General features: G+C 58.4%; 93 protein-coding genes, 3 tRNA genes, 2 other RNA genes and 1 pseudogene. 57 read left to right on the plus strand and 42 right to left on the minus strand.

Features of this window, described 5'->3' with window-relative positions:
• Nucleotides 1–274: 274 nt before the first annotated feature.
• From tnpC to GTU67_RS10545, 5 genes and pseudogenes are all read right to left on the minus strand, one after another.
• A complete protein-coding gene (gene tnpC / locus GTU67_RS10525) occupies nucleotides 275–1846 on the minus strand; it encodes an IS66 family transposase (RefSeq protein ID WP_185780153.1) in 1572 nt (523 codons plus the stop codon).
• Nucleotides 1847–1925: 79 nt separating this feature from the next.
• On the minus strand, nucleotides 1926–2258 hold the full coding sequence (gene tnpB / locus GTU67_RS10530) for an IS66 family insertion sequence element accessory protein TnpB (protein WP_185780031.1): 333 nt from the start codon (nucleotides 2256–2258) through the stop codon (nucleotides 1926–1928).
• Nucleotides 2255–2689 carry a transposase gene (locus GTU67_RS10535; protein ID WP_185780032.1) on the minus strand — a complete coding sequence of 145 codons (435 nt, stop codon included), beginning with the start codon at nucleotides 2687–2689 and terminating at the stop codon, nucleotides 2255–2257. The genes tnpB and GTU67_RS10535 overlap by 4 nt, the downstream gene beginning before the upstream one ends.
• A 35-nt stretch (nucleotides 2690–2724) precedes the next feature.
• Nucleotides 2725–2859: pseudogene (locus tag GTU67_RS10540) on the minus strand (septum formation inhibitor Maf); the annotation flags it as partial.
• 125 nt (nucleotides 2860–2984) lie between these two features.
• Nucleotides 2985–3650 (minus strand): trimeric intracellular cation channel family protein, encoded by a 666-nt coding sequence (locus GTU67_RS10545; RefSeq protein WP_249417684.1) that lies wholly within the window; start codon nucleotides 3648–3650, stop codon nucleotides 2985–2987.
• A gap of 95 nt (nucleotides 3651–3745) precedes the next feature.
• On the opposite strand from GTU67_RS10545, the gene GTU67_RS10550 reads away from it, so the two are divergent.
• The gene (locus tag GTU67_RS10550; RefSeq protein WP_185780034.1) at nucleotides 3746–4111 is read left to right on the plus strand and encodes a DUF4870 family protein; all 366 of its coding nucleotides are present in this window, start codon (nucleotides 3746–3748) and stop codon (nucleotides 4109–4111) included.
• A 105-nt stretch (nucleotides 4112–4216) separates the two neighbouring features.
• Here GTU67_RS10550 and GTU67_RS10555 read toward each other — a convergent pair whose 3' ends face one another.
• Nucleotides 4217–4489, minus strand: coding sequence for an SWIB/MDM2 domain-containing protein (locus GTU67_RS10555; protein WP_185780035.1), 273 nt, complete (start codon nucleotides 4487–4489; stop codon nucleotides 4217–4219).
• 172 nt (nucleotides 4490–4661) lie between these two features.
• Here GTU67_RS10555 and pyrC point away from each other — a divergent pair, with 172 nt between their 5' ends.
• Nucleotides 4662–5726: a dihydroorotase gene (gene pyrC, locus GTU67_RS10560; RefSeq protein WP_185780036.1), complete on the plus strand. Its 1065-nt coding sequence runs from the start codon at nucleotides 4662–4664 to the stop codon at nucleotides 5724–5726.
• Between the two features lie 36 nt (nucleotides 5727–5762).
• Here pyrC and GTU67_RS10565 read toward each other — a convergent pair whose 3' ends face one another.
• Complete coding sequence (locus GTU67_RS10565; protein ID WP_185780037.1) at nucleotides 5763–7598, minus strand: ATP-binding cassette domain-containing protein; 1836 nt, start codon at nucleotides 7596–7598, stop codon at nucleotides 5763–5765.
• A 103-nt stretch (nucleotides 7599–7701) separates the two neighbouring features.
• Here GTU67_RS10565 and rnpB point away from each other — a divergent pair.
• From rnpB to lpxC, 16 genes are all read left to right on the plus strand, one after another.
• Nucleotides 7702–8109: RNase P RNA component class A (rnpB, locus tag GTU67_RS10570), an RNA gene on the plus strand.
• Nucleotides 8110–8482: 373 nt separating this feature from the next.
• The gene (gene mraZ, locus GTU67_RS10575; protein ID WP_185780038.1) at nucleotides 8483–8911 is read left to right on the plus strand and encodes a division/cell wall cluster transcriptional repressor MraZ; all 429 of its coding nucleotides are present in this window, start codon (nucleotides 8483–8485) and stop codon (nucleotides 8909–8911) included.
• Nucleotides 8912–8919: 8 nt separating this feature from the next.
• Nucleotides 8920–9993 (plus strand): 16S rRNA (cytosine(1402)-N(4))-methyltransferase RsmH, encoded by a 1074-nt coding sequence (gene rsmH / locus GTU67_RS10580; protein WP_185780039.1) that lies wholly within the window; start codon nucleotides 8920–8922, stop codon nucleotides 9991–9993.
• Nucleotides 9990–10295: a cell division protein FtsL gene (gene ftsL, locus GTU67_RS10585; RefSeq protein ID WP_185780040.1), complete on the plus strand. Its 306-nt coding sequence runs from the start codon at nucleotides 9990–9992 to the stop codon at nucleotides 10293–10295. The genes rsmH and ftsL overlap by 4 nt, the downstream gene beginning before the upstream one ends.
• The gene (locus GTU67_RS10590) at nucleotides 10292–12031 is read left to right on the plus strand and encodes a peptidoglycan D,D-transpeptidase FtsI family protein (RefSeq protein WP_185780041.1); all 1740 of its coding nucleotides are present in this window, start codon (nucleotides 10292–10294) and stop codon (nucleotides 12029–12031) included. Before ftsL ends, GTU67_RS10590 begins: the two co-directional genes overlap by 4 nt.
• On the plus strand, nucleotides 12028–14820 hold the full coding sequence (gene murF / locus GTU67_RS10595; RefSeq protein ID WP_185780042.1) for a bifunctional UDP-N-acetylmuramoyl-L-alanyl-D-glutamate--2,6-diaminopimelate ligase MurE/UDP-N-acetylmuramoyl-tripeptide--D-alanyl-D-alanine ligase MurF: 2793 nt from the start codon (nucleotides 12028–12030) through the stop codon (nucleotides 14818–14820). Before GTU67_RS10590 ends, murF begins: the two co-directional genes overlap by 4 nt.
• On the plus strand, nucleotides 14810–15985 hold the full coding sequence (mraY, locus tag GTU67_RS10600; RefSeq protein WP_185780043.1) for a phospho-N-acetylmuramoyl-pentapeptide-transferase: 1176 nt from the start codon (nucleotides 14810–14812) through the stop codon (nucleotides 15983–15985). Before murF ends, mraY begins: the two co-directional genes overlap by 11 nt.
• Before the next feature lie 4 nt (nucleotides 15986–15989).
• Nucleotides 15990–17516 carry a UDP-N-acetylmuramoyl-L-alanine--D-glutamate ligase gene (murD, locus tag GTU67_RS10605; RefSeq protein WP_185780044.1) on the plus strand — a complete coding sequence of 509 codons (1527 nt, stop codon included), beginning with the start codon at nucleotides 15990–15992 and terminating at the stop codon, nucleotides 17514–17516.
• Nucleotides 17513–18706 (plus strand): putative lipid II flippase FtsW, encoded by a 1194-nt coding sequence (ftsW, locus tag GTU67_RS10610; RefSeq protein ID WP_185780045.1) that lies wholly within the window; start codon nucleotides 17513–17515, stop codon nucleotides 18704–18706. The genes murD and ftsW overlap by 4 nt, the downstream gene beginning before the upstream one ends.
• Complete coding sequence (gene murG / locus GTU67_RS10615; RefSeq protein WP_185780046.1) at nucleotides 18703–19776, plus strand: undecaprenyldiphospho-muramoylpentapeptide beta-N-acetylglucosaminyltransferase; 1074 nt, start codon at nucleotides 18703–18705, stop codon at nucleotides 19774–19776. Before ftsW ends, murG begins: the two co-directional genes overlap by 4 nt.
• Entirely contained in the window at nucleotides 19773–21179 is a 1407-nt protein-coding gene (gene murC / locus GTU67_RS10620; RefSeq protein WP_185780047.1) for a UDP-N-acetylmuramate--L-alanine ligase, read from the plus strand. Before murG ends, murC begins: the two co-directional genes overlap by 4 nt.
• Entirely contained in the window at nucleotides 21176–22123 is a 948-nt protein-coding gene (locus GTU67_RS10625) for a D-alanine--D-alanine ligase (RefSeq protein ID WP_185780048.1), read from the plus strand. Before murC ends, GTU67_RS10625 begins: the two co-directional genes overlap by 4 nt.
• Nucleotides 22124–22133: 10 nt before the next feature.
• On the plus strand, nucleotides 22134–22922 hold the full coding sequence (locus GTU67_RS10630; protein ID WP_185780049.1) for a cell division protein FtsQ/DivIB: 789 nt from the start codon (nucleotides 22134–22136) through the stop codon (nucleotides 22920–22922).
• A 6-nt stretch (nucleotides 22923–22928) separates the two neighbouring features.
• Entirely contained in the window at nucleotides 22929–24155 is a 1227-nt protein-coding gene (gene ftsA / locus GTU67_RS10635) for a cell division protein FtsA (protein ID WP_093970585.1), read from the plus strand.
• Between the two features lie 161 nt (nucleotides 24156–24316).
• Complete coding sequence (ftsZ, locus tag GTU67_RS10640) at nucleotides 24317–25489, plus strand: cell division protein FtsZ (protein WP_185780050.1); 1173 nt, start codon at nucleotides 24317–24319, stop codon at nucleotides 25487–25489.
• 241 nt (nucleotides 25490–25730) lie between these two features.
• A complete protein-coding gene (gene lpxC, locus GTU67_RS10645; RefSeq protein WP_185780051.1) occupies nucleotides 25731–26654 on the plus strand; it encodes a UDP-3-O-acyl-N-acetylglucosamine deacetylase in 924 nt (307 codons plus the stop codon).
• A gap of 81 nt (nucleotides 26655–26735) precedes the next feature.
• Here lpxC and GTU67_RS10650 read toward each other — a convergent pair whose 3' ends face one another.
• On the minus strand, nucleotides 26736–27218 hold the full coding sequence (locus GTU67_RS10650; RefSeq protein ID WP_185780052.1) for a DciA family protein: 483 nt from the start codon (nucleotides 27216–27218) through the stop codon (nucleotides 26736–26738).
• Nucleotides 27219–27236: 18 nt separating this feature from the next.
• Here GTU67_RS10650 and GTU67_RS10655 point away from each other — a divergent pair, with 18 nt between their 5' ends.
• Both GTU67_RS10655 and secA read left to right on the plus strand, forming a co-directional pair.
• Nucleotides 27237–28232 (plus strand): M23 family metallopeptidase, encoded by a 996-nt coding sequence (locus GTU67_RS10655; protein ID WP_249417685.1) that lies wholly within the window; start codon nucleotides 27237–27239, stop codon nucleotides 28230–28232.
• Between the two features lie 47 nt (nucleotides 28233–28279).
• Nucleotides 28280–31021, plus strand: a complete 2742-nt coding sequence (gene secA, locus GTU67_RS10660; RefSeq protein ID WP_185780053.1) for a preprotein translocase subunit SecA — start codon at nucleotides 28280–28282, stop codon at nucleotides 31019–31021.
• A 203-nt stretch (nucleotides 31022–31224) separates the two neighbouring features.
• Here the strand turns inward: secA and mgtE are convergent, their stop codons facing one another.
• From mgtE to GTU67_RS10675, 3 genes are read right to left on the minus strand one after another with little or no spacing between them, the layout of a single operon-like run.
• Nucleotides 31225–32712: a magnesium transporter gene (mgtE, locus tag GTU67_RS10665; RefSeq protein WP_185780054.1), complete on the minus strand. Its 1488-nt coding sequence runs from the start codon at nucleotides 32710–32712 to the stop codon at nucleotides 31225–31227.
• Between the two features lie 15 nt (nucleotides 32713–32727).
• A complete protein-coding gene (locus tag GTU67_RS10670; RefSeq protein WP_185780055.1) occupies nucleotides 32728–33924 on the minus strand; it encodes a M20 aminoacylase family protein in 1197 nt (398 codons plus the stop codon).
• Nucleotides 33921–34799 carry an inositol monophosphatase family protein gene (locus GTU67_RS10675; protein WP_185780056.1) on the minus strand — a complete coding sequence of 293 codons (879 nt, stop codon included), beginning with the start codon at nucleotides 34797–34799 and terminating at the stop codon, nucleotides 33921–33923. The genes GTU67_RS10670 and GTU67_RS10675 overlap by 4 nt, the downstream gene beginning before the upstream one ends.
• 80 nt (nucleotides 34800–34879) lie before the next feature.
• Between GTU67_RS10675 and GTU67_RS10680 the strand changes: the two genes are divergently transcribed.
• The 3 genes from GTU67_RS10680 to GTU67_RS10690 all read left to right on the plus strand — a co-directional run bounded on the left by GTU67_RS10680 (nucleotide 34880) and on the right by GTU67_RS10690 (nucleotide 39356).
• A complete protein-coding gene (locus GTU67_RS10680; protein WP_185780057.1) occupies nucleotides 34880–36754 on the plus strand; it encodes an FAD-dependent oxidoreductase in 1875 nt (624 codons plus the stop codon).
• A gap of 173 nt (nucleotides 36755–36927) precedes the next feature.
• Nucleotides 36928–39141 carry a TIM-barrel domain-containing protein gene (locus tag GTU67_RS10685; protein WP_185780058.1) on the plus strand — a complete coding sequence of 738 codons (2214 nt, stop codon included), beginning with the start codon at nucleotides 36928–36930 and terminating at the stop codon, nucleotides 39139–39141.
• A gap of 139 nt (nucleotides 39142–39280) precedes the next feature.
• Nucleotides 39281–39356, plus strand: a tRNA-Lys gene (locus GTU67_RS10690).
• Between the two features lie 470 nt (nucleotides 39357–39826).
• Here GTU67_RS10690 and GTU67_RS10695 read toward each other — a convergent pair.
• The 3 genes from GTU67_RS10695 to GTU67_RS10705 all read right to left on the minus strand — a co-directional run bounded on the left by GTU67_RS10695 (nucleotide 39827) and on the right by GTU67_RS10705 (nucleotide 42380).
• Complete coding sequence (locus GTU67_RS10695; RefSeq protein ID WP_185780059.1) at nucleotides 39827–40531, minus strand: hypothetical protein; 705 nt, start codon at nucleotides 40529–40531, stop codon at nucleotides 39827–39829.
• An 89-nt stretch (nucleotides 40532–40620) separates the two neighbouring features.
• Complete coding sequence (murU, locus tag GTU67_RS10700; RefSeq protein WP_185780060.1) at nucleotides 40621–41328, minus strand: N-acetylmuramate alpha-1-phosphate uridylyltransferase MurU; 708 nt, start codon at nucleotides 41326–41328, stop codon at nucleotides 40621–40623.
• On the minus strand, nucleotides 41328–42380 hold the full coding sequence (locus GTU67_RS10705; RefSeq protein WP_185780061.1) for an aminoglycoside phosphotransferase family protein: 1053 nt from the start codon (nucleotides 42378–42380) through the stop codon (nucleotides 41328–41330). The genes murU and GTU67_RS10705 overlap by 1 nt, the downstream gene beginning before the upstream one ends.
• 139 nt (nucleotides 42381–42519) lie before the next feature.
• Between GTU67_RS10705 and GTU67_RS10710 the strand changes: the two genes are divergently transcribed.
• From GTU67_RS10710 to rsmA, 3 genes are read left to right on the plus strand one after another with little or no spacing between them, the layout of a single operon-like run.
• On the plus strand, nucleotides 42520–44940 hold the full coding sequence (locus tag GTU67_RS10710) for an LPS-assembly protein LptD (protein ID WP_430459010.1): 2421 nt from the start codon (nucleotides 42520–42522) through the stop codon (nucleotides 44938–44940).
• The gene (locus tag GTU67_RS10715; protein WP_430459012.1) at nucleotides 44937–46424 is read left to right on the plus strand and encodes a peptidylprolyl isomerase; all 1488 of its coding nucleotides are present in this window, start codon (nucleotides 44937–44939) and stop codon (nucleotides 46422–46424) included. Before GTU67_RS10710 ends, GTU67_RS10715 begins: the two co-directional genes overlap by 4 nt.
• A gap of 17 nt (nucleotides 46425–46441) precedes the next feature.
• On the plus strand, nucleotides 46442–47212 hold the full coding sequence (gene rsmA / locus GTU67_RS10720; RefSeq protein ID WP_185780063.1) for a 16S rRNA (adenine(1518)-N(6)/adenine(1519)-N(6))-dimethyltransferase RsmA: 771 nt from the start codon (nucleotides 46442–46444) through the stop codon (nucleotides 47210–47212).
• A 98-nt stretch (nucleotides 47213–47310) separates the two neighbouring features.
• On the opposite strand, the gene GTU67_RS10725 is transcribed toward rsmA, so the two are convergent.
• The 7 genes from GTU67_RS10725 to glyQ are packed head-to-tail and all read right to left on the minus strand — an operon-like array spanning nucleotide 47311 to nucleotide 54195.
• Nucleotides 47311–48540, minus strand: a complete 1230-nt coding sequence (locus GTU67_RS10725; protein WP_185780064.1) for a nucleoside recognition domain-containing protein — start codon at nucleotides 48538–48540, stop codon at nucleotides 47311–47313.
• 36 nt (nucleotides 48541–48576) lie between these two features.
• Nucleotides 48577–48972: a lactoylglutathione lyase gene (gloA, locus tag GTU67_RS10730; RefSeq protein ID WP_185780065.1), complete on the minus strand. Its 396-nt coding sequence runs from the start codon at nucleotides 48970–48972 to the stop codon at nucleotides 48577–48579.
• A gap of 11 nt (nucleotides 48973–48983) precedes the next feature.
• Complete coding sequence (locus GTU67_RS10735) at nucleotides 48984–49901, minus strand: M48 family metallopeptidase (RefSeq protein ID WP_185780066.1); 918 nt, start codon at nucleotides 49899–49901, stop codon at nucleotides 48984–48986.
• Complete coding sequence (locus tag GTU67_RS10740; RefSeq protein ID WP_185780067.1) at nucleotides 49888–50616, minus strand: lysophospholipid acyltransferase family protein; 729 nt, start codon at nucleotides 50614–50616, stop codon at nucleotides 49888–49890. Before GTU67_RS10740 ends, GTU67_RS10735 begins: the two co-directional genes overlap by 14 nt.
• Before the next feature lie 2 nt (nucleotides 50617–50618).
• Nucleotides 50619–51155 carry a D-glycero-beta-D-manno-heptose 1,7-bisphosphate 7-phosphatase gene (gene gmhB / locus GTU67_RS10745; protein ID WP_185780068.1) on the minus strand — a complete coding sequence of 179 codons (537 nt, stop codon included), beginning with the start codon at nucleotides 51153–51155 and terminating at the stop codon, nucleotides 50619–50621.
• Nucleotides 51152–53293, minus strand: a complete 2142-nt coding sequence (gene glyS, locus GTU67_RS10750; RefSeq protein WP_185780069.1) for a glycine--tRNA ligase subunit beta — start codon at nucleotides 53291–53293, stop codon at nucleotides 51152–51154. Before glyS ends, gmhB begins: the two co-directional genes overlap by 4 nt.
• On the minus strand, nucleotides 53290–54195 hold the full coding sequence (glyQ, locus tag GTU67_RS10755; protein WP_185780070.1) for a glycine--tRNA ligase subunit alpha: 906 nt from the start codon (nucleotides 54193–54195) through the stop codon (nucleotides 53290–53292). The genes glyS and glyQ overlap by 4 nt, the downstream gene beginning before the upstream one ends.
• A 236-nt stretch (nucleotides 54196–54431) precedes the next feature.
• On the opposite strand from glyQ, the gene GTU67_RS10760 reads away from it, so the two are divergent.
• Nucleotides 54432–55199 (plus strand): crotonase/enoyl-CoA hydratase family protein, encoded by a 768-nt coding sequence (locus tag GTU67_RS10760; protein ID WP_093970608.1) that lies wholly within the window; start codon nucleotides 54432–54434, stop codon nucleotides 55197–55199.
• A gap of 75 nt (nucleotides 55200–55274) precedes the next feature.
• Nucleotides 55275–56798 (plus strand): fumarate hydratase, encoded by a 1524-nt coding sequence (locus tag GTU67_RS10765; protein WP_185780071.1) that lies wholly within the window; start codon nucleotides 55275–55277, stop codon nucleotides 56796–56798.
• A 21-nt stretch (nucleotides 56799–56819) separates the two neighbouring features.
• Here GTU67_RS10765 and folK read toward each other — a convergent pair whose 3' ends face one another.
• From folK to hda, 3 genes are all read right to left on the minus strand, one after another.
• Nucleotides 56820–57311, minus strand: a complete 492-nt coding sequence (gene folK, locus GTU67_RS10770) for a 2-amino-4-hydroxy-6-hydroxymethyldihydropteridine diphosphokinase (protein ID WP_185780072.1) — start codon at nucleotides 57309–57311, stop codon at nucleotides 56820–56822.
• Between the two features lie 61 nt (nucleotides 57312–57372).
• Nucleotides 57373–58734: a polynucleotide adenylyltransferase PcnB gene (gene pcnB / locus GTU67_RS10775; protein WP_185780073.1), complete on the minus strand. Its 1362-nt coding sequence runs from the start codon at nucleotides 58732–58734 to the stop codon at nucleotides 57373–57375.
• Nucleotides 58735–58816: 82 nt separating this feature from the next.
• The gene (gene hda / locus GTU67_RS10780; RefSeq protein ID WP_185780074.1) at nucleotides 58817–59521 is read right to left on the minus strand and encodes a DnaA regulatory inactivator Hda; all 705 of its coding nucleotides are present in this window, start codon (nucleotides 59519–59521) and stop codon (nucleotides 58817–58819) included.
• A 78-nt stretch (nucleotides 59522–59599) separates the two neighbouring features.
• Between hda and purM the strand changes: the two genes are divergently transcribed.
• Nucleotides 59600–60649, plus strand: coding sequence for a phosphoribosylformylglycinamidine cyclo-ligase (gene purM / locus GTU67_RS10785; RefSeq protein WP_185780075.1), 1050 nt, complete (start codon nucleotides 59600–59602; stop codon nucleotides 60647–60649).
• Between the two features lie 114 nt (nucleotides 60650–60763).
• Here the strand turns inward: purM and miaA are convergent, their stop codons facing one another.
• The 4 genes from miaA to tsaE are packed head-to-tail and all read right to left on the minus strand — an operon-like array spanning nucleotide 60764 to nucleotide 65503.
• A complete protein-coding gene (gene miaA, locus GTU67_RS10790; protein ID WP_185780076.1) occupies nucleotides 60764–61720 on the minus strand; it encodes a tRNA (adenosine(37)-N6)-dimethylallyltransferase MiaA in 957 nt (318 codons plus the stop codon).
• Nucleotides 61717–63636, minus strand: coding sequence for a DNA mismatch repair endonuclease MutL (mutL, locus tag GTU67_RS10795; protein ID WP_185780077.1), 1920 nt, complete (start codon nucleotides 63634–63636; stop codon nucleotides 61717–61719). The genes miaA and mutL overlap by 4 nt, the downstream gene beginning before the upstream one ends.
• A gap of 11 nt (nucleotides 63637–63647) precedes the next feature.
• Nucleotides 63648–65015 carry an N-acetylmuramoyl-L-alanine amidase gene (locus GTU67_RS10800; RefSeq protein WP_185780078.1) on the minus strand — a complete coding sequence of 456 codons (1368 nt, stop codon included), beginning with the start codon at nucleotides 65013–65015 and terminating at the stop codon, nucleotides 63648–63650.
• Nucleotides 64949–65503, minus strand: a complete 555-nt coding sequence (tsaE, locus tag GTU67_RS10805) for a tRNA (adenosine(37)-N6)-threonylcarbamoyltransferase complex ATPase subunit type 1 TsaE (RefSeq protein ID WP_185780079.1) — start codon at nucleotides 65501–65503, stop codon at nucleotides 64949–64951. The genes GTU67_RS10800 and tsaE overlap by 67 nt, the downstream gene beginning before the upstream one ends.
• 201 nt (nucleotides 65504–65704) lie before the next feature.
• Between tsaE and GTU67_RS10810 the strand changes: the two genes are divergently transcribed.
• Nucleotides 65705–65779 (plus strand) — tRNA-Arg (locus tag GTU67_RS10810).
• Nucleotides 65780–65846: 67 nt separating this feature from the next.
• Here the strand turns inward: GTU67_RS10810 and GTU67_RS10815 are convergent.
• Nucleotides 65847–67406, minus strand: a complete 1560-nt coding sequence (locus GTU67_RS10815) for a sensor domain-containing diguanylate cyclase (protein WP_185780080.1) — start codon at nucleotides 67404–67406, stop codon at nucleotides 65847–65849.
• Between the two features lie 34 nt (nucleotides 67407–67440).
• Nucleotides 67441–68355 (minus strand): site-specific tyrosine recombinase XerD, encoded by a 915-nt coding sequence (gene xerD / locus GTU67_RS10820; protein WP_185780081.1) that lies wholly within the window; start codon nucleotides 68353–68355, stop codon nucleotides 67441–67443.
• Nucleotides 68356–68402: 47 nt separating this feature from the next.
• Here xerD and GTU67_RS10825 point away from each other — a divergent pair, with 47 nt between their 5' ends.
• The 6 genes from GTU67_RS10825 to recR all read left to right on the plus strand — a co-directional run bounded on the left by GTU67_RS10825 (nucleotide 68403) and on the right by recR (nucleotide 77900).
• On the plus strand, nucleotides 68403–71120 hold the full coding sequence (locus tag GTU67_RS10825; RefSeq protein WP_249417686.1) for a PD-(D/E)XK nuclease family protein: 2718 nt from the start codon (nucleotides 68403–68405) through the stop codon (nucleotides 71118–71120).
• Nucleotides 71113–74442 (plus strand): UvrD-helicase domain-containing protein, encoded by a 3330-nt coding sequence (locus GTU67_RS10830; RefSeq protein WP_185780082.1) that lies wholly within the window; start codon nucleotides 71113–71115, stop codon nucleotides 74440–74442. Before GTU67_RS10825 ends, GTU67_RS10830 begins: the two co-directional genes overlap by 8 nt.
• Before the next feature lie 22 nt (nucleotides 74443–74464).
• Nucleotides 74465–74562: signal recognition particle sRNA small type (ffs, locus tag GTU67_RS10835), an RNA gene on the plus strand.
• Between the two features lie 19 nt (nucleotides 74563–74581).
• Nucleotides 74582–76879 (plus strand): DNA polymerase III subunit gamma/tau, encoded by a 2298-nt coding sequence (locus GTU67_RS10840; protein ID WP_185780083.1) that lies wholly within the window; start codon nucleotides 74582–74584, stop codon nucleotides 76877–76879.
• A 63-nt stretch (nucleotides 76880–76942) separates the two neighbouring features.
• Nucleotides 76943–77269, plus strand: coding sequence for a YbaB/EbfC family nucleoid-associated protein (locus GTU67_RS10845; protein ID WP_185780084.1), 327 nt, complete (start codon nucleotides 76943–76945; stop codon nucleotides 77267–77269).
• 22 nt (nucleotides 77270–77291) lie between these two features.
• Nucleotides 77292–77900: a recombination mediator RecR gene (gene recR, locus GTU67_RS10850; RefSeq protein WP_185780085.1), complete on the plus strand. Its 609-nt coding sequence runs from the start codon at nucleotides 77292–77294 to the stop codon at nucleotides 77898–77900.
• An 88-nt stretch (nucleotides 77901–77988) separates the two neighbouring features.
• Here the strand turns inward: recR and tal are convergent, their stop codons facing one another.
• Nucleotides 77989–78948, minus strand: a complete 960-nt coding sequence (tal, locus tag GTU67_RS10855) for a transaldolase (RefSeq protein ID WP_185780086.1) — start codon at nucleotides 78946–78948, stop codon at nucleotides 77989–77991.
• 166 nt (nucleotides 78949–79114) lie between these two features.
• Here tal and carA point away from each other — a divergent pair, with 166 nt between their 5' ends.
• From carA to GTU67_RS10870, 3 genes are read left to right on the plus strand one after another with little or no spacing between them, the layout of a single operon-like run.
• Nucleotides 79115–80269 (plus strand): glutamine-hydrolyzing carbamoyl-phosphate synthase small subunit, encoded by a 1155-nt coding sequence (carA, locus tag GTU67_RS10860; RefSeq protein WP_430459011.1) that lies wholly within the window; start codon nucleotides 79115–79117, stop codon nucleotides 80267–80269.
• Between the two features lie 9 nt (nucleotides 80270–80278).
• Entirely contained in the window at nucleotides 80279–83506 is a 3228-nt protein-coding gene (gene carB / locus GTU67_RS10865) for a carbamoyl-phosphate synthase large subunit (protein WP_185780087.1), read from the plus strand.
• Nucleotides 83507–83524: 18 nt separating this feature from the next.
• Complete coding sequence (locus tag GTU67_RS10870; protein WP_185780088.1) at nucleotides 83525–84289, plus strand: SDR family oxidoreductase; 765 nt, start codon at nucleotides 83525–83527, stop codon at nucleotides 84287–84289.
• Nucleotides 84290–84292: 3 nt separating this feature from the next.
• Here the strand turns inward: GTU67_RS10870 and GTU67_RS10875 are convergent, their stop codons facing one another.
• Entirely contained in the window at nucleotides 84293–84715 is a 423-nt protein-coding gene (locus tag GTU67_RS10875) for a YchJ family protein (protein WP_185780089.1), read from the minus strand.
• A 103-nt stretch (nucleotides 84716–84818) separates the two neighbouring features.
• Here GTU67_RS10875 and GTU67_RS10880 point away from each other — a divergent pair, with 103 nt between their 5' ends.
• On the plus strand, nucleotides 84819–86135 hold the full coding sequence (locus tag GTU67_RS10880) for a solute carrier family 23 protein (protein WP_185780090.1): 1317 nt from the start codon (nucleotides 84819–84821) through the stop codon (nucleotides 86133–86135).
• Nucleotides 86136–86325: 190 nt separating this feature from the next.
• Complete coding sequence (greA, locus tag GTU67_RS10885) at nucleotides 86326–86802, plus strand: transcription elongation factor GreA (RefSeq protein ID WP_185780091.1); 477 nt, start codon at nucleotides 86326–86328, stop codon at nucleotides 86800–86802.
• Between the two features lie 129 nt (nucleotides 86803–86931).
• Here greA and GTU67_RS10890 read toward each other — a convergent pair whose 3' ends face one another.
• Nucleotides 86932–87546, minus strand: coding sequence for a YhbY family RNA-binding protein (locus GTU67_RS10890; protein WP_185780092.1), 615 nt, complete (start codon nucleotides 87544–87546; stop codon nucleotides 86932–86934).
• Nucleotides 87547–87563: 17 nt separating this feature from the next.
• Between GTU67_RS10890 and GTU67_RS10895 the strand changes: the two genes are divergently transcribed.
• From GTU67_RS10895 to GTU67_RS10915, 5 genes are all read left to right on the plus strand, one after another.
• On the plus strand, nucleotides 87564–88199 hold the full coding sequence (locus tag GTU67_RS10895) for an RlmE family RNA methyltransferase (protein WP_185780093.1): 636 nt from the start codon (nucleotides 87564–87566) through the stop codon (nucleotides 88197–88199).
• A gap of 100 nt (nucleotides 88200–88299) precedes the next feature.
• Nucleotides 88300–90225, plus strand: coding sequence for an ATP-dependent zinc metalloprotease FtsH (gene ftsH / locus GTU67_RS10900; protein WP_185780094.1), 1926 nt, complete (start codon nucleotides 88300–88302; stop codon nucleotides 90223–90225).
• Nucleotides 90226–90252: 27 nt separating this feature from the next.
• Nucleotides 90253–91092, plus strand: coding sequence for a dihydropteroate synthase (folP, locus tag GTU67_RS10905; protein ID WP_185780095.1), 840 nt, complete (start codon nucleotides 90253–90255; stop codon nucleotides 91090–91092).
• Nucleotides 91089–92438 (plus strand): phosphoglucosamine mutase, encoded by a 1350-nt coding sequence (glmM, locus tag GTU67_RS10910; protein WP_185780096.1) that lies wholly within the window; start codon nucleotides 91089–91091, stop codon nucleotides 92436–92438. Before folP ends, glmM begins: the two co-directional genes overlap by 4 nt.
• A gap of 65 nt (nucleotides 92439–92503) precedes the next feature.
• Entirely contained in the window at nucleotides 92504–93286 is a 783-nt protein-coding gene (locus GTU67_RS10915; RefSeq protein ID WP_185780097.1) for a GNAT family N-acetyltransferase, read from the plus strand.
• Nucleotides 93287–93402: 116 nt separating this feature from the next.
• On the opposite strand, the gene GTU67_RS10920 is transcribed toward GTU67_RS10915, so the two are convergent.
• The gene (locus GTU67_RS10920) at nucleotides 93403–94884 is read right to left on the minus strand and encodes a Ppx/GppA phosphatase family protein (RefSeq protein WP_185780098.1); all 1482 of its coding nucleotides are present in this window, start codon (nucleotides 94882–94884) and stop codon (nucleotides 93403–93405) included.
• A gap of 205 nt (nucleotides 94885–95089) precedes the next feature.
• On the opposite strand from GTU67_RS10920, the gene ppk1 reads away from it, so the two are divergent.
• The 5 genes from ppk1 (at nucleotide 95090) to pstB (ending at nucleotide 101066) form a co-directional block, all read left to right on the plus strand.
• Complete coding sequence (ppk1, locus tag GTU67_RS10925; RefSeq protein WP_185780099.1) at nucleotides 95090–97174, plus strand: polyphosphate kinase 1; 2085 nt, start codon at nucleotides 95090–95092, stop codon at nucleotides 97172–97174.
• Between the two features lie 103 nt (nucleotides 97175–97277).
• Nucleotides 97278–98321 (plus strand): phosphate ABC transporter substrate-binding protein PstS, encoded by a 1044-nt coding sequence (gene pstS, locus GTU67_RS10930; protein ID WP_185780100.1) that lies wholly within the window; start codon nucleotides 97278–97280, stop codon nucleotides 98319–98321.
• 138 nt (nucleotides 98322–98459) lie between these two features.
• A complete protein-coding gene (gene pstC, locus GTU67_RS10935) occupies nucleotides 98460–99398 on the plus strand; it encodes a phosphate ABC transporter permease subunit PstC (RefSeq protein WP_185780101.1) in 939 nt (312 codons plus the stop codon).
• Between the two features lie 27 nt (nucleotides 99399–99425).
• Nucleotides 99426–100286 (plus strand): phosphate ABC transporter permease PstA, encoded by an 861-nt coding sequence (gene pstA, locus GTU67_RS10940; protein ID WP_185780102.1) that lies wholly within the window; start codon nucleotides 99426–99428, stop codon nucleotides 100284–100286.
• A gap of 3 nt (nucleotides 100287–100289) precedes the next feature.
• The gene (gene pstB, locus GTU67_RS10945) at nucleotides 100290–101066 is read left to right on the plus strand and encodes a phosphate ABC transporter ATP-binding protein PstB (protein WP_093970640.1); all 777 of its coding nucleotides are present in this window, start codon (nucleotides 100290–100292) and stop codon (nucleotides 101064–101066) included.
• 76 nt (nucleotides 101067–101142) lie between these two features.
• Here pstB and GTU67_RS10950 read toward each other — a convergent pair whose 3' ends face one another.
• The 5 genes from GTU67_RS10950 to GTU67_RS10970 all read right to left on the minus strand — a co-directional run bounded on the left by GTU67_RS10950 (nucleotide 101143) and on the right by GTU67_RS10970 (nucleotide 105864).
• Complete coding sequence (locus GTU67_RS10950; protein WP_185780103.1) at nucleotides 101143–102009, minus strand: alpha/beta hydrolase; 867 nt, start codon at nucleotides 102007–102009, stop codon at nucleotides 101143–101145.
• A 264-nt stretch (nucleotides 102010–102273) separates the two neighbouring features.
• The gene (locus GTU67_RS10955; protein ID WP_185780104.1) at nucleotides 102274–103044 is read right to left on the minus strand and encodes an ABC transporter permease; all 771 of its coding nucleotides are present in this window, start codon (nucleotides 103042–103044) and stop codon (nucleotides 102274–102276) included.
• On the minus strand, nucleotides 103045–103821 hold the full coding sequence (locus GTU67_RS10960) for an ABC transporter ATP-binding protein (protein WP_249417688.1): 777 nt from the start codon (nucleotides 103819–103821) through the stop codon (nucleotides 103045–103047).
• Nucleotides 103822–103863: 42 nt separating this feature from the next.
• Nucleotides 103864–104871 (minus strand): ABC transporter substrate-binding protein, encoded by a 1008-nt coding sequence (locus tag GTU67_RS10965; RefSeq protein ID WP_185780106.1) that lies wholly within the window; start codon nucleotides 104869–104871, stop codon nucleotides 103864–103866.
• A gap of 192 nt (nucleotides 104872–105063) precedes the next feature.
• The gene (locus GTU67_RS10970) at nucleotides 105064–105864 is read right to left on the minus strand and encodes a metallophosphoesterase (protein ID WP_185780107.1); all 801 of its coding nucleotides are present in this window, start codon (nucleotides 105862–105864) and stop codon (nucleotides 105064–105066) included.
• Between the two features lie 119 nt (nucleotides 105865–105983).
• Here GTU67_RS10970 and GTU67_RS10975 point away from each other — a divergent pair, with 119 nt between their 5' ends.
• Nucleotides 105984–106316, plus strand: a complete 333-nt coding sequence (locus tag GTU67_RS10975; protein WP_185780108.1) for a DMT family transporter — start codon at nucleotides 105984–105986, stop codon at nucleotides 106314–106316.
• 29 nt (nucleotides 106317–106345) lie between these two features.
• On the opposite strand, the gene GTU67_RS10980 is transcribed toward GTU67_RS10975, so the two are convergent.
• The 3 genes from GTU67_RS10980 to GTU67_RS10990 all read right to left on the minus strand — a co-directional run bounded on the left by GTU67_RS10980 (nucleotide 106346) and on the right by GTU67_RS10990 (nucleotide 109371).
• On the minus strand, nucleotides 106346–107134 hold the full coding sequence (locus GTU67_RS10980) for an HpcH/HpaI aldolase family protein (protein ID WP_185780109.1): 789 nt from the start codon (nucleotides 107132–107134) through the stop codon (nucleotides 106346–106348).
• A 214-nt stretch (nucleotides 107135–107348) separates the two neighbouring features.
• Nucleotides 107349–107425 (minus strand) — tRNA-Pro (locus GTU67_RS10985).
• 53 nt (nucleotides 107426–107478) lie between these two features.
• On the minus strand, nucleotides 107479–109371 hold the full coding sequence (locus GTU67_RS10990; RefSeq protein WP_185780110.1) for an LTA synthase family protein: 1893 nt from the start codon (nucleotides 109369–109371) through the stop codon (nucleotides 107479–107481).
• A gap of 101 nt (nucleotides 109372–109472) precedes the next feature.
• Here GTU67_RS10990 and GTU67_RS10995 point away from each other — a divergent pair, with 101 nt between their 5' ends.
• From GTU67_RS10995 to GTU67_RS11015, 5 genes are all read left to right on the plus strand, one after another.
• Complete coding sequence (locus tag GTU67_RS10995; protein WP_185780111.1) at nucleotides 109473–109961, plus strand: MarR family winged helix-turn-helix transcriptional regulator; 489 nt, start codon at nucleotides 109473–109475, stop codon at nucleotides 109959–109961.
• A 256-nt stretch (nucleotides 109962–110217) separates the two neighbouring features.
• On the plus strand, nucleotides 110218–111426 hold the full coding sequence (locus GTU67_RS11000; protein ID WP_185780112.1) for an ABC transporter substrate-binding protein: 1209 nt from the start codon (nucleotides 110218–110220) through the stop codon (nucleotides 111424–111426).
• 67 nt (nucleotides 111427–111493) lie between these two features.
• Entirely contained in the window at nucleotides 111494–113404 is a 1911-nt protein-coding gene (locus tag GTU67_RS11005) for an ABC transporter permease (RefSeq protein WP_185780113.1), read from the plus strand.
• Nucleotides 113401–114177, plus strand: a complete 777-nt coding sequence (locus GTU67_RS11010; RefSeq protein WP_185780114.1) for an ABC transporter ATP-binding protein — start codon at nucleotides 113401–113403, stop codon at nucleotides 114175–114177. Before GTU67_RS11005 ends, GTU67_RS11010 begins: the two co-directional genes overlap by 4 nt.
• Nucleotides 114174–114923: an ABC transporter ATP-binding protein gene (locus tag GTU67_RS11015; protein ID WP_185780115.1), complete on the plus strand. Its 750-nt coding sequence runs from the start codon at nucleotides 114174–114176 to the stop codon at nucleotides 114921–114923. Before GTU67_RS11010 ends, GTU67_RS11015 begins: the two co-directional genes overlap by 4 nt.
• Nucleotides 114924–115009: the final 86 nt, after the last annotated feature.

The following is a 115009-nucleotide window of genomic DNA, read 5'->3' on the forward strand; positions in this document are numbered from 1 at the left end:
CTCACGCCGGGCATAGGCCTTGACCGCAATGCCCTCACGGGCAATGGCATTCAAATGAAATTCCCACCAGGCCTGACCCGGCCCTCTGGTTGTTGACATCGGTGACTCCACGAAAAACAAGCGAAGCCGATACGATGCCCCAGGCCAGCAATGTCAACAAGGATGGGGGAAATGGAGCGCGTACTCTTTGCAGTGCAGGCTACCGGCGTATACTTTAAAGTAGGCCGTGCGCCTTAAGCGTAAGCGGCCGGGGAACTACATTCCCCTCCCTACCTCAAGCACAAATTTTTTCAGAAACGGTGTCGACGTCGTCAGTCTGAGGTGCCACCCAGTTGTGCGGCAATAGCTCGTCGATCCGGCTGTTCGGGTGTGTCGGCAGACGCGTGAGCACATCCTTCAGATAGGCGTGCGGATTCACGCCGTTGAGCTTGGCCGATTGAATCAGACTCATGATGGCGGCCGCGCGTTTGCCCGCACGCAATGAACCGGCAAATAGCCAATTGTTGCGACCGATGGCCACGGGTCTGATCTGCTGCTCGATGTGGTTGTTATCGATTGGGATGAATGGATCGTCCAGATAGCGGGTCAGTGCCGCCCAGCGTTTCAGGCTGTAATCCAGTGCCTTGGCCGTGCCGGTGCCATTCAATACCCGCTGGCGTTGGGCCAGCATCCACGTGTGCAGGGCATCGGCCAGGGGCTTGGCTTTTTCTTGTCGTAGCGCCAGGCGTCGGGCGGGAGACAGGGTCGCTACCTCGCGCTCGATCGCGTAAAGTTCGCCAATCAATTCCAGAGCCCGTTGACCCACAGGGCTCTGGTTGTTCTTGTGCAGGTCGAAGTATTTACGGCGCGCGTGGGCCATACAACCAAGCTCGGTCACGCCCTGGCGGAACAAGGCGTTGTAACCCGAGTAATCATCCACAACCAACTGACCTTGCCAGTCCCCCAAGAACTCGCGGGCGTATAGGCCCGCTCGACCTTCATTGAAGTCGTAAATGACGGCCTTCAAGGATTCGAATTGACCCGGGGCGTATGTCCAGAAGTAGGCCTTATGCGTCTTGCCACTGCCCGGCTTGAGCATGCGCACCGGGGTCTCGTCGGCATGGAGGATACGGTGCTGCAAGATACACCGACGCAGGGCGTCGACCAGCGGTTGCAGTTCATGACCGCATTGCCCGACCCATTGGGCCATGCTCGAGCGCGGGATGTGCATGCCGTCGCGCTTGAAGATCGCTTCCTGGCGATACAGGGGCAAATGATCGGCATATTTGGCGATCAGGATCTGGGCCAGCAACCCCACTGCCGCGATGCCCTTGTCGATGATGTACGCGGGCATCGAAGCCTGCGTCATCGACTGGCAGTGTGTACACGCCCAGACCCCACGCACATGACGCTCAACGCTGAGGGTGCCTGGGGTGTAGTCCAGCTTCTCGCTGACGTCTTCCCGGATACGCTTGAGCTGGCAGCCACAATCGCAGGTTGTGGACGCCGGTTCATGGTGGATGGTGGTGCGGGGCAACTCGGGCGGCAAGGCCGCACGGCGCGGTTTATCGCGCGGTTCACCCGCAGCAGGCTGGTTTTTAAGTTTATTAAGTTCGCGCTCGATGGCCTCAAGGTCTTCGCCCACGGCCTCATCGAACAACAACGCCTGTTCACCGCCCAATTGCTCGCTTTTCTGGCCGAACTTGTGCCGGCGCAAGATGGCAATCTCGTGAGACAACGCCGTGATACGCGCCGCTTTGAACGTGATGTCTTGATCTTTGCGTGCATTGGCCAGCATGAGCTGACGCGCCAGTTCGCGCAACTGGTGCGCGTCTAGCTGGTCAAGGTCATCGGGCGTGTTCGTCATCATGAGGCGTAGTGTTACACAGCGCCTGTGCGCCGGCTATTGGCAACGTCCCCGATTGCAGAATGACGATCTTTTAGGGTTAAACCAGACGGATAATGCCAGCCTCACCGATACGCTGCCAAGGCAAGCCCAGCACCAGGGCGTCGAGCTGCTCGTGAGTGAGTGATACGCTGCCATGGCCGTCATTGGACCACACGAAATGGCCTTGATTCAGACGCCGTGCCACCAACCAGACGCCGATGCCGTCATGAACCAATACCTTCATGCGATTGGCCCGTTTGTTGGCAAACACATACGCATGATGCGGATGCGCAGCGCCAAAGACCCGCACAACCCGTGCCAGGGCCGTATCGGCACCGGCCCGCATATCCAGGGGCTCAACGGCTATCCAGACCTGGTCGATACGGATCATGCCATCAATTCCCGCAGTACCTGCGCCAGTGCCTGGCTGTTCGAAGACGGCCAATGCAGGGTGATGTTCATCTGCGCTGCGGTCAGCTCGACCCGCACAGTCGCATCAGCCGTTGGGGTGCGCTGGTGGCGATGCGTTGAGGCGGGCATCAGCGACGAGGTCGACGTTGGCGGCCCCAAAGCAATAAAATCAGGCAACGCCCCCGCAGGTACTGGCACAGTCGCCGGGCCTGTGGCCGTATCGTCAAGGGTATGCAGCCCCAAACGTTCATGTTCGATGACCCATCGACGCAAAAGGTTGGCATTCAGGCCGTGATCAAGTGCGATAGCGGCCAGCGAGGCGCCTCTGCTTAAGCACAGCTGGACCAGTTCGGCCTTGTACGCAGAGGAGTGTTTACGGCGCCGACGCCGACCGTTAGTATCTTGGTGCATACGTGTCCATGGAAAAATAAATGGACACGTATGCTCTAACACAGCGTCAGCGGACTCAAGATGGGGTTGGCTGGACGCTTACCCTTAAGCAGCTGCGCGGTCTCGAATACGGGTAGGCCCATCACGCCGCTGTAGCTGCCTGAAATGCCGGCAATGAACATCGAGGCCTTCTCGATCTGTTTGATAGGGGTGATTACAGAGCTCTTGTCTTATATGAACAAGCGCTTCCCACTTAAGGCGACATAAGTCACATGCCGTTTACGCACGTATTGTCCTCCGACACGCCAGGTAAAGATCATTCCCAGCGCTGCTGGTACGAAAACACGGGTAAGCGCCAGTGAAAGCGGATTGCCAGCATGCGAAACGCCACGCCGCAGCCGAAGCACACCAGCATGGTGATGTTTTCGCCAACCCCAAGCCACTTCATTAACAAGAACAATACGCATACAAACAGCGACACACTGGCGTAAAGTTCGCGGCGGAACACCACAGGTACCTGGTTGCATAAAACATCTCGCATGACACCGCCACTAATACCCGTAAGCATGCCCGAAATAATCACAACGACGATGGGATACTCGAGTGCCAGGGCGATAGTGCAACCAATGACCGAAAACGCAACCAGCCCCAGTGCATCGAGCATCAGGAACAATTGCTTCAGCCGGTGCATGTACCGCGCCACGAGCGTAGTAAGCAGCCCCGCCGACAAGACGATATAGACATACTCGGGGTGTTGCGTCCAGCCTATGGGGTAGTTGCCCAACGTCACGTCCCGGATTGTTCCGCCCCCTAATGCGGTCACAAAGGCAATGACGGCAACGCCGAAGATATCCATGCGCCTGCGCCCGGCAGCTAAAGCTCCCGACATGGCTTCGGCTGTAATCGCGATCAAATAAATGATCAACATCATATTGATGTCGAGGTTGCTGAACGGATGCAGCGTGCTGGATAGACTGTCCATAGAGGTTCTTGGTTGGTTGACGAGTATCAGACCCGTAAGAGAAGGGCAGGTTAAAATATACTCAAATTAATTGCTACTGATGAATTGGAGGGTCTATGACCGAAGCACTACCGCCGGAAGAAAACAAAGGCTTGTCGCTTAAGTGGCTGACGCACATTATTTATGGCTTGTTTGCCTTGGGTGTGCTTAGCGCTGGTTTTATCGGTGTTGCCACTATTGCGGCCATGGTGCTGGCATATTTAAAGCGCAGCGATGCTGCGGGCACAATTTATGCGGTGCATTTCGACTGGGTTATTAAAACATTTTGGTGGGGTCTGCTCTGGGTTGTTGTCAGTGCCTTGTTAACCTTCGTTTTTATCGGTTGGCTTACTGGCCTGGCTGCAGTCATTTGGGTGGTTTACAGGCTAATTAAGGGTTGGCTGGCCTTGCTTGAAGGCAGTGCACCCAGCCCCGAAATCTAACGTACTTTTAGCCAAAAAAAACTGCACCCCAAAGGTTGGCATGGCGTCCAACGTTTGGGGTGCAGTTCGTGGTGCAGGTTTGTTAACGCAAACCTGTACGCCGGTTTACTTCAAATGGGCGCTGACCAGCTTGGTCATTTCAAACATAGATACCTGGTCTTTACCAAAAATAGGGCGCAGTTTTGCGTCGGCATTGATGTTGCGGCGGTTTTTAGGGTCTTGCAGGTCGTTCTTTTTAATGTAGTCCCAAAGCTTTTTAGTAACTTCGGTGCGCGGCAACGGCTCGGCGCCAACAACAGCAGCCAAAGTAGCGCTGGGGGTAAGGGGCTTCATGAATGCAGCGTTGGGTTTACGCGCGGTTTTTGCGGTGGTTGCCATATGTTATTTGCTCCTGTTAGTAAAGGTCAGGCACGAGCATAACGCTTCTTGAGCCCGACAGCAAAAGTGTTTGTACCTTATTTTTCTGAATTACGCATCGGGAAATTCTTTTGGTGAACCCCTGCAACGTTACCATACACGGTGCTTTCGACTAAATACTAACGAGGTATTCATGAGTTCAGACATTTCGACATTGACAATTACACGCCCCGACGACTGGCACCTGCATCTGCGCGATGGCGAGATGCTGCAGTCGGTGGTGGCCGATAGTGCCCGCCAGTTTGCGCGGGCCATTGTCATGCCTAACCTTACGCCGCCGGTGACTACGGTGGCTGCTGCGCATGCGTACCGCGAGCGCATATTGCAGGCATTGGCTGCAAACGGTATCTCCGGCGATGCCTTCCAGCCGCTCATGACACTCTATCTCACCGACAACACGTCGCCCGACGAAATCAACCGTGCAGCCGACAGCGACGTCGTGTTTGGCGTCAAGCTTTATCCAGCCGGCGCAACCACCAACTCCGATGCCGGCGTTACCGATTTGTTGGGTCATTGCACCAAAGCACTAGAAGCGATGCAAGACAAAGGGCTACCGCTGTTGGTGCATGGCGAAGTCACCGATCCGTCTGTCGACATCTTTGATCGCGAAGCCGTCTTTATCGATCGCGTCATGATCCCCTTGCGCAAGGCGTTTCCACAGCTCAAGGTGGTGTTCGAGCACCTGACGACGCAACAAGGCGTTGAGTATGTTCGCGATGCCGAAGGCCCGGTCGGCGCCACAATTACGGCGCATCACTTGCTCTACAACCGCAATGCGCTTTTCCGGGGCGGCATGCGCCCGCATTGGTATTGCTTGCCCGTACTCAAACGGGAGCAACACCGTTTGGCCCTGTTGCAAGCCGCCACAAGCCAAAGCAATCGTTTCTTCTTGGGTACCGACAGTGCCCCTCATGCACGGGGCCTGAAAGAGAACGCTTGTGGTTGTGCGGGTTGCTACACCGCTTTACATGCCATGGAGCTTTACGCCATGGCATTTGATTCAGTCGGCAAACTCGACCGTCTGCAGGCCTTTGCCAGTGAAAACGGCCCGGCGTTTTACGGGTTGCCGCAAAACAAGGGCACGCTGACGCTTCGCCGGGAAGGGTTTACGGTACCCGAGGCTTTGCCAGCCGCAGGCACCAGCCTGGTACCCTTGGCGGCGGGCGAAAGCCTGCCCTGGTCTGTCGTTTACGGGTAAGGTTTCCGCCGGTCCTTCATCGGGCCGTCGTCGCGGTCAGTCTGCCGCCGCTTGCTTGGCTTCGAGCGCTTCCCAGCGCTCGAAGCTTTTGCCAAGTTCGGCTTCTATCGTGGCCAGTTCGCTATTAATTTCGTGCACGCGGTCGGGGTCTTTTGTATAAATTTCGCCATCGGCCAATGCGTCTACCAGGGCGCTCTGGCGGGCTTCCAGGGCAGCAATGGTTTCGGGAAGCGCGTCCAGCTCTTTTTGCTCCCACGATGTAATGCGACCTGCTTTGGCGGGTTTGGCGCGCGATGCCGGCTTAACTGCAGGCTTTGCTGCCGAAGCGTCGCGCTCTGCGACTGACTTATTCTCGTTAGGGGCAAAGACGGGAACGTCGGCGGGGCGTTGCTCAAGCCAGTCGTCGTAGCCGCCGGCGTATTCGCGCCACAGGCCGCCGCCTTCCCAGGCCAGCGTTTGTGTGACTACATTATTTAAAAATGCGCGGTCGTGGCTGACCAGCAAGACGGTGCCTGGGTAGTCTTGCAGCAGCTCTTCAAGTAATTCCAGTGTTTCGATGTCAAGGTCGTTGGTGGGTTCGTCGAGCACCAGAATATTGGTAGGGCGCGCAAACATGCGGGCCAGCACCAGCCTTGCACGTTCGCCACCCGACAGGCTGCTGACCGGCGAGCGCGCGCGTGCCGGTGGAAACAGGAAGTCTTCGAGGTAGCTCATGATGTGTTTGCGCTGGTCGCCGATTTCGACCCATTCGCTGCCCGGGCTGATCGTGTCGGCCAGGGTTGTGTTTTCGTCCAGCTGCGAACGCATTTGGTCGAAGTAGCCAATGGTCAGGTTTGTGCCCAGCTTGACGATACCTTCGTTGGGTTCGAGCTTGCCCAGAATGATCTTGAGTAGTGTTGTCTTTCCGGCGCCATTGGGGCCAATGAGGCCGATGCGGTCTTTGCGCAGAATGACCGTTGTCAGGTCGTTGATCAGGCGCTTGTCGCCGTACCCGTGCGAAACGTGCTGGAGCTCGGCAACCAGTTTGCCAGAACGCTGGCCTTCGGCGACCGCCAAATTGACATTGCCGGAACGTTCTCGTCGTGCCGTGCGTTCGCGTCGCAGTTGCTCCAGTCGGCGGACCCGGCCCTCATTACGTGTCCGGCGGGCTTCAACGCCTTTTCTGATCCAGACTTCTTCTTGCGCCAGAAATTTGTCGAACTTTGCGTTTTGTTCTTTTTCGGCTTCCAGCCATTCGGCTTTGCGTTGTTGCCATTGCGTAAAGTTACCCGGAAAACTGAACAGCTTGCCGCGGTCGAGCTCGACAATGCGCGTAGCGACGGCGTCGAGGAAGCGGCGGTCGTGCGTGATGATGACGACGCTGCACCTGGCGTTTTGCAGCAGCTTTTCTAGCCAGGCGATCCCGATGAAATCAAGGTGGTTGGTGGGCTCGTCAAGCAAAAGCAAGTCGGGTTCGTCGGCAAGTGCTTTGGCCAGGGCAACGCGCTTGCGTGTGCCGCCCGAAAGCCCGACGATGAGCGCGTCGGCGTTAAGGCCAAGCTCATCGATAAGGGCTTGTGCACGTGCCGGCCGTGCCCAGTCTTCAGTTTCCAGGTAGTCGGCGCACAGAACGTCGAGTACGGTCGAGTCCGATGGCAGGTCGGGCTCTTGTTCGACAGTGGCAATTTTCAGGCCGCCAATGCGCATGATATCGCCGTCATCGGGTGTGTTGCGGCCGTCGATCAGTTTTAGCAGCGACGATTTGCCGGCGCCGTTGCGGCCGATCAGGCCGACACGTTCGCCAGACGACAGGGTAAGGTCGGCGTGGTCGAGTAAGGGGTGATGGCCATAGGCCAGTTGGATCTGGGTGAGGGTAACTAAAGGTGTGGCCATAAATGTACTGCGCAAAAGAGCCCAAAAAGAAACAACAGCTATTGTCGCAGTTTGTGGCGATTTGTTCAGTGACCATGGGTTAAAGGGGCTACAATGCGACGGCGGGGCAGGCCGGGCAGTCGCGGTATCGTGTATATCGAGGAAGGTCCGGACTCCACAGGGCAGGGTAGCGGCTAACAGCCGTCCGGCAAGCGGGCGTGAAAACGCTTTCAAGCCGAGGAACAGGGCCACAGAGACGAGTCTGTTGCGTGGGCGTGCATTGCACGCACCGATACGGCAACTTCCGTATGGCGCGGTCGGGTAACCGGCTGCAACGTAGCAGGGTGAAACGCGGTAACCTCTATCCGGAGCAACACCAAATAGGCATACGACGAGCTTTCGGGCTCACAGGGCGGCCCGCCCGAGTATGCGGGTAGGTGGCCAGAGCGCGTCAGCAATGGCGCGCCCAGATGAATGATTGCCCGCCGGGTTTCCCGGCGTACAGAATCCGGCCTACAGGCCTGTCCCGTCTCTTCCGTTTCTTTGCTTTTTCCTGCGCCTGCAGTATCCACGGCTATGCACACCTCGCATAGCGGCTCAAGGCGCTATCCCCTCTGCTCATGTCATTCGCCGGCGCTCGGTGGGCCGGTTGGCGCGTGAGTGTGCGCCATTTTTTTCATTATGGCCGTCTTACGCGCTTATCGGCATGAAATTTCCGAATAAACCACTTCCAGTTGCTGCTGCAATCTATTGATTTAACGGAATATTTTTTTCAAAGAAATTCTTATTTTCGGCTGTAAGTGCTTGTTGTTATTGAAAAAAATGCAATTTAGCGCTTGACCGGTCCAGTTTGATGTCGTAGAGTGGGAAAAAGTAGGATAATGTGCAAAAAAGTGGGGTAAAAATTGTTCCAGGGTTGCAGCGCAATTACGCTCGATGCTAAAGGGAGGGTATCCATACCTACCCGGCATCGTGACGCGCTCGTTTCCCAAGAAGGCGGCAGCCTTACCCTGACGCGCCACCCTGACGGCTGTTTGCTGGTGTATCCCCGCAGTGTCTGGGAAGCGCGCCGCGAACAGATCGCGCGGTTCCCTATTTCGGCGCGCGCCTTGCAGCGTTTGCTGCTGGGTAATGCGCTCGATGTCGATATGGACGGCTCTGGTCGTATTCTGGTGTCGCCCGAATTGCGCCAGGCCGCCGGCCTGACGCGCGACGTCATGCTGCTCGGCATGGGCAGTCATTTCGAGTTATGGGACGCCGAAGCCTGGGCCCGGAACGAGGCCGAGGCGTTGTCTCAGGGCATGACCGATGCCCTCGACGACTTCTCTTTCTAGGGGCCGCCATGACATTTGCTCACCTGCCCGTGTTGCTCGAACCCACGGTCGATGCGCTCGTTAACGAGTCTTTCGATCGCAAGGGGCGTGCGTCGGTTCAGGCGGGCGCGCGCCCGGTATGCGCCAACGGCATTTTTGTCGACGGTACGTTCGGGCGGGGCGGGCATAGCCGGCTGTTGTTGTCTCGCCTTGGTCCCGACGCCCGTCTTATTGTCTTTGATAAAGATCCACTCGCTATCGAAACGGCGCTGGCGCTGCAGCACGAAGACGCGCGCGTCACCGTTGTACACCAGGGGTTTGCGTCCATGGCGCAGGCGCTTGCCGAACTGAATATCGACCACATTGATGGGGTCATGCTCGATCTGGGGATTTCTTCCCCACAAATCGACGACGCCGGGCGTGGTTTTTCTTTTATGCGCGAAGGTCCCTTAGACATGCGCATGGATACGAGCAGGGGTTTGACTGCTGCTCAATGGCTGGCGCAAGTCAGTGTTGAAGAACTTAAGGAGGTCATAGCAAAATATGGCGAAGAACGGTTTGCTTTCCAGATTGCAAAGGCGGTTGTTGCTCGCCGCGAATCCAGGCCGCTGCGCACAACGCTCGACCTCGCCGAGCTCGTCGCCAGTGTCGTCCGCACGCGCGAAAAGGGTCAACATCCGGCCACTCGCACCTTTCAGGCTATACGGATTCACATCAACCAAGAGCTTGAAGAACTCGCGTGCGCCCTCGAGGCAGTTTTAACTTTATTGGCACCGGACGGTCGCTTGGCCGTGATCAGCTTCCATTCGCTCGAAGACCGGATGGTCAAGCAGTTCATCACTGCGGCTTCACGTCCACCCGAAGCGACGGCCCGGTTGCCTATTCCCGAAAAAGATATGCCGCAGCCCGTGCTGCTGTCGCTGGGGCGTGTGCTGCCCTCTGAAGAAGAGGTGGCGACCAACACCCGCGCGCGTTCGGCCGTGCTACGCGTGGCCCAACGCACCGAAACCCTCGTCTTGCCGGGTGATGCAGCGCGGTATGTTAAAGCCTTGCGCCTGTCGTTTAACGAAGCCGGTGTGTCTCCAAAACGGAGGCGGGCATGAATCGCTTGTCGCTTCTGTTTGCCATCGTCCTTATGTTGTCGGCCATCTCGTTGGTGACGGCGCGCTATCAGTCGCGCCAGTTGTTTATTGCCGCCGAGCGGGCAACCGCACGCACACAAGAGCTGGACATCGAGTGGCGGCGTCTGCAACTTGAACGCGCCGAGCTGGCGCGCAACGCCCGGGTCGACGAACTTGCCCGTAACGATCTGCAAATGGTGGTGCCCCGTCCGGCGGGGACTATTTATATTAAAGACAATCGGGTGGTGGCCAATCCGTTCCTTAAAGGCGGGGCCAAGCCATGAAACGCTTCCGCTTTTACGACAGCCCTGTACTGAACATTCAGATGCCGCTCTGGCGATCACGGCTGGTGCTGGTGCTAATGCTGCTGGGCTTTGTGGCGTTGGTCGCCAAGGCCTTGTATTTGCAGGGCCTGTCTAATGACTTTTTGCAAAAACAGGGCGAGCGTCGCTACGAAAAGACGCTGGTGTTGCCTGCAATGCGTGGCAAGGTGTTTGATCGAACCGGCAAGGTTGTATTGGCCTCCAGCGTCCCGGTCAAGGCTATCTGGACTGTGCCTGAAGACGCCCAAAATGCCCGTCCCGAGCAACTCGCGCAAATGGCGGCCTTGCTCGATATGCCGGTGGCCGACATCAAGGCTCGTCTTGCCAACGTCGATAAGAATTTCGTGTACGTCAAGCGTCAGGTGGCGCCTGACGTTGCCGAGAAAATTCGTCAATTAAAAGTGCCTGGCATTCATTTGCAAGACGAGGTGCGTCGCTTTTACCCCGAGGGCGATATGACCGCCCACGTGCTGGGCTTTACCAATATCGAAGACCGCGGCATTGAGGGTATTGAGTTGACGTTCAACGATGCCCTTTCCGGGCAACCGGGCAGTCGTCGTGTCATTAAAGATCGCTTGGGGCGTATCGTCGAAGACGTGCAGGCTGCCGTGCCGCCAATGCATGGCAAAGATCTGTTTTTGTCGCTCGATGTCGGCATTCAGTTTGATCTTTACTCGGCATTGAAAAACGCAATGCAAGAGCACAAGGCAACAGGCGCGGCCGGTGTGGTAATTGATGTGCGTACTGGCGAAATTCTGGCCCTTGCCAATTTGCCGGCGTACAACCCGAACGATCGGGGCAGCCGCTCGGGCAACGAACTGCGTAACCGGGTCATTGTCGACACATTCGAGCCGGGCTCAATCATGAAGCCCTTTACCGTGGGTCTGGCGCTCGATTTGGGGCGTATTCGCACCTCCACCCAGTTTGATACCGGCGATGGTAAATATCGCTATCACGGTGCAACTATTTCTGACGTTTCCCGTAACGGCGTTATTGATGTGGCGGGCGTGTTGCGTCGCTCAAGCAATATTGGCATGACGATGATTTCCGAAAAGCTGAGCTCGCAGGAAATGTGGACCAAGTTCACACAGCTGGGCTTTGGGCGCGCGCCAGATGCGAATTTTCCGGGCGTCGCTTCGGGCCGCTTGCGCCCCTGGGAACGGTGGCGCCCGATCGAGCGGGCCACCATGTCGTACGGATATGGTCTTTCGGTGTCGTTACTTCAAATTGCGCATGCTTACAGCGCTTTTGCTCGTAATGGCGATATGGTCTCCATGACCCTTTTGCGTCGTCAAGGCAAACAACCGACCAGTGTTCAGGTATTTACCCCTGAAACGGCCAAGTCGGTTCGGGCCATGCTCGAGGCGGCGGCCGGCCCCGATGGCGCGAAACTGGCGCAGGTGCAAGGCTATCGCGTTGCCGGTAAAAGCGGCACGGCGCGCAAAATTGTGAACGGCAAGTACAGCACCAAGCAGTACCGCAGCTCGTTTGTCGGTTTTGCGCCGGTTTCAAATCCGCGCATTGTGGTGGCTATTTCCATTGATGAGCCGCAATCGGGTGTTTATTACGGTGGGCGTGTTGCCGCACCGGTATTTGCTAATGTAGTGGCCAGCAACTTGCGTCGTATGGGGGTGCAGCCCGATGCACCAATCGATTCCTTGGTAGCCGTAGGCCCGAAAGAAGGAGCCGCCCGATGACTGCCCAGGATCTCGTCAAACAACTCAAGTCGATGGTCGGCGACCGCGCGCATGCTTGTCTCGATTCGCGCCAGGTCCGTGCGGGTGATGTCTTTTTTGCGTGCCAGGGGCGGACGACCGACGGACGTCAGTTCGTGGGCCAGGCGGTTCAGGCCGGCGCGGCCGCGATTGTCGTTGCCGATGTGTCCGGGGATGCCTATGCCGGTTTTAATGTGCCAGTCATCGCTGTGCCAGGGCTGCAGGCTATGTTGGGCCAGATCGGCCACGAATGGTACGAGCAGGCGTCGACCGCACTTACGGTTATTGCAGTCACCGGCACAAACGGAAAGACATCGACGGTTCAGTGGTTGGCGCAGGCCCTGAACGCCGAGGGTGTGTCGTGCGGCACAATTGGCACGCTGGGCGTGATGCTGCCCGACGGCACAAACCTGGGGGCTTCCCTGACAACGCCTGACGTCTTGTCGGTGCATCGTTGTCTGGCGGCGCTGCGCGATTCGGGTGCGCGCGTAGCGGCCATCGAAGCGTCGTCAATTGGTATGGAGCAGGGCCGGCTGCAGTCGGTTTGCATAGAAATTGCCGCGTTCACCAACTTGACGCACGACCACCTCGATTACCACGGCACTGTCGAAGCCTACTCGGCTGCCAAGCAGCAATTGTTTGCCTGGCCTGGTTTGCGCGCTGCCGTCATCAATGCGGACGATGCCGTAGGCAGGCAATTTGCCCGGTCGTGTCAGGCGCAGCAAATCGATACCTACTCAATTGAAGGTGATGCCGCTGCGAGCATTCGGGCCGCTGACATTCAAACAGGCTCGCACGGGGTGATTTTCAATCTGTCGCTGGCGCAGGGTGTCGCCCAGATCATGACGCGTTTGGTGGGTCGCCACAATATTTCGAACTTGCTGTTGGTTGCCGGTGTGTTGCAGGCGTTGGGCTGGCCGCTGTCGAAAATTGCCAGGGCATTGGGCCAGCTTAAGTCCGTCGAGGGCCGTTTGCAGTTGGTAGAGCCGCATGACTGTGGAGCGCCCGAGATGGCCTTGCCCATGGTGGTTGTCGATTACGCACATACGCCCGATGCCCTGGCACGCGCGCTGGATGCGCTTCGCGATGTAGCGAAAGCGCGTTCGGGCAAGCTTGTTGTAGCGTTTGGTTGTGGTGGCGATCGTGACCGCGCCAAGCGCCCCATGATGGGTGAAATTGCCGAGCGGCTGGCCGATCAGGTCATCTTAACCAGCGACAATCCGCGCACCGAATTGCCCGGCCAAATTCTCGAGGCCATCGCTTCGGGCATGCAGGCGCGACCGCTCGTTATTGCCGATCGGGCCGATGCCATCTTGTCGGCCGTGTGGCAGGCGCAGGCTGCCGATGTGATTTTGTTGGCAGGCAAGGGTCATGAAACCTATCAAGAGATTGACGGTGTCAGGTTACCGTTTGATGACCGGGAGTGGGCACAGGCGGCCCTGGCGTTGTTGCAGGGCGTATCGGTTTCAACTGACTCGCGCGCCATCGAACCCGGACAGCTTTTTCTGGCGCTTAAGGGCGAGACCTTCGATGCCCATGATTATCTGGGTCAGGTTGCGCAGGCGGGTGCCTGCGCAGCAATTGTCGCCGAGCGCCAGCCCGACATCGCCATGCCGCAAATTGTGTTGGGTGACACCCATGCAGCGCTGACACGCCTGGGCCGGGGTTGGCGCCGTCGTTTTCATTTGCCTGCAATTGCCGTGACCGGCAGTAATGGCAAAACCACGACTAAAGAAATGGTGGCCTCGATTTTGAGGGCGTGGGTGGGTAACGACGATGCGCTGGCCACATCGGGTAACTACAACAACGATATTGGTGTGCCTTTAACGCTGTTGCGTTTGCGGGCCCATCACAGGGCGGCCGTTTTCGAGCTGGGGATGAACCACCCGGGCGAAATCGCGCATCTGGCCGAACTGGCACAGGCAGGCGTTGCGCTTGTTAATAATGCGCAACGAGAGCACCAGGAGTTCATGCATACGGTCGAAGCCGTTGCGCGTGAAAATGGTGCGGTGATTCAGGCGCTGCCAAGCGATGGCGTAGCTGTGTTCCCGGGTGACGACGCGTACAGCGCGTTATGGTCGGCGTTTGCCGGTCAGCGTCGCAGCTTGCGGTTTGGCCTGGCTGATGCATTCGAGGTCTATGCCGACCATATCCATGCCGAACCGGCGGGTACCTGGTTTACGTTGCACACCCCGCGCGGTATGGCGACGGTGCAGCTGTCGGCGCCGGGTCGCCACAATTTAAGTAACGCTTTGGCGGCGGCCGCATGTGCGGTTGCGGCTGGCGCCGGGCTTGACGCGATAGTCGAGGGCTTGCAAGCCTTCAACCCGGTTAAAGGGCGGATGCAACCTCACCCGTTACCTGACGGCCATCAGCTTATCGACGACAGTTACAACGCCAACCCCGATTCGGTGCGTGCGGCCATCGACGTGCTTGCCAGTCTGGCGGGGCGCAAGGTGCTGGTCTTGGGAGGGATGGCCGAGGTCGGCGAGAACGGCCCTGCCATGCATGCTGAAGTGGGCGCGTATGCCCGATCACAAAATATCGATTATTTGCTGACGCTGGGTGGCGCGGCTCGCGACTGCGCCACAGCGTTCGGCCCGGGCGCAGCAACGTTCGACACTGTCGACGACCTGGTCGCGCATCTGGTGGCGCTGACGCCGGCACATGTGCTGGTCAAGGGGTCTCGCAGCAGCCGCATGGAGCGCGTTGTTCAGGCATTTCAAAAACAAAAAATATCCGTAAACGAGGGATCCGATCATGCTGCTTGAACTTGCACGCTGGTTATCCGAGTCGCCGCACTTTCGTGCGTTTGGTGTTTTCGAATACATCACCTTGCGGGCCGTGCTGGCCTGCGCCACCGCATTGCTGATTGGCCTTGTCGCCGGGCCAGCGGTCATTCGCAAGCTTACCGCTCTGAAAATCGGGCAGGCCGTACGTAGTTATGGGCCTGAAAGCCATCTGGTCAAAACAGGAACGCCCACGATGGGGGGCGCCTTGATTCTGATTTCAATCGCTGTCAGCACCTTGCTGTGGGCCGACTGGACGAACCGGTTTGTCTGGGTCGTGTTGCTGGTTACCTTTGGTTTTGGCTGGATTGGCTGGGCGGACGACTACAAAAAGGTGGTGCATCGCGACCCCGAGGGTATGTCGTCACGCCAGAAATTTTTCTGGCAGGCCCTGATCGGTATTGTCGCCGCGGTGTACCTGGCTTTTGCAGTGTCGGCGCCGGCCAATGCCGAGCTTTGGCCGCTGTTTCTCGACTGGGTGGCTAGCGGGTTTACCATGCCGCTGCCGACACGCGCCGATTTGATTGTGCCTTTTTTCAAAAGCGTTAGTTATCCGTTGGGTGTTTTCGGCTTTGTGGCATTGACCTGGTTTGTCATCGTGGGATCAAGCAACGCCGTCAATCTGACCGACGGTCTTGACGGTCTGGCCATTATGCCCACTGTCATGGTGGGCAGCGCGCTGGGTATCTTTGCTTATGTTGTGGGTCGCGTCGATTACTCGAAGTACCTGCTCTTTCCTTATATTCCGGGCGCCTCAGAGCTGATGGTGTTATGCGCAGCCATTGCCGGAGCGGGTTTGGCGTTTTTGTGGTTCAACACGTACCCGGCCCAGGTTTTTATGGGCGACGTAGGCGCTTTGGCGCTTGGCGGTGCGTTGGGCACAATCGCCGTCATTGTGCGTCAGGAAATCGTGCTTTTCATTATGGGCGGTGTGTTCGTCGTCGAAACATTGTCGGTCATGATTCAGGTCACGTACTTCAAGTACACCAAACGAAAGTACGGGCAAGGGCGACGAATATTCCGAATGGCACCGTTGCATCATCATTTTGAAGTGGGTGGCTGGAAAGAAACCCAGGTAGTGGTTCGGTTCTGGATCATCAGCATGATGCTGGTGCTGATCGGTTTGGCTACTTTGAAATTACGTTGAGGTCATGAGCGCATTCGATTTTCCCTCCATCCCAGTCGACCAGCCAACGCTCGTGCTTGGCCTGGGTGAGACAGGTATGGCCGCAGCCCGGTGGTGCGCCCGTCATGGCGCACCGTTGCGTGTGCTCGATACCCGCGAAAATCCGAAAGGCCTGGATGACTTCAAAGCCGTATTTTCAGGGCACGCGGTTGCGTATCACCTGGGTGCAAACGCCCTGGTGCCGGCCAACTTCGATGGCGTTGCCCAGATTGTCGTCAGCCCTGGCTTATCGCCGTTGGCCGAACCCGTGTGCGGGTTCCTGCAGGCTGCGCGCGAAGCCGGTATCGAGATATTGGGCGAAATTGAGCTATTTGCGCGCGCACTAGCCGATATGCGTGGGCAAGGTTATGCGCCCAAGGTGTTGGCGGTTACGGGTACCAACGGGAAAACAACGGTTACGGCCATGACACGTCATTTATTGGCAGGTTGCGGCATCAGTACACGTGCTGCCGGCAATATTAGCCCGGCGGCCCTGACGGCCCTGGCCGATACACTCGATACAGATTCATTGCCTCAGGCGTGGGTGCTCGAGTTGTCGAGTTTTCAGCTTGAAACTACTTGTTCATTGGCGCTTGATGCTGCAGTTGTGCTCAACGTGACCCAGGATCATCTGGATTGGCACGGGTCGATGCAAGCCTATGCCGATGCCAAGGCACGCTTGCTGGGCATGGCTAACGTAGCGGTTGTCAACCGTGACGATCCCGTCACCTCCCGGATGGTAGCGGCATTGGAAGATGTATCGGTGCGGTCGTTTGGTCGCGCCGCGCCGGTGTTGACGGGTGATTTCGGTTTGTCTTCCGATCATGGGGTCAACTGGTTGTGCGTTGCCGAGGCAGCCGACTTCGACGTGCCGTCTGCGCCGCGACGTCGCAAGCAAACAGAGCCGCAACGACGCGAGGTTGGCCGTGTCAGTCGCCTGATGCCTGTTGATGCACTGAAAGTTCGTGGCATGCACAACGCCCTGAATGCGCTTGCAGCGCTTGCGCTGGCGCGAGAAGTCGGGCTGGGGTGGGCGCCGTTGTTGCATGCGTTGCGCGACTATGCCGGCGAGCCTAATCGCACCGAGTTCGTCCGTACAGTAGCCGGCGTAGATTTCATCAACGACAGCAAAGGGACGAATGTCGGCGCAACCGTTGCCGCCCTTGAAGGCCTGGGACAAAACGTGGTGCTCATTGCGGGTGGTCTGGGCAAAGGCCAAGACTTTTCAGTGTTGGCGCCGGTCGTGCGCGCCTACGCGGCCGGGGTCGTGCTTATTGGCCAGGATGCCGCGCGTATCGAGCAGGCGCTTGCTGAAACCGGCGTGCCCATGACACATGCGGCAACCATGGATGATGCGGTCAGGCAGGCCATGCAATTGGCCAAGCCGGGGCAGGCCGTGCTGTTGTCGCCGGCTTGCGCCAGTATGGACATGTTCAACGATTACGCGCATCGGGCGCGTGTGTTCATTGACGCGGTCAACGAATTGGCCATGGATCACGGAGAGGTGGTATGAGCCTGTTCGCCGACCTGACATCCGGTATCAATTCGGTCAAGCCCGGGCGCACCAGTATGCCCAGCTTCGACTTTAGTGTGCTGGCGGTAACGCTCGCGTTGGTGCTGTTTGGCTTGTTAATGGTGTATTCGGCTTCCATTGCCTTGGCCGATGGGCCGCGTTACGCCAATTACGGTCGCTATTACTTTGTCGTGCGTCATGGCTTGTTTCTGGTCATCGGGTTTGTGGCCGCAGTCATGGCCTTCAGCATTCCGCTCAGGGTTTGGGAAAAGCTTGCCATTCCGCTTTTTTTGGTGTGTTTGTTCTTGTTGCTGGTTGTCCTGATTCCCGGCATTGGGCGGGAAGTGAACGGGGCGCGCCGTTGGCTACCGCTCGGGCCGGTCAATTTTCAGCCGTCCGAACTGATGAAAGTGGCTATTTGTTTGTTTGCGGCCTCTTACACGGTGCGTAAGCAGGCGCATATGCAAAGCTTCTTGCGGGGGTTCATGCCCATGGCCGCTGCATTGGCCATTGTGGGTATGGTGCTGCTCCTCGAACCAGACCTCGGCGCGTTCATTGTTATTGTGGCCATTGCCGTGGGTGTGTTGTTTATCGGCGGGCTTAACGGCAAATTGTTTTCAGCCTTGCTGGGTATCCTGCTAACCAGCTTCTTGATGCTGATCTGGCTTGCACCGTGGCGCCGCGAGCGATTGTTTGCGTATCTTGACCCCTGGAATCCGGACAATATGTATGGCAGTGCTTATCAGTTGTCGCATTCTTTGATTGCCTTAGGTCGGGGCGAGTGGTTTGGCGTGGGTTTGGGGGCCAGTGTAGAAAAGCTCCATTATTTGCCCGAAGCGCATACCGATTTCATCGTGGCCGTTATTGGTGAAGAGCTTGGGTTTGTGGGCGTGCTGTGCCTGATTCTCGCTTTTGCCTATGTAATTTGGCGCGCCTTCGACATTGGTCGTCAGGCCATCGCCATCGAGCGTGTGTTCAATGGCCTGGTCGCGCAGGGCGTGGCCATGTGGTTTGGCATTCAGTCGTTTATCAATATTGGCGTATGCGTAGGGCTGTTGCCCACCAAGGGGCTTACCTTGCCGCTCGTTAGTTACGGGGGCTCGGGCATTGTCATGAATATGGTGGCGGTGGCCATATTGCTAAGGGTCGATTACGAAAACCGGAACCTGATGCGGGGCAAGCGGACATGACGACGCGCACGTTAATGATTATGGCGGGTGGCACCGGCGGGCATATCATGCCGGGGTTGGCTGTCGCTCACGAAATGCAGTCGCGGGGCTGGCGCGTTGTCTGGCTGGGGCACCCCGAGCGCATGGAAGGTCGTCTGGTGCCTGCGCATGGCCTGCCGATCGAACCGCTGCGCTTTGGCGGCGTTCGAGGCAAAGGGCTGAAGGCGTTGTTCGCATTGCCGTTCAGCCTGTTGCGTGCCGGCTTGCAAGCCCGCTCTGCGTTGGCCCGGGTTAAGCCCGATGTTGTGCTGGGCATGGGAGGGTATGTTGCGTTTCCCGGTGGGTTGGCCGCCTGGCTGAAGCGCATACCTATGGTCATACACGAACAAAATGCCGTGGCCGGTACAGCCAACCGCTGGTTGGCCAAAATGGCCGATAAAGTATTGGTGGGCTTTCCGGGGGCGCTGCCCGGCGCGCTGATGGTTGGCAACCCTGTTAGGGCCGAGCTGATGCAAATTGATGCCGCTGACCAGCGTTATGGTCGACGCCAGGGGCCCTTGCGGCTGCTGGTGGTGGGCGGAAGCCTGGGCGCAAAGGCCCTGAACGAAACACTGCCCGAAGCGTTGGCGCTGTTAGCGCCCGATCAACGCCCCGTTATCGTGCATCAGACCGGCGAGCAACATCTTGATGCCGTCCGGCAAGCCTATGCGCGCGCGGGTGTCGAGGCGCAGTGCCATGCTTTCATCAGTGATATGAAAGCCGCGCTTGACGATGCGGACGTGTTGGTGTGCCGGGCTGGCGCCATGACGGTGGCCGAAGTCGCAGCCGTTGGCGTGGCAGCGTTGTTTGTGCCGTTGCCGCACGCCATTGACGATCATCAAACCGCAAACGCGCGCTACCTTAGCGCGTGTCACGGGGGCTGGTTGCAGCCCCAGTCCGAACTTACGCCGCAATGGCTGGCCGCCTGGCTGCAGCAGCGCACGCGCACCGAGCTGGCTGACGTTGCCCGCCATGCGCATGAGCATGCCAGCCTGAATGCAACTCAGGCGATTGCCGACGCTTGCGAGCTAGCCGCCGGGAGGGGCGAATGAAACACAGAATTCAAAGTATCCATTTTGTCGGTATTGGCGGCTCCGGGATGAGCGGCATTGCCGAGGTTTTGCTGAACCTGGGCTACGCCATTAGCGGCTCCGACATTCAGGCTTCTGCCGTCACGCGGCGTCTGGAGCAGTTGGGCGCCAAGGTGACCATTGGTCATCATGCCGATAATATCAAGGGTGTCGGCGCGCTGGTAACCTCGACAGCCGTATCGGGCGACAACCCTGAAGTGCTGGCTGCGCGTGCGGCCCATATCCCGGTTGTTCCTCGCGCCCTGATGCTGGCCGAACTGATGCGGCTTAAGCGCGGTATTGCAGTTGCCGGAACCCACGGCAAAACCACCACAACCAGCCTGGTGGCCAGTGTGCTTGCCGGCGGCGGGCTCGACCCGACCTTTGTGATTGGCGGGCGGTTAACCTCGGCGGGTGCCAATGCCCGGTTAGGCCAGGGCGAATTCATTGTTGTCGAAGCCGACGAGTCAGACGCCTCGTTTCTGAATCTGCTGCCGGTGATGGGCATCATCACTAATATCGATGTTGACCACATGGATACCTATGGCCATGATGTCGCCCGGTTAAAAAGCGCGTTTATAGAGTTTACCCAGCGTTTGCCGTTTTACGGCAGCGCTATTGTGTGTGGTGACGATGCTTACGTCCGTGAAATTATTCCCTTCATTTCCCGGCCGGTAACCACGTACGGTTTTGGTGAAGACGTTCTGGTGCGCGCGGTAAATGTACGCCCCGAAGGCACGATGATGTGCTTTGACGTGGTGCGCAAATCGGCTTCTGGTCAACTGCCCTTGTTGTCGGTGCGCCTGAATTTGCCAGGTCGCCACAACGTGCTCAATGCGTTGGCGGCCATTGCCGTTGCCACCGAGCTGGGGGTCGAAGACACAGAAATTGCGCGTGCGCTGGCCGAGTTTAACGGTGTTGGTCGCCGCTTTACGCAAGTGGGCGATTTTGCCGTGCCGCAGGCGCACGGAGGCGGGCACTTTACCCTGGTTGATGACTATGGTCATCACCCAGTTGAAATGGCTGCGACCTTGTCGGCCGCGCGTGGCGCCTGGCCCGATCGCCGAATCGTTCTGGCTTTCCAGCCCCACCGTTACACGCGCACCCGCGATTGCTTCGAAGATTTCGTCAAGGTACTAAGCCAGGCCGACGCCGTGTTGCTTACCGAGGTCTACCCCGCTGGCGAGGCGCCGTTGGTGGCCGCCGATGGGCGCGCGTTGACCAGGGCCGTCCGGGTGGCCGGAAAGGTAGAACCGCTATTTATAGAGAATGTGGCTGATCTGCCGCAAGCCATTGTTGATTTCGCACGCGATGGCGATGTTGTGATTGTTATGGGTGCCGGCTCAATCAGCAAAGTTCCGGGGCAGTTGGGAGATTTGGTATGAGCAAGGCATACGGACGCGTAGGTGTGTTGTATGGTGGCTCTTCGGCCGAGCGCGAAGTGTCGTTGATGTCTGGTGAAGGGGTCCACTCGGCCCTGCGCAGTGCGGGTGTTGATGCCCACCTGTTCGATACCGGTACACACAGCCTTCAAGCGCTCATCGAGGCGGGCTTCGACCGGGTGTTTATTGCGCTGCATGGGCGCTATGGCGAAGACGGTACCGTGCAGGGCCTGCTGGAACTGATGGGTGTGCCTTATACCGGCAGCGGTGTGCTGGCTTCCAGCCTGGCCATGGACAAGATCATGACCAAACAAATCTGGATCAAGGCAGGGTTGCCCACGCCTGGGTATGCCGTTGTCTGCCACGAAGACGAGCTGGAAGCGGCCGGGCGCGAAGTCGGGTACCCCCTGATGGTCAAGCCGCCCCACGAAGGATCGACGCTGGGCATTACCAAAGTGAACGACGAAAGTGAACTGCTGGCTGCGTATCGTTTGGCTGCGCGGTTTGATGATGAGGTCTTGCTGGAGGCTTTTGTGCAGGGTCGCGAACTGACCGTGCCGGTGCTGGGCAAAGGGCGCGAGGTTCGGGCGCTGCCGGCTATCGAGATTATTGCGCCTGGCGGCAACTACGACTACGAGCACAAGTACGTATCTAACGACACTCGCTACGAGTGCCCGGCGCCCGTCGAGAAAAAGACAACAGTCGAACTGATCCGGTTGGCAGAGCAGGCCTACACCGCGCTGGGTTGCGAAGGGTGGGGGCGTGCCGACTTCATGCTTGACGCCCAGGGGCAGCCGTGGTTGCTTGAAATGAATACTTCACCCGGCATGACCAGCCATTCGCTGGTGCCCATGGGCGCCAAAGCGGCGGGCATGAGTTACGCCGATTTGTGTCTGGCCATCCTGGATACGGCATCGTGCAAAGTGCGCGCACCCGAAAAAGCATAAGGATCCGAACGTGTTTAACGACGCCCGTCTGATCAACTTCATTGCGAATACGCTGGCGATGCTGGCGTTGTTGGCTATGGTTGTGGGCGTGGTGGTTTGGGTGGTGCAACGACCTTACTTTGCCATCGCACAAGTGCAGATCAAACCCATGGATGAGCAAGCCCTGGGCTATGTGTCGGTGGCAACGGTTCAGGCCACTATTGCGGGCAAGCTGATGGGCAACTTTTTCAGCGTCAATCTCGACGAGGCCCGGCGCTTGCTTGAAACTGTGCCGTGGGTACGCAACGTCAGTATTCGTCGCGTCTGGCCCAATACCCTGCAGGTCGAGTTCGAAGAGCAGCAGCCTTTGGCGCTCTGGAATGAAGACCAGATGATCAATACCTGGGGTGAGGCTTTTCGGGCCAACCAGGGTGAGCTGCCTGACGATGCCGCATTGCCCGAATTTTCTGGCCCGCAAGACGCTGAGCGACTGGTTGTGCAACGTTACGCCGAGCTGGTGCGCTGGTTTGCGCCCCTGGGCCTGACCGTACGCGAAATTCATCTCAGCCCGCGGTATGCGTGGTCTGTGAAGCTGTCTGACGGCCTCTTGCTTAACCTGGGGCGAGACCCGGCCGCCGATGTTGCGGATCCGCATGGGCGATCGGGTGCGTTGCCGTTTGCCAAGCGCATTGAGCGTTTTGTACAAGCATGGCCTGTGCTGGCTCAGCAAATGCAGCAAAAAGTGGCCAGTGCCGATTTGCGTTACCCGGATGGGTTTGCCGTTACCCTGGCGCCCGTTTCCTCATCTTCTTCTGAATAAAAAACTATGACGCGTGACATCAAAGATCTGATCGTTGCCCTGGATATCGGTACCAGCAAGGTGGTTGCGGTGGTGGCCGAAATTTTGCCGGAAGGTCGCTTCGAAGTGATCGGCCTGGGGCAGCATGAGTCGCAGGGCATGCGTAAAGGTGTTGTGGTCAACATCGAGGCAACGGTCAACTCGATCCAGCGCGCGCTCGAAGAAGCCGAACTGATGGCCGACTGCAAGATCCGTGAGGTATACACCGGGATTGCCGGCAGCCACATTACCAGCTTCAACTCCAGCGGCATGGTGGCTGTTAAAGACAAAGAAGTGACCCCCACCGATGTCGCGCGCGTCATCGAAACCGCGAAGGCCGTCAATATTCCGACCGATCAGCAGGTGTTGCATGTGCTGACGCAAGAGTTCATTGTTGATAACCAGGACGATATCCGCGAGCCGATCGGCATGAGCGGTTTGCGACTTGAAGTGCGCGTGCATATCGTGACCGGCGCGGTTAGTGCAGCACAAAATATTGTCAAGTGTGTACGTCGTTGCGGGCTAGAGGTGCAGGACCTGATTCTGCAACCTTTGGCCTCCAGTATGGCGTGCCTGACGGCCGACGAAAAAGAGCTGGGCGTTGTTTTAGTGGATATTGGTGGTGGGACAACCGACATAGCCATTTACACCGGCGGCGCCATTCGCCATACTGCCGTGGTTCCGATCGCGGGCGATCAAATTACCAGCGATATTGCGGCCATGTTGCGCACACCAACACCCGATGCCGAAGAGATCAAGTTGCGTTACGGGATAGCCAAGCAAGTGCTGGCCAACCCCGAAGAGCACATCGAAGTGCCGGGCTTGGGCGACCGCCCGAACCGGCATGTGAAGCGTCAGGCGCTGGGTGCGGTCATCGAGCCGCGCGTTGAAGAGCTGTTCACGTTTGTGCAGCAGGTGGTTCGCGAGTCGGGGTACGAAGATTTGCTGGCGTCAGGGGTGGTGCTCACGGGGGGCACGGCCTTGTTGCCGGGCGTCGTAGAGTTGGCCGAAGACGTTTTCCTCAAGCCGGTGCGCGTTGCCGTACCGGCCTACGAGGGCAGTCTGGCCGACGTGATGCGCAACCCAAGGTTTTCTACGGTCATGGGGCTGTTGACCGAAGCGCGTTTGCAGCGCGTTCGGGGCAAAAAAGTGGCGCAGCAAAAAGGCAGCGTCAAAACATTGCTGGCCCGCATGAAAGAGTGGTTCATGAATTAAGGCGCGAAAGTGCCTTGATGGGCAGGTCGGGTGGCCTGCCCAAAGAAGACGTTTCAAATCAGATGCGAACGCACGGTTGGCATCTCCTTTGAAGCGATTTCTGAAAATTGCAGTTTTGGGGAATTTTGAAAATTAATTTTTGAACATGTGAGGGAGTCAACATGATGAATTTCGAAATGCTCGACAACAATAACAGCGGCACCGTTATCAAGGTCGTCGGTGTTGGGGGGGCCGGCGGTAACGCTGTGGCCCATATGATCCGATCCGGTATTAGCGGTGTCGATTTCATTTGCTGCAATACCGATGCGCAAGCCTTGGCTGCCACCGAGGCACCTGTCCAGATCCGTCTGGGCCGCACCGGCCTGGGTGCTGGCGCCAAGCCCGAACAAGGGCGAGCTGCGGCTGAAACCGCCCGCGAAGAGATCCGTGCCGCCCTGAACGGTGCGCACATGGTCTTTATTACTGCAGGCATGGGGGGCGGCACGGGTACGGGGGCAGGCCCGGTCGTGGCCGAAGTGGCCAAAGAGCTCGGTATCTTGACGGTCGGTGTGGTGACCAAGCCTTTTTCCTTCGAGGGCACCAAACGTTTGCGCATGGCCGAAGAGGGCATCTCCGAGTTGTCTCGTCATGTTCACTCCCTGATCGTCGTACTGAACGAAAACCTCTACGACCTGATGGATGATGACGCGACCCAGGAAGACTGCTTCAAGGCTGCCGATGACGTACTGCACAACGCTTGCGCCGGTATTGCTGAAATCATCAACGTCGAAGGTAACGTTAACGTCGACTTCGAAGACGTCAAGACCATCATGGGCGAGCAGGGCCAGGCCATGATGGGCACGGCAATTGCCGCCGGCGCCGATCGTGCGCGTGTGGCGGCCGAGCAAGCCATTGCCTGCCCGCTGCTCGAAGGTGTCGACCTGCATGGTGCACGTGGCATGCTGGTTAACATTACGGCCAGCCGCACGCTCAAAATGCGTGAAACGCGCGAAATCATGGACACCATCCGTGGTTTTGCCGCAGAAGACGCCACAGTCATTTACGGTACGGCTTACGACGAGTCCATGGGTGAGAACCTGCGAGTCACCGTTGTTGCAACCGGTTTGGGCCGCGCCAACGCACGCCCTCAGTTGGTGCAAACCCAACACGAGGCACGTCGTACCGGTACTGATGACGCACCTTTTGCAAGTGGCCACGACTTTTCGGGCGCTGCCGAAGTGCCGGCGGTTATTCGCAACCCGCGCAGCCAGGCTTCGGCCCAGGTGCGGGCTCTCGAAACGGCGGGTATGGATCACTTCGATATCCCCGCGTTTTTGCGCAAGCAAGCCGACTAAATCCCGGCGCGCTGTAGCGTAAAAACGACTCTCACATGCAGGGGTGTGGTTTAGCCCTGGCGCCGCCCGCCCGCCGGTCTGTTGTTCCCCAGAACAGGCCGGCGGGCGAGTGCGTGCGTTTGAAACTTTCAGATTGTTTCGGGGTCAGTACAAAAAGCTTAACGTTGCCCGATAAGCGGTTACAATAAAAACTTGGCCGTGAATGCATCACGGCGCTAAAAATAGCACCATAAATATCATCATGTTACGTCAGCGTACCCTGCAAAAAGCCATCAGCACGATCGGGGTTGGTCTTCATTCCGGCCGTCGGGTCGAGCTCACATTGCGTCCGGCCGAACCCAATACAGGTATTGTGTTCCACCGAACCGATCTCCCCCAGGTCGTCGACTTGCCCGCTCAGGCCAGTCTGGTTGGCGGTACGCGCATGGCGTCTGTCTTGCAAAAAGACAACGTCCGGGTGTCCACTGTCGAGCACCTGATGTCGGCGCTTGCCGGTCTGGGTATCGACAATCTGCACATCGATCTCAACGCCGAAGAAGTTCCCATCATGGACGGCAGTGCGGGTACCTTCGTGTATTTGCTGCGCTCGGCCGGTCTTGAAGAACAGCAGGCCGCCAAAAAATTCATCCGTGTGCTCAAGCCCATCGAAGTTCGCGAAGGCGAGGGCAACGACCTCAAATGGGCCCGTCTCGAACCCCACGACGGCTTTGCCTTGTCGTTCTCCATCGATTTCCGTCATCCGGCTATCGACGCTACCGCCAGTTTTGCCGAAATCGATTTTGCCAAAGAGTCCTACGTCAAGGCTATTGCCCGCGCGCGCACCTTCGGCTTTGTCAACGAACTCGAGGCCTTGCTGGCTGCAGGCCTGGCGCGTGGCGGCAGTCTCGACAACGCCATCGTCATGGATGAATACCGGGTGCTCAACTCCGACGGCCTGCGTTACGAAGACGAGTTCGTAAAGCATAAAATTCTCGATGCCATCGGCGACTTGTACCTTATTGGCAAACCATTGGTGGCCCGTTACGTGGCCTGCAAGTCGGGGCACGGGCTTAATAATCAGTTGGCCCGTGCATTGCTGGCCGACGAGTCCGCCTGGGAAATCGTCACCTACGAGTCTGCCGCCGCTGCGCCAAAGGCTCTGGTCCACGAATGGAAACTTGCGTAAACTCAATCGGTTAAACTAACCGGTATGGCAATAAAAAACGCTGCCCGTTGCAGCGTTTTTTATTTTCACAGTGCCTTCAGGTTACTGTTTGTGGCGCGCAATAAGCCGTGCCAACGCATCCGAAAGCGGCCCGTCCGGTGTGTTTTTTCGCAGGTGCTCAAAGGCCGCCAGGGCTTGGGCGTCCAGCGGGTTCACATCTTTTTCCCGTGCTGTTTTTATCTCGCCCTGTAACAGGTTTGCTTGAACCTTGACACCGATTTCGTTAACGTTCCAGCCAGTTTGTATCAGCAACTGAACGATTCTTGGGGCAAGCTGTCGAAGCTTCGAGGCATGGGATGCGCTGGGCACCGCCAGCGTCACTTTATCGCCCTCTATGCGTGCAACGCGGCAACTGCCGGCCAGGGCCGGTGGTAGCGCTTTCTGTGTTACGCGCTCAATTTGCAGCAGTTGTTGTGCTGTTGCCAGTACATTGACTCCCCGCTGGTCATGATTCAGCCAGTCGTAGGCTGTATGACCCGTCTTGTGCCCAGAAAAGGCACTTGCGCGGCGTGGAGTGTCTGACATATGCAGGATAAGTAAGGAATGACAGTTTTGAAAGAATTGAAGTCAGAAAAGCAAGACCCCATCAGTGCGCATTCTAGCGCCAAAGACAGACGGCTTTGGGTTTGGGTGCCGGCGGTTCTTGCCCTGATGGCAGGCTCGGCGGGCGCCGGAGCCTGGGGTTATGCCCAACTGGCTCAGGCCGACAGCGTGATGCCCACGCACAGCGTACCGCAAACTTATCAGGTTGCCGCGCACGACAGCGGCTTGCTGCGCGCCAACCTTGGGCAACTGGCGGCAAAAGTCGGCGAGCTTCAGGCGCGCGTTATTGAAATGGACGGCGTCAGCAAGCGGGTTGCGCAGGCGGCGGGCGTGTCGTACACCGACCCTGAGGTGCAGGCCAGCCTCGAAGAGGGTGTTCATGTGCTGGATGAGCCGGGCGGGATGGCCGTGCCTTATGAGTCGGCCGAAACCCTGGGGCGCGAGCTTGATTTGCTGGAGCGCCGGCTGGCCATGCAGCGCGACAGCTTTGCCATGCTCGATCTGGTCATGACCCGGCGGGCCGGTATCGAGGCCAGTATGCCTTCCTATTCACCCGTTAATTATCCTTATCTCAGCTCGTCGTACGGCTGGCGTCGCCACCCGATTTCGGGCCGCCACACAATGCACGAAGGGCTTGATTTCGCCGCGCCCCATGGTGCGCCCATCTATGCGGCCTCTGGAGGCGTGGTGACGCTATCGGGCAATCAGCCCGGTTACGGTAAAACCATCGAAATTCAGCACGGCCATGGTCTGGTTACCCGATACGCGCACGCATCGCGTCTTGGGGTCAAGGTAGGCGATCTGGTCGAAAAAGGCCAGGAAATCGGTAAAGTGGGTTCTACGGGCCGTTCCACGGGCCCGCACTTGCACTTTGAGGTCAGAATCGGCGGCCACCCGCTCGATCCTCGGCTCTTCCTGAGTCAGCCCGAGGTCGAGAAAACCCTTGTGGCCAGCGCAGATGACGAAGTCAAGAACGCGCGTGCGCAGGTGCGTTAAACTGTATCGTTTTCCTGCGGCACGGCCGCCAACTCATACGAAGAACTATGGTTTCTCTGCTTAAAAAGCTTTTAGGTTCCCGCAACGACCGGATCCTCAAACAGTATCGAAAGCTGGTCGGGCAAATCAATGCCCTCGAACCGTCGCTTCAGGCGCTGTCCGATGACGAGCTCCGGGAAAAAACAACCCAGTTCAAAGCACGGTTGGCCGAAGGCAAAACGCTCGACAGCCTGTTGCCGGAAGCCTTTGCCGTGGTGCGCGAGGCCAGCAAGCGCGTGTTCGGCATGCGGCACTTCGATGTCCAGATGCTCGGCGCCATTGCCTTGCATAACGGCAAAATCGCCGAAATGCGTACCGGCGAAGGTAAAACCCTTATGGCGACCCTGGCGGTCTACCTCAACGCCCTCGCGGGCAAGGGTGTTCATGTGGTTACCGTGAACGATTACCTTGCGCGCCGGGATGCCGGCTGGATGGGACGTTTGTACAACTTCCTGGGGCTGTCTGTGGGTGTTGTCGTGCCTCAGCAAGAAAACAACGAAAAAATCGCAGCATACGCCGCCGATATTACCTACGGTACCAACAACGAATTTGGCTTCGATTATCTGCGCGACAACATGGAGTATCGCGCCGAAGATCGTCGTCAGCGTGGTTTGCATTTTGCGATTGTCGACGAGGTTGATTCGATTCTTATCGACGAAGCCCGTACGCCGTTGATTATTTCCGGTCAGGCTGAAGATCACACCGATCTTTATATTCGCATGAATGCAGTACCGCCCATGCTGGTGCGCATGGCCTCCGAGCCCAAACCCCACGAGCCCGAACCCGAGGGGGATTTCTGGGTGGACGAAAAAGGCCAGCAGGTGCACTTGTCTGAATCGGGCATGGAGCACGCCGAAGAGATCTTGTCGCGCATCGGTTTGCTCCCCGAGGGCGAGTCTTTGTACGACCCGCGTCATATTTCCCTTATTCACCACTTAATGGTTGCATTGCGGGCGCATAATTTGTTCCACCGCGACCAGCACTATGTGGTGGCCAACGACGAAGTTGTTATCGTCGACGAATTCACCGGACGCCTGATGGCAGGTCGTCGGTGGTCCGACGGCTTGCACCAGGCGGTCGAGGCTAAAGAGGGCGTAAAGATCCAGAACGAAAACCAGACGCTGGCGTCTATTACGTTCCAGAACTATTTCCGCATGTACGAGAAGCTCTCGGGCATGACGGGTACCGCCGACACCGAAGCCTACGAATTCCAGGAAATCTACGGCCTCGAGACGGTTCTGATCCCGACCAATCGTCCCATGGTTCGTATCGACCAGAACGATCAGGTGTTTAAAACCGATAACGAAAAGTACAACGCCATTCTGGCCGACATCAAAGATTGCCAGGAACGTGGTCAGCCGGTGCTGGTGGGTACAACCAGCATCGAAAACTCCGAACGCTTGTCGACCTTGCTGGGTAAGGCGGGGTTGGCCCACGAGGTACTGAACGCCAAGCAGCACGCGCGTGAGGCCGAAATTGTGGCCGAAGCAGGCAAGCCAGGTCGCATTACCATTGCCACCAATATGGCGGGTCGGGGTACCGATATCGTGCTGGGCGGCAGCATCGAAAAACAGGTTGATCTGATCCGTGCCGACGCGTCTTTGTCCGAAGACGAGAAACAGGCCCGCATCCAGCAAGTCAAACAAGACTGGCAGCCTCTGAACGAGCAAGTCAAGGCAGCGGGTGGCTTACGTATCATTGGTACCGAACGCCACGAGTCGCGGCGTATCGATAACCAGCTGCGCGGCCGTGCCGGTCGTCAGGGCGATCCGGGTTCTTCGCGGTTCTATTTGTCCCTCGAAGACTCTCTCATGCGAATTTTCGCGGGCGATCGTGTTCGCGCCATTATGGAGCGTTTGCGCTTGCCTGAGGGCGAGCCCATTGAAGCGCGCATGGTGTCGCGCTCCATCGAGTCTGCACAGCGCAAGGTCGAGGCACGCAACTTCGATATCCGTAAGCAGTTGCTTCAGTTCGACGACGTCGCCAACGACCAGCGCAAAGTGCTTTACGCACAGCGCAACGATGTGCTCGATGCCGCCGATGTGGGCGACACGGTGGTTAACCTGCTCAATGCAACCATCGTCGAAACATTTCGTGCCTATGTGCCCGAAGAGTCTGTCGAAGATCAATGGGATATCGCCGCGTTGCAGGCGACGCTTGAATCCGATTGGGGTGTTGTCCTGCCGTTGGCCGATATGCTCGAGCAAGAGCCCAACCTTACCGACGAAGACCTGCTCGAGCGCGTGCAGGCCGAGGCCCGACGCGTTTATCAAGACAAAGTTGAGCTTGTCGGGCGCGCTAACTGGGCGCCGTTCGAGCGCTCGGTGCTGCTCCAGTCTATCGATACCAACTGGCGCAATCACTTGTCGGCCCTCGATCACTTGCGTCAGGGCATTCATTTGCGGGGTTATGCCCAAAAAGACCCCAAGCAAGAATACAAACGCGAGGCCTTCGAGCTGTTTTCCGACATGCTCGACCGCGTGCGTACCGAAGTGGTTCGTGTATTGTTGACGGTACGTATTCAAACGCCGGAGCAAGTCGAAGTTGCCGAGCCTGAACCGTCTGGCGTCGGCAGCGTCACGTATCATCATTCAGACTACGATGCCGCACTTAGCGGCGAAGACCCGGGCCTTGAGGAAGAGCCGGCGTCGGCGGGCGCACTGGGTGGTGTGCCCAAAGTAGGGCGAAACGATGCATGCCCCTGCGGTAGCGGTAAAAAGTACAAACACTGCCACGGCAAGTTAAGTTAACGCGGGGTTCGCCCGAGCAATAAAAAACACCTCAAGGCTGGATACCAATCCGGTCTTTGAGGTGTTTTTTTATGGGGCTTTACGACCAGTACGCAGGGCGGCGACACGAAGTGTTAGTGCAATGGCGGGGGGCAGTGGGGTGGCGTCGGCACGATGACGAGGCGTTTGCCGCGACAAGGCGCCGGTGCTCTGAGTGCTGCGGCTTAAAGCAGAAACAGCGACGCCAGACCCAGGAAAATAAAGAAGCCTAACGAATCGGTGGCAAAGGTAAGCAGGACCGATGAGCCCATGGCGGGGTCTTTGCCGAAGCGATCGCGCAGCACCGGGATAAGCACACCCAGGGCTGCACCAATTAGCATATTGCCGATCATGGCGATCATCATGACCAGCGCAATGGCCCATTGGCCGGAAATCCACCAGGCAAAGCTGGCGGCGACCAGGCTGCCGCAGGCTCCCACCATGAAAGTCACTTTTAACTCGCGCTGAACCAGTCGCCAGGCCGAAGACCCGGTGACGCGCCCCATGGCCAAGGCCCGGATAACCATAGTCATGGTTTGGTTGCCCGAGTTGCCGCCGATACCGGCCACGATGGACATTAAAAACGCCAGAATGACGATGTGGCTGACTGTGTCTTCGAACCGGGACGCGACAAACGACGCGACCGATGCGGTGACCAGATTGACCAGCAGCCAGGGGGCGCGGTTGCGGATGGCGCTGACCACCGGAGCGAACATATCTTCTTCTTGGAGACCGGCACGAGACAGGGCTTGTTCTTGCGAGTCTTCTTGAATTACGTCGACCACTTCTGCGATGGTGACGCGGCCGATCAACCGGCCCTGGTCGTCGATGACCGGGGCGGAAACCAGATCGTAACGTTCGAAAGCCCCTGCTGCATCGGCGTCGGAGTCGAGCGGGTTGAGGGTGAGGAAGTCGGTATGCATGACTTCTTTCACATCAATTTCGGGTTCGCTGACCAGCAGCTTTGAAACCGGAAGCACGCCTTGCAGTTTGTCTTGCCGGTCGACCACAAAGATCTGGTCGGTGTGGTCAGGGAGTTCTTGCAGGCGGCGCAGGTAACGCAGGACGACCTCGAGCGAAACGTCTTCGCGCACCCGGACCATTTCGAAGTCCATGATGGCGCCTACAGTGCCTTCCGGGTAGCCCATGGCTTCAATAAGCTGCGCGCGCTCTTCGTCGGTCAGGCCCTTCTGGACCTCGGCAACGACGTCGGGCGGCAGGTCGGCGACCAGGTCGGCGATCTCGTCGGCATCCATGGCCTCGGTCGCCGCCACGAGGTCTTTGCGGTCCATCGACTTGATCAGCGATTCGCGCGCCCAGTCGTCGATTTCGAGCAGTACGTCGGCGTCAAACTCCGGGTTGACCAGTTGCCACACGGCCTGACGCTCGTCAACCGGCAAGGACTCGAGAATGAAGGCAATATCAGACGGGTGCAGATCGTTGATAATGCCTTTGATTTCGTTCTCGTGCTGACGATGAAGAATCCCTTCGAGCAGGTTGGACTTCTCGTCTTCTTCGTACTGGCGCTGCGCGAGGGCCTCGACAACCTCTTGCCGTTTCAGGATGGCCTGGAGCTTTTGCAGGGCCTGCTGGGCGTCTTCGGGGTCGAGGCGCCGGGGGATGATGATGGCCTCGTTGACGGGCTGCTGCGAAGAGGGGGGTGTTTGCTGCATGGGTAGGCGTGACCTTTAGTTGGCCTGGCGAAGCCAGCGGCAGGCCAGTTCGACCCAGTAGCTGGCCCCGATGGGCAGCAGATTGTCGTTGAAGTCGTAGCTACCGTTGTGCAGCGTGCAAGGCCCAAGGCCGTGGCCCTTGGTGCGATGGTCGCCGTCGCCGTTGCCGATCCAGACATAGCAGCCGGGCTTTTCTTTGAGCATGAAGGCGAAGTCTTCGGCGCCCATAGACGGCCGGATATCTTGGAACACCATGGCGTCGCCGGCAATATCGCGCGCCACTTCGGCGCAAAGGGCCGCTTCGGCGGGGTGATTGACCGTTGGGGGGTATTTTCGGGCGAACACAAAATTGGACGTGCAATTGAAGGCTTCGGCGGTGTGCCTGATGATGTCGTCCATGCGTTGTTCGATAAGGTCGAGTGCGGCTTCGGAAAGCGTGCGTACCGTACCCCGGATTTCGGTTGTGTCGGGGATGACGTTGTCGGCGGTGCCGCCGTGGATTTGCGTCACGCTGAGCACGGCCGGGTCGAGCGGGTCGAGATTGCGGGTGATGGTGGTTTGCAGTGACTGCACAATTTGTACGGCCGCCATGATGGGGTCGTGGCCCAGGTTGGGCATGGCGGCATGGGCGCCTTTGCCCTGTATGGTGATTTCGAAATTGTTGCTGCCGCCCATGATGGGGCCGGGAATAACCCCGAAACTACCCGCAGGCATGCCAGGCCAGTTATGCATGCCAAAAACGGCATCCATTGGGAACTGGCCGAAAAGGCCATCGTCGATCATGCGTTTTGCGCCGCTGAAGCCTTCTTCGGCAGGCTGGAAGATGACATACACCGTGCCAGGGAAGTCGCGGCTTTGCGCAAGATACCTGGCGGCCGCCAACAGCATGGCGGTATGGCCGTCGTGGCCACAGGCGTGCATTTTGCCGGCGTGCTTGCTGGCATGTGCAAAGCTGTTGGTTTCTTGCATGGGCAAGGCGTCCATGTCGGCACGCAAGCCCACAGCCTTGCCCGGCCGGTTGCCGGTAATGGTGCCAACCACCCCCGTAACGCCCAGCCCCCTGTGCGCCGGGATGCCCCAGCTTGAGAGCTGTTCGGCCACCACATCGGCCGTACGAAACTCTTCGTAGGCCAGTTCGGGATGAGCGTGGATGTCGCGGCGAATGGCGGCGATTTCGGGTTGCCAGCTGACCAAAGGTTCGACAAGCTTCATGATGTTTGCCCGGGTTGACTGGATGGATTGGAAGGCGTCAGCTTGCCGTGGGCCAGCTGTAAAATGGGCTGGGCCAGCCGCTTGTTGGCCGCATAAATATTGCCACCGACAGGCCATGGGGTTTGGCCGTTGATGTCATCGGCGACGCCGCCGGCCTCGCGGACCAGCAGGGTGCCTGCAGCGACATCCCACGAAGCCAGGCCCATTTCCCAGTAGCCGTCGTAGCGTCCGCACGCTGTCCAGGCCAGATCGAGGGCCGCAGAACCAAAGCGCCGGACCCCGCGCGTATTGTGCATGGCCTGGCTTAACGTAGGCATGTAGTTGTCGTAGAAACTAAAGTCGCGAAAGGGCAGGCCAGTGGCCAGCAACGCTTCGGCGAGCGTGTCGGTATGAGAGCAGTTGATACGATGACCGTTGAGCCAGGCGCCGCTGTCGTGCAGCGCGGTAAACAGTTCTTCGCGGCACGGGTCGTACACAACCCCGATAACCGGCGTGTCTTTGGTTAGTGCGCCCAGACCGGGTAAGTGCGTGCCGATATGTGCAACCAGGGCAATAGAAACGGCGTAATGCGGAATACCATGCAAGAAGTTGGTGGTACCGTCGAGCGGGTCGATATACCAGGTGGCCAGGCCGTTGACGTCACCGCCGGTTTCTTCGGCCACAATGCCAAATTGCGGTGTGTCGGTTTTAAGAACCTCTAAAATGGCCAGCTCGGCTTCGCGGTCGGCCTGCGATACCAGGTCGTTGCGGGCTTTCTTGTCGATGATCAGGTCTTGTCGGCGATGCGCGTACGACTGCAATACTGCAGCGCCGGCGCGGGCCGCGCGTACAGCGGTTTCGAGGTTTTCGCCAAGGTGAAGTGATTGTGTATTCATGCCGGTTTTTACTGTTGCCTTCGACCTATAAGTTTACGCAACATTATGCGTGCCGTCTCTGACAGAATTAATAAAACGTAATGAATGATTCCCTCTGCAGCCCGGCAATACCGACAACGGCGTGGCTGTCGGCAGGCGGCTTGCCGGCCGGGTGGCGGGGACGCTCGTCATTTACGGTGTGCGACACCGGTTTTGGTGCCGGCCAGCGGTTCATTTCAACCTGGTCGATATGGCGTTGTGATGCGAATCGCTGCGAGCGATTGCATTACGTGGGATTTTGCCCGGTGCCCGAGCCCGACCAGGAGGCCTGCCGCAAGGGAGCGATGTCTGACGACGAGGCGTCATGCCATGACGCGCTGCGCACGGCATTGTTGGCGCATGTGCCGTTGCCGGGCGTCAGTCGCCTCGATTTTGAAGGGGGGGCGGTCACGCTGACGCTTTTCTACATGCCGCTCTGGAAGGCGCTAATGCAGGCCGAAGCTCGCGTCGATCTCTATTTTATCGACGCAATGTTGGCCGCCATCGGGGCGCAAACCGGCGGTTATTCGCCCTATGGGCAATTGGCCCGAATGGCGGCGCGGCAGGCTTGTGTGGCGTTGCCGGTCATCGATGCGTTTGGCGATCTGGGGCGAGGGCTAAAGAAAGCGGGCTTTATCTTTGATCCCGTTGTTGCGCCTCAACCAAGCGATTCCGTCATAGCATGTGCCGACAATCGGCTGAATGCGTCGGCGGCAAACGACCATCGTGCAGCGGTTTGCGTGGCCAGGCTGCGTCCTGGCATCTTTCACGGGGCCGCTAATGCCGCTCACGGCGTCGATACCGTTTCGGCTTCGGCGCCCGTGGTGGTGATTGGCGGGGGGGTTGCCGGGGCCGCCGTCGCGTGGGCGCTTGCCTTTCGTGGCCGAAAAGTCATTGTTGTTGATCCTGCCTTTTCCCGGTCGCCACAGGGGGTTCATGCCGGGCATCTGGCTGCCGCTGCCACGCCGGTTGTGTCGAGAGATGACGATTACCGGGCGCGCCTGACGCGTGCCGGGGTTCGCCTTGCCTGGCAGCGTTGGCAACATATCGATGCTGCCAGCCGGCCGCGTCAAACCGGTACGCTTGGTTTGGCCCGCGACGCCGATGAGGTTGACCGGGTGCGTGCGGCGCTGGAAGGCGGAGACTTTCCTGAGGGCTGGGCCCGCTGGCAAACCTCGCAAACTGCATCACTTGCCGCAGCTGTGTCGCTGTCGGTACCGGGGGTGTTGTTTGCCGATGGCTTGTTGATCAGGCCGGGGGCGCTGATCGCCGCGCAAATGTCATCGCCGCTTGTTCAGTGCATTGCGGCTGCCGGGCACCGGCTTGAGCAGGCCGGTGACGGGGGCTGGCTGCTGCGGGGCCCCGATGAGCAGGTGCTGGCGCAGGCCGCCACCGTGGTTGTGGCGAATGCGGCCGGGGTGGTGCCTCTTTTGCAACGCAGTGGCTTGTTGGTCCGGGCGCCACGATTGCGGCAATTGCAGGCCATTGCCGGTCAGGTCAGCTACTTTAATGCGCTGCGTTGCGCGGTCGACCCGAAGGTGGTGATAGATGGCCCCGGGTATTGGCTACCGGCAGTCGATGGTATCAATGTGGCCGGCGGTACTTACGCATTGGGGGCCGAGGTGCCTGCGGTGACGCAGGCAGGTCACGACGACATTATTGAAAAGCTGGGCGCGTTCCTGCCGGCCGAGGCGGTGCAACGATTGCCCGGCTCGATTGTCGGCGGGTGGTCGGGCTGGCGGGCGGTGGTGCCGGGCCGATTACCGGTAGTGGGCGCGTTGCCAGGGGCAAATGGCGTATGGGTGGCTTGTGCGTACGGGTCTCGGGGTTTAAGCTGGGCGGCGCTTGCGGCCGAAGTTATCGCCGCGACAGTGTGTTGCGAGCCGCTGCCCCTTGAGCGGGAGTTACTGATGGCCATCGCCCCAGGCAAGCGTTAAATATTGCGTTGGCAAGCATTAACGGCCCCATAATGTACCGGGTCACCCGAAAATCAGGTGCCCTGAGCGACGGGATTAGGCCTAAAAACAAGAAACGATTTTGTTTTATAGCGTAAATCCGTCAAAATAACGTCTTTTGAATGCTTTGAGGCTTTAAGCCCAGGGAATGCGCTGTGTCGCCAAAGTCTGACCTTGAAAACGTGAAGCCCATCGATCTTCTGAAATTTATAAGCGCAAAATCAACGACCGTTGATTTCCAGATCGCTGATACCGATTTTTGTTTGCGCATCGAGGCCCATGCGCCGGGTGTGTTTCGTTTGCAATGCGGCGCCCAGGCGCTGTTGTCGCCCGAGAAGCCATCGGCCCGTGCCTTGCGCCATGCCGAAATGTTGCTGGTGCGCCCCGAGCCTGTCAGCGAGCTCGCCGTCAGCTCCGTGCTTGACGGTGCCGGCAATGCATGGTGCATCGAGCAAGGCGACATTGCGCTCGAAATCCAGGCCGACGGTTGTTGGTCGTTACACCGAGGCGAGCACCTGTTGCTGGCTTCCGGTACGCCCGCGTTGCAGCAGGGTGCCACCGACGCGGGCCTGGTTTGGCACGCCAACTTCGAGCTCGACGACGAAGAGTCTTTGTTTGGCCTGGGCGAAGCAACCGGCGACTTCGACCGCCGAGGTCAAACGCTGGTCAGCGATTTGCCGGCCAGTCGCGCACTGCCGTTGCTCTGGTGCCCGACGGGTTGGGGGGTGTATGCCAATACGCTTTCGCGTGTTCAGCATGACCTGGGACATACCCATCCGGGGCTGTACACGCTTGCGCTTCACGACGATGTCCTCGACGTCTTCCTGTTTGCAGGTGATCCGTCCGAAATCCTCAACCAATACACCGCCTTAACGGGGCGTGCGGGTCAGCCCGGCCTGTGGCCCATGGGCGTATGGCTCGATCAGGCGCCCGGTCAATCCACAGCCGAACTGCTGTCGGCGGCCCGAGGTCTTCGCGAAGCCGCTTTTTCGTTTGATGCCGTCCGTCTCACGGGCCCGGCGCCTTATGGGTTTCAGGCCGACAAGCCGGTTTTCGAGTGGGACACCGGGCGCGTGCCCGACCCGAAAGCGCTGGTCGCCGAATTTGGCAAGCTGAATGCGCAGCTGGCCGTGCCTACTTTTCCGGGCGTACTGGCTGACACCGTATTGTTCGAAGAGTGGGAAGACCGCGGCTGGCTGCTTATTAATGACGACGATGGCGGTGCCCATGTCTTTGACGGCACGCCGGCCAGTGGCGGGCGGCCGTTCGGCTTGCTCGATCTGACCAATAAAGATGTCTACAAGACCTGGTCCGAACGTCAGCGTCAGGTATTTGACGATGGCATTGGCGCGCCAGTGTGCGATGCCCAGTTCAACATTCCCGACGGCATTACGGCTCGCGGTGGCGAGACGGGTGCGCAGTTGCGTGTTGTATACCCGTTGCTTGCCCGCCGCGCGTTGTTCGATGCGGTTGCCGGCCATAAAACACCGCAAGAAGGCGTGGTGTTCAGCAACGATCTTTTCCCTGCGGTGCAGCGGTTTGCATGGCAGTCCGGGCCGGCCGTGTCCAACGATTGGGCGGGTTTTCAGCATTCGTTGCGTACGGCGCTTTCGGTTGGGGCCAGCGGCGTGCCTGTGCAAATGCATACGTTGGGTAATGCAGCGGCATCGGTGGCCAACCTTACGCCAGAGCTGTATGTGCGTTGGCTGGCCGCGTGCGTATTCTCGGCCAACTTCAGTTTTCAGGCGGCAAGCGCATTGCTGCCCCAAGCCTTCGATGCCCAGACACAGGCTTTAGTCAAGCATTGGTTGCAGTGGCGCTATCGTCTGGTGCCTTATGTGCTGGGCATTATCGAAGACGCGGTACGTACAGGCTTGCCCGTTCAGCGCACCATGGCCATGGTGTTTCCGGACGATGTCGTTGCCCATGCATGGGATACCCAATATATGCTTGGGCCGGCATTGCTGGTTGCACCTGCAACCCAGCCTGGTCGCCAGGTAAAAGTGTATTTGCCCGAAGGTGCTGCCTGGTGGGACCTGAACACGGGGTGGCGCTACGAAGGCGGAACAACGCTGCTTGTCGATGCCGGTCTGGATACCTTGCCGGTGTTTGGTCGAGAGGGGCAAATGCTTTGCCTGGGGCCTGTGGCGCCCCACACGGCCGAATTCAATTCGGCGCGATTGCTCGAAGAGGTCTGGCTGTTTGGCATGCCCGAACATAGCCCGGCGGTTATGCGTAACAAGATTCGGGTCATGCAAATGCAAGGTTCCAGCTATATCAAAGGTCTTGAAGGTCTGAAAATTCTGCCTTCCGAGGGGCTCGAGGTTAAACGTCGTGGCGCCGAAGTAAGAATCTCCAGAATGAGGTAAACTGTCGCCCTTCGGGAATAACAGGGTAGCGTTTAGGTGCCTTATGTGCTTTTCGAAGTAGAGACCAAAAAATTTAAAAATTTCTTGGTTTTTATTTGACAGACCGATAAAGTTTATGTCATAATTTAATTCTTAGGTCGGGTTGGTAGCTCAGTCGGTAGAGCACCGGACTTTTAATCCGTTGGTCCTGGGTTCGAATCCCAGTCAACCCACCACAAAATTCAAAAGGCCGCGTCCAAAAGACGCGGCCTTTTTCGTTGTGTGTCCAAAGGCTCGGCTCGTGGCTCTTCCCCATTATCGGGGATACGCATTCGTCAGACCAGGGCGCTGTCTGGGTTTTTGACACGGACGGTGTCAGGGCCGTGTGGCAACGGGCATCGCACGGCCCCGTTGGGGCTGCCCGCCGTCCAGACCTTGCCCGTGGCGGACGCGGAACTCGTGGGCTCGACCCGATGGGTCGAAAATGCCCACTCAAACAGCCGCGTCCTTGCATCCACGGTCAAGATCTTACCGTCGGCGTGCTCAAAGCCCTTTCGCCTCACGGCCCTGACACCGCTCTGGGGCAGAGTTTCGGCTTTTATTAAAGATGGATTGCTGCATAATTAAAAAAGCGCCGGGCAGCCGGCGCTTTTTGTTGTGCGTGTAGTGTTTTGGCGGGGCAGCGATGTATTGCCCGCTGTATGGGTTAGCGTGTGACCCGAATGGTGCGCGTTGCAGCCAGCTTGTCGGCCTGGTCGCGAATACGTATTGTGACTTGCACAGGCGTAAACGCGCGTGGCAGTTCGGTTGTGCCTGTTAATGCCGTGTAGTGGCCTATTTCTACTGTGCTTACGGGAATATCTACCGTGGTTGAATGCCCGTTGGGGTAGCGTCCTTCAACGGCGAAGTCCATTTTGCCCGAAAACGCAGGGGCATCTGCGCTGTCTTGCATGACCAGAAGCTTGTAGGCCAACTGGCCATCGACAACGGTAAAGTCGGCAGCGCGTATGCCGGGTGATGTGCCGCGCGGGTCGGCCGGTACGGCGTCAGCCAGTACTTGTACGCTTTCGCTCAGTTGCTTGTAAGACTTCTCGGCGCTGTCCGCCCGAAGCGTTTGTTTTTCAAGCGCCGTACGCAATTCGTCCAGCTCGTGCGTTTGGCGGTCGACTTGGGTTAATAAGCGTTGTTTGTCAAGGTTTGTGCTGTTCAGGTCTTGGCGAAGCTGATCGGCTTGCTCGACCGTCAGCAAGGTTGGGCCATAGCTTTTCTGTATAAAAAGCAGGCCGCCGGAACCCAACACCACACCGGTCAGCATCAAAATCAGCCAGCGCGGCACGCGGCGTTTTTTACGCGTTGCCCCGTAAGGCGTTGGTTTGAAAGCTGTGCGTTTTGAAGAACCGAATAGCGCCATGTTTTACTTCCTGTGATTGGCAGACGTGATATCAAGGGCTTCGGGCACGGTGCTTGCGCCCGCGCCAGAATGTGTTTAAGTGAATGAGCTCAACCCCGCGGTTGAGTGACCAGCTGCTGCTCGAGTGCGGCCAGCCGTTCGGGTGTGCCAACGTCGACCCAGGGGCCATTGTAATGCGTGCCGATGACTTGCTGCTTTGACATGGCTGCCCGAAGCAGTGGGGCCAACGGCGCAGGGTGGTTGACGGGCAAGCCGCTGAACAGCTCAGGTGCATAAGCACCTATACCGGAAAACGTAAGCTTACCCTCAATGCCGGCGGAAGGGTCGGGACGAATGTGGCCGTTTGTTTCAAGATAAAAATCACCTTGGGGGTGGTGGTCGGGGTTGTTGACCAACAGCAGCCAGGCGAGTTTGTTTTGTTTGGAAAGTTGGTTGGCGATGTGCTGCGCCGACCCAAACGGCCAGTTGCACCAGACATCGCCGTTGACCACCAGAAAGGGCCCGTTGCCCAGCAAAGGCAAGGCTTTGGCAATGCCGCCGGCGGTTTCCAGGGCGGTGGGCTCGGGCGAGTACTGAAGTTGCGCACCCAAGGCCTGCCCTGATCCCAGCGCGGCTTCTATTTTATGACCTAGCCAGGCATGATTGATGACGATCTGGGTAATGCCGGCGCTGACCAGACGTTCGATGTGCCACTGGATAAGCGGCTTGCCGGCAACGCTCAGTAACGGTTTCGGGGTGTGGTCGGTCAGCGGGCGCATGCGTTCGCCGCGGCCCGCAGCCAGAATCATGGCACGCATCAAAATGTATAGCCTTCAATGACTTTTCGGTTTTCAAGGCGGTCGAGCAGGCGCAACAACGGGATGAACACCCCATAGCGCGAAGCCACTTGGCGCACGTAGTTGCTGACGCGCGGCATATGGTCTAGATAATGGTGTTTGCCGTCGCGGTGCGACAGGCGGGCGAAGACCCCCATAATGCGCAAATTACGTTGCAAGCTCATCCATTCGTAGGCCCGATGAAAATCGGCAAAGTCGGGTGCAATGGGCAGGCCGGCTTTACGCGCCATTTCCCAGTATCTGATGGCCCAGTCAAGTTGTTGCGGTTCTTCCCAGGTGGTGCGGGCGTCCATCACCAGCGAGGCGATGTCGTAGGTGATGGGCCCGGCCAGTGCGTCTTGGTAGTCGATGACCCCGGGGTTGGCGCCGTAGCGGGTTTCGGTGCACAGCATCAGGTTGGGCGAATGAAAGTCGCGATGGACTAGTACCGTGCCCTGTTTGATGTTGTCGTTGACCAAGGTGTCGAAAATGACTGAAAGCTGCTGTGATTCTTTCTCGGTAAGTTCGGCTTTGCAGTGGCGGGCTACAAACCACTCGGGGAACACAGAAAGCTCTTGCAGAAGACGGCTTTTGTCGTAGGCAGGCAGGCCGGTTGTTTTGGCGCCTTGCATTTGTACAAGCGCAGCTAACGCCTCGCGATAGCGCACTTGCAGTTCGGCATCGGTTAGCCCCGACTGTATGGCCTGGTAATACGTATGGGGGCCCAGGTCTGAAAGCAGTAAAAAGCCTTGCTCGATGTCTTGCGCCAAAATAGACGGGACGTTCAGGCCAGTATCGCGCAACAGCGCTGTTACGTGCACAAAGGGGCGGCAGTCTTCGTTGGGCGGCGGGGCGTCCATGACCACCACGGTGCGGTTGCTGGCCTGCAGCCTGAAATAGCGGCGGAAACTAGCATCGGCCGACGCCGTTGCCAAGGTGTCGAGGTCGAGGCCATGAGCTGGCGCTAGCGCCTGTAACCAGCTTTTAAGTGCATTCAGGCGGGTTGAATCTGGGGTATGCGGCGATGAATTCATTGGGCAGACAATAAAGTGTCGAGTCAAGTTATAGTGTCGTGATCTTGGGCAGACCGGCTTCTCCTATAATACCGGGTTGCAAATATTTGTTGCGGCCTGGTGGCCAAAATCATAATCCGTTTTCTGGGGCGATATTCTCGTGCGTTTTGTTGGGTGGGCAGTTCTTTTGGCGGTGACCAGCGTGTCGGCAGCACAGGCCAGCGGGCGTGACGCCACCATGCCTGTGCCCAAGCTAACCATCACCGAAATTCCGGCTGACGCGCAGCCTGCATTGGCCGAATCAAGCCAGTTGCGGGTACACGGTGGTCTTAAAGACGACGACAAAACGTCTTTTATTGTGGCTGACCAGGTCGAAACCGACCCTGACGGCAAGATAACCCTGACGGGCAAGGCTCAGGTGCGTCGTATCGATTCCGTGGTCAAGGGCGACCGCATCGATTACCTGCGCGACACCGGGCAGGTCGATGTCTGGGGCGACGGCATGATGATGCGAGACGGCAATATTATTCGCGGCCCCGAATTGCATTACAACTTCGACAGCGAAACCGGCGAAATCACTACGCCCGATTTCTGGCTGGGCGCCGGCGGCGGTTCGGGTACAGCCGAGCGGGCGCAAATATTCAGCCGTTCGCAAATGCGGCTTACCGACATGACCTACGCGGCCTGTCCCTGCCCCGACCCGGCCTGGTACATTTCTGCCCCCCGGGTCGACTTCGACACCGAAGAAAACGAAGGTGTGGCCCGCAACGGGGTGCTTTACTTCAAAGGCGTGCCTATCCTGGCATCGCCTTACCTGTCGTTCCCGTTGCGCAAAGAACGAAAATCAGGCTTTCTTATTCCCAGTTACGGCGGCTCAAGTAATTCGGGGTACGAGTTCGCCCTGCCTTATTACTTCAATCTGGCGCCCAACTACGACTTAACCGTCACCCCGCGCTATATGTCGAAGCGGGGCGTGCAGTGGGGCGCCGAGTTCCGTTATTTGGGGCAATCGTATACCGGCCAGCTGGCTGGCTCGTACCTGGGCAACGACAAAGAAACGCAAGACAAGCGCTGGATGTACTCGTGGCAGCACACGCAAACATTCGGGCACGGTTTTTATGCGTCGGCCGACATCAATGCGGTGTCCGACGACAACTACTTCCGTGACTTTTCAACAATCGGCATCAACCAGGCTTCTATCGATTACCTGCCCCGGGTACTGACGGTAGGTTGGGCCGGCAGCCCGTATTGGTCGGCAACGGTCCAGCATTACACCTACCAAACCCTGCAAGACACCACGGCCGGGGCGGCGTATCGCACACCGCCCTACAATAAAGAACCCGAACTCAACATCTCGGGCGCGCGCTACAACTGGAACGGGCTTGACATGGTGTCTTCAAACTATGTCACCCGGTTTGTATTGCCGCGCTACGACGGCGGCGGCTACGCGGGGTATGTCGACGGGCAGCGGCTCGGGCCCGATGGCACGCGTTTCAAGTCGTATAACACGGTGTCCATGCCTATTGTGCGTTCGGGCTGGTATGTAACGCCTAAAGTGGGTGTTCATTTAAGCCAGTACAACACCGACTGGTACACCCCATCCCAGTACGGCGCCACCGGGTATAGCGCCTATCCGCGCACGCAGTCGCGTGTTGTGCCCATCATGTCTCTCGATTCGGGCATGACCTTCGAGCGCGACGCCAGCTTTTTTGGCAAAGCCGCCGTGCAAACACTCGAGCCCCGCCTCTACTACCTTCGGGTGCCTTATCGTGACCAGTCCAGCATTCCTGTGTACGACACGGGTGTGGCCACATTCAATATCGGGCAGGCGTTTGATGAAAACTACTTCAGCGGTGGCTGGGATCGCATCGCCGATGCCAATCAGCTTACGCTTGGCCTGACATCACGCTGGCTCGATGCCAACTCGGGTTTCGAGCGTCTGTCGCTTTCGGTAGCGCAGCGGCGGTATTTCTCTGACAGGCGGGTTACGCTGCCGGGTGGCAAGCCCCGGGTAGACCAAAAATCCGACTACCTGGTGGGTGTGTATGCGGCGCTTACCGACAAGCTCAATGTGCGCTTCGATGCACAGTTCAACCCCGAATCCAACGAGCGCAATCGTATGACGGCGGGCTTGCGCTGGCACCCCAAGCGTCTGGCCACGTTGTCGGCGACTTATCGCTACGAGCGCGATCCAGAGCAAATCACCAACCCCAACGGGTTCAATATTCCGGGTTACATCGACCGCTCCAAAGAGAATCTGGTCGTGTCCACGCAATGGCCCCTTACGCAAAAGCTGTATGCCATGGGGCGCGTCGATTACTCCATCCAGGAAAAGCGCTCGACGCAAACCATTATGGGTCTTGAGTACAAGGGCGATTGCTGTTGGGCGGCGCGTGTGGTGTTCCAACGGTACGCGGTGTCGCTGGGCGACAAAAATACCGCGCTGTTCCTGCAACTCGAGCTCACGGGCCTGGGGTCGCTGGGTACCGACCCGCTTAACTTCCTGGGTCGAAATATTTCGGGTTACGAGCCGGTTACGCCGCCTATACCCAACAAAACCACCTTCGAGAGGTATGAATAATGCGTTGTGTGCACATCAATCGCCGGCTTGCCGTGCTGATGATCCCGGTTGTCGGGCTGTTTTCGTGGCCTCAGGCGGGCAGCGCCCAGCCCAGGGCAGCTGCAGCGCCCGCAGCCGCGCCGCAGCCACAACGTTTTGCCGATGGCATCGCTGCCGTGATCAACAAGCAGGTTATTACGTTGCAGCAGGTCGATGCCGAGGTCAATGTCGCGCGTAAACAGCTGAAATCCCAAAATATTCAGGTACCCGACGACGAAGTCCTGCGTCGCCAGGTTTTGCAGCGCATGATCACCGAAACGCTGGTGCGTCAGGAGGCCGAGCGGTTGCGCATCGAAATCTCTGATCAGCAGCTTCAAGACGCGGTGGGTTCTGTCGCGCAGCGCAACAACATGAGCAAAGAAAAGCTGCGTGCCGAAATTGAAAAAACCGGCGTGGCCTGGTCTTATTATCTTGACTCTTTGCGTCAAGAAATGCTTACCGACATGGTGCGTCAGCGTGCTGTCGATAGCCGGATCGTTGTTTCCGATGCCGAGGTCGATGCCTTTTTGAACAGCCAGGGGCGTACGGGCAATAATTTGCTGGGTGGTGTGCAGCGTGGCGCCGCGGCGCAGCAAACCGTGCCGCGCGAGCTGGGCTTGGCCCAGATTCTGGTTCAGGTACCCGAAGGCGCGTCAACACAGCAAATTCAAGAGCTGCGCGCCAAAGCCGACAGCTTGCTGGCGCGAGTACGCGGTGGTGCCGACTTCGCCAGTGTGGCGGCAGCCTCCTCCGATGGCCCCGAGGCGCTTGAGGGCGGCAATATGGGGGTGCGCCCCACTGAGGGCTGGCCAGACCTGTTCTTGCGTGCGGTCAGTAACGTGGCTACCGGCGATGTCAGCGACATCGTCCAAAGCGGCAATGGTTTCCATATCCTCAAAGTAACCACGCGTGGCCCCGAACCGGCGCAGCCGCAGGCCGCCAATGCGGGGGTGCCGCAACCCCAGCAAGAAATGTTCGCGCAAGAAGGCCCCATGATGGTCACCCAGACGCGGGCACGCCACATTCTTATCAAGATCGACCAGGTCACCACCGAAGAGCGTGCGCTCACGCGTATTCGCGATTTGCGCCAGCGGATTGTCATGGGCGAAGATTTCGCCGAAGTCGCGCGCCGCTCATCTGATGACGCCTCGGCCCCCGAAGGCGGCGACCTGGGCTGGCTGACCCCGGGCGAGACCGTGCAACCCTTCCAGCAGGCTATGGATGCCTTGCAACCCGGGCAAATCAGTGAGCCGGTGCTGACGCAGTTTGGCTGGCACATTATTCAGGTCGAAGAGCGTCGTACACGCGACATGGAAGACGAGTTCAAACGTATGCGTGCGCGTCAGGTGTTGTTCGAGCGTCAGGCCGGCCCGGCATTCGAGGACTGGTTAAGCCAGATCCGCAGCCAGGCCTTTATTGATAACCGTTTGGCGCCACGCGCCAACAACAACCGTTTCAACCGCTAGGCGATACAGAACCGGTTATGGCGCAACATCAGGCCCGCAAGCGTTTCGGTCAGAACTTTCTGGTCGATGCCTCAGTTATCGAGTCAATCGTCCGGGCCATCGCGCCGATGCCCGCCGAGCGCATCGTCGAGATCGGCCCCGGCCTGTCTGCCCTGACAGGCCCGCTGCTTCAGGCGCTCGACCACCTTACCGTCATCGAGATCGATCGAGATCTGGCCGCGCGGCTACGCAACCGTTATCCGGCCGGCCGCCTGACGGTGATTGAAGCCGATGTGCTGACCGTAGACTTTGCCACGCTGGGCGATGGTTTGCGCGTTGTAGGGAACCTGCCTTACAACATTTCCAGCCCTTTGCTTTTTCAGCTCATGAATTATGCCGATCACATTATCGATCAGCACTTCATGTTGCAACGCGAGGTTATCGACCGCATGGTGGCAGCGCCCGGTTCATCCGACTACAGTCGCCTGACGGTCATGTTGCAGTCGCGTTATCGCATGGAAAAGCTTTTCGATGTGCCGCCCGAGGCTTTCGATCCGCCGCCACGGGTTGTGTCTGCGATTGTCCGCATGGTGCCGTTGCCGGCCGACAGGCCGCGTCCGCAAGACCAGGCCTTATTCGAGCAGGTGGTGACCAAGGCATTTGGCCAGCGTCGCAAAATGCTGCGCCGAAGTCTGTCAGATTGGTCGGGGCGTATTCGCTGGGACGACCTGGGCATACCCGAAACGGCGCGCGCCGAAGATCTCTCGGTGGCTCAGTTCATGGCGTTGGCCGATTCACTTATTAATTAAACAGGCTTGCGCGGGTGGGCGCATCGGGCGCGCTTAAGCGGCATACGCGGTTAAGTTGTGCGTGCTGTGTTCAAGCAAGCCTTTAGCAGGGCTTATGGTCAGCCAAAAAACCAGTAACAAACGGCTATGGCCGCGCCAATACCGGCTGCGTCGGCAACCAGTGCGCAGCCTACGGCATGCCTGACGCGCTGGATGCCCACCGCGCCAAAATAGACTGCCAGTACATAAAACGTGGTTTCGGTACTGCCTTGTACCGTGGCAGCCAGCAGGCCCTGGAAACTGTCAACGCCAAAGTGCTGCATGGTTTCGAGCATCATGGCGCGCGAGGCGCTGCCCGAAAAGGGCTTGGTTAACGCCGTGGGCATGGCGTCGATGAATCGGGTGTCGAGCCCCCCCGTGCTTGCCAGCCAGCGCAAGGCGTCGAGCAAGGCATCAAGCGCCCCGGAGGCCCGCATCACCCCTATGGCGCATAGCATGGCCACCAAATACGGCAGCAGGCTCTTTGCGACATCAAACCCTTCTTTGGCGCCTTCGACAAATGCGTCGTAAACCGCCACTTTTTTCCAGGCGCCTGCAATTAAAAATGCAATGATCAGACCGAACAAGGTCAGATTACCCAGAAGCGATGACAGGGCGGCCAGGGCGGTGGCACTGAGGGTGGCCAGGAAGGCCATGAACAGGCTGAGCAAGACGATTGTTGCGCCCAGCCATAGCAGCAAAACGGTGTCGGCAAGCTTGATGCGCTGTACGGCGATAACCGCCAACAAACCCGCCAGGGAAGACGCTGCCGTGGCCAGCAAAATAGGCAGGAAAACGAGCGTAGGGTCGGCGGCGCCTTGCTGGGCGCGATACATGAAAATGGTAACGGGCAACAGCGTCAGCGAAGACGTGTTGAGCACCAGAAACAGGATTTGTGCGTTGGTTGCGGTGTCGGGGCGAGGGTTGAGCGTTTGCAGCGCGCGCATGGCTTTCAGGCCAATGGGTGTGGCTGCATTGTCCAGGCCCAGGCCATTGGCGGCAAAGTTCAGGGTAATCAGGCCCAGGGCGGGGTGGCCCCGGGGCACACCAGGCATAAGGCGCGCAAACAAAGGGCTTAGCCACCGCGACAACACGTCAACCAAGCCCGCCGCTTCGGCAATGCGTAAAAAGCCAAGCCAGAGGGTCAGGGTGCCAAACAGCAGCACCATGATACTGACAGAAAGTTCGGCCATGCCGAACAGACTTTGCACGATGCGTGCAAACACGTCGGGGTCGGCCAGGACCAGCCAATGGTATAGGCCGCTGACGGCGCCGATTAAAAAAAAGGCCAGCCAGAGTGTGTTCAGCATTGCGACTGCGCCAAGGCGGGCTATGAATGCCGGCGTTTAGTCTTGTCGCCCTTTGCGTTCGATCAGTTCAATCTTGTACCCGTCCGGGTCTTCGATGAACGCGATGACCGTCGTGCTGTGCTTCATGGGGCCGGCATCGCGCACCACCTTGCCGCCGCGTGCACGAATGGCGTCGCAGGTCGCGTAGGCGTCTTCAACTTCAAGGGCAATATGGCCGTAGCCTGTACCCAGGTCGTAGCTATCGGTGTCCCAGTTGTGGGTCAGTTCGATGACTGCACCTTCGTTTTCGGGCTGGTAGCCCACGAACGCCAGGGTAAATTTGCCTTCGGGGTAGTCTTTTCTGCGCAGCAGTTTCATCCCCATGACTTCGGTGTAAAACGCCAAAGATTGGTCAAGATTGCCGACGCGCAGCATGGTGTGCAACATACGCATAACAGGTCTCCTTAGAGCAAAGGCAGTGAAGCCGGGTCGTGGCCGCGCAAAAAGTCGCGTGCCGATTTAAATGAGGGGCAAAGCCGCTCGACTTCTTGCCAGAAGTCGCGGCTGTGATTCATGAAGCGCAAATGGGCCAGCTCGTGGGCAATGACATAGTCGATGATGTCTGGCTGGAAGTGAACCAGGCGCCAGTTGAGCATGATGTGGCCTGCCGAGTTGCAGGACCCCCAACGGGTGGCCGCGGCCGACAGACGCCATTGCCCGGGCATAACGCCAAACCTTGCATGGAAGTCATCAAGGCGCAGGCCAAACCATTGCCGGGCACGTGCCTGAAGCCAGGTATCGACGCTGTCGCGGATACGGGCATGGTCGGCATGGGCGGGCAGGTTAAGGTGCAGCACATTGTTGGGCTCGGGCCGCAGGGCATCGCCGCCGAAAGTATGGTTGGCCGTGCCGGGGTGACCAAGCTTCAGTGTAATTTGCTTGCCCAGGTACGCGATCTGCCCGCCGCAGCGCCATTGGGTTTGCGCCATGGCCAAACGTTGCTTGCGGTCTTGATAATGGGCAAGTTTGGATAAGATCCAGGGGGCTTTCTGAACGACGGCATCGTCGATTTGCCCCAGGCCTACCCATTGAGGGGCCGTGACGCGTAAACCGTCATCGGTAATTTGCAAACCGATGCTTCGCCGTTTGGATCGAACCAGGGTGAACCCAATAGATTGGTGCGGGGTGGAAATTTCGCGCCATTTGGCGCCTGGCGGCAACGACGGCGGGGGGGCGATATCGACCGGGGTACTGCGGTTGGGTCCGCCGTGTTTGGCGGGGGGCGTGACATGGACGGGCTCTGGCGAAACGGCGAACGCCGCAACGCCTTCCGCGGCGTCATAGCCGGCGTCAAAGAGCGGCAGTTGCTCAGTCTTTGCCATAGCGCTCCGGATTCAGTACCCGCATTTCGGATTCAATCCAGTCTTGCACTTTCTGGTTCAGCATGTCGGCATCCAGACCGGCGCTATCGATGGCCGGGCCTATAGAGACGGTGATAAGCCCGGGCTTTTTGATGAAGGCGTTTCGGGGCCAGCATTCTCCTGCATTCAGGGCCACCGGAATAACAGGGGCGCCGGTACGGGTGGCCAAAATGGCGCCGCCCGATTTATAGCGGCCGGTTTTACCGGGCGCCACCCGGGTACCCTCGGGAAACAGGACCGGCCAGCGCCCCTCTTGCAGGCGAAGCTTGCCGACCTTGACGACTTGCTCGAACGCATCGCGACCCTTGGCCCGGTCGATCGGGATCATTTTTAACAGCGCCAGACCCCAGCCAAAAAAGGGAACGCGGTGCAGCTCTTTTTTGTAAACAAAACAGGCCTGGCGCGGCAAGTAAGCCGGCAGAAAGAGGGTCTCCCAGGCGGACTGGTGCTTGGACAGGATGATGGCAGGGCCGTCGGGGAAGTTTTCAGCCCCTTTGATTTCCCAGCGTATGCCGACGATGATGCGGGCGCCCCATACGGCCAGCCGCGGCCAGCCCATGGTAAGCCGGTAACGCCATTTAAGCGGCAACGGCGACCATATAAGGCATGCAAATGCATAGGGAATGACCGTGACGATCAGGAACAGCATGTAGAGTGCGGAGCGGATACCGGCCATAACTACCCTTCGAGCCAGGCGTCGACGACTTCGGCCAGGTTCTCGCGCACCTGGGTGCCACTGGGCAGGTCGCCTTTGTCCCAGGTTTTGCGGCCGTTACCGGTAAGTACCAGCCAGGTTGCGCAGCCGACGTTGGCGGCGGCTTGCAGATCGCGCCACGAATCGCCCACGGCGGGGACATTTTGCAAGCTGATGTCGTAACGTTTGGCGATGTCGAGGAACATGCCGGACTTGGGTTTGCGGCATTCGCAGCCGTCGTCAGGGCCGTGCGGGCAAATAAAAATGGCATCGACCTGCCCACCCACTTGCGCCAGTTCGTGGCGCAACTTGGCATGAATGGCATTGAGTGTTTCAACGCTGTACAAGCCTCGGGCCAGCCCCGACTGGTTGGTGGCTACCACCACGCGCCAGCCGGCGCGTGACAAACGAGCGATGGCCTCGAGGCTGCCAGGGATAGGCACCCATTCGTCGGGGCTTTTAATGTAGGCGTCGCTGTCGTGGTTGATGACGCCGTCACGGTCGATGATGGCGAGTTTCACTGGGCTAACCTTGAAATATCGGCAACCTGGTTCATCAGCCGCCCTAATTGCCCAAGCAGGGCAAGGCGGTTGTTGCGCACAGCCGGGTCGTCGGCCATGACCATGACGTCGTTGAAGAACTGGTCGACGGCATCGCGGGTATGCGACAGTGTGGCCAGCGAACCGGCGAAATCACCTTCGGCAAACTGCCGGCGTGCTTCGGGTTCGACCTGTGCAACCTGCGCCGCAAGCGCTTGCTCGGCTGGTTCGGTAAGCTTGCCCGTATCGACACTTTCGGGGACGTGGTCGGCCTTTTTAAGCAAATTGGTGATGCGCTTGTTGGCGGCGGCAAGGCTTTGTGCTTCGGGCATTTGCGCAAAGCTGGTGCAGGCTGCCACGCGCGCCTGGACTTCGTGCAGGGGCGGCTCGAGGCTGAGTACGGCATCGACCACGTTGCGGTCGTGATCGGCGCCGAGCTGGTTGCGGTAACGCTCGTAGATGAAACCGGTGACCTCGTCGACCGTGGTGGTGGCCAGCCCGAACTGACTGAAGGTTTCGGCGGTTTTGTCGAGCAGGCTGCGCAAGGCCAACGCCCCTGTTTTGCCGGGGCCGATATATTCGCCTGCGGCAAGTTGCTCGAAAGCGCTGATCAGGCCCAGTGCGGCACGGCGCAAGCCGTACGGGTCGCGTTCGCCGCTGGGAACCAGGCCAATGCCCCAAATGCCAACAAGCGTTTCGGCACGTTCGGCAATAAACAGAATGGCGCTGGTCAGGCTGTTGGCGTTGACGGGTTCGTCGAGGCGAATACGGTATTGTTCGCCAATGGCAGTGACGACGTCGGCGGCTTCGTTATCGCCCTGGGCGTAGTAGGCGCCCATAATGCCTTGGAGTTCGGGGAATTCGCCCACCATATTTGAATTAAGGTCGGCTTTGGCCAGCAGTGCGGCACGGTCGGCGTGTTGTTCGTTGCCGCCCAGTTGTGCCGCAACGTAGCGGGCAATGGCGCGCACCCTTTCGATGCGGTCGCGTTGCGAACCCAGCTTGTTGTGATAGACACGGTTGGCCAGCGATTCGACGCGGCTTTCGAGTGTGCTTTTACGATCGGTATCGAAGAAGAACTGGGCGTCGGCCAGACGGGGGCGAACGACGCGCTCGTTACCTTCAATAATGTGGCGCGGGTCGGTGACCTGCATATTGCTGACGATCAGGAACCGGTGCGTGAGTTTGCCGGTGCCGGGCTCGAACAGCGGGAAATATTTTTGGTTCAGGCGCATCGTCAGAATCAGGCATTCGGACGGAACCGCGAGGAATTTGGGGTCGAACTGACCGGCATAGACAGTGGGGTGTTCGACCAGCGCCGTCACTTCGTCGAGCAGCGCATCGACTTCGGGGCCTTGACCGATGGTGCCGCCTAAAGCTGTGGCCTGTGCGGCCAGTTGTTGGGCAATGGCAGCGCGACGATCGTTGAAGCTGGCAATGACTTTACCTTCGTCGGCCAGTTGCGCAACGTAGGTGTCTGGCGAAGTGATGGACAACGTTGCTTTACCCATGAACCGATGGCCATTGCTGATGCGGTCGGCATTAAGCCCCAGCGTGGCAATGGGCACGATGTTGGCGCCATGAAGCGCCACCAGGTGGTGGGCCGGGCGGACAAACTTGACGCTGGTTTTACCGTCGTCTAGCTGATAACGCATGACTTTGGGTATGGGCAGGCCGGCAATGGCAGCCTCAAGGGCCTCTTGCAGCGACTCGGGCAGCAGCGCGCCCGGCGCTGTGCCTTTGGCATAAAGGTAGTCTTGCTTGCCGTCAGACTCACTGACCAGGTCGGCCGGCTGCAAGTGGCCCAGCCCCTTGCTTTCGAGTTTTTTGACCAGGGCCGGGGTGGCCTGGCCGTCGGGGGTCAGCCCGACCTTGGCCGGCATGAGCTTTTCGGTGAATGCCTGTTCAGGGGCTTGGTCGAGGACGTGGCTGAGGTGCACGGCCAGACGACGGGGTGTGGCGTAATCGGTGACCTTGCAGTCGGCCGACAGCAATTGTTTTTTAGCCAGCACGCTGCTGATGCCTTCGGCAAAGGCTTTGCCCAGTTTGTTCAGGGCCTTCGGGGGCAGCTCTTCGGTGACCAGTTCGACAAGAAGAGGATGTACTTGGGCTGTGGTCATTGCGCAGCCCCTGTAGTTTGATCAAGCATGGGGAAACCGAGTTTTTCGCGTGAATCGTAGTAGGCCTGGGCGACGGCGCGCGACAGGTTGCGGATACGGCCGATGTAGGCGGCCCGTTCGGTGACGCTGATGGCGCCGCGCGCGTCGAGCATATTAAAGGTGTGTGCCGCTTTTAAGGCAGACTCGTAGGCCGGCAGGGCCAACGGCACCTGAATGAGTTTTGTTGCTTCGGCTTCGTAGTCGTTGAAGTGGGCGAACAACATGTCGGTCGAGGCATGCTCGAAGTTGTAGGTGGACTGCTCGACTTCGTTCTGATGGAAAACATCGCGGTACAAGATTTTGCGACCGTCGGCTGTTTGTGTCCAGACCAGGTCGTAGACGCTTTCTACGCCTTGCAGGTACATGGCCAGACGCTCAAGTCCGTAGGTGATTTCGCCTGTGGTGGGCGTGCAGTCGAGCCCGCCCACCTGCTGAAAATAGGTGAACTGGGTGACTTCCATGCCATTGAGCCAGACCTCCCAACCCAGCCCCCAGGCGCCCAGCGTGGGGTTTTCCCAGTCGTCTTCAACGAAACGGATGTCGTGCTCGTTGGGGTCGATGCCCAGCGCCTTGAGCGAGTTGATGTACAGGTCGAGAATGTTTGACGGCGCAGGCTTGAGCACAACCTGGTACTGGTAGTAGTGCTGCAACCGGTTGGGGTTTTCGCCATAGCGGCCGTCTTTCGGGCGACGCGAAGGCTGTACGTAAGCGGCACGCCAGGGCTCGGGCCCGATGGCCCGCAAAAATGTGGCGGTATGTGATGTGCCGGCACCAACTTCCATGTCGTAGGGCTGCAGCAGGGCGCAGCCTTGTTGGTCCCAGTAGTTCTGGAGCGTCAGGATAATTTGCTGAAACGTGAGCATGTGCGAGAGCCAAAAGCGCGAAAAATCCGCAAAAGGGTTCAATTTTAGCGTGCTTCGAAGAAGCGCCGCTTGCGGGCCGGGCTTTGTATTCATTTTCACCCCGCAGACCGGTGATTTGACCTGCCGGATGGGTAATTTCTGCACCCGTCGATTTTTGGTTGAAGCCTGAAAGGTCGTATGATATTGAGTTATCGATTGTTTTCAATAGCGCGTTTTTTGCGCAGGAGCTTTTGTACATGACAGATCTGGTTAAAACCGAAGTGGTCGGCCGTGTAATGGTCATTACCATTAACCGCCCCGAGGCCCGTAACGCCATCAACTTTGAAACCGCACACGAAATGGCCAAGGCCTTTGACGCGCTTGATGCCGATGACAATGTCGTGATTGGCATCCTGACCGGTGCGGGCGGTTCGTTTTCGTCAGGGATGGATCTGAAAGCTTTTGCCAAAACCGGCCAGCGCCCGCTGGTGCCAGGCCGCGGCCTGGGCGGCTTGTGCGAAAAAAGCCCTAAAAAGCCGCTGATTGCGGCCGTCGAAGGCTATGCCCTGGCGGGCGGCTGCGAACTGGCATTGGCTTGCGACATGATTGTGGCGGCCAACAACGTTAAATTTGGTTTGCCCGAAACCAAGCGCGGTCTGGTGCCCAGTTCTGGCGGTATGTTGCGTTTGCCCAAGCGCATTCCGTACCACATTGCCATGGAATACATCTTGACCGGCGAAATGCTGCCCGCCGATCGCGCCTACCATTTTGGTATGGTGAACCGTTTGGTCGAGCCGGGCAAAGCCATTGAAGGCGCCCTGGAACTGGCCACCATTATTGGCGAAAATGGCCCCCTGGCTGTCCAGATGGCCAAGCGCATCGTGCTCGAATCCCAAGACTGGCGTCAGTCCGATATGTTCGATTTGCAGCGTCCGCGTGTTCAGCCTATTTTTGAGTCTGCCGACGCCAAAGAAGGTGCAACCGCGTTTGCCGAGAAGCGCAAGCCTGTCTGGCAAGGCAAATAATTTTCATGGTCAGGCGGCCCCGGTTTGGCGCCGCCCGACCCGCCCCGTTTTTTACCCCCATTACAGTAATCCGCCATGACTACCCTTATCAAAGAAGACGACCTGATCCAGTCGATTGCCGATGCGGTCCAGTTCATCAGCTACTACCATCCTGCCGACTACATTCAGCATCTGGCCCGCGCCTACGAACGCGAGCAAAGCCCGGCCGCCAAAGACGCCATTGCGCAAATTCTGACGAACTCGCGCATGTGTGCCGAAGGTCATCGGCCTATTTGCCAAGACACCGGCATTGTCAATGTCTTCCTGAAAATCGGCATGAACGTGCGCATCGATTCGCAGCGTTCCATGCAAGAGCTGTGCGACGAAGGCGTGCGCCGGGGCTACCTGAACCCCGATAACCCGTTGCGCGCATCGGTGCTGTCCGACCCGTTGTTTACGCGCAAGAACACGCGCGACAACACCCCCTGTATTGTGGGCGTCGAGCTGGTGGCCGGCGATACCGTTGATGTGCAGGTCGCGGCCAAAGGCGGCGGTTCCGAAAACAAATCTAAATTTGTCATGCTTAACCCCAGCGACTCTTTGGTTGACTGGGTGCTTAAAACAGTGCCCACCATGGGTGCTGGCTGGTGCCCGCCGGGCATGCTGGGTATTGGCGTTGGTGGTACGGCCGAAAAAGCCATGCTGATGGCCAAGCAGGCCCTTATGGAAGACATCGATATGTACGAACTGCTGGCCCGCGGCCCGCAGAACAAGCTTGAAGAGCTGCGTATCGAGCTTTACGAGAAAGTGAATGCGCTGGGTATTGGCGCTCAGGGTCTGGGTGGCTTGACCACCGTGCTTGACGTCAAGATCAACACGTTCCCCACCCATGCGGCCTCCAAGCCCGTGGCGATGATCCCCAATTGCGCCGCAACGCGTCACGTGCATTTCGTGCTCGACGGCTCCGGTCCTGCCGCACTCACGCCGCCGGCATTGTCCGATTGGCCCGACGTGAACTGGGCGCCCGACTACAACAAGTCGACCCAGGTCGACCTGAACACCCTGACCAAAGAACAAGTGGCCAGCTGGAAGCCGGGCCAAACCTTGTTGCTCTCGGGCAAAATGCTGACGGGCCGCGACGCCGCCCACAAGCGTATTCAAGAAATGCTCGAGCGTGGCGAGCCCTTGCCGGTCGAGTTCAAAAACCGTGTGATTTACTACGTTGGCCCGGTCGACCCGGTACGAGACGAAGTCGTTGGCCCTGCCGGCCCAACCACGGCCACACGCATGGATAAATTCACCGACATGATGCTCGAGAAGACCGGCTTGATCGCCATGATCGGTAAGGCCGAACGTGGCCCGGTAGCCATCGAGTCTATCCGTAACCATCAATCGGCCTACCTGATGGCCGTGGGTGGTTCGGCCTATCTGGTGTCCAAAGCCATTCGTGGCGCCAAGGTTGTTGGTTTCGAAGACCTGGGTATGGAAGCCATTTACGAGTTTGACGTGAAAGACATGCCGGTGACTGTGGCTGTAGACTCAACCGGTACATCGGTGCATCAGACCGGGCCTAAAGAATGGCAGGCGCGCATCGCCGATATCGCCATTCAGCCGGTTTAAGTGTTGCGGGGGGTGGCAGGCTTAGGGTAGCAGTTCAATGCCCTGGTCTGCGCACCCGGCCAACAGTGTATCTATAGAGCCTTGCGCCAGCATCAAGTCTGGCGCAAGGTTTTTTAATGGCCGCAACACAAAGGCGCGCTCGTGCATGCGCGGGTGGGGCAGGGTCAGCGTCGGGTCGTTCAGCACGACATCGCCATATAACAGCACGTCGAGGTCGAGCGTTCGCGGCGCATTGCGCCAAGGGCGTTCGCGGCCGAAATCGAGTTCGATTTTTTGCAAGGCGGTTAACAGGTCGTGCGGAGACAGCACGGTTTGCAACTGAACGACGGCGTTGACATAGTCCGGGCCGGACGAGTCGACAGGCGCGGTTCGGTAGAAGGGGGATGACACGACGGCGCGAATGCCGGTCAGCCCGGCAAGGGCCTCGCGAGCTTGCCTGAGTGTGGATACGGTATCACCCAGATTGGCGCCCAGGCCAATGTACGCAATTGCCCAGTCTGAAGCGGTGGTCATGTTGAACAGCGGCTTATTGGCCAGGCCGGCCCGGGACAAGCATAATGGGCCGGCTGCTGGTTTAATGGACTTTGGCCGCCGCGCCGGCGGGGTTTCGGCGTGGGCGTCGACGGCGCCGTGACCGGCTTGCCGCACCGCCCTCGTTGCGGTTGCGCACTTGGTACTGGTCAATCAGCGCGGCGCGGTCTTCAGGGTCGGCATTCGCCAGATCCATCCACCATTGGGCCTGAACGCTGTCTATTTCGTGCGACGCCGCCCGCAACTGCAAGAAGTCGACGGCAGCACGGAAGCGCGGGTGTTCGATCATGCGCCAGATGGCTTTGGGCGTGGCGCGTTCGAAACGCGGCTGCATGAACCAGATTTCGCGCATGTCGCCCTGAAAACGTTTTTGAATGGCCAGACGCCCTGATTGGTCGTCGACAACGACGTCCGCTGCTGTTACCAGCGCTTGCATGGGAGGCTCGCCGTCGAAAATGCCTTGCTTCCAGCGTTTGTCGACCATGCGCCAGAGCAGGGCGGCAAACAGAAAGCCCGGGCTGATGGTTTTGCCGGCGCGCACGCGCACGTCGGTGCGTTCGAGGGCCAGTTCGAGAAACTTGCGGTCGTCGGCGTCGTTGAGCAGCGTGTCGATGAAGGGCAGCAGGTGGCGGTGCAGGCCAAGTGCGCGCAACTGCTGCAGGCAATCCATGGCGTGGCCGCAGGTCAGCAGTTTGATGAGTTCGTCGAAAAGCCGTGATGCGGGTACGTTTTCGATGAGGTGGGCCATGGGCTTGATGGGCGCCAGAGAGGCCGGGTCGATGGTGGCGTTGAGTTTTGATGCAAACCGTACGGCCCGCAGCATGCGTACCGGGTCTTCCCGGTAACGGGTTTCGGGGTCGCCGATCATGCGTACGACTTTCTTTTTCAGGTCGGCCACGCCGTGGTGGTAATCGACGACTTCTTCGGTCAGCGGGTTGTAGTACAGCGCGTTCAGGGTGAAGTCGCGGCGGGCAGCGTCTTCGGCATTGGTACCGAACTGGTTGTCGCGCAAAATACGCCCATGTTCATCGGTTTCCTGGTCTTCAGAGGCCGGCGCCCGGAAGGTGGAGGTTTCGATGATTTCGGGGCCGAACACCACATGAACCAGCTGAAACCGCTTGCCGATGATGCGTGCGCGCCGGAAAAGGGGGCGGATCTGGTTTGGAGTTGCGTTGGTGGCGACATCGAAGTCTTTGGGTTCGAGGCCGACAATCAGGTCGCGCACCGCGCCGCCCACAATGTAGGCATCGTACCCGGCCTGGTTTAACACCTCGCATACCTTGATGGCGTGCCGGGAAACATTGCGCCGGTCAATGCCGTGTTTTTCAGGTTTCAGGCGTTCGGGGCCGCGGGCCGGCGATGAAAACAGTCGGCCGACAAAGTTTTTTATTGTTTCGGTAAGCATGGTCGGTATTTTAGGGCTTTGCGCGGGGCATGTCTGGAAAATTCATGAGGCGACGGTGGTGTTGCACACTGCAGGCGGTGCATCAGGGCGCGGCCAGGGCGGTGGCGTCTTCGTGGGCCAGGAACTCGCGCAACAGCGGCAATGTAATGGCCCGCTGCCTGGCCAGTGAATAATGGTCCAGCGCGTCAATTAACTGGCTCAGCCGGTTCATGTCGCGGGCGTAGTGGGTAAGAATCCAGTTGATGACTTCGGGCGACAAGTGCAGCCCGCGCTCTGAGGCGCGGGTCTGCAGGGCCTGGCCCCGCTCATCGTCTGATAGCAGTTCGAGCCTGAAGACCAGGTCCCAGCCCAACCGTGTGCGCAGGTCTTCGCGGACAGGCATATGCATGGGGGCACGGTCGCCGGCCACCAGCAGCGCAAAGGCATGCATACTGGATGCCGACTCGCGCCACCGGTTGTAAAGTGCAAACAGGGCGGCCTGGGCCTCGTCGTCGTAGCGCTCGACCCCATCGACCGCGATACGCCGGTAATCGATGACATCGGCTTCGACCAGGGTTTGCAGCAGCCGATTGGCGTTGTTGTGATGAATATACAAGGCGTGATCGGCAAACCCCAGTGCCTGCAGCAAGTGACTGCGGCCGGCGCCGGGTGGCCCCCACAGGTATACCGCCCGACCCGGTTCACAGCTCTGCAAGGCGGCAATGGCCGCCTGATTTTTGCCAGGCACATAGTTGTCCAGTGTAGGCACAGGCGCAGGCAGCAGGTTGAGGATCAGTTGTTGGGTCATTGATGGCGGTAAAAAGCGTAAAATGCGCCTTGGTATTTTATTTAAGACGCAATTCTTGCACATCCCACGGCTTTTCTCATGACAAACAATCAATCCTCCTCTTTAACGTACCGCGATGCGGGTGTCGACATCGATGCAGGCGACGCGCTGGTCGATCGCATCAAGCCGTTGGCGGCAAAAACCATGCGTGCCGGCGTTATGGCCGGGATTGGCGGGTTTGGTGCATTGTTCGAAGTGCCCAAAAACTACAAAGAGCCGGTGCTGGTGTCGGGTACCGACGGTGTGGGCACCAAGTTGCGTCTGGCATTCGAATGGCAGCGCCACGACACGGTGGGTATCGACCTGGTGGCCATGAGCGTCAACGATATTCTGGTGCAGGGTGCCGAGCCGCTGTTTTTCCTCGACTATTTCGCCTGCGGCAAGTTGTCGGTCGACACCGCTGCAGCCGTGGTGGGGGGCATTGCCAAAGGTTGCGAGCTGGCCAATTGTGCACTTATAGGTGGCGAGACCGCCGAGATGCCCGGCATGTACCCCGATGGCGAATACGACCTGGCTGGGTTTGCCGTTGGCGCGGTCGAAAAGTCGCTCATCATCGATGGCAAGTCCATTCAAGAAGGCGACGTCGTTCTGGGGCTCGCGTCCAGCGGTGCGCATTCAAATGGCTTTTCGCTGCTGCGCAAAATTATCGAAACCACCGGCGCAAAGCCTGAAGACGATCTGGGTGGCCGGCCTTTGGGCGATGTTGTCATGGCGCCCACACGCATTTACGTGCGTTCGGTCCTGGCGGCGCTCAAGGCGCACGGTGCGGCTATCAAAGGGCTGGCCCACATTACCGGGGGTGGCTTGCTCGACAACGTACCGCGCATTTTGCAGCCCGGCTTGTCGGCCCGGTTGCATCGCGATGCCTGGGAAATGCCCGAATTGTTCAAGTGGCTGCAGAAGGGCGGTAATGTGGCCGACACCGAAATGCATCGCGTATTCAACTGCGGCATTGGTATGGTCATTGTTGTGCCGGCTGATCAGGCCGACGCGGTTGCCGCCACCCTGACGGCAAATGGCGAGAGCGTCAGCCGTCTGGGCGAAATCGTTGCCCAAACCGGTGATATGCCGCAAACCGTTGTTGTTTAATTCATCAACAGGCACGCCATGCAAGGCCCGTAAAACCTAGCGGGTTTTATGCCCTAACCAAACCCCGCTGTGTTTTACAGCGGGGTTTGTTTTATTGGGTGACGGGTTACTGCGCTACAGGCCAGCGTAATGCGTTGACCACACGCCCGACGCCGCATCCAGCACCTGGGTGGCGGCGTCCGGGGCGAGGCAATCGACAACCTGGCGATCGGGTTGGGCGCGTAGCCATGTCAGTTGCCGTTTGGCCAGTTGGCGCGTTGCGGCAATCGCCTGTTCAATCGCCTGGGCTTTGTCGGTCTTGCCATCCAGGTAGTCCCACAGCTGACGATAGCCCACGCACCGTACTGACGGCAGGCCGGGGTGCAGGTCGCCCCGTTCATACAGCCGTTCAACTTCATTCATCAGGCCTTGCTCCAGCATGAGCTGGTAACGCAGCGCGATGCGCCGGTGCAAGGCCAGGCGGTCGGAGGGTTCGAGGCTGAGCGTGATGAAGTGGTGTGCGGTGCCGGCATTTTGTGATTTTTGTTGTTGCAGCAAAACCGACATCGGTTGCCCGCTAAGGTGCCAGATTTCCAGGGCTCGCTGAATACGCTGGCTGTCGTTGGGCGCCAGGCGCGCCGCCGTGACCGGGTCGACCTCGGCCAGGCGCGCATGCAGTGCCGGCCAGCCCAACTGCCCTGCCTCGGCTTCAAGCTCGGCCCGTAGTGCCGGGTTGGCCTGGGGCAGGTCGTTCAGACCTTCGCGCAGGGCTTTGTAATACATCATGGTGCCGCCGCAAAGCAGCGGGATGCGTCCCCGGGCAAGAGTCTGGTCAATCAGCGTGGTTGCGTCGGTACAGAACTCGGCGGCCGAATAGCTTTCGGCCGGGTCGCGGATATCGAGCAGGTGTTGCGGCACCATGGCTTGTTCGGCGGGGGTGGGCTTGGCGGTGCCGATGTTCATTTCCCGGTAAATTGTGGCCGAATCGACGTTGATGATTTCGATGGGCCAGCGTGCCGCGAGCGCCAGGGTCGAGGCGCTTTTACCAGCGGCGGTGGGGCCGGCCAGGCACAAGATAGGGGTAGGGTTCATTGGCCGCGCAGAAAGAATTTGTCGAGCTCGGGCAGGGACCAGTGCACCCAGGTGGGACGCCCGTGGTTGCATTGGTCGGCACGTTCGGTTTGCTCCATTTTACGCAACAGCGCGTTCATTTCGTCGAGCGTCAGGCGTCGATTGGCCCGGACCGACCCGTGGCAGGCCATGGTGGCCAGCAAGACGTTGCGCTGTTCAAGCAACTGCGCCGACGACCCGACCGATGACAGGTCGCCCAGCACATTGCGTGCCAGCGATTCGATGTCGCCACCGGCCAGCAAGGCAGGGACGGCACGCACCATGAGTGTTGCCGGGCCTGCAGGGCGCAGGATCAGGCCCAGGTCTTCAAGCGTTTCGGCATGTTCGTCGGCAATGGCAACATCTTTTTCGTTTGCCTGAAACACGACCGGAACGAGTAGTTCTTGTCTGGGCAGATCGCGCATGTCGATGGCGCGTTTCAGTTGCTCGTAGACGACGCGCTCGTGCGCAGCATGCATATCAACCAGAATCAGCCCGGTTGCGGTTTGCGACAGAATATAGATGCCGTGCAGCTGGGCCAGTGCCATGCCCAGCGGGAACTCGTGATCGGGCAGGGGGGCTGGCTGTGTGCGTGTTGTGCCGGCCGTTGCGGCAGCGGGCGCCAGTGGCCGGTACAGCGTTTGCCAGTCAGTGCCCTGCGCTTCAGCGGTAGCGCGATCTCGCAGGTTAAGGGCATGCTGCCCGTATGGCGAAAATGCGGGAGCGCGGTATTGCCCCGCCGGTGCGGGTGTGCCGTGCGACGCCAAATGGCTGGGCGACGGTGACGGCGAGCTTCCGGTAACGCGGTTGGCGGTGTCGTGGGGCAGGGCTTCATCGTGGCCAGAAGGGGCCTCAGGCGTGTGGTCGTTGTTGACACGTGCGGCATCCGCAGGCACAGGCTGGCCGCCGCCGGCAGTTTGGGCGAGTACCTGTGACAACGCCCGCGCGACAAACTGGTGTACGGCTCCGCTGTCGCGAAAACGGATTTCGTGCTTGGCCGGGTGGACGTTGACATCGACAGCATTTGGGTCAATGGATAAAAACAAGACAAACCCGGGTTGGCGATCGCCATGCAGGACGTCGGCGTAAGCCTGACGGATGGCGTGCGAGACGGTTTTGTCGCGGACATACCGGCCGTTGACGTAAAGATACTGACGATCGGCCCGGGCGCGGGCGTAAGTGGGGCGTGTAATCATGCCGTCGAGCCTGACCAGCCCCTGGTCGACACTGACACCCAGGCCCTGACTGACGAATTCATTGCCCAGCACGTCAAGTATGCGCTGGGCGATATCGCCGGCCCGCCAGTGTCGTTGCGGCTTGTCGTTATGAAACAGCCGGAACGCAACCTGGGGATGGGCCAGCGCAATGCGTTCGAGGATATCGACACAGTGCCCGTACTCGGTCGACTCGGTACGCAGGAACTTCCGGCGGGCCGGCACGTTTTCGAAGAGTTGGCGAACGTCGACCGTGGTGCCCTGCGGGCCGGAGGCTGCGGTGATGTCGGGTTGCTGGGCGGTGATTTGCCACGCATGGGGCGCATCGTCGGTGCGGGAGGTAAGCGTTAGCCGTGCCACCGCCCCGATGGACGCCAGCGCCTCGCCACGAAAGCCCATCGAGGCTACCGATTCGAGGTCGTCGAGAGATTTTATTTTGCTGGTGGCGTGGCGGGTTAAGGCAAGGGCCAGCTCGTTTTGGGCAATACCGCAACCATTATCGGAGACGGCAATACGACGAATACCGCCCCCATCAAGACGAACCTCGATGCTGGACGCGCCGGCATCAATGGCGTTTTCAAGAATCTCTTTCAGTACCGAGGCGGGTCGTTCAATGACCTCGCCGGCGGCGATTTGGCTGATGAGAAGATCGGGGAGGGGGGCAATTACGGGGCGTTGCGACATCGTAGGGGCAATTATGCCCGACGCGCGAGCCCCGGGCTAGTTGCGAAGTAATCGTTGATGCCTTTGAGCATGGCGGTGGCGATTTTGTCTTGGTGCCCGCCGCTGCGTAGCAGGCGCTCTTCTTCGGGGTTACTGATAAATGCCGTTTCAACCAGGATGGACGGGATGTCCGGCGCCTTGAGCACGGCAAACCCCGCACGTTCAACATATTTTTTATGCAGCCGGTTGATTTTGCCGATTTCGCTCAGGACGCGGCCACCGACTTTGACCGAGTCATTGATTTGTGCCGCCGTTGACATATCGAGCAAGACTTTGGCCACTTGCTGGTTGTGCGACCCCAGGTTGATACCGCCGATCAGGTCGGCATCGTTCTGGTTTTTGGCCAGCCAGCGGGCGGCGGCACTGGATGCCCCGTTTTGCGACAAGACAAAAACCGACGACCCCCGGGCACTGGGCTTGACCCAGGCGTCGGCATGGATAGACACAAACAGGTCGGCCTTCACCCGCCGCGCTTTTTGCACTCGAACCTGAAGTGGTACAAAGAAGTCGCCGTCGCGCGTCAGGTAGGCGCGCATGTTGGGTTGCGCGTCGATGAGTTTTTTGAGGCGACGGGCAATCGCCAGCACAATGTGCTTTTCGTAGGTGCCGCTGGGGCCGACCGCGCCGGGGTCTTCGCCGCCATGGCCGGGGTCGAGTGCAATAAGAATCGGGCGATTGGGGCGCTCGGTGTCGGGCATGGCCGGCGTGGGCGCAGCCTGAGGGGCCGGCTTTTTCTGGGCAATAGGGGGCAGTTGCTGGCCGTCAACCGACGGGATAGGCGCCGAGGGTGAGCCGGCCTGCGCCAGATTTTCAAGAACTTCGGCCAGTGGGTCGCTATCGTCGCCCATATTGCTTAGCGCCAATAGCGGGTCTTGGGCAATTTTCGGGTACAGGTCAAGCACCAGGCGGTACTTGTACTCGCCAATGGGTTTAAGCGTGAACACCTGCGGGGCGATGGCCTGTTTCAGATCAAAAACCAGGCGAATGACGTCGGGGCGGTTTTGCGCCACGCGCACGGTGGCAATATACGGGTCGTTGGGTTTGACCTTGGATACCAGTTCGTTGATAGCCTGGTTCATGGTCAGCCCGTTAATGTCGACCACCAGACGATGTGGTCCCTCAAGGGTGAAGTGTTCGGCTTTGAGTTCGGTGTCGAGTTCTAGCGTGACGCGGGTATATTCGTCGGCCGGCCAGGTACGGACTGCCAGGATGGTTGCCGCCCGGGCCATTTTCGGGATAACAGGCAGCGCAAACAGTGTGGTTGCAGTTGCGATCAGACGCCGACGGACGCGCCCGGCGGGTGAGATCCCCTCGGTGGAAGCACTAGTCTGGTTAGCCATGATTGTCCTTTGTTGCTATAGGCGATTAATCGTGCTTGTCGTCCGGTTTCTGCGTAGCTCAGGTTGATTTCAAGGTCGGGCAAAGGGAGCAGCCCGCCGGCCTGTTCCGGCCATTCGATGAGCACAACTGCTTGTTTTTGCAGGATATCTCGGAACCCAGCATCTATCCATTCTCGTGGATCGCTAAATCTATAAAAATCAAGATGATACAAGTATAAGTTAGAAACTTTATAGCTTTCAAGCAAAGCATAGCTCGGGCTTTTGATCCGGCCGGTGACGCCGCATGCGCGCAGCAAGGCCCGGGCAAAGCTGGTTTTGCCCGCACCGAGGTCGCCACGAAGATGAATGCGTCCGCCCTGTGGTGTGCCCGGATGGCCTGGGTCGTCGGCCAGCAACAGGGGTGCGATTTGCGTCGCCAGTGCAATAGTGCTGCTTTCGTCTTCTAAATAAGTTTCAACTTCGCCCAAAACGCGGTTTTCTGTCGTCATGATGATTTACCTGATATGGCCCGCGGCATTGTAGTGCATACCCGTGTGCCCAGAGCTTCGGGCGGCATGCCGCCGCATCTTCTGCTGCCGGAAAAGCAACAGCACTTGCATTGTCCGGGAATGCAAGTGCTGTCATGAAAAATTCACGTTAACACTGAGACAAAAATACAACATTGCATGCTGCTAAAATGGCGGCGCTGCGTCTCCGTAGTTAAATGGATATAACTTTCCCCTCCTAAGGGAAGATTACAGGTTCGATTCCTGTCGGGGACGCCACGCGCTAAATCGGTTTGCATCCCGCCGGTGTTTCGCGGCGATGCACCCGTTCAAGGTGTCAGCACGCTTAACGCGCCATCTCAACGCGGTTACGTCCGTTTTTCTTGGCGTTGTACAGCGCTTCATCGGCCCGTTTCAACGAGGCCTCGACGCTGCCGCCTTCGGGCGACCAGTACGCCACCCCCAAAGATATCGTAATGTGCCCCGGCCCGGGCAGGCCGTGCCAGGCATCGACATGCGCACGCAGACGTTCGGCGACGTGCTGGGCGCCGTCTGGCGGGGTGGCGGGAAGCAGCATTAAAAATTCTTCGCCGCCGCTTCTGCACAGCAGGTCTTCATCGCGCGAGCACGTACGCATGGCGTCGGCCAGGAACTGCAGGATCAGGTCGCCGGTGTCGTGCCCCCAGGTGTCATTGACGGGCTTGAAGTGGTCGATGTCGACTGCAACGATGGCGAAGTCCTGGCGGCTTTGCTCCAGAGCGGCCAGGGCCATTTCCTGACCTCGGCGATTTAACAGGCCTGTGAGGGCATCGGTTTGCGCATCGAGGTTGAGTTTGACGATGCGGTGATGAAACGTGTTCATGCTTTCGAGCATGGCTTTTTTCAGCTGGCTGGCTTCGTAGTACCACGGTTCAACCTGCCCGATTTTTTCGGCGGTTTCGGGTTGGTCGAGCGCACGGGCACCCTGGGCCAGTTGCGACAGCGGGCGGGAAATCAGGCGCGCCATCCACCAGGCTAGGCCAAGAATGATCAGCGCCGGTATCGCCGTGTCTTTCAGCACGCCGGCCATCAGGGCGCCAAGGGGTTCAAGTGCCGCATTGGTGGGGGCTTGGGCCACAATGCCCCAGCCGGCAATTGTCAGTGGTGCATAGCCCGCCAGCATTTCTATTCCTTGGCTGTTGCGTGCCTGCATGTAGCCGGTTTCTCCGGCCAGCACGGCATCGACGACCGGGTTTTGACCAACCGTCGTGCCCACTCGGCGCGACTCGGGGTGGTAGAGTAATTGTCGATCTTGGTCGACGGCGAACAGGTAAGACCCATCGCTGTAGTAGTGTTCGCTGAGTAACCGGTCAAGGCTGTTGGCTTGTCCCAGGTAAATACTGCCACCGATATAGCCCAGGTATTTTCCTGAAGCCGAAAAAATAGGTTGGGACAGCACGATGACCCGGTTACCGCTGGCACCGGTGTAAGGCTTTGAAATAACGGGGCTTTGAAGCTGCAGGGCTTCTTTGGCACCGAGGGTCTCCAGTGATTTTCCGATCAGCGTATCGAGGGGTGCGGCGGCCAACACCTTGCCCGTGGCATCGGCAACCAGCACCGAATCGAAGCTTTCTGTTTGTCGGTAGACGCGTGACACCTCGGTTTGCAGGGCTTGCGGGATGTCCATCAGTTTGTTGACCTCTTTCGCGCTGTAGCGAAGTAATTGCATGGAAGACGCCAGGTAGTCGCTGGTGGCTGATGCCACTTTGGTGGCGTAAGCATGATTAAGTTGCAACCGGTTCTTGATCAGGATTTGTTCCTGGGCTTTGTAGCTGGCATAAAAACTGTTGGCGAGCATGATCAGGCCGGTTACAACGGCCAGAGAAATAATCAGTCGACGCAGGTCAAGGTGTTTGAGTCGTATCATTGGGTGCGGCTGTTTACCTCGGTACTTTCAAAACTTAGCCCCGCGGGTGATGCTGTGCGTGCAGGGTTTTTAAACGTTCGCGTGCCACATGGGTATAAATTTGTGTGGTTGAAATGTCGGCATGGCCCAACAATAACTGTACGACACGCAAATCGGCGCCATGGTTCAGCAGGTGGGTGGCAAAGGCATGGCGCAATACGTGCGGCGACAGCGGTGCGGTAATACCTGCCCGAAGCGCATATTTTTTCACGATAAGCCAGAATGACTGCCGTGTCATGGCGCCGCCGCGCGCAGTAACAAACAGTGCGTCGCTGCGTTTGGGGCCTAGCAAAGCCGGGCGCGATGCCCCCATATAGTGTTGCATCCAGTGTACTGCTTCAGCACCTAGCGGCACCAGCCGGTCTTTCCCGCCCTTGCCCATCACGACGCGCACCACGCCTTCGTCAAGGTTGGCGTCCAGCAGTTTCAGCGAAACCAGTTCAGTGACGCGAAGGCCTGTGGCGTAGAGTGTTTCCAGCATTGCCCTGTCGCGCATGCCAAGCGCAAGATTGGTGTCGGGCGCGGTCAGCAAGGCGTCGACGTTGGCTTCGGAAAGTGTTTTTGGAAAACGAGTTGGCTGTCGCGCGCTTTTCAGCGTAAGGCAGGGGTCATGCTGTACATGATTTTGCCTTTTCGCCCAAAGAAAAAATCGTCTCAACGTGGCCAGGCGACGGTTGGCTGTGGTGGCTTTGGAGGTCGCGTGCTGGCTGGCAAACCAAGCCTGGATGTCGGACGTTTGCGTGTGGATGAGCGTTTTGCCCTGTGTGTCGCCCAGCCATTGGGTAAACGCAGACAGGTCTCGCCGGTAGGCGGCAAGGGTGTTGTTTGCCAACCCGTCTTCAAGCCACAGGGCGTCAAGAAAGGGCTGAATCAGGGGCGAAGGGAGAGGCGAGGTTCGGGCAAGACTCATGAGGAACAACTCGTAGGCAAAATGATCTGGCCGGGAAGCGAGCGACCATGAACGACACGGTAAACTGCCGGTTTCTGAACCGGGCCGCAGCCATGCAAAGTACTGTAACTGATTTGGATTCATTGGACATCACGACGCTTGCACAATTGTTGGAAATGGACAGCCAGCAGACGTTAGTGTTGACGGTAAACAACCGGCATGCCCGTCGTTTGTTATCTGAGCTTTCGGATTCGCTGCGCGATGATCGGCGTGTGATGCCCTTGCCCGCCATTGTGCCCCTGGCCGCTTGGTTTCGGCAGGCGGCCGATCAATTGTCTTTTTTGCCGCAAGCCGCTACGCCTGCGCATTATCTTGATGTTTTTGCCGCGCGGGGTCTTTGGCAGCAGGTGATCGAGGCCGTTGAGGGTGAAGAGACGCTGCTGGACACCAGCATGGCAGCGCGCCTGGCCGCCGAGGCCGACACGCTGATGAGCGAGTGGCAGCTTGATGTCGATCCTGCCGCTGAGACACACGACTTTCAGCGGTTTTCGCTATGGCAAAGTCGTTATGCTGAATGCCTTGCCGAACGCGACGCTGAAGACGTGAACGCGAGTATCGGGCGCGTTTGTGATGCCGCGGCCCAGGGCGTTCTACCGCTCGATTTCACGACGCTGGTGCTGGCTGGTTTTAACGAGTTGTCGCCCCGGATGTCGACGTTGCTGTCGGGGTTGGCAACACGCGGCGTGCATTGCCTGGTGCTGCAGGGGCAACGACCGTCTGCCGGGGCACGGTTGCGCTATGCGCTGCCGGATACCGATCAGGAGTGGTGGGCTGCCGCGCGTTGGGCAAAATACAACCTGCAGCAGAACCCGCGCGGTCGTTATGCCATTGTGGCCAGTCGTCTGGAAGCCGATGTGGCGTTGGCGCACCGCGCGTTGCGCCTGACTTTGCCGCCTGGCGAAGGTTATAACGTTGCAGTGGCCCGCCCGCTGGCGCAGTGGCCGCTGGTGCGTGCAGCGTTGGCCTGGCTTAGTGTGCTTGCCGATTTCCGTATTACGGGTGTGTCTACACCAAGGCAATTGGGCACGGCGTTATTGGCCGGCGCCTGTGTGGGTGCGCATGCCGAAGCTGCGGCGCGCGCCAGGCTTGATGCCGATTGGCGTCACAAGTCGGTAACGCAGATCTCTCTACTCCAGTTTACCGGCATGTTGGCCAACGCCACGCCGCAATTGCATCAAGCCTGGCTTGGTTGTGTCGACGTGCTGATGGCTGATCGCAGCCGTCTGGGTTTGCATGCCTGGTCGGCGAAATTTCGTGATCTGTTGGGCAGGCTGGGGTTTCCCGGCTCGTCTCCCGGCAGTGCCGCGTTCCAGACGCTGGAAGCCCTTGATCGCGCCCTGGGCCAGTTAGGGCAGTACGACATTGTCTGGGGTGAGGTGTCCTTCGCGAAGGCGGTTGGCTTGTTGACCCGATTGGTGCGCGAAACCTTGTTTCAACCCCAACGCGATCCGGCGGCGCGCCTTGATGTGTTGGGTTTGCTTGAGGCCGAGGGCGGCAGTTGGGACGGCGTTTGGGTGTTGGGCCTTACCGATGAGGTCTTGCCCGCGTCGACGCGTCCGAATCCTTTGCTGCCGGCTCATGTATTGCGTCATGCGGGTGCGCCGCGCGCCACGCCCGAACGGGAACTGCAATGGGCAGGCGTGTTGTTCGACGACCTGTGCCGTTTGGCGCCGCAGGTTTGTTTCAGCCATGCCTCGCACGAAGGCGAACGCGAGTTGCGACCTAGCCCTTTTATTGCGCACACCCCCGAAGCGATCACACCGGGTTATCTGCAGCCGCCGGCTGCGGGCGCCGGCACGCGCCTTGAGGTATTGACCGACGACCAGGGGCCCGCGTTGCAGGCCGATGCGGTCATGCCGGGGGGGATATCCCTGATCGATTATCAGTCACGAAATCCCCTCTGGGCTTTCGTCAAATATCGGCTTGGGGCTTCGCAGCTGCCAGATTACGGCCAGTTGGCCGACCAGAACGCGCGTGGTCTGTTCATGCACCGCGCATTGGAGCTGGTCTGGAAGTCATTGAAACATCAGGACGCTCTGCATGAGGCCGCCGTACAGGGGCAAGTGGCGTCGATTGTTGACGAGGCCATCTTGGCGGCGGCTCAGGAGCATTTGGCGGGCTACGGCGACACCTTGAAGCGCCTCGAACAAGAGCGGGGGCGTGTGGTGGTGCTGCAGTGGCTTGCGCTTGAGCAGGCGCGCATGCCGTTTGCCATCGAAGCGCTGGAGCAGCCAGTGACCTGGCAGTTTGGCCCATTGGGTCTGAAGCTTCGGTTGGATCGTATCGATCGCCTGCATGATGGCAGCCTGGCCATCGTCGATTACAAAACCGGCAATGGCAATATCGATCCAAAGTCCGACTGGTCGCGCCAGCGACTGGTCGACTTGCAGTTACCGTTTTATGCGGCAGTCATGGGGGGAGGCGGCACGGATGCCGGTGTGGGTGCGTTGGTACTGGCGCAATTGCATGCCCGGGGTTGTCAGGTGCGCGGGTTGGCCGATGCCGACTTGGGTGTGCCGGGGCTGGCGTCGGTATCCGATTGGCCGGCCTTCGAGGGCCTTGACTGGTCCGCCGTGCTGTTGCGGTGGCGGCAAGCTATCGAGGGGTTAGCCAATGATTTCATCCGGGGCGATGCCCGTAACCGGTTCGAGAAAAGAGCCGATCTAGATTACTGTGATGTTTTGCCTTTCTTAAGACTGAATGAAGCCGGGAGCGATAATGTCTGAGCCGATTCACGATGCAGCCGCACGGCGGCAGGCCCTCGACCCGCAACGTTCGTTTCTGGTGCAGGCGCCGGCGGGCTCCGGGAAAACAGAGCTGTTGACCGATCGTATTCTGGCTTTGTTGGCTACTGTCGAGCGGCCGGAGGAAATTGTCGCCATCACCTTTACGCGTAAGGCGGCCTCCGAAATGCACGCCCGGGTGTTACTTAAACTGGCGCAAGGGCTGGGCCCGGAACCGCCCGAAGCTCATCGCCGTGAAAGCTGGCAGCTGGCGCGCGCGGCCATCGAGCGTGACCGCCAGATGGGGTGGCAATTATTGCAATACCCGGCGCGGCTTAGCATCCGGACGATTGATGCCTTTTGTGCGCATTTGGTCAAAGGCATGCCATGGCTAAGCACAATGGGCGGCATGCCCGGGGTGTGCGACGACGCCGGCCGGTATTACCGAGAGGCGGCGCAGGCGACGATAGGGCTGGTCGACGATGTTGAGTCGGTTGCCAGGGTGTTGGCACACCTTGATGTCAATCTGCGCGCAGCCGAAACCCTGCTGGCCGAAATGCTGGGAAGCCGCGACCAATGGATGCCGCTGCTTGATGCTGGCAGTGATGCCCGGTTGCTGGCCAGGTTTCTGACCGAAACGATTGACGAAGACGTGGCGCGGCTGGCCGTGCTGATGCCGTCAGGATGGTCGCAAGACTTGGCTGTGCCTTGTCGGACGGCGGCAGACGCTCTGGCCTCGGAAGGGAAAATGCCCGAGGTCTTGCCGTTGGTTGACTGGGACGGCAGCCCGTTCGACGCATCGCAGGCCGATTTGCCGCGTTGGCAGGCCTTGGCCGCGTTTCTGTTGACCAAAGACGGGCGCCTGCGCAAGACGGCCAACAAGACAACGGGCTTCGAGGCCAAGTCAGCGCATCGCGCCGTCTTTCTGGCCTGGCTTCAAAACTTTGATGGCAACGAGTCCTGGGTGGATGCGCTGGCCGAGATCCGCTCAGCGCCCGCGCAGGGCTATCAAGACTGGCAGCTCGACGTTTTGGGTGACCTGCTCGAGGTGCTGCGTTTGGCCTGGGCGCAACTGATGGTTCAGTTTTCGCAGGCGGGCGAAGTCGACTTTATAGAGGTTTCGCAACGGGCGTTGCGTGCACTGGGCAGCGCCGATGACCCGACCGATTTATTGCTGTCTCTGGACAGCGCCATCCGTCACTTGCTGGTAGACGAGTTCCAGGACACCAGCCAGGCGCAGATAGAGTTGCTGGAACGCCTGACATCAGGCTGGATGCCCGACGACGGACGGACCCTGTTTTTGGTGGGCGACCCCATGCAGTCTATTTATCGCTTTCGTAAAGCCGAGGTCGGGCTGTTCTTGAAGGTGCGCGAAGCCGGCCTTGGGCAGGTGCCGCTGACGTCGCTTCAATTGACCACCAATTTTCGTTCCCAGACGTCAGTTGTCGATTGGGTTAATGGCGTCTTCGGGCCATTGTTCCCGGCGGCGCCTCATATCGGTCTGGGGGCGATTCCTTACTCGTCTTCGGTCGCGTTTAATCCGCCGCTTGACGGGTTGGGTGTTTCCCTTCACCCGGTATGGTCGGGCGGCGAAGACGGCGCCGACGAGGCCAGCGCACAGGAGGCCGCCCAATTGGTGGTGCAGCTCGCGCGCGACGCCCTGGCGCGCAACCCCGAAAGCGGGCATCCCGTCGCAGTGCTGGTGCGTGCGCGTAGTCACCTGAAAGACGTTGTTCGTCAATTGACAAGTCAGGGCATCCCGTGTCGTGCCGTTGAGCTGGTGTCATTGAAGACGCGTCAAGTGGTTGCCGATCTGGTGCAGTTGGCGCGCGCGCTGTCTCATCCGGGCGACCGGCTAGCCTGGCTTTCGGTGTTGCGTTCGCCCTTGTGTGGCTTGCGCCTGAGCACATTGCATGCGCTGTTTGGCCAAGAAACCGCCCGACCTGCGCCTTTGATGCTGGCCGATTATGTGCGTGATGACGATCCGGCCGCCTGGGGCGTGGCCAACGATGAGCATCAACGTGTGCTGCATGCGGCTGCTGTGTTGCTTGATCGCGGTAACGACGAAGGCGTCGTGCCGTTTGCATCGTGGCTGGAAACCGCGTGGCAAAGGCTGGGCGGAGCCACGGTTTATGCTACCCACGATGACCGGGCCGATAGCCAGGCCTTTTTCCGTCTGATCGAAAAACTCGCACCGTTCGGCGGGCTCGACCCTGCCGAGCTTGAAACCCAGCTGGACAGGCTGTTTGCCACACCAGGTCATCAGGCCGGCCCGGCGGTTGAGGTCATGACCATTCACAAATCAAAAGGCCTGCAATTCGACACGGTAATTTTGATGGGGCTGCATCATGGCGCCACCAATGATAACCAGCGACTGGTGCATTTTGAGTTCAGCGAAGGGCGGTTATTGATCGGGCCGATACGGCCCAAGGCCTCCGAGCAGGCCGATCCGATCACCACCTACTTGCGTGAGCGCGAGAAAAAAAGGTCGGCCTATGAAATTGACCGTTTGTTGTACGTGGCGGCCACCCGTGCCCGACATCAACTATGTCTTATAGCCCAGCTTTCGCTCGATAAAGACGGCGGGGTGGCGCCGCCCAGGGCGGGCAGTTTGCTCAGCCGATTGTGGCCGCACATACCGCAACCGCCCGCACCCGATGCAATGGCATTGCCGGCCCACGGGATGACGGGAGCCGCCGTATCCAGCGTCGATAGCCGACCCTTGCTGCGGTTGCCGCTGGCGGCGCTGCCAGACGCCGATTGTGCGGCGCTTGTCGCGTCCGGGGACGCGGGCAGGCCCTGGGAATGGTCGCAAGCCTTGAACGAAGATGCCCTTGTCGGCACTGTCGCGCATGCCTGGCTTGAACGCCTGGGCAAAACGGGTGCCGACAGCTGGACGGTTGAGCGCGTCCGGGCCCAGGCGCCTGTGGTTCGGCGTCAGTTGTCGAGAGCCGGTGTGCCGGGCGACCGACTTGATACCGCTACGGCGGCGGTGTGCGAAACGCTTGAGGCAACATTAAGTAGCGCGCGTGGCCGTTGGCTGCTTGGCTTGGCCAAAGCGTATCGCGAATGGTCATTGCTTGATGTCTCGGGCCGGGTGTCGGTGATTGACCTGGCCGTATCGGACGAGCAGGGCTGGCTGGTGGTCGACTACAAAACGGGCCGCCCCCAAGACGGCGAACAGGTAAATCAGTTTGCCGACCGCATGCGGGCACGCTACGCCGAGCAGATGGCCCGCTACCGTGCCCAGGTCAGTGCCCTCGACGGCCGACCGTCACGTTCGGCGCTTTATTTTCCGCGGGCCGACATTTGGATCGACGATTGAAAATCCTGTTAAACTGCTTGTTGGCGGGCCCCTTCGCATGGTTCGGCGGCAAACCTGGTCAGGTCGGGAACGAAGCAGCCACAGTCGTTCAGAACCAGTGCCGAAGTCAGGCTCGCCTCTTCATTGATACGTACACTTCATGACATATCTGGTACTGGCGCGCAAATGGCGGCCCCGCTCGTTTGACACCCTCGTTGGCCAGGATCATGTGGTCAGGGCCCTGACCCACGCCCTCGAAACCCAGCGTCTGCATCATGCCTGGCTGTTTACCGGCACCCGCGGTGTGGGCAAGACAACGCTGTCCAGGCTGCTGGCCAAATCCCTCAATTGCGAAACCGGCATCACGGCGAATCCGTGCGGCCACTGCCGCGCCTGCGTCGAAATCGATGAAGGCCGGTTTGTCGACTATGTCGAACTCGATGCCGCCTCGAACCGTGGTGTCGACGAAATGACGCAGTTGCTCGAGCAGGCGGTATACGCCCCGGGCGCCGGGCGGTTCAAGGTTTACATGATCGACGAGGTGCACATGCTGACCGGGCATGCGTTCAACGCCATGCTCAAAACCCTCGAAGAGCCGCCTGCCCACGTCAAATTCATTCTGGCAACGACCGATCCGCAAAAAATTCCGGTGACGGTGTTGTCGCGTTGCCTGCAGTTCAATCTCAAGCAAATGACGTCCGACGCCATCGTCGGGCATTTGCAGGGCGTGCTGCAGCACGAAAACATTCCCTTCGACGTTCCCGCATTGCGTCTTATTGCGCAGGCGGCTTCCGGCTCAATGCGCGACGCTTTGTCGCTCACCGACCAGGCCATTGCGTACAGCGCCGGCCAGTTGTCGGCCGACGCGGTGCGCGGCATGCTTGGCACCATCGATCAGCGCTATCTGGTGCGTTTGCTGCAGGGGTTGGTCGCCGGCAGCGGTCAGTCGGTCCTCGAAGTGGCCGACGAGCTGGCAACCCGGGGCTTGTCGTATTCGGGTGCATTGGCCGACTTGTGTATTTTGTTGTCGCGTATCGCTATCGAACAACGCGTACCCGGCGTCGCGCCGGCCGATGATCCGGTTGCCGCCGAGCTGGCCGCGCTGGCCGCCGGCATGCCGCCTGATCTTGTCCAGTTGTTTTACACCGTAGCCGTTCATAGCCGCTCCGAGCTGGCGCTTGCGCCCGACGAATACGCGGGTTTTGTCATGGCCTGCCTGCGCATGCTGTCGCTCGCCCCGGCCAATGCCGGTCAACCTTTGCCGCCGCCGTCCGGGCCATCTACCCGTACAGATAGCCCGGCGGCATCTGCAACACCCCAGTCCGCTCCAGCGCCGGTGGCCACCAGCAGCACAGCGCCAGCACCCGGCATGTCTCCAGTGTCGTCTTCCGGCGACGCAGCACCTGTGCCCGGTATCGCTTTGGTGTCGTCCGGCAACGCAGCGTCTGCATCCGGTGTGCCGCCTGTCGCTGGTAATGCGTCGCCGCCACACGTCGCTCTGCGCGTCGAAGACGCCGCCAGGCGGGGCGATCCATCTGCGATGGCAGTATCACCCACGCCTGAATCTCATCCGGCTCCCGTCCAGGATGCGAAGCCCACTTTAGTTCAAGCCCCCCGGCCAGTGCCTGCACCAGCAGCCGCCTCTGCCAGGCGCGAAACCTCGCCGCCACAGCGGCCTGCGGTGTCAACGCCGGCAAAGCCCGTTGTGTCAACAGGACAGTCTTCTGTATCAACGGGGCAAGCTCAGTTTGCGTCTGCGGCACCAGCCGGGCGCGCGTCTGCAGCCTCTGCCGATGACGGCGTTCCGGCCTGGGAAGATATCCCCGCAGACAACACCGTTGGCCATCTGCCCGACGACGACTTCGAAACCATGGTTGCTGATGGCGCCTACGACGACGCTGCCATCATGGGGCAGGGGTACGATGTCGGGGCTGACGAAAGCTACGACGATCTGGCTTTGTCGCGCGGCCCAGCCGACGAGACCAATCCTATACCCGTCGACGTCCTGGCCGGATTGTCTGCCGACGCGCCGACACGACGCGGTCGTGCGCCCCGGCTGTCCAGCATGGACAGCAAGGCCTGGGTGGCGCTCGTCGCGTCGCTCCCGGCAACCGGGGTTGCCTCCGAACTTGCCCGACAAAGCGAATGGGTCGGTGTCAAAGACAACGAAATTCATTTGCGTGTCGGTATTCGCATGTTTGCCGACAGCGCCGGTCAGGCACGCTTGTGTACACTGCTGTCCGAACACTTCGGCACGGTCGTCCGGCTCAAGGTCGAGTATGGCCAAACCGGCGACGATACCGCGCATGCCGTCGAGCAGGCCGAGCTTGCCGCCCGTCAGCGCGATGCCGAAGCAGCAGTCGATGTCGACCCGCTGGTTCAAGCCTTGGTTACCGACTTCGGCGCCCGGGTGATCCCGGGTTCCATTCGCCCTTTACCGCAAAGCAAAGCGGCCTGATTGCATGCGTTGTTTTGCAGTACCCACCAATTCATTCAATTTCTATCTCAGGAAGTTCACGCCATGATGAAAGGTCAGATTGCCGGCTTGATGCGCCAGGCGCAGCAAATGCAAGAAAACATGAAGAAGGCGCAAGAAGCGCTGGCAGATATCGTTGTTGAGGGCGCATCGGGCGGTGGCCTGGTCAAGGTCACCATGACTTGCCGTCACGATGTCAAACGCGTTCAAATCGACCCCAGCCTGCTGGCCGACGACAAAGATATGCTCGAAGATCTGGTGGCCGCCGCCTTCAACGACGCCTTGCGCAAAGCCGAAGCCACTTCACAAGAAAAGATGGCATCGGTCACCGCCGGTATGCCTTTGCCCCCCGGCATGAAGCTGCCGTTCTAGTCACAAAGGTCGTTTACCCCTGATGGACGCCCAGCTGCCCGAGCCCGAGCCCCTTAAAGCCCTGGTCGACGCCTTGCGCCGGCTGCCGGGGGTGGGAGTGCGCTCGGCACGGCGCATGGCTTACCATTTGCTGCAAAATGACCAGGTCGGCGCCCAGCGGTTGTCGCAGGCGCTTGCGTCGGCCCTGCAGCAACTGCGGCATTGTCAGCGCTGCAACAACTTTACCGAAGACGACCTGTGCGCCACTTGCGCCAACCCCCGGCGCGACCCGTCTTTGCTGTGCGTGGTCGAGAACCCCGCCGACCAAAATACGCTTGAATCGACCCACGGTTACCGGGGGTTGTATTACGTGCTGATGGGGCGGTTGTCTCCGCTAGAAGGCGTTGGCCCGGTCGAGCTCGAGTTTGAACGCCTGTTAAAGCGGGCCTGCGACGGTGAGGTCAAAGAAGTTATCTTAGCCACCAACTTTACGCCCGAGGGCGAAACCACAGCCCATTACCTCACCGAGCTGCTGCGCGCCCGTGGGTTGACGGTATCGCGTTTGGCCCGCGGCGTGCCGGCGGGCAGCGAGCTTGAATACGTTGATGCCGGTACGCTGGCATGGGCCCTGATCGAGCGCCGTAACGCTTAGGCCAGAAAGTCGTGCCCGCCTGTAAGTTGGGAGACACGATCGGGCTTGGGGCGCTATGCGGTACGCCCCTGCCAACATCCGCTAGCGCCTAGGCGGCCCGAGCCGCGTTCAGCAGAGCATCGAGCTTGATGGCGTCGGCGACAAACAACCTGATGCCTTCGGCCAGTTTTTCGGTGGCCATGGCGTTTTCGTTAAGCTGCGTGCGGAACGACACTTCGTCGCACGTCAGGGCAGGCACAGCCTGTTTGGCCGCTGCGGCACTATCCAATACTGTATCCAGCGGGTCGGTGCTGGCCGCAAGCTGGCTTAATAGTTCGGGGCTGATCGTGAGCAGGTCGCAGCCGGCCAGCGCCCTGATTTGCCCGATGTTGCGGAAGCTTGCCCCCATGATTTCGGTGGCAATGCCGTAATGCTTGAAGTAATTGAAAATAGCCGTGACCGACTGAACGCCGGGGTCGTTGATGCCGCTGCTTGCGGCCTCGTCCCACTGGGGGCCGGCCGCTTTTTTGTACCAGTCGTATATTCGGCCTACAAAAGGCGAAATAAGCTGTACCTTGGCGTTGGCGCAGGCTACGGCCTGCGGCAACGAAAAAAGCAGGGTCAGGTTGCAGGCAATACCTTCGGCCTGCAGTACCCGTGCAGCTTGGATACCTTCCCAGGTCGATGCAATTTTGATCAGAATGCGTTCGCGCGGTATGCCGGCCTGCGCGTACAAATTGATAATGTACCGTGCGCGGACAATGGTGGTCTGCGTGTCGAACGACAGGCGGGCGTCGACTTCGGTGGAAACACGGCCGGGCACGATTGCAAGAATTTCGCGGCCAAACGCCACCAGCAGCCGATCGGTCAGTTCGGGCAGTGCTGCGTGGGGGAAGTCGTGTACGGTGCGGTCGAGCAACGGCCGGTAGGTGTCTTTTTGCACCGCTTTGAGGATGAGCGACGGGTTGGTGGTGGCATCGGTGGGTTGATGCGCTCGCATGGTTTCGAAATCGCCGGTATCGGCAACGACCGTGGTGTACTGACGCAGTAATTCAAGTTGGCTGGGCATGGGTGACAACAATTGGCTTGGCTTCGAAAAGAGGTTGGGCAGACACCACGCACGCGGCGCGACGGCGCAAACTAATATCGTTTGATTTTAGCGGCAACTGAAAGGCCTTGCTTCTTCAAGGTATAATTCCAAGGTTTACTTATCGACTTTATAACCGGGGTTCACTGTGCTGCCGTCTCTACTTCCCGAGGGGATTACATCGTCCTCTCCTGCGATCTTGGCTTTGGCGGACGGTACCATCTTCAAGGGTGTCTCTATCGGCGCCGATGGACATACCGTCGCCGAGGTTGTTTTCAATACGTCAATGACCGGGTACCAGGAAATTCTTACCGACCCGAGCTATAGCGGCCAAATTGTTACCTTAACCTACCCGCACATCGGCAATACCGGGGTCAACCCCGAAGATGTCGAGTCCGACCGTGTGCATGCGGCTGGCCTGGTTGTGCGCGATTGTTCGCTGCGTGTTTCCAACTTCCGTGCCACGCAGTCATTGCCCGAATACCTGCGTGCTCAGGGTATCGTGGCTATTTCGGGTGTCGACACCCGCAAGCTCACCCGCATTCTGCGCGAGAGCGGGGCACAAGGCGCGTGCATTTACGTGGGTACCGACCACCACGAAGCCGTTCGTCTGGCAAAAAGCTTTGCCGGCATGGCCGGGCAAGATCTGGCCAAGGTTGTTTCGACCAAAACCCAACACGAATGGACACAAGGTACGTGGCAATTGGGCCAGGGCTTTGCGCAACCCCAGGGCGACCAGTACCATGTTGTGGCCTACGATTTCGGCGTTAAGTCAAATATTTTGCGTTTGCTGGCCGACCGCAATTGCCGCGTAACGGTTGTGCCGGCGCAAACGCCGGTAGAACAGGTGCTTGCCCTTAACCCCGACGGCATCTTTTTGTCGAACGGCCCTGGCGACCCAGAGCCTTGCGATTACGCCATCCATACCGCGCAAGTCGCTATCCAGAAAAAAATCCCGCTGTTTGGTATTTGCCTTGGGCATCAAATCATGGGTCTGGCCGTTGGCGCCCAAACGCTCAAAATGAAAACCGGTCACCATGGCGGTAACCATCCGGTACAAGACCTCGATTCCGGTCGCGTTTTCATCACCAGCCAAAACCACGGCTTTGCCGTCGAGGCATCCAGCTTGCCGGCCAACGCGCGCGCCACCCACGTCTCGTTGTTCGACGGTACTTTGCAGGGCTTCGAGCTCACCGATGCGCCGGCATTCTGCTTCCAGGGTCACCCCGAAGCCAGCCCCGGCCCACACGACATCGTGGTGCTCTTCGATAAATTCATCAGCCTTATGGCCGGTCAAAAGTAAATCAGCATTATGCCCAAGCGTACAGACATAAAAAGCATTCTTATCATCGGTGCCGGCCCCATCATCATTGGCCAGGCCTGCGAATTCGACTACTCCGGCGCACAGGCCTGCAAGTCGCTTAAAGCCGAAGGCTATCGCACGATTCTGGTCAACAGCAACCCGGCCACCATCATGACCGACCCGGAAACGGCCGATGTCACCTACATCGAGCCCATTACCTGGCAGGCCGTCGAAAAAATCATCGAAGTCGAAAAGCCCGACGCCTTGCTGCCCACCATGGGCGGCCAAACCGCGCTTAACTGCGCACTCGACCTTGAACGCCATGGCGTTCTGGCCAAGCACGGTGTCGAAATGATCGGCGCCAATGCGCACGCCATCGACAAAGCCGAAGATCGCCAGAAGTTCAAAGAAGCCATGACCAAAATCGGCCTCGAGTCGGCCAAGTCGGGTGTGGCGCACTCAATGGACGAGGCCTGGGAAGTGCAGCGTCGTATTGCCGAAGATACCGGCACATCAGGCTTCCCCACGGTTATCCGACCCAGCTTTACCATGGGCGGTTCGGGCGGTGGTATTGCCTACAACCCCGAAGAATTCGAAGCTATTTGTCGTCGCGGCCTCGAGGCCTCGCCAACCAACGAACTGCTTATCGAAGAGTCGTTGCTGGGCTGGAAAGAATACGAAATGGAAGTGGTGCGCGACCGCGCCGACAACTGCATTATCGTGTGCTCGATCGAAAACCTCGACCCCATGGGTGTGCACACCGGCGACTCTATTACCGTTGCACCGGCCCAAACCCTGACCGACAAAGAATATCAAATCATGCGCGACGCCTCGATTGCGGTGTTGCGTGAAATCGGGGTCGACACCGGCGGTTCTAACGTGCAGTTCGCGCTCAACCCCGATAACGGTCGCATGATCGTCATCGAAATGAATCCGCGTGTTTCGCGTTCGTCGGCGCTGGCTTCCAAGGCAACGGGCTTCCCCATTGCCAAAGTGGCCGCGCGTCTGGCCGTCGGCTACACGCTTGACGAACTGCGCAACGAAATCACCGGCGGGGCAACACCTGCCTCGTTCGAGCCCTCCATCGACTACGTCGTCACCAAAGTCCCCCGTTTTGCCTTCGAAAAATTCCCCCAGGCCGATTCGCGTTTAACGACGCAAATGAAGTCGGTGGGCGAGGTTATGGCTATTGGCCGTACCTTTCAAGAGTCTTTCCAGAAGGCCTTGCGCGGCCTCGAAGTGGGCGTTGACGGGCTGAACCAGAAAACCACCGATCGCGAAAAGCTGCAAATCGAACTGGGTGAGCCCGGCCCCGAGCGTATCTGGTACGTGGGCGACGCTTTTGCCCAGGGTTTCAGCCTCGAAGAGGTGCACAACCTTACCAAGATCGACCTCTGGTTCTTGTCGCAAATCAAAGAAATCGTCGACATCGAACTGGCGCTTGAGCAAAAAACGCTGGCCGACCTCGATCACGACACCATGCGCGAGCTTAAGCGTCGTGGCTTTTCCGACCGTCGCCTGGCCTTTTTGCTCGACACCTCCGAAGCCGAAGTGCGCAAAGTGCGTCATCAGTTGGGGGTTCGCCCGGTTTACAAGCGTGTCGATACCTGCGCGGCCGAATTCGAAACCAAAACAGCCTATATGTACTCGACCTACGAGGAAGAGTGCGAGTCCGAGCCAACCGACCGCAAGAAAATTATTGTGCTGGGTGGTGGCCCCAACCGTATCGGGCAGGGCATCGAATTCGACTATTGCTGCGTGCATGCCGCGCTGGCCTTGCGTGACGATGGTTACGAAACCATCATGGTCAACTGCAACCCCGAAACGGTTTCCACCGATTACGACACGTCAGATCGCCTCTACTTCGAGCCGCTGACGCTCGAAGACGTACTCGAGATCGTTCACAAAGAAAACCCGGTCGGCATGATCGTGCAGTATGGCGGGCAAACCCCCCTCAAGCTGGCGCGTGCACTCGAGGCCAACGGTGTACCCATTATTGGCACCAGCCCCGAATCCATCGACATCGCCGAAGACCGCGAACGCTTCCAGAAGCTGTTGACCAAGCTGGGTCTGCGTCAGCCGCCCAACCGTACGGCACGTACCGAGGGCGAAGCCCTTGCCCTGGCCGCCGAAATTGGTTACCCCCTGGTGGTTCGCCCCAGCTACGTGCTGGGCGGTCGTGCCATGGAAATCGTTCACGAGCAGCAAGACCTCGAGCGCTATATGCGCGAGGCTGTCAAAGTCAGCAACGACTCTCCGGTATTGCTCGATCACTTCCTGAACAACGCCACCGAGGTCGATGTCGATTGCATCTGCGACGGCGAGCGTGTGTTTATTGGCGGCGTGATGGAGCATATCGAGCAGGCCGGCGTTCACTCCGGCGACTCGGCGTGCAGCTTGCCGCCTTATTCGTTGTCGGCCGACGCCATTGCCGAAATCAAACGCCAAACCAGCCTGATGGCGCGTGCGCTTAATGTCAAAGGCCTCATGAACGTGCAATTCGCCATTCAAGACGGCGATGTCTACGTGCTCGAGGTTAACCCTCGCGCATCGCGTACCGTACCTTATGTGTCCAAGGCTACCGGTCTGCAGCTGGCCAAAATTGCGGCGCGTGCCATGGCCGGTAACTCCCTGGTCAACCAGGGCGTTACCGAAGAGGTCGTGCCCAAGTACTTCTCGGTCAAAGAAGCCGTGTTCCCCTTCGTCAAGTTTCCGGGCGTCGACACCATTCTTGGTCCCGAAATGAAGTCAACCGGCGAGGTCATGGGCGTAGGCGAAAGCTTCGGCGAGGCCTTCGTGAAGTCGCAAATGGCCGCTGGCGTAACGTTACCCGAATCGGGCACCGCATTCATCAGCGTCAAGGCACAAGACAAGCCCAAGGCTGTCGAAGTGGCTCGTGGCCTGGTGGCGCTGGGCTTCAAGATTGTGGCTACCCGTGGTACGGCAGCCGCCATTGCCGATGCCGGTATCCCCGTACAGGTGGTCAACAAGGTCACCGAGGGTCGTCCGCATATCGTCGACATGGTTAAAAACCAGGAAATCGCGCTGGTTATCAATACGGTCGAAGAGCGGCGTAACGCCATTGTCGATTCGCGTCATATTCGTACCGTTGCGCTGGCGTCCCGAGTAACCTTCTTCACGACTATCGCCGGTGCGCGCGCCGCTGTCGAAGGCCTGCAATACATGCGTCAGGGCGAGGGCCTGAAGGTCTATAGCCTGCAAAGCATGCATGCATAAGCCGGGTTAAACCAGCACATGCAACGTGTGTTTATCACCGGGGCGAGCAGCGGCATCGGCGCCGCGCTCGCCCGTTTTTATGCCGCCCGCGGGTGTCAGCTGGGTCTGGTCGGCCGTCGCGCCGATGCCCTCGAAGCCTTGGCCGACTCACTTCCCGGGACGCATAAAATCTATGTGCTCGACGTGACCGATCGCAGTGCGTTGCATCAGGCCGCAAACGACTTTTTGTCTCTGGGGTCTGTTGATGTCGTCATTGCCTCGGCCGGGATCAGCGTGGGCACGCTGACCGAGGCGGCTGAAGATTTCGATGTCTTCCTGCGTGTCATGACCACCAACGTGGCGGGTACGGTATCGACTTTCGAGCCCTTTGTGGCGGCCATGAAGGCGCAAGGGCGGGGCACCCTGGTAGGGGTGGCCAGTGTGGCTGCTGTGCGCGGGCTGCCCGGTGCGGGGGCCTACAGTGCTTCTAAAGCTGCAGTGCGTAATTACTGCGAAAGCCTTCGTGTCGAGCTTTACAGTACGGGTGTGAAGGTGGTCACTTTGGCGCCGGGCTTTATTCGTACGCCCATGACCGCACAAAACCCCTACAAAATGCCATTTTTAATGCCGGTCGACGAATTCGCACGGCGCGCCATACGCGCCATCGATAACGGGGTGTCGTATATTGTGATCCCCTGGCAAATGGGGTGGGTGGCACGCCTGTTGCGATGGGTACCCAACAGCCTTTACGACAGCGTAGCTTCGCGGCGCGAGCGCAAACCCCGCCAGACATCCCGGCCTTAAGTTTTAAGCGGTGCCTTCAATTATTCCGTCTACATAAAACCACCGGCCGTTTTTTTTAATGAAACGGCTGGTTTCGGTCAGACGGTGCGCCCGTCCTGCTTCGCGGTACCTTGCCGTAAACCGTACTTCGGCATGTGTGTCGTCAATGTCGCGAAATGCGTGAACCTTCAGGCCCAGCCAGCGTGTGCCGTGCGGAGCATCCGGTGCGTCAAGCGCCAGTTGAGCCGGCCGCGTATCGGCGTGCCAGGTTGCCGTCACATAATCGGTGCGTGCCAGTGTATAGGCCGTATAGCGTGAGCGCATGAGGTGCTCGGCGCTGGGGGCAATATGCCCGGCGTCGATGTATTGCCCGCAGCATTGAGGGTACGGCGCGCCTGCCGGCAGGCCGCCGCAGGGGCAAACTGCAGCCGCATTATTTTTCTTCATGTCTTGTTCCAGCAATTATTTGTTGCGAACGGGTCGAGCCTGCCCGTAAACTTTCGCCTTTGTGAGAAGCACCATTTCATAACTACTTCAAGAAGGCATTTCAATGTCAAACTCATATTTTCCGCGGTGGCGACAGGTTAACCCCGACGCCTCGGGCGGGGTCGTACAGCCCGACGAACGTCTGTCATGGCCTCAAAACGTCGCCATGGGCGCCCAGCACGTGGTGGCTATGTTCGGTTCTACCATTCTTGCGCCGTTGCTTATGGGTTTCGACCCTAACGTGGCTATTTTAATGTCCGGCATCGGCACGCTTATTTTCTTCTTGTTTGTGGGTGGGCGTGTGCCCAGCTATCTGGGCTCTAGCTTTGCGTTTATTGGGGGTGTCATTGCCGTTACCGGCTATGCCGGCGGCGGTGCCAACGCCAACATCGGTGTAGCGCTGGGCGCCATTATTGTCTGCGGCCTGGTGTATACCTTAATCGGTTTGGTGGTGTGGTGGCTCAATGCCCGTTCGGCCAATGGCTCCGACTGGATCGATGCCTGGATGCCGCCGGTGGTTACCGGCTCTATCGTGGCGGTTATTGGTCTTAACCTGGCGCCTATTGCCGCTAAAGGCGCTATGGGCGGGTCAACCTTCGAAGCCATCATGGCGTTGATCACGGTGTTGTGTGTGGGCGGCGTAGCCGTTTACACGCGCGGTGTCACCCAACGGCTGCTGATTCTGGTGGGGCTTATCCTGGCCTGCGTTATTTATGCCATTTTGGCCAATGGCTTCGGTTTGGGTAAACCCATGGACTTCGGCGGAATCGCCGCTGCAGCCTGGTTTGGCTTGCCGACGTTTTCCAGTCCGGTCTTCGACGTCGGCGCCATGAGCGTGATTGTGCCTGTGGCCATTATTCTGGTCGCCGAAAACCTCGGCCACATCAAGGCGGTCAGCGCCATGACCGGCCAGAACCTCGACAAATACCTGGGCCGTGCGTTTGTCGGCGATGGTGTGGCCACCATGGTGTCGGGTTCGGTGGGCGGTACCGGCGTTACAACCTATGCCGAAAACATCGGGGTCATGACTGTCACCCGCATTTATTCCTCGCTGGTGTTTGTCGTGGCCGCAGTGATTGCCATTTTCCTGGGTTTCTCGCCCAAGTTTGGCGCACTCATCCAGCTTATTCCCGGGCCTGTCCTGGGGGGCATGTCAATTGTTGTGTTTGGTTTAATAGCCATTGCGGGCGCCCGTATCTGGGTCGTCAATCAGGTCGACTTCAGCGACAACCGTAACCTTATTGTCGCCGCCGTCACCCTGGTACTGGGCGCGGGTAATTTCTCGCTCGAGCTCGGCGCCTTCCGTCTCGACGGCATCGGCACCGCCACGTTTGGTGCAATTATTCTTTACGCGTTGCTAAGGCAGTCAAAACGCAGCTAACTGCCGGTATTTTTTGGTTTTTTGGCAATTTTTACCCAAGGGCTTGCTTTTTGGGCCAACTTTGCCGACAATAGGTTCAGATCCCCGGTTGTCACCGACCGGGGATTTCCTTTGTACCTTGCAGTACTAACGTTTTACCAATCGGGCGCTCCTTTGGGGCGTCTTTTTTACTTTTTATTCAGGAAGCATTATGTCTGCGATCCCGTTGACGGTAAGTGGCGTTGAGCGCTTGCAAAAAGAACTACATCGGCTGAAAACAGTCGAACGCCCCGAGGTCATTAACGCTATTGCCGAGGCGCGTGCTCAGGGCGATTTGTCTGAAAATGCCGAATACGACGCGGCGCGTGAGCGTCAGGCGTTTGTAGAAGGGCGTATTAAAGAGCTTGAAGGCACGCTGTCGAATGCCCAGGTCATTGACCCGGCTGCACTCGATGCTGAAGGCAAAGCGGTGTTTGGCGCCACCGTAGAAATTGAAGAGTTGGAATCGGGCAAACGTGTGGCCTACCAAATTGTGGGCGACATCGAAGCCGACATCCGTGAAAACCGTATTTCAGTATCCAGCCCTGTTGCCCGTGCCTTAATCGGCAAAAGCGAAGGCGATGTCGTTGAGGTACAGGCGCCCGCCGGTGTGCGCGAATACGAAATTCTTTCTGTCAGCTACGTCTGATTTTTGCGCCGGCTGGCTGGCGCACCTAATGTAAAGCCCGAGCGAGTTTTGCCGGGCTTTTATTTTTGCCTTGCCGCAATAGGCGCCTGCAGCGTGGGTCGCACGCCAGGCGCCACGACGGCAAGGGCTTTAACGGATTTTAGGCCGTGCCACGGCAGAGCGGCGGGCGCCGGCCTTGAGTGACAACGCGCTGCCGCCACGACGAGGGATGCCGTGCGAAGCGCCGGCTGCGGGTTTGGCAGCCGTTTTACGTGCACCCGATGCCACGGTGCCGGGGGTTGACGCGCGACGTACCTTGGGCGCAGCATTTTCGAGGCGTTCGGTTTTACGCGCCGAGCGTTCGGCAATGCCGGCCTTGCGGGTTTTAGTCACGCCGGCAGCAGCCAGTTTTTTGGGCGTGTGCGGCTCGGTGGGTTTGCGTACGGCGCGCGTGGCATTAACGCTTTCTTCTTCGGCCCGACGTTGTTTTGCGTCGGGGCGGAACAAAATAAGCGTTTTGCCCAGGTGGTGTACCGGGGCGCACGACAGCTGCTCGCACAATGACTCGAGCGAAGCTTCACGTTCGTCGCGCTCTTGCCCGGCCATTTTTACCTTGATGAGCTGGTGCGCGGTAAGATTACGGTCGATCTCTTGAATAACCGATTCCGTCAGGCCACGGTCGCCGACGAGGACGACAGGGCGTAAAGGGTGGGCGCGTGCGCGCAGGGCGCTGCGTTCTTGCGAAGTAATGTCTAATTTGGGCATATTTGAATTGTACGGGAATGGCCAAGAAAAAATTCTCAAAAGAGTGGGTTCAGCAACACATAAATGACCCCTATGTGAAAATGGCGCAACAAAAAGGCTATCGGGCCCGCGCTGCGTTCAAACTTATCGAAATTCTCGACACCGAGAAGCTCATGCGCAAGGGCGATATCGTGGTCGACCTGGGTGCGGCCCCGGGCAGTTGGTCGCAAGTGGCCCGCGAACGCCTGGTGGCTGCCGGCGGCGTCATTGACGGGCGGGTCATTGCGCTTGACCTGCTTCCCATGGAGCCCATCGCCGGTGTAGAGTTCTTGCAGGGTGATTTTCGCGAAGACACCGTTTTGCATCAACTTGAAACCATGCTTGAAGGCAAACAGGTCGATCTTGTAATTTCAGACATGGCCCCCAACTTGTCAGGTGTGGGGGCTGCAGATTCAGCTCGTATTCAGCATGTTTGCGATTTAGCGTTAGAATTTGCTGTAAATCATCTTAAGCCCGATGGCGCGCTTATTGTTAAAGCGTTTCATGGCAGTGGTTTTTCGCAAATCGTCGAGTCGTTCAAAAGGCATTTTGTCCGGGTTGTCGAGCGCAAGCCCAAGGCATCGCGGGGCAAGTCGTCTGAAACTTTTCTGGTCGGCCAGCGTCTCAAGTCTTGAGCCACACTTTATTATTTAACGGGTTAGAATGGCCTGTTAACCGTATTATCGGGGCCGCCTTATATGTTCCCCGCAAGCCGCAGTTTCTAGGAGGTTGGCTTTGAACAACTCGTTTTCCAAAGTAGCGATCTGGATGGTGATTGCGCTGGTGTTGTTTACTGTTTTCAAACAGTTCGACGGCCGGCCTGCTACCAGCGATTCCGTGACCTACACCCAGTTCATGGATGAAGCGCGCGCGGGGCGCATTTCCAAGGTCGACATCCAGGGCGACACCATTTTTGTTACGCCCGACTCCGGCCGGCCCTATAGCCTGACCTCTCCCGGCGACCTCTGGATGGTCCCCGAGCTGGTCAAGGCCGGGGTGCAGGTATCCGGCAAAGCCCGCGAAGAACCTTCCTTCCTTACCAGCGTATTCATCTCCTGGTTCCCCATGCTGTTGCTCATCGGGGTCTGGGTCTTCTTCATGCGTCAAATGCAAGGCGGCGGCAAAGGCGGTGCGTTCAGTTTTGGCAAGTCGCGCGCCCGCATGCTCGACGAAAACACCAACAACATTACGTTTGCCGACGTTGCCGGTTGCGACGAGGCCAAAGAAGACGTCAAAGAACTGGTCGACTTCCTGCGCGACCCCACCAAGTTCCAGCGCCTGGGTGGCCGTATTCCCCGTGGTGTGTTGCTGGTGGGCAACCCCGGTACAGGTAAAACCTTGTTGGCCAAAGCCATTGCCGGCGAAGCCAAGGTACCGTTTTTCAGCATCTCCGGTTCCGACTTCGTCGAAATGTTCGTTGGGGTGGGTGCAGCCCGTGTTCGCGACATGTTCGAGAACGCCAAAAAGCAGGCGCCTTGCATTATCTTCATCGACGAAATCGACGCAGTCGGTCGTCAGCGTGGTGCGGGCCTGGGCGGCGGTAACGACGAGCGCGAACAAACCCTTAACCAGTTGCTGGTTGAAATGGACGGCTTCGAAACCGGCCAGGGCGTGATTGTTATTGCTGCCACCAACCGTCCCGACGTTCTCGACCCTGCCTTGCTGCGCCCCGGTCGCTTCGACCGCCAGGTTGTGGTGGGCTTGCCCGACATCCGTGGTCGCGAGCAAATTCTGAAAGTGCACATGCGTAAAGTGCCGCTGGCGTCCAACGTCGATGCCATGGTGCTGGCGCGTGGTACCCCGGGGTTTTCGGGTGCCGACCTGGCCAATCTGGTCAACGAAGCCGCCTTGTTCGCAGCGCGCCGTAGTGGCCGCACCGTCGACATGCAAGACTTCGAAAAGGCCAAAGACAAAATCATCATGGGTGCCGAGCGCCGTGGTTTGGTCATGCCCGAAGAAGAGCGTCGTAATACGGCCTACCACGAGTCTGGTCACGCACTGGTGGCGCGTTGTCTGCCCAAAACCGATCCTGTCCATAAGGTCACCATCATTCCGCGTGGCCGTGCCCTGGGCGTGACCATGCAGTTGCCCGAAAGCGATCGCTACAGTATGGATAAAGAGCGTTTGCTCAATATGATCGCGGTTCTGTTTGGCGGTCGTATCGCTGAAGAGGTCTTCATGAACCAAATGACGACCGGCGCATCCAACGACTTCGAGCGTGCTACGGCCATTGCCCGCGACATCGTTACCCGTTACGGCATGACCGATACCCTCGGGCCCATGGTGTATGCCGAGAACGAAGGCGAGGTCTTCCTGGGCCGCAGCGTGACCAAAACCACACACATGTCCGAGTCCACCATGCAAAAGGTCGACCAGGAAATCCGTGCCATCATCGACCAGCAGTACACGGTTGCCCGCAACCTCATCGAAAGCAACCGCGACAAAATGGAAGCGATGGCCAAGGCGCTGCTCGAGTGGGAAACCATCGACGCTGACCAGATCAACGACATCATGGAAGGTCGTCCTCCCCGTCCGCCCAAAGACCTCGACGACCTGTCGTCTTCGGGTGGTGCATCAAGCGGTGGCACACCCTCCGAAGGCGTGTCGTCGTCCGACGGAAAAGACAAGGGCGTTGCCGATACCGCTGCAACGCCGGTGTAATTTACCGTATCGCAGCGTGTTCTTTTCATGACGCAACGTCTCCAATGCGGGCGCTTCGAACTGACGTTCGAGCGCCCGCTTGTCATGGGTATCCTTAACGTTACCCCCGACTCTTTTTCCGATGGCGCCTTGCACTTTGCCACCGACGATGCCATCAGGCATGCGCGTCAGTTGGTTGCCGAAGGCGCCGACCTCATCGACATCGGGGCCGAGTCTACCCGGCCAGGCGCGCAGCCTGTTCAAGCCGACGAAGAAATTTCGCGCCTTTTGCCCGTCATCGAAGCCTTGCGGCCGATGGGTGTGCCGCTTTCAGTCGACACTTTCAAGCCCGACGTCATGCGCCGGGTTATCGATGCGGGCGCCGACATGATCAACGACATTTTTGGCTTTCGACAGCCGGGCGCCATTCAGGCGGTTGCCGGGTCGCGCTGTGGGTTATGTGTGATGCATATGCAGGGCGAACCTCGCACCATGCAGCAATCGCCCAGTTATATCGACGTTGTTGCCGAAGTACGTGCATTTTTGCAAACGCGTGTGCAGGCGCTGCACGACGGGGGGGTTGCCGCCTCTCGTATTTTGCTCGATCCGGGTTTTGGTTTTGGTAAAACACCCGCCCAAAATTATCAGTTGCTTCGGCAACTGCACGATTTACAATTCGACGATTATCCCTGGTTGGTGGCGTTGTCCCGCAAGTCCATGATTGGTCATGTGACCGGTCGTCCGGCGCCAGAGCGTCTGGGGGGCAGTGTGGCAGGCGCTTTGGCCGGGGTAATGCGGGGTGCGGCCATGGTACGTGTTCACGACGTTGCGCCCACCCTCGATGCCATCAAGGTCTGGCAAACAATAGAAAATGGAATAACAGAATGAGTCAGCGCAAGTATTTTGGCACCGACGGTATACGCGGCGTGGTTGGCGGCGCCACCATCAACCCCGAGTTTGCCTTGCGATTAGGTTATGCAGCGGGTCAGGTGCTGGCCAGGCATCATACCCAAGGGCGCGGTCGGCCTACGGTGGTTATTGGCAAAGACACGCGTATTTCCGGCTATATGCTCGAGTCGGCACTAGAGGCCGGGTTGTCGGGGGCCGGTGTCGATGTCTTGCTGGCCGGGCCGGTGCCTACGCCGGCCGTGGCTTACCTCACGCGGGCGCTGCGCCTGACGGCGGGCATCGTCATCAGTGCGTCGCATAACCCTTATCAAGACAACGGCATCAAATTCTTTTCGGCTCAGGGCATGAAGCTGCCCGACGACATCGAGTCTGAAATCGAGGCGGCCATCGATGCGCCGCTTGGGTGTGTGTCATCCGAGGCCCTGGGCCGTGCCCGCCGTATCGACGATGCTGCAGGGCGCTATATCGAATTTTGCAAAAGCACATTCCCCAACGAACTCGACCTTTCCGGGATGAAAATCGTGGTCGATGCGGCGCATGGTGCGGCCTATCACATCGCGCCGCATGTGTTCCGCGAACTGGGCGCCGAGGTCATTGCCATTGGTTGTCAGCCCGACGGCTTCAATATCAACGAGGGCGTTGGTGCATTGCACCCCGAAAACCTGGCGCAAACCGTTCGCGAGCATGGCGCCGATCTGGGCATTGCCCTTGACGGCGATGCCGACCGATTGCAAATGGTCGACAGCGAAGGCCGTGTGTACAACGGCGACGAGCTGCTTTACGTGATTGTGGCAGGCCGTAGCAAGGCCCAGGCCGTCGAGGGCGTCGTTGGTACGCTAATGACCAATTTTGGTTTCGAAAAGCGCATGGCCGATATGGGTATTGGCTTTGCGCGCGCCAATGTGGGCGATCGCTACGTGCTCGAGCTCATGAAGCAGAAGGGCTGGCTTTACGGTGGCGAGAGCTCCGGGCATTTGTTGTGTCTCGATTGCCACACGACAGGCGATGGCATTATTGCCGCTTTGCAAGTGCTGACGGCATTGCGCCGTTCGGGCCATACACTTCCACAACTGGTCGCCGACCTGAAAATGTACCCCCAGAAAATGGTGAATGTGGCGCTAACGCCCGGTTTGCAATGGCAAACGCACCAGGGTTTGCAGCAGGCACGCGAGGCCGTCGAGGCGCGTTTGGGCAACCGCGGGCGTGTGCTGATCAGGGCATCGGGCACCGAGCCCAAATTACGCTTAATGGTTGAGGCCGAAGAAGCTGACCTGGCCGAGCAATGTGTGCGAGAATTGGTTGCAGTTAATTTAACAAAGCAGTAACGTAAATGGCGAATACTTGAAACATTACGCGGTCATAATCGCTGCATGTTTGTGGAGTAATGTCTATGCTAGAGCTTGTGCGTGTTAATGCAAACGTCGATACCACTGCTGTCTGGTCAGCTTCTCCGGCCGAGAGTCTTGTCATGGGTTTGGCGCGTACCAACGAAGAACTCGAGGCCATTCAGCGCCTGAGGTTCAACGTGTTCACCGAAGAAATGAACGCGGTGTTCCCCGATGCCGTCGATGGCCTTGACGCCGATCGCTACGACCCATGGTGTGAACATGTCATGGTCAAAGAGGCCAACACCGGGCGCGTAGTGGGCACTTACCGGTTCCTGGCGCCCGCCAATGTTGTCAAGGCCGGCGGCTATTACTCCGAATCCGAATTCGATATCAGTTCGTTGCAGGGGTTGCGTTCGAACATGGCTGAAGTGGGTCGTTCTTGTATTCATGCCGATTACCGCAACGGCTCGGTCATTATGCTGCTCTGGTCGGGTATTGCCACCTTGGTCAAACAACACGGTCTTCGTTATGTGCTGGGTTGCGCCAGTGTCAGCCTGCGCGACGATGGCGTGACCGCCGCCGAGGTCTGGCGTTCGGCCAAAAAAGCACTCGATGCCGCGCCCGACATGCCGCGCGTCATTCCCCGGCACCGTTATCCGGTCGAGCGTCTTAACAGCGAACTTCCCGCCCGCGTGCCGCCGCTAATCAAGGGGTATTTGAAACTGGGTGCCACTATTTGTGGCGAACCGGCCTGGGACCCTGACTTCAATACGGCCGACTTCCCGGTGCTGCTCGACATGACCCATATGGACGATCGCTACCGCAAGCATTTTGGGCTGGCCTAGTCGTTAGCTGCTGATTGCCGGCACATTTATTGATAATGCAAAACGCCTGTCGGTAACCCGGCAGGCGTTTTTGCATTGGGCATCGCTTTTGTGCAGCGTTTGCTTTCGCGTGGCGCTTACTCCAGAACGACGTTAAAGCCTGTTTTTACCCATTCGGTGACTTCGTTTTCAAGCGAGTAGGCCGTGAGTGAATGATTGGCCATCCAGACTTTGTTGGTAATGATGCGCAAGCTGTTGTCGTCGAGCTCGATACGCAAAGGCAGGCGTTGCAGGCTTTCGCGCCGGCGCATGAGCAACACCGCAAGGCGCAGGCAGAGCAGTGCTGCCCATTGGTTACGCGACGGCTTGCGCGATTTGAGCTTGCCCAGTTTGCCCAGGTGCCCAAGCACCAGCCACGATAATGCCGCTTGTTCGTCGTTTGAAAACCCGGGCATATCGGCGTGCTCGAGGATATACGCACTGTGCCTGTGGTAGTGGTCGGCCGTAATCGAAAACCCGATTTCATGAAGTTCGGCCGCCCAGCCCAGCGATTTTTGCAGATCTTCTTTTTGCTGCGGGTCGACAGCGAGGGGTTCGAACAGCTTGAGCGCCGCCTGGCGAACGCGCGATGCCTGCGCGGTGTCGACGTGGTAACGGCGCATGAATTGCTTCGAGGTTTCGTCGCGCTTGTCGTGCGCCGACTCACGGCCGAGCAGGTCGTAAAGCACGCCCACGCGCAAGGCCCCTTCGCCAGACCACATGCTTTCGATTTTAAGTTCGTGGAAGGCAGCCAGCATGATGGCCAGCCCCCCCGCAAGGACGTTGGCTCGGGATGCCTTCAAGCCGGGTAACTGGTCGACCAGCACCTTGCCGTCTGAGACAAGCTTGGCACGCAGCTTTTCGAGCCCCTCGAGGGTAATGCCCTGGCGCGACATGTTGGCGTCGGTCAGGACCGCGAACAATGCTTTGGCGGTGCCCGAAGAGCCGTAGGCTTCTTGCCAGCCGGCCTTGCGAAACTTGCGTGATATGGTTTCGAGCTCGCGCCGGGCGGCAAGCTGCGCGCGATCCATGCGGTCGGCGGTAATTTTGCCGTCGGGGAAAAAGCGCTGCGTGTAGCTGACGCACCCCATCAGCAGCGACGACAGCTGCATGGGTTCGAACCCGCACCCGATAATGAACTCGGTGGAGCCGCCACCAATGTCGATGACCAGGCGGCGGTTCTGGGAGGGCGGAAGTTCGTTGGCGACACCGGAAAAAATAAGCCGGGCCTCTTCCTGGCCGGCAATGACTTCGATGGGAAAGCCCAGCGCCTCTTCGGCCAGGGGCAACAACACATTGACGTTTTTGGCGACCCGGAAGGTGCTGGTGGCGACGGCACGCACGCGGTCGGGGTGAAACCCTTTCAGGCGCTCGCCATAGCGGCGCAGCACAGTGATGGCCCGCGCAATCGAGGCATCGTCGAGAATGTCGTCGGGCCCCAGGCCGGCAGCCAGCTGTACCGATTCTTTCAGCCTGTCGACGGCGTAAATATGGGCGATGTCGTCTTGCTGGACGACGCGGCCGATAGAGAGCCGGAAGCTGTTGGAGCCGAGATCGACGGCGGCAAGTAGGTGGTCCATTCGTGGTTATCCGTTTTTCAGCCCTTGATTATAAATTCTGTTTGGGCTTGCGTCGGCGATGGGTGCAAAGGTTTATTGTGCGTTGGCCTTGTCATTGGTCAAGGCAGCAAGGGGTTACGGCTTGAATGTCCTGTGGGGGGTTGTCATAATCCTGTCAAGAAACTGACGTATAAGTCTGGCAGCCCCTTTGTAACCTGGATTCCGTATGCCTTCGATAGTTCCGTTAAATGGTGATCAGCCCACGCTGCTGAATCGTGAGTTGTCTTTGCTGAAGTTCAACGAGCGTGTTCTGGCGATGGCCGACAACGCTACCACGCCATTAATCGAACGTTTGCGTTATCTCTGCATTGTCAGCTCGAATCTGGACGAGTTTTTCGAAATCCGGATTTCCAGCCTTAAAGAGCAGATGGCCCGCAATGCCAATGTGGTGGGCCCCGACGGCTACAAGCCGACGGAAGCCTTCGAGCGTATTCAGGTTGCCGCCCGGGGGCTGATAGAGCGCCAGTACCACCTGCTGACCACCGAAATCTTGCCGGCTTTGGCCAAAGAGGGCATTACGCTGTCCGACCCGCATCACTGGACAGACGAGCAACGGATGTGGGCGCACAATGTCTTTATGCGTGATGTCATGCCTTTGCTTACGCCCATTGGCCTCGATCCTGCGCATCCTTTTCCGCGAGTATTCAACAAAAGTCTTAACTTCATTGTGTCGCTGTCTGGCGAAGACGCGTTTCGCCGCCAGGGGCAAATTGCCATTGTGCAGGCGCCTCGCGCCTTGCCGCGCGTCATGCGCGTTCCGCCCGAAATTTCCGGGGTGCAGCATGGGTTCATCTTGCTCTCGACGCTTATTTCCGAGTTTGTCGGCGAACTGTTCCCGGGGCTTGAGGTCGGCGGCTGCTACCAATGGCGTGTTACGCGCAACAGCGACTTGTTCGTTGACGAAGAAGAAATTACCAACCTGCGCCTGGCATTGCAGGGCGAATTGTCGCAGCGCAACTTTGGTGCGGCGGTGCGCCTGGAAGTTGACCATGTCATGCCGCAAAAGCTCATCAACTTTCTGCAGCAAGAGTTTTCGCTCGAGCCGCACGATACTTACCGGGTAAATGGCCCGGTGAACTTGTCGCGCCTGATGCAGGTGTGCAGTGCAGTCGACCGGCCCGATCTGCAGTTTTCAGAGTTTCGCCCGAAAGTGCCCGAGCCCTTTGCGCATTTGCATAACGACCCGGCCGGTATTTTCGATGCCATCAGTGCCAAAGACCACTTGCTGCATCACCCTTATCAGTCTTTTCAGCCGGTGCTTGACTTTTTAATTGCCGCGGCGCGCGATCCCGATGTCGTGGCGATCAAGCAAACCATTTACCGCACGGGCGAAGACTCCGAACTGATGGCAGTGCTGCTTGCCGCCGCCAAAGCCGGTAAAGAGGTTACCGTGGTGGTCGAACTCATGGCGCGTTTCGACGAGCAAACCAATATCAACTGGGCCGCTCGCCTGGAGGAGGTGGGTGCGCATGTCAGTTACGGGGTGGTCGGGCACAAAACGCACGCCAAAATGGCGCTGGTGCTGCGACGTGAAAAGGGGCATATCAAGCGCTATGGCCACCTGGGCACGGGTAACTATCATGTGCGTACCTCGCGCCTTTACACCGACTTTGGCTTGTTAACGGCCAACCAACGCATGTGCGAAGACATGGACAGGGTGTTTTCGTTGCTGACCGGGCTGGGTGCGCGCCGCCCGCTCAAGTTGCTGCTGCAGTCGCCCTTTACATTGCACGACACGGTGGTCGAATTTATTCGTCAAGAGGCCGAAAATGCCCGAGCCGGTAAAAAGGCCCGGGTCATGGCAAAAATGAACTCGTTGCTCGAACCCCGGGTGATTGACGAACTGTACAAGGCCAGCCAGGCCGGGGTAAAGGTTGACCTGGTCATACGCGGTGCCTGCGCGTTGCGTGCCGGTGTGCCCGGGTTGTCTGAAAACATCCGGCTTCGGTCAATTGTCGGGCGCTATCTCGAGCATTCTCGTGTATTTTATTTTCATGCCAATGGCGAGGAAAAAGTCTATTTGTCGTCCGCCGACTGGATGGACCGCAACTTTTTCCGCCGTGTTGAAGTGGGGTTTCCCATTCTGGACAAGGCCCTTAAAAAACGTGTCATTACCGAGGCCTTCACCTGGGCGCTGCGCGACAACGTGCTGGCGTGGCGCGCCCAGCCCGATGGGTCGTACCTGCGTGTCAAGTCGCGCGCCGCCCGCGTAAACATGCAAGAAAAGCTCATGGCATTGCTTGGGCGTTAAAAAAATGGTCGCTGTCACGAACATGTCATATTGGGCTCGTACGATATCGACTGTGCAAGTTGTTGCATGTGTCAATTCTTAAACAGTCCAAGAGGATCACTCGATGTTTAAACGCGTTCTATTGCAAGTTTCCGTTGGTATCGCCTTTGGCGCCGCCTCGCTGGCCGCCCATGCTGCCGATATCACAGGCGCTGGTGCTTCGTTCCCGTACCCCATTTACGCCAAGTGGGCTGCCAAGTACCAAGAGGTAACCGGCAATCGTGTTAACTACCAGTCCATTGGTTCGGGTGGTGGTCAGCAGCAAATTATTGCCAAGACCGTCGACTTCGGCGCCTCCGACGACCCAATGAAGGCCGACCTGCTCGAAAAGCACGGTTTGTTCCAGTTCCCCGCCATTATTGGTGGCACGGTGCCCGTCATCAACGTCGACGGCGTCAAGCCCGGCGAACTGAAGCTGACCCCCCAGGTGCTGGCCGACATCTTCCTGGCTAAAATCACCAAGTGGGACGACGAAGCCATCAAGAAAATCAACCCCGACGTTAAATTGCCTTCGGCGTCTATCGTTGTGGTACACCGCTCCGATGGTTCGGGTACAACATTTGGCTGGACAAACTACCTGTCCAAAGTATCTGCCGAATGGAAAGAAAAAGTTGGCGAAGGTAAAGCCGTTAAATGGCCTACCGGCCAGGGTGGCAAGGGTAACGAAGGTGTTGCCGCTTATGTTCGCCAGCTGAAGAACTCGATTGGCTATGTCGAGTACGCTTACGCCAAGCAAAACAACCTGGCCTGGGCCGCGCTGCAAAACAAAGACGGCAAATTCGTACAACCTTCGCAAGAAGCATTTGCTGCTGCAGCCGCTAACGCCGACTGGAAGAGTGCACCTGGCATGGGTGTTGTCCTGACCGACGAGCCCGGTGCCGAATCGTGGCCCGTGACTTCGGCGTCGTTCATCCTGGTTCACAAAAGCCAGGACAAACCTGAAAACGCCAAAGAAGTCCTGACGTTCTTCAACTGGGCCTTCGAAAACGGCGCAGGTATGGCTGCAGAGCTCGACTATGTGCCTATGCCCAAAGCAGTTACCGATCAGATCACTGCCGCCTGGAAGACAGACATCAAGGCAGCAGATGGCTCGGCGATCTGGAAGTAACTTTGGGTGTAACGCGTTGATCGTGTGACCCAAACCTGACGGACGGTGTCGCAGCATATGCGACACCGTCTTTATTGTGTGTAAATACTGGTCGTTTGGCGCTTCGTCGCCAAAGGTCGTAATCGGCAAAAAACAAACATGGCAAACAGAACCGGCACCCTGATGGATATTGCGTTCAAAAACCTGACACGCACGTTCGCTTTTTTGGTTTTCATCTTGCTGGCTGCAATCATGGTGTCGCTGATTTACGGCAGCCAGGAGTCCATCGCAAAGTACGGCCTCAGCTTCTTGTGGACCAACGAATGGAACCCGGTTGAAGACCAGTACGGGGCATTGGTGCCTATTGTGGGCACGTTGCTCAGCTCGATTATTGCGCTGGTTATTGCGGTACCTATTTCTTTCGGGATTGCGATGTTCCTGACCGAACTGTCGCCGACATGGTTGCGCCGCCCCCTGGGCACGGCAATCGAAATGTTGGCGGCCATCCCCTCGATTATTTACGGGATGTGGGGTCTGTTTGTCTTTGTGCCCCTGTTCCAGGAATTCATCCAGCCTGGCTTGATTTCGTTTTTCGAGCCCATCCCCGTCCTGAACCAATTCTTTGCCGGCCCGCCGTTTGGTATTGGCGTGTTTACGGCAGGTCTGGTGCTGTCCATCATGATCATCCCGTTTATTGCGGCGGTGATGCGTGACGTATTCGAACTGGTGCCGCCATTGCTTAAAGAGTCGGCCTATGGCCTGGGTGGTACCACCTGGGAAGTCGTCTGGAAGGTGGTGTTGCCATTTACCAAAAATGGTGTGGTCGGCGGCATTATGCTGGGCCTGGGGCGTGCGTTGGGCGAAACCATGGCGATTACCTTTGTTATTGGTAACTCGTATAACCTGCCCAGCTCCATCTTTTCTCCATCGAATTCTATTGCGTCTGCGTTGGCCAACGAGTTCAACGAAGCCGGCGGCATGCAGAAGTCTGCGTTGCTCGAACTGGGGCTGATTCTGTTCCTGATCACGACGGTCGTGCTGGCATTGTCAAAAATGATGCTGCTGCGTTTGGGCAAGAACGAGGGAACGGCGCACTAACGCCCAACGAATACGAGAGAACCTCTAATGTTTAATTCTGACTCTATCGTTACTGTCGACAACCCCGTTTACCGCAAACGCCGGGTATTCAACAAGCTCATGCTGGTGCTGTCGATGGCTGCGTTGCTTTTCGGCCTGTTCTGGTTGTTCTGGATCATCGGTACGCTGGTATTCAAGGGTGGCAGTGCCTTGTCGTTGACGCTGTTTACCGAGCCCACACCGGCGCCCCGCGCGGAAGGCGGCTTGCTTAATGCGATTGTCGGCAGCGTGATGATGGCCACTGTGGGTACGCTAATCGGCACGCCTATCGGCATTCTGGCCGGCACCTATCTGGCCGAGTACGGTCAGCGCGGCTGGTTGGCGCCGGCAACGCGTTTTCTTAACGATGTTTTGTTATCGGCCCCGTCAATTATTATCGGTCTGTTCATTTACGCTGTGTATGTGGCGCAGGTGGGCCACTATTCGGGTTGGGCCGGGGCTGTCGCGCTGGGGATTATCGTCATCCCGGTTGTCGTGCGCTCTACCGACAACATGCTGTCGCTGGTGCCCAACAGCCTGCGCGAAGCCGCTGCTGCTTTGGGTTGCCCGCAATGGAAAATCATTTCATTCATTTGCTACCGCGCCGCGCGTTCGGGCATTGTGACCGGTATTTTGCTGGCGGTGGCCCGTATTTCGGGTGAAACAGCCCCTTTGCTGTTTACCGCTCTTAACAACCAGTTTCTGTCGTTCAACATGAACGCACCGATGGCCAACTTGCCCGTCGTTATTTTCCAGTTTGCGGCCAGCCCGTTTTCTGACTGGAACGAACTGGCCTGGGCCGGTGCCGTACTTATTACTTTGCTTGTGTTGGGTATCAATATCCTTGCGCGTGCGCTTTTCCGGAAATAAATCATGAACAGCAATGTCTCTGACGAGCGCGTGAAGCTCGAAGTCAAGAACCTGAATTTTTACTACGGCAAGTTCCACGCCATTCGCGATGTCAATATGTCGATTCGCGAGAACAAGGTGACGGCGTTTATTGGCCCATCGGGTTGCGGCAAGTCTACGCTGTTGCGTACGTTCAACCGCATGTTCGAGCTCTACCCCGGTCAGCGGGCCGAAGGCGAAATTTTGCTGGGCGGCGAGAACATCCTGATGTCCAAAATGGACATTTCTCTGATTCGCGCCAAAATCGGGATGGTGTTCCAGAAGCCAACGCCTTTTCCCATGAGCATTTACGAGAACATTGCTTTTGGCGTTCGTCTCTTCGAAAAGCTTAGCAAAGGTGAAATGGACGAGCGCGTAGAATGGGCGCTGACCAAAGCTGCGTTATGGAACGAGGTGAAAGACAAGCTGCAGCAAAGCGGTAATAGCTTGTCGGGCGGGCAGCAGCAGCGTTTGTGTATTGCGCGTGGCGTGGCCATCAAGCCTGAAGTATTGTTGCTCGACGAGCCATGTTCGGCGCTCGATCCGATTTCAACGGCCAAAATCGAAGAGCTCATTACCGAGCTGAAAACAGACTACACCGTGGTTATCGTGACGCACAACATGCAGCAGGCCGCACGTTGTTCCGACTACACCGCTTACATGTATTTGGGCGAATTGATGGAATTCGGTGAAACCGACAGCATCTTCGTCAAGCCGCAGCGCAAAGAAACCGAAGACTATATTACGGGTCGTTTCGGTTAAGACATATCAAACGACCCTGTCACAACGCATATGACAGGGCCGTTTTGCGAATGCATTCGGGTGGCCAGGGCTGGTTTTAGCGAGAAGCCGTTACTGCGTTAATAAACGCCGTGACGGCTTCGTCGTATCCGGCCGTCCGGCTGGCGCCGGAGTGCGAAGCGAATTCGAACTTGACCAGACGGTTGGCAGGGTGTGGGTTGCGCTGTGCGGCGTCGAACAACTGGTCGCTCATGGCATGAGGCACGACGCGGTCGCTGGTGCCGTGCATTACCAGGGTGGGCAAAGCTTGCCGGGCCAGCGCCCGCTCTGTGTCAAAAGGTTGGGTGACCAGCCATTCAAGTCCGGGTATGTCTGCCCAGCGGCTTGTTGAAATCATGTCTGTTATGTTGGTAAAGGTCGATTCCAGAATCAGCCCTGCAATGGCCGGACGGCCCTGCTGTGCCGTGGCCATGGCGGCAATTGCACCGCCCAGGCTGTGCCCATACACAAAACGGCGGCTGGGGTCGGGCTGCACACGGGCAAGCTCGTTGATGGCCGTCAATGCATCTTCTATGGCACTGCTTTGTGACGGCAGACGCGGGGTCGACTCGCCAAACCCGCGGTAATCGATGGCCAGCAGGGCATAGCCCATCTCAAGCCAGCGTTCGATTCTGAAAACGCTGCTGTTCAGGTTCCAGCGCGACCCATGCAAATACAGTACCGTGGGTGCGTCAGCCGACTTCCCGGCGATATACCAGGCGTGGACCTGCTCTTTATCGGGTGTTTCGAGGAAGTAGGCCTGCGTGCCTGCCGGGGCTTCACGCGCCCAGCGCGCTTCGCCCAGTTCAACTGAAAAAATGGTGGCGCGTTGCCAGCGGTTGAGTGCGGTGTAGCCGGCGGCTGCCGCCACCAAAAGCAAAAGACTAACAAGGTACAGCAGGCCTCGGCTGAAACGTATAGACATGTTTGGGGAGTGAAGAAATGAATGCACTATACGAGACTGCGAGACGCATGAAAAGTTCGCCGGATGGTGCCGTGAGATCGGGTCGTGTTGGCGTGGCTACCTGCAAAGTGAGCGACCGGGCGCGTGGAGGCCCGCCTTGCTTGGGGCATAAAAACACCCCGCAAACCTTGATAGGGCTTGCGGGGTGAGAATGTGTGGCGTTTGCGGCCACCCATAATGGACAAGGTTGCCGGCATGGCCGGCCAGGCCAGTAGCGCTTTTGGGTTAGCGGTTTTGGCCGCGGAACGCCCAGCCGGTAAAACGTTGTTCGACCAGCGCCGTAGCCACGTACAAAATAATGCCCAGGAAAGCCAGCACCAGCAGGCCGGCAAACACGATTTGTACCTGGAAGGCGGCCTGGGCGTCGAGCATGAGTTTGCCGATGCCCTTGTTGGCACCGACCGTTTCAGAGACGACCGCGCCCACAAACGCCAGCGTGATGGCCACCTTGAGCGAGCCAAAGAAGTAGGGCAGCGCCCCCGGAATACCGACCTTGCGCATGATGTCGAGCTTTGAGGCGCCAAGGGCGCGCAAAACGTCTTCGAGCTCGGGGTTGGTGGTGGCCAGGCCGGTGGCCACGTTGACCACAATGGGAAAGAACGAAATGAGGAAGGCGGTAATGATGGCGGGGATTTCGCCCAGGCCGAACCACAAAATAAGAATGGGTACGACGGCGACTTTAGGGACCGAGTTAAACCCCACCAGAACGGGGTAAATGGCGGAATAGATGTTTTTGTGCCAGCCGACCGCAATACCCAGAAGCAGCCCGCCCACAGTAGCCAGCAAAAAGCCGACCAGCGTTGTCCAGAGGGTGACCCAGGAGTTTTCGGCGATGGGGACGCGGTACTGCCACAGGGCGATGAAAATATCGGAGGGCGCCGGCAAAATGGTCAGCGGGATGGCGAAGCCTTTGCAGATCAGCTCCCAGATCACAAACAAAATGACGGTGAATGCCAATGGCGGTAATACGTTTTGAAGAATTTCGTTGCGCTGCATTTAGTGTTTCCCCCCGATCATTGACCGTAGTTCGTGGACAATGTCCTGGAATTCCTGGGTGTAGGTCACCTCGAGGTCGCGCGGACGCGGAATATTGACATTGCACTTTTTAACGACCTTGCCCGGGCGGTCGGACATGACGTAGACCGTGTCGGCCAGGAAAACGGCTTCGCGCAGGTCGTGTGTGACCAGCATGACGGTGACTTGCCGTTGGGCCTGGATGTCGCGCAGGGCGCACCAAAGCTCTTCGCGGGTAAAGGCATCGAGCGCACCAAAGGGTTCGTCGAGCATGAGGATTTCGGGTTCGTGAATGAGTGCGCGGCAAATAGAGGCACGCTGCTGCATGCCTCCTGAAAGTTGCCAGGGGAATTTTTCGGTAAACCCCTTGAGCCCGACGGAATGCAGCAGATCTTCGGCCTTCTTTTTGTACTCGGCCCGGTTGGACGAGATTTTGCTGCGATACGGTTGAACGATTTCTAGGGGCAGCAAGATGTTGTCGACGCAGGTGCGCCAGGGCAACAGGTTGCTGGCCTGAAAAGCCATACCGACCGACTTCAGGGGGCCGTTGACGGGCTTGCCTTCGACGGCCAGCTTGCCCGACAACGGCGCATGCAGACCTGAAATCAGTTTCATGAGCGAGCTTTTGCCGCAGCCCGACGGGCCGACCACGGCAATGAATTCGCCTTTGCGGATTGATAATGTGACGTCTTCAATAGCCAGAACGGCAGCGTCGCCTTTGCCATAGGCCATAGATACATTATCGAGTTCAACCAACATTTCCGTCATGGGGACTCCTGTGAAACTAGTTATTGTTATGGGTTACTTGACCATGCGCTGATCGAGGGGCGGCAGGAACTCGTTGGTGAAGACGTCGGATACTTTGGGCTTGTTGGTGTACTTGAACGTCAGGCCGATTTGATCCATGGCCTTTTCGAAGCGTGCCGTGTCAATATCGCCCAACCCGTTTTTAAGGACGTCGGGCGACACAAAGTTACGCTCGAGCGACATTTTGAGGCGCTGCAGTTCGACATCGCGGTTGGCGATGGCGTTGCGCTTCATGAGTGAATCGATGGCCGATTCTGGATCTTTGAGGGTGTCCTGGATGCCTTTGATGGTGGCTTTGACAAAGCCGGCGACCGCTTTGGGGTTGTTTTTGGCGAAGTCGGGGTTGGCCATGAGGGCATTGCCGTAGAGGTCGACACCATAGTCACGCATGAGCAGCACCACGATGTCTTCGTCTTTGACGCCGTTGGCTTTCAGGTTCATGTACGACGAAAACCAGAACCCGGTAATGGCATCGACCCTGCCTTGCGCCAGCATGGGCTCGCGTACCGGGAAGCCGATGTTTTCAATTTTTACTTTGGAGGCGTCGATGTTATTGGCGGCGACAAAAATGGGCCACTGTGCGTAGGCGCCGTCGGGGGCGGGTGCGCCCAGGGTTTTGCCTTCGAGGTCTTTGGGCTTGCTGATGCCTTTGTCTTTAAGGGTAACGATAGAAAATGCCGGGGTGTCGTACACCATCATGACGGCTTTGACCGGCGGGTTTTGCGTGTTGTCGCGGTACTTGACCAGCGAGTTGATGTCGGCAAAGCCCATTTGGTAAGTGCCGGTGGCGACGCGGTTGATGGGTTCGACCGAGCTGGCGCCGGGGTCGATGGTGACATCAAGGCCTTCTGCCTTGTAATAGCCCTTGTCGAGCGCCACGAAATAGGGCGCAGCGGGACCTTCGAAGCGCCAATCGAGCGCGAAACGCACAGCCGTTTGTGCCATGGCGGCACTTGAACTTAAGGCGATGGCTGCTGAAAGAATGAGTCGGGAAACGCGCATACTTACCTCCGGTAGTTGAACGCCGGCCAGATGGCCGGCGCGTCGAACAGGGTCATTGAACGGGTGCGTAGCTGGCTATTTTTTTATGCGTGCGCTTGAACAATTTTCATATTGATCAGGCTGACTCAATAGTATTCAAATCCATCACAACTTAGCCCTTAGTAGTTTCCCGATAAATCCGGTGTTTTAGGCCTAAACTGTCAGACAATAGAGGGAATTGAAGCGATTATTCTCTTGGGTGCCATCGGGGTTGCCTACGCCGCGGGGGTTGGTAACCACGCGTGTACCCTGTTTTTCGGTGCCTAACCGGTAATCGAATGAGTCGTGCGTGTGTCCGTGAATACATAACACGGGTGGTGCGGTCAGAATGACGTCTTCGAGGTTGCTGATGAAGCCGCCGTTCGAAGCCTGGCCTGCCCACTTTGGGTGGATAGAGCCGGGTGAGATGCCGTGATGGGTGACCAGCACAGTTTTTTCGTTCCGGGCATGTAACGAGGCCAGCGTTGCGCTGATCCAGCGACGGGCCAGATGGTGAGCCGTGAACTGGTGTTCGGGCGTTAAAGGCTCGGGCGGGTTTGGGGCTTCGTGGTATTGCGTATGCGTAAAGTCGGGCGAAAACTTAAGACATGCGGCTAGGCAGTCTGGGTCAAGGTCGTAAAAGTCTGTCCAGAGTGTGGTCCCGGCAAAGGTGATGTCGTCAATTTTTACCGTTGTGTTTTCAAGCACGTGCAGGTTGGCGGGTAATTGCCAGTGTCGTAGTGTTTTGCGGCTGTCCGGGAAGTTGCCTTCGTAGTATTCGTGGTTGCCCATCACGTAAATCACATGGGCAAAACGTGCGGCTGCATGGCGTAAAAACGGCTCAAGCACGTCGCGTTGGTTGATTTGCCCGATGTCGCCGGCCAGGATCAGTGTCGATGTGTGGTCATCTGGCAGCGGGGGGATGTCGAAGGGGCAGTTTTCAAGGTGAAGATCTGACAAAATACGCAGTTTCATGACGGTACCTCGGCGGGTTTCAAAGGCGGGGTGCGGCAAGCGGCCCTGTGCGTGGCGGCCGTTGCCGGTAACCGTAACCGGTTTTTTTTGCCATTATGGGCGCAACACAGGAAACTTTAATGCACAACTGGATCTATCTTCTGCTGGCCATTGTGGCTGAAACCGTTGCGACCTCGGCACTAAAGGCCAGTAACGGTTTTACGCAGCTGTGGCCTTCGGTAATTACCGTGGTGGGCTACGCAATTGCGTTTTATTTTCTGGCCCTGACCTTGCGTACCATCCCGGTGGGCGTGGCCTATGCAATTTGGTCCGGCCTGGGCATTGTGCTTATTACCGGTGTGGGTTGGGTAGTGTTCAAGCAAACCCTCGATGCGCCGGCGCTGATCGGCATCGGGTTGATACTGGCCGGCGTTATTGTGATGAATGTGTTTTCGAGGTCGGCCGGGCATTGACACGGCGGTGCACCGGCACCGGCCGGCCGCTACAGGTTTTGCCGGGCGGTTGCCGCCAGTTGTGCGGCGGCGTTACGCAATAACGCGGTATCGGCCCCTAGCGCCATGAAGCAGGCACCCGCCGCGCGGTAGGCAGCCAGTTGCCCCGGGTTGCCGCAAAACAAGCCGGCGGCTTTGCCGGCCTGGCTGATACGGCTTAGGGCGGATGTAATCGCGGCCTGTACCTCGGGGTGCTGCGGGTTGCCCAGGTGGCCCAGTGCTGCGGCAAGGTCGGACGGCCCGATAAACACACCGTCTACGCCGTCAACCGCGCAAATGGCCTCAAGGTTGTTCAGGCCGTCTGTCGATTCAATTTGCACGACCAGGCAAATATTGCTGCCGGCATGCCTGACATAGTCGCTGATGGCGTTCCAGCGTGCGCCGCGTTCAAGGCCTGTGCCCACGCCGCGTAAGCCCCGGGGCGGGTAATGTATAGCCCGCACCAGTTGTTCGGCCTGCGTTGCGGTGTCTACCATGGGCGCCAAAATGGTTTGTACGCCCATGCCCAACAACTGTTTTAGGGTGGCGGGGTTGTGGTCGACCGGGCGAACCAGCGCCTGCGTCGGGTAGGGGGCCATGGCTTGCAACTGGGCCTGTACCGTGGGCATGTCGTTAATGCCGTGTTCGCAGTCAATCAGCAAGAAGTCGAAACCGCACGTGGCCAGAATTTCGGCACTGACGGTATTGTTCAGCCCCATGAACAGACCCACCTGGGGGTGACGGTTGTTCAGGGCGTGTTTGAATGTGTTGGCAGGCAGGGCAAGCGGCGCGAAGGACATGAGGCACACAGAAGATAACAGAAGCGTTAATTATGTCATGCCCGATGGGCCCCGAACCGGTTGGAACGGTGTGATTAACCGTGTCTAGTGAGTGCGTATCTCCCGTTAATGAGGGAGAGCCAATGCGTATCCCCCGTCAAAGGGGACGAGCCGACGTGCGCCAAAACAAAAAGGGCTGATGCTTTTGGCATCAACCCTGTTTGCTTAAAAGAGGTGGTCGGGGCGGCGGGATTCGAACTCGCGACCCTCTGGTCCCAAACCAGATGCGCTACCAGGCTGCGCTACGCCCCGACAAGACCGCAATTATGACATATTCGAAAGGGTTTGTGTAAAGCGCAGAGCATTTATTGTTTGACCAATAAATGCGGCAGTGTGTACTGCCCTTGTTTGTACACCTGGTTGGGCCACAGGGCATGCGCCAGCGCTTCGCGCTGCAGTGCTTCGTCGAGCGGCTGTGGCGTATAAGCGTCGCCACCGTTATAGGTGAATTGACTGGCAGGGCGATGCGGCTCGAGGACAACCAGTTGGGTATCTTTCAGGTAGCCGTAGTTTTCGCTGAATTGCATCATGGCGCGGCCCCCTGTACGTGGCAGGTTCAGGTCGTGACCGATCATGGGGTGATCAAGGTTGACGCCCGCCAGTGACAACAGCGTGGGGGCCAGGTCGATCTGGCTGACCAGACGGTTGTCTTGTCTGGGCGCTATGGTGCCCCCCAGGAAAAGTGCCGGAATATGAAAGTGCTTGAGTGGTATCAGGCTCATACCGCCAACACGCGCATCGTGGTCGGCCGCGATCAGAAAAACGGTGTTATCCCAGTAGGCGCTTTGACGGGCTTTTTCGAAAAACTGGCCGATGGCCCAGTCGGCATACCGGATGGTGTTGTCGACAGTGGCAGGGTCGCCGTTGGGCGTAATGCGGCCTTGCGGGTATTCCCACGGCGAATGGTTGCTGACTGAAAAAGCCAGTGTAAAGGTGGGGGATCCGGATGACGTGCTTAGATGATGGTGCAGTTCGTTGAACATGTCTTCGTCGCTCGCGCCCCATGTGCCCACAAAGGCCGGGTTCCGGAAGTGTTCGCGTTCGATGATCTTGTCGAACCCGTTGCCCAGAAAGAAGCTTTTCATGTTGTCGAAGTGGGCCTCGCCGCCATAAATGAACGTGCTTGAATACCCCTGCAGGCGTAGCGCCTGGGCCAGTGTGAAAAAGCGTGATTGCGCGCCGGGCAGACGAAGGGCGGCGTCGGAAACCGTTGGGGGGAAGCCCGCCGACAAGGCTTCTAGGCCACGGACAGAGCGGGTGCCGGTGGCATAAGTGCGCGTCAGGTTCCAGGCTTGTTTCGACAGGGCATCGAGCTGCGGGGTGAGGCCCTGGCCGTTCAGGTAACCCGTGAACTGTGCACCCAGGCTTTCTTCAACAATGATGACGATATTAAGAGGCCGGGTGTGCGTATGCGCGGCTGCCTGGTGGTGCAGCGTTGGAATGCCGGGGTTTGTGTTTTTGATGCCCGCGCATTCGCACACAATGGTGTTGACCTGCCCGGTAGGCATGTCGCCGTAAACATCGGCCGCCGATCGCTCGTTTTTTTGGCTGTAAATGGCGTAAATAACGCTGTACAGCGAATTAAGCGGCAGCGTGTTGAGCATGCTGTCGCCGCAGTAGGCCACACTGGAAGGGTTGATGGGCCGGTGTTTAAGGGTGCCGCGAATGGCCAGAAACACAATGGCGGCAGTGGCCAGCGAAAGCAAAATAGCTTGCCACCAGACGACGGGGGCGTCGGGTGCCACCTGCCCGAACAGGATATGCCCACCCCAGCCAAACAAGCCCAGCGCGCCTATGCCGCCAAAAATTACCGGCTTGTAGCCCTTCCAGAGCATGCCGAATACTTCTTTTGGGTGTTGCAGGTATTGCACGTAAAGGCGGTCGGGCCGGGTATCGTACTCGTACACAAATTGTGGTGTTGACACTTCAAGTAGTACCAGCAGCAGCCAGGAAATCTGCAGCCAGAAACCAGTGATGTCGACGAACAAGGGGAAATGGCCCAGCCAGGGCGCAAGCAGGGCAGGGATGCCGGCCAAAACCGCAATTTGGTGGGCGTCGATGCGCAAACCACCCAGCATAATGGGGGCGAGCCCGCCGTTCAGGCTGACGCGCCGCCACTGCCAAAGCGACAAGCCCAGGCGGCTGGTCGACAGCAGCAGGAAGCTGGCGGCGATAAATATAAGGGTTTGTTCCTGCATACTTTTGGGTGCTTACGCTCGAAAATTTACCTTGCGTAATATATAGTGCGTAGGGCTATGCGCATAGTGTTTTCACGTCTATTAACAAAATCGAGCCCCTAATGTCCGATAACCACACCCGCAAACCCGTATCGCCGTCCGGCGAGCCGCAATACGATTTTTCCCAGCAGGTGGGGCATTTGCTCAGGCGTGCCTACCAGCGCCATACGGCACTGTTTCAGCAGATCATCCCCGATACCCAGCTTACAGCCGCCCAGTTTGTGGTGCTGTGTGCGGTTCGCGACTGTGGGGCGTGCTCGCTTAGCGAAATTGTCAAGCGCACGGCCATCGACCAGGCCACTGTGCGGGGCGTTATCGATCGCCTTAAATCGCGCAAGCTGCTGGGGGTTCGTCACGACGACGCCGATCGCCGCAAGGTGCTGGTCAGCCTGACACCGGCCGGGCTTGAACTGGTTGACAGCATGGTGCCGTTTGCCTTCGACATCACCGAGAAGACCTTTGCCGGGTTTAATCCGGCCGAAAAACTGGCATTGGTATATCTGTTGAACAAAATGTGCGAGTCCGACGTCGCAGATTTGTCTGGCAATTAAGTGTATGCGCTTCAATGGTTCGTCTTTGCACCAGCGTGTTTCATGGGTGCGCCGACATTGTGCGTTGCGGTAAATATTCAGGTGGATTAGGCACCTATAGCGGTTTGTTTTGCTTTTGTAGTCAAGGGTTTATCCCTAGTAAAAACAGTCTTGTGGCTGAAAACTTAGGTGTGTACACTTGAAAGGTGCTATTACTCTTGCAATAGCGTTCTTGCCGATATCCACCCGGCAAGGCGCGCCACATAGGAAACTAACAATGAAAGGCATGAAATTTTATTCATCGCTGCTGGGCCTGGCGCTCGGCGCGGCGGTAAGCACATCCGCCCTGGCTCAAGACGTTATTAAAATCGGCGAACTGAACAGCTACAAAACACAGCCGGCCTTCCTGGGGCCTTACAAAAACGGTATGGATCTGGCCATCAGCCAAATCAACGAAGCCGGTGGCTTGCTGGGCAAAAAAGTCGAGCTGATCATCCGCGACGACAACTCCAACACGGGCGATGCCGTACGTGCCGCCGAAGAACTCATTTCGCGTGACAAGGTTGACGTTCTTACCGGTACCTTCCTCTCGCACATTGGCCTGGCGGTTACCGACTTTGCCAAACAAAAGCAACGCTTCTTCCTGGCCAGCGAGCCACTTACCGACAAAATCGTATGGGGCGACGGCAATCGCTACACCTTCCGTCTTCGCACCTCAACCTACATGCAGGTGGCCATGCTGGTCCCTGAAGCGGTCAAACTGAACAAAAAGCGCTGGGCACTGGTTTATCCCAACTACGAGTACGGTCAATCGGCTGTAAACACCTTCAAAACCCTCATGAAGGCCGCTCAGCCCGATATCGAGTTCGTGGCCGAGCAGGCTTCGCCATTGGGCAAGGTTGATGCCGGCAGTGTTATCCAGGCCTTGTCCGATGCCAAAGCCGATGCCGTCTTCAACGTGCTGTTTGCGGCCGATCTGGCCAAACTGGTACGTGCAGGTTCGCAGCGTAACTTCTTCGACAACGTGCCTGTAGTCAGCCTGCTTACCGGCGAACCCGAATACCTCGACCCGCTGGGTAACGAAACACCCGAAGGCTGGATTGTGACGGGCTACCCCTGGTACGCCATCAACACGCCCGAGCACAAGGCATTCCTTGAAGCCTATCAGGCCAAGTTCAACGACTATCCTCGTTTGGGTACAGTTGTAGGTTATTCGGCCATCATGTCGCTTGCCGAAGGCATCAAAAAGGCGGGCTCTACCGATACTGAAGCCCTCATCAAAGCCTTCCGCGGTCTCGAGCTCATGTCGCCGTTTGGTCCCATTACCTATCGTGCGCAAGATCACCAGTCGACCATGGGTATTTATGTGGGCAAACTGGCCAAGAAAGATGGTAAAGGCATCATGACCGACTTCGTCTATGTTGACGGTAAAGATGTTCAGCCTTCCGACGAGCAAGTCAAAGAGTGGCGTAAGGCTGCTGAATAAAGCAATACAACAAACCTCTGTCACCTGTTCCGGTGGCAGAGGTTTTTAATTTTCAGGTGGCAATCAAATGGATTTGTCGGGTTTTATCGTTCAGATGCTGAACGGGTTGGCCGAGGCGTCATCATTGTTCTTGGTGGCGGCGGGGCTTTCCCTGATTTTCGGCGTAACGCGCATTGTTAACTTTGCGCATGGTTCGTTGTACATGTTGGGCATTTATGTGGCCTTCACTATTGTCCAGTCGTTCGGAGGCAGTCCATTTGGTTTCTGGTTCAGTCTGATTGCAGCGGCTTTATTGGTAGGCGCGTTTGGCGCACTGGTCGAAATTATTCTGCTTCGGCGCATTTATCGCGCGCCCGAGCTTTTCCAGCTGCTGGCGACATTTGCGCTGGTGCTGGTCATTCGTGATGCAACCCTGTTTTTGTGGGGCCCCGAAGACTTGCTGGGGCCGATTGCGCCTGGGCTTGACGGCTCCATCATGATTTTGGGCAATTACTTCCCAAAGTACGACATTGTCCTTATTTTCATTGGCCCGGTTGTCCTGGGTCTGCTTTGGTTGCTGCTGACGCGCACCCGGTGGGGTACGCTGGTTCGCGCGGCCACCCAAGACCGCGAAATGCTGGGCGCCTTGGGCGTAAATCAGGCCTGGCTCTTTACGGCAGTTTTTGCGCTGGGTTCTTTTCTGGCCGCCTTGGGCGGCGCTGTGCAAATCCCGCGTTTGCCCGCTAACCTCACCCTCGACCTGAGCGTCATTGGCGACGCCTTCGTTATTGTGGTGGTGGGTGGTATGGGTTCCATTCCGGGGGCCTACGTGGCGGCGCTTATCATCGCCGAGCTTAAAGCGCTGTGTATCGCGCTGGGCACAGTCAGCCTGTTTGGCCTTACCTTCGAATTCCCCAAGCTAACGCTCGTTGTCGAGTTTATTTTCATGGCGCTGGTCTTGGTGTTCCGCCCCTGGGGTTTGTTCGGCACCGTGTCGGCCGTCAGCCGCAACTCTGCGCCCATCGAAGCGCCTATTCGTCCGGCCACCATGCCGTTCAAGGTGTTCATTGTGGTGTCGGTGGCGGCCATTGCCGCGCTGCCATTGTTGTCCGATATCATGCCGTATGCCACGGTATTGGCGCTCGATATTATGGTCGCCGCGTTGTTTGCGCTTAGCCTGCACTTCATGATGGGGCCCGGCGGCATGCACTCGTTTGGCCACGCCGCGTATTATGGTCTGGGCGCCTACGCAGCAGCGTTGTTGCTTAAAACGGCGGCGTTTTCCATGGGTTGGTCGATGGCCATTGCGCCTATTATTGCGGGCTTCGGTGCGCTGATTTTCGGCTGGTTCTGCGTTCGTCTCTCGGGCGTGTATCTGGCCATGCTAACGCTTGCCTTTGGTCAAATCGTCTGGTCCATCATTTACCAATGGGACGACTTCACCGGTGGCTCGAACGGCATGATCGGTATCTGGCCGGCCGAGTGGTTGTCGGGCGACGCGTATTACTACTTCGCCCTTACCGTTGTTGTGCTGTCGGCGGTTGTATTGCGCAGGCTCTTGTTCTCGCCATTTGGCTATGCCTTGCGTGCCGCACGCGACTCAACCTTGCGGGCCGATGCGCTGGGCATCGATGTCAAGCGGGTGCAGTGGGTAGCCTTTGTTATTGCAGGTGTATTTGCCGGGTTGGCAGGCGTGTTGTATGTCTTCTCAAAAGGCAGTGCTTCCCCCGAAATCATCTGGGTCGGCAAATCGGTCGATGGCCTGGTCATGGTGTTGCTGGGCGGTATTCAAACACTCATTGGCCCGGTTGTTGGTGCAGCCACATTCAGTTTCTTGCAAGACTATTTCAAGGGCCTGACCGATTACTGGCTAGCGATGTTCGGCGGCGTGATTTTGCTGATCGTTCTGGCGTTTCCGCAAGGTATCGCGGGCTATGTCAAAGAACTTTTTGAATATTGGGGCGCCAAGCGTGCCGCCCGCCAGGAGCAGCCACTATGAGTTTGTTGGAAGTTCGTAATCTCAGGAAGGCCTTCGGCGGCAATATCGCCGTCGATGGCGTCAATTTCGATTTGCATGCCGGCGAGCTGCTTGCCCTTATTGGCCCTAACGGCGCCGGTAAAACCACAACGTTCAACATGGTCAATGGCCAGTTGCGGGCCACCGCGGGCTCAATCAAGCTTAACGGCACCGAACTCACCCGTTTGCCGCCGCGCGAAATCGCCTATCTTGGTGTGGGTCGTACGTTTCAGATCGCCGCCACATTTGCGTCGTTGACGGTGGTTGAAAACGTGCAAATGGCTTTGTTGGCGCATAACCGCAAGGTGTATTCATTCTGGAAGCCGGCTGCCGCTTACTATCGCGAAAAGGCCATGGCCTTGCTGGCCCAGGTGGGCATGGACTCGCAGGCCGACCGCGCCTCCAGCGAGCTGGCTTACGGCGACGTCAAGCGCGTCGAACTTGCCATGGGCCTGGCCAACGACCCGAAGCTTTTGCTTATGGACGAGCCAACGGCCGGCATGGCCCCCAAAGAGCGTAACGACCTGATGGCGCTGACCAAAAAACTGGTGGTCGATCGCAATATGGCGGTGCTGTTTACCGAGCACAGCATGGACGTGGTGTTCGCGTATGCCGATCGCATGATTGTCCTGGCGCGCGGGCAATTAATTGCCGAAGGCAGCGCCGAAGAAATTCGTAATCATCCCAAGGTCCAGGAGGTTTACTTCGGGACGGGTAAAACTTTCGAGAAGAAAACAGCAGGGGCGCAAGCATGAGCAACACCCAATTCAACCCCGACGAAACGTTATTGACGGTATCGAAACTGAATGCCTGGTACGGTGCCGCACATATTCTTTTCGATGTCGACCTGAACGTCCGGCGTGGCGAGGTTGTGGCCCTGATGGGGCGCAATGGCGCCGGCAAGTCCACCACACTCAAGTCCATCATGGGGCTGATGGAGAAATCCAAAGGCGAGATCCACTTCATGGGGAAAAAAATCAGCGGGCGTCAGCCTTACGAAATCTCCCGGGCCGGCGTCGGGTTCGTACCCGAAGACCGCCGCGTGTTTTCCGACCTGACCGTGACCGAAAACCTTGAAGTGGGCCGGCAGGCCGCGCGCCAATGGCCCGACGGCACCACTGCCTATACCTGGACACCCGAAGCGCTGTACAAGCTGTTTCCCAATTTGGGGGCCATGCAAGACCGCCCCGGCGGCCAAATGAGTGGTGGTGAGCAGCAAATGCTGACGGTGGCGCGCACGCTGATGGGCAACCCTTATCTGGTGCTGCTCGACGAGCCCTCTGAAGGTGTTGCGCCAGTGATTGTCGAGCAAATGGCCAACACCATCATCGCGCTCAAAGAGCACGGTGTCAGTGTGTTGTTGTCAGAGCAAAATGTGCACTTTGCCGAACTGGTCTCAGACCGTGTGTATGTCCTCGAAAAAGGTCAGATCCGTTACACGGCCACGATGGAAGAACTGGCTGAAAACGAAGAGATCCGTCGCAGCTACCTGACGGTGTAACGCGGTATTCGGTGTCATGCCGGTATTTTTGGATGGTTAAAAAAGTTCAGCCCGGGTGATACCGGGCTGAACTTTTTGGGGCCTGC

Origin of the sequence: Pusillimonas minor, assembly GCF_014237865.1 — a bacterium.
Classification (GTDB): domain Bacteria; phylum Pseudomonadota; class Gammaproteobacteria; order Burkholderiales; family Burkholderiaceae_B; genus Neopusillimonas; species Neopusillimonas minor.

Excerpts from the sequence above, each read along its gene's own strand:
- tnpC (WP_185780153.1), bottom strand. The coding sequence starts at position 1,846 with ATGACGAACACGCCCGATGACCTTGACCAGCTAGACGCGCACCAGTTG.
- tnpB (WP_185780031.1), bottom strand. The coding sequence starts at position 2,258 with ATGATCCGTATCGACCAGGTCTGGATAGCCGTTGAGCCCCTGGATATG.
- GTU67_RS10535 (WP_185780032.1), bottom strand. The coding sequence starts at position 2,689 with ATGCACCAAGATACTAACGGTCGGCGTCGGCGCCGTAAACACTCCTCT.
- GTU67_RS10545 (WP_249417684.1), bottom strand. The coding sequence starts at position 3,650 with ATGGACAGTCTATCCAGCACGCTGCATCCGTTCAGCAACCTCGACATC.
- GTU67_RS10550 (WP_185780034.1), top strand. The coding sequence starts at position 3,746 with ATGACCGAAGCACTACCGCCGGAAGAAAACAAAGGCTTGTCGCTTAAG.
- GTU67_RS10555 (WP_185780035.1), bottom strand. The coding sequence starts at position 4,489 with ATGGCAACCACCGCAAAAACCGCGCGTAAACCCAACGCTGCATTCATG.
- pyrC (WP_185780036.1), top strand. The coding sequence starts at position 4,662 with ATGAGTTCAGACATTTCGACATTGACAATTACACGCCCCGACGACTGG.
- GTU67_RS10565 (WP_185780037.1), bottom strand. The coding sequence starts at position 7,598 with ATGGCCACACCTTTAGTTACCCTCACCCAGATCCAACTGGCCTATGGC.
- rsmH (WP_185780039.1), top strand. The coding sequence starts at position 8,920 with ATGACATTTGCTCACCTGCCCGTGTTGCTCGAACCCACGGTCGATGCG.
- ftsL (WP_185780040.1), top strand. The coding sequence starts at position 9,990 with ATGAATCGCTTGTCGCTTCTGTTTGCCATCGTCCTTATGTTGTCGGCC.
- GTU67_RS10590 (WP_185780041.1), top strand. The coding sequence starts at position 10,292 with ATGAAACGCTTCCGCTTTTACGACAGCCCTGTACTGAACATTCAGATG.
- murF (WP_185780042.1), top strand. The coding sequence starts at position 12,028 with ATGACTGCCCAGGATCTCGTCAAACAACTCAAGTCGATGGTCGGCGAC.
- mraY (WP_185780043.1), top strand. The coding sequence starts at position 14,810 with ATGCTGCTTGAACTTGCACGCTGGTTATCCGAGTCGCCGCACTTTCGT.
- murD (WP_185780044.1), top strand. The coding sequence starts at position 15,990 with ATGAGCGCATTCGATTTTCCCTCCATCCCAGTCGACCAGCCAACGCTC.
- ftsW (WP_185780045.1), top strand. The coding sequence starts at position 17,513 with ATGAGCCTGTTCGCCGACCTGACATCCGGTATCAATTCGGTCAAGCCC.
- murG (WP_185780046.1), top strand. The coding sequence starts at position 18,703 with ATGACGACGCGCACGTTAATGATTATGGCGGGTGGCACCGGCGGGCAT.
- murC (WP_185780047.1), top strand. The coding sequence starts at position 19,773 with ATGAAACACAGAATTCAAAGTATCCATTTTGTCGGTATTGGCGGCTCC.
- GTU67_RS10625 (WP_185780048.1), top strand. The coding sequence starts at position 21,176 with ATGAGCAAGGCATACGGACGCGTAGGTGTGTTGTATGGTGGCTCTTCG.
- ftsA (WP_093970585.1), top strand. The coding sequence starts at position 22,929 with ATGACGCGTGACATCAAAGATCTGATCGTTGCCCTGGATATCGGTACC.
- ftsZ (WP_185780050.1), top strand. The coding sequence starts at position 24,317 with ATGATGAATTTCGAAATGCTCGACAACAATAACAGCGGCACCGTTATC.
- lpxC (WP_185780051.1), top strand. The coding sequence starts at position 25,731 with ATGTTACGTCAGCGTACCCTGCAAAAAGCCATCAGCACGATCGGGGTT.
- GTU67_RS10650 (WP_185780052.1), bottom strand. The coding sequence starts at position 27,218 with ATGTCAGACACTCCACGCCGCGCAAGTGCCTTTTCTGGGCACAAGACG.
- GTU67_RS10655 (WP_249417685.1), top strand. The coding sequence starts at position 27,237 with ATGACAGTTTTGAAAGAATTGAAGTCAGAAAAGCAAGACCCCATCAGT.
- secA (WP_185780053.1), top strand. The coding sequence starts at position 28,280 with ATGGTTTCTCTGCTTAAAAAGCTTTTAGGTTCCCGCAACGACCGGATC.
- mgtE (WP_185780054.1), bottom strand. The coding sequence starts at position 32,712 with ATGCAGCAAACACCCCCCTCTTCGCAGCAGCCCGTCAACGAGGCCATC.
- GTU67_RS10670 (WP_185780055.1), bottom strand. The coding sequence starts at position 33,924 with ATGAAGCTTGTCGAACCTTTGGTCAGCTGGCAACCCGAAATCGCCGCC.
- GTU67_RS10675 (WP_185780056.1), bottom strand. The coding sequence starts at position 34,799 with ATGAATACACAATCACTTCACCTTGGCGAAAACCTCGAAACCGCTGTA.
- GTU67_RS10680 (WP_185780057.1), top strand. The coding sequence starts at position 34,880 with ATGAATGATTCCCTCTGCAGCCCGGCAATACCGACAACGGCGTGGCTG.
- GTU67_RS10695 (WP_185780059.1), bottom strand. The coding sequence starts at position 40,531 with ATGGCGCTATTCGGTTCTTCAAAACGCACAGCTTTCAAACCAACGCCT.
- murU (WP_185780060.1), bottom strand. The coding sequence starts at position 41,328 with ATGCGTGCCATGATTCTGGCTGCGGGCCGCGGCGAACGCATGCGCCCG.
- GTU67_RS10705 (WP_185780061.1), bottom strand. The coding sequence starts at position 42,380 with ATGAATTCATCGCCGCATACCCCAGATTCAACCCGCCTGAATGCACTT.
- rsmA (WP_185780063.1), top strand. The coding sequence starts at position 46,442 with ATGGCGCAACATCAGGCCCGCAAGCGTTTCGGTCAGAACTTTCTGGTC.
- GTU67_RS10725 (WP_185780064.1), bottom strand. The coding sequence starts at position 48,540 with ATGCTGAACACACTCTGGCTGGCCTTTTTTTTAATCGGCGCCGTCAGC.
- gloA (WP_185780065.1), bottom strand. The coding sequence starts at position 48,972 with ATGCGTATGTTGCACACCATGCTGCGCGTCGGCAATCTTGACCAATCT.
- GTU67_RS10735 (WP_185780066.1), bottom strand. The coding sequence starts at position 49,901 with ATGGCAAAGACTGAGCAACTGCCGCTCTTTGACGCCGGCTATGACGCC.
- GTU67_RS10740 (WP_185780067.1), bottom strand. The coding sequence starts at position 50,616 with ATGGCCGGTATCCGCTCCGCACTCTACATGCTGTTCCTGATCGTCACG.
- glyS (WP_185780069.1), bottom strand. The coding sequence starts at position 53,293 with ATGACCACAGCCCAAGTACATCCTCTTCTTGTCGAACTGGTCACCGAA.
- glyQ (WP_185780070.1), bottom strand. The coding sequence starts at position 54,195 with ATGCTCACGTTTCAGCAAATTATCCTGACGCTCCAGAACTACTGGGAC.
- GTU67_RS10760 (WP_093970608.1), top strand. The coding sequence starts at position 54,432 with ATGACAGATCTGGTTAAAACCGAAGTGGTCGGCCGTGTAATGGTCATT.
- GTU67_RS10765 (WP_185780071.1), top strand. The coding sequence starts at position 55,275 with ATGACTACCCTTATCAAAGAAGACGACCTGATCCAGTCGATTGCCGAT.
- folK (WP_185780072.1), bottom strand. The coding sequence starts at position 57,311 with ATGACCACCGCTTCAGACTGGGCAATTGCGTACATTGGCCTGGGCGCC.
- pcnB (WP_185780073.1), bottom strand. The coding sequence starts at position 58,734 with ATGCTTACCGAAACAATAAAAAACTTTGTCGGCCGACTGTTTTCATCG.
- hda (WP_185780074.1), bottom strand. The coding sequence starts at position 59,521 with ATGACCCAACAACTGATCCTCAACCTGCTGCCTGCGCCTGTGCCTACA.
- purM (WP_185780075.1), top strand. The coding sequence starts at position 59,600 with ATGACAAACAATCAATCCTCCTCTTTAACGTACCGCGATGCGGGTGTC.
- miaA (WP_185780076.1), bottom strand. The coding sequence starts at position 61,720 with ATGAACCCTACCCCTATCTTGTGCCTGGCCGGCCCCACCGCCGCTGGT.
- mutL (WP_185780077.1), bottom strand. The coding sequence starts at position 63,636 with ATGTCGCAACGCCCCGTAATTGCCCCCCTCCCCGATCTTCTCATCAGC.
- GTU67_RS10800 (WP_185780078.1), bottom strand. The coding sequence starts at position 65,015 with ATGGCTAACCAGACTAGTGCTTCCACCGAGGGGATCTCACCCGCCGGG.
- tsaE (WP_185780079.1), bottom strand. The coding sequence starts at position 65,503 with ATGACGACAGAAAACCGCGTTTTGGGCGAAGTTGAAACTTATTTAGAA.
- GTU67_RS10815 (WP_185780080.1), bottom strand. The coding sequence starts at position 67,406 with ATGATACGACTCAAACACCTTGACCTGCGTCGACTGATTATTTCTCTG.
- xerD (WP_185780081.1), bottom strand. The coding sequence starts at position 68,355 with ATGAGTCTTGCCCGAACCTCGCCTCTCCCTTCGCCCCTGATTCAGCCC.
- GTU67_RS10825 (WP_249417686.1), top strand. The coding sequence starts at position 68,403 with ATGAACGACACGGTAAACTGCCGGTTTCTGAACCGGGCCGCAGCCATG.
- GTU67_RS10830 (WP_185780082.1), top strand. The coding sequence starts at position 71,113 with ATGTCTGAGCCGATTCACGATGCAGCCGCACGGCGGCAGGCCCTCGAC.
- GTU67_RS10840 (WP_185780083.1), top strand. The coding sequence starts at position 74,582 with ATGACATATCTGGTACTGGCGCGCAAATGGCGGCCCCGCTCGTTTGAC.
- GTU67_RS10845 (WP_185780084.1), top strand. The coding sequence starts at position 76,943 with ATGATGAAAGGTCAGATTGCCGGCTTGATGCGCCAGGCGCAGCAAATG.
- recR (WP_185780085.1), top strand. The coding sequence starts at position 77,292 with ATGGACGCCCAGCTGCCCGAGCCCGAGCCCCTTAAAGCCCTGGTCGAC.
- tal (WP_185780086.1), bottom strand. The coding sequence starts at position 78,948 with ATGCCCAGCCAACTTGAATTACTGCGTCAGTACACCACGGTCGTTGCC.
- carB (WP_185780087.1), top strand. The coding sequence starts at position 80,279 with ATGCCCAAGCGTACAGACATAAAAAGCATTCTTATCATCGGTGCCGGC.
- GTU67_RS10870 (WP_185780088.1), top strand. The coding sequence starts at position 83,525 with ATGCAACGTGTGTTTATCACCGGGGCGAGCAGCGGCATCGGCGCCGCG.
- GTU67_RS10875 (WP_185780089.1), bottom strand. The coding sequence starts at position 84,715 with ATGAAGAAAAATAATGCGGCTGCAGTTTGCCCCTGCGGCGGCCTGCCG.
- GTU67_RS10880 (WP_185780090.1), top strand. The coding sequence starts at position 84,819 with ATGTCAAACTCATATTTTCCGCGGTGGCGACAGGTTAACCCCGACGCC.
- greA (WP_185780091.1), top strand. The coding sequence starts at position 86,326 with ATGTCTGCGATCCCGTTGACGGTAAGTGGCGTTGAGCGCTTGCAAAAA.
- GTU67_RS10890 (WP_185780092.1), bottom strand. The coding sequence starts at position 87,546 with ATGCCCAAATTAGACATTACTTCGCAAGAACGCAGCGCCCTGCGCGCA.
- GTU67_RS10895 (WP_185780093.1), top strand. The coding sequence starts at position 87,564 with ATGGCCAAGAAAAAATTCTCAAAAGAGTGGGTTCAGCAACACATAAAT.
- folP (WP_185780095.1), top strand. The coding sequence starts at position 90,253 with ATGACGCAACGTCTCCAATGCGGGCGCTTCGAACTGACGTTCGAGCGC.
- glmM (WP_185780096.1), top strand. The coding sequence starts at position 91,089 with ATGAGTCAGCGCAAGTATTTTGGCACCGACGGTATACGCGGCGTGGTT.
- GTU67_RS10915 (WP_185780097.1), top strand. The coding sequence starts at position 92,504 with ATGCTAGAGCTTGTGCGTGTTAATGCAAACGTCGATACCACTGCTGTC.
- GTU67_RS10920 (WP_185780098.1), bottom strand. The coding sequence starts at position 94,884 with ATGGACCACCTACTTGCCGCCGTCGATCTCGGCTCCAACAGCTTCCGG.
- ppk1 (WP_185780099.1), top strand. The coding sequence starts at position 95,090 with ATGCCTTCGATAGTTCCGTTAAATGGTGATCAGCCCACGCTGCTGAAT.
- pstS (WP_185780100.1), top strand. The coding sequence starts at position 97,278 with ATGTTTAAACGCGTTCTATTGCAAGTTTCCGTTGGTATCGCCTTTGGC.
- pstC (WP_185780101.1), top strand. The coding sequence starts at position 98,460 with ATGGCAAACAGAACCGGCACCCTGATGGATATTGCGTTCAAAAACCTG.
- pstA (WP_185780102.1), top strand. The coding sequence starts at position 99,426 with ATGTTTAATTCTGACTCTATCGTTACTGTCGACAACCCCGTTTACCGC.
- pstB (WP_093970640.1), top strand. The coding sequence starts at position 100,290 with ATGAACAGCAATGTCTCTGACGAGCGCGTGAAGCTCGAAGTCAAGAAC.
- GTU67_RS10950 (WP_185780103.1), bottom strand. The coding sequence starts at position 102,009 with ATGTCTATACGTTTCAGCCGAGGCCTGCTGTACCTTGTTAGTCTTTTG.
- GTU67_RS10955 (WP_185780104.1), bottom strand. The coding sequence starts at position 103,044 with ATGCAGCGCAACGAAATTCTTCAAAACGTATTACCGCCATTGGCATTC.
- GTU67_RS10960 (WP_249417688.1), bottom strand. The coding sequence starts at position 103,821 with ATGTTGGTTGAACTCGATAATGTATCTATGGCCTATGGCAAAGGCGAC.
- GTU67_RS10965 (WP_185780106.1), bottom strand. The coding sequence starts at position 104,871 with ATGCGCGTTTCCCGACTCATTCTTTCAGCAGCCATCGCCTTAAGTTCA.
- GTU67_RS10970 (WP_185780107.1), bottom strand. The coding sequence starts at position 105,864 with ATGAAACTGCGTATTTTGTCAGATCTTCACCTTGAAAACTGCCCCTTC.
- GTU67_RS10975 (WP_185780108.1), top strand. The coding sequence starts at position 105,984 with ATGCACAACTGGATCTATCTTCTGCTGGCCATTGTGGCTGAAACCGTT.
- GTU67_RS10980 (WP_185780109.1), bottom strand. The coding sequence starts at position 107,134 with ATGTCCTTCGCGCCGCTTGCCCTGCCTGCCAACACATTCAAACACGCC.
- GTU67_RS10990 (WP_185780110.1), bottom strand. The coding sequence starts at position 109,371 with ATGCAGGAACAAACCCTTATATTTATCGCCGCCAGCTTCCTGCTGCTG.
- GTU67_RS10995 (WP_185780111.1), top strand. The coding sequence starts at position 109,473 with ATGTCCGATAACCACACCCGCAAACCCGTATCGCCGTCCGGCGAGCCG.
- GTU67_RS11000 (WP_185780112.1), top strand. The coding sequence starts at position 110,218 with ATGAAAGGCATGAAATTTTATTCATCGCTGCTGGGCCTGGCGCTCGGC.
- GTU67_RS11005 (WP_185780113.1), top strand. The coding sequence starts at position 111,494 with ATGGATTTGTCGGGTTTTATCGTTCAGATGCTGAACGGGTTGGCCGAG.
- GTU67_RS11010 (WP_185780114.1), top strand. The coding sequence starts at position 113,401 with ATGAGTTTGTTGGAAGTTCGTAATCTCAGGAAGGCCTTCGGCGGCAAT.
- GTU67_RS11015 (WP_185780115.1), top strand. The coding sequence starts at position 114,174 with ATGAGCAACACCCAATTCAACCCCGACGAAACGTTATTGACGGTATCG.